Annotated in this window: 77 protein-coding genes (2 of these 77 cut by a window edge); 40 read left to right on the forward strand and 37 right to left on the reverse strand. The window is 44.1% G+C overall.

All coding sequences use genetic code 11. From position 1 onward, the window contains the following. From HMPREF9447_RS09390 to HMPREF9447_RS09470, 17 genes are all read right to left on the reverse strand, one after another. Positions 1–1,015, reverse strand: partial view of a glycoside hydrolase family 2 protein gene (locus HMPREF9447_RS09390; RefSeq protein ID WP_009129476.1) — the start only. Its footprint begins 1,826 nt before the window's first position; the window shows 1,015 of its 2,841 coding nt (coding positions 1–1,015); its start codon is at positions 1,013–1,015; the stop codon falls past the left edge of the window. 7 nt (positions 1,016–1,022) lie between these two features. Next, entirely contained in the window at positions 1,023–4,175 is a 3,153-nt protein-coding gene (locus tag HMPREF9447_RS09395) for a glycoside hydrolase family 3 C-terminal domain-containing protein (RefSeq protein ID WP_009129477.1), read from the reverse strand. Positions 4,176–4,201: 26 nt separating this feature from the next. Next, the gene (locus HMPREF9447_RS09400; protein WP_009129478.1) at positions 4,202–6,466 is read right to left on the reverse strand and encodes a GH92 family glycosyl hydrolase; all 2,265 of its coding nucleotides are present in this window, start codon (positions 6,464–6,466) and stop codon (positions 4,202–4,204) included. A 120-nt stretch (positions 6,467–6,586) separates the two neighbouring features. After that, on the reverse strand, positions 6,587–8,053 hold the full coding sequence (locus tag HMPREF9447_RS09405; protein WP_009129479.1) for an alpha/beta fold hydrolase: 1,467 nt from the start codon (positions 8,051–8,053) through the stop codon (positions 6,587–6,589). Positions 8,054–8,108: 55 nt separating this feature from the next. Continuing rightward, positions 8,109–9,749 (reverse strand): family 43 glycosylhydrolase, encoded by a 1,641-nt coding sequence (locus tag HMPREF9447_RS09410; protein WP_009129480.1) that lies wholly within the window; start codon positions 9,747–9,749, stop codon positions 8,109–8,111. Positions 9,750–9,755: 6 nt separating this feature from the next. Continuing rightward, positions 9,756–10,724 carry a family 43 glycosylhydrolase gene (locus tag HMPREF9447_RS09415; RefSeq protein WP_009129481.1) on the reverse strand — a complete coding sequence of 323 codons (969 nt, stop codon included), beginning with the start codon at positions 10,722–10,724 and terminating at the stop codon, positions 9,756–9,758. A 155-nt stretch (positions 10,725–10,879) separates the two neighbouring features. Further along, complete coding sequence (locus HMPREF9447_RS09420; protein ID WP_009129482.1) at positions 10,880–12,139, reverse strand: glycoside hydrolase family 71/99-like protein; 1,260 nt, start codon at positions 12,137–12,139, stop codon at positions 10,880–10,882. Positions 12,140–12,177: 38 nt separating this feature from the next. Continuing rightward, the gene (locus HMPREF9447_RS09425) at positions 12,178–13,416 is read right to left on the reverse strand and encodes a hypothetical protein (RefSeq protein ID WP_009129483.1); all 1,239 of its coding nucleotides are present in this window, start codon (positions 13,414–13,416) and stop codon (positions 12,178–12,180) included. Positions 13,417–13,434: 18 nt separating this feature from the next. Next, positions 13,435–16,656, reverse strand: a complete 3,222-nt coding sequence (locus HMPREF9447_RS09430; RefSeq protein WP_009129484.1) for an alpha-mannosidase — start codon at positions 16,654–16,656, stop codon at positions 13,435–13,437. Between the two features lie 203 nt (positions 16,657–16,859). Continuing rightward, positions 16,860–18,344 carry a glycoside hydrolase family 71/99-like protein gene (locus HMPREF9447_RS09435; protein ID WP_009129485.1) on the reverse strand — a complete coding sequence of 495 codons (1,485 nt, stop codon included), beginning with the start codon at positions 18,342–18,344 and terminating at the stop codon, positions 16,860–16,862. A gap of 93 nt (positions 18,345–18,437) precedes the next feature. Further along, complete coding sequence (locus tag HMPREF9447_RS09440) at positions 18,438–19,160, reverse strand: DUF3823 domain-containing protein (RefSeq protein WP_009129486.1); 723 nt, start codon at positions 19,158–19,160, stop codon at positions 18,438–18,440. A gap of 29 nt (positions 19,161–19,189) precedes the next feature. Next, complete coding sequence (locus HMPREF9447_RS09445) at positions 19,190–21,175, reverse strand: RagB/SusD family nutrient uptake outer membrane protein (protein WP_009129487.1); 1,986 nt, start codon at positions 21,173–21,175, stop codon at positions 19,190–19,192. Positions 21,176–21,192: 17 nt separating this feature from the next. After that, positions 21,193–24,369, reverse strand: a complete 3,177-nt coding sequence (locus HMPREF9447_RS09450) for a SusC/RagA family TonB-linked outer membrane protein (RefSeq protein WP_009129488.1) — start codon at positions 24,367–24,369, stop codon at positions 21,193–21,195. A 41-nt stretch (positions 24,370–24,410) separates the two neighbouring features. Then, a complete protein-coding gene (locus HMPREF9447_RS09455; protein WP_009129489.1) occupies positions 24,411–26,111 on the reverse strand; it encodes a PL29 family lyase N-terminal domain-containing protein in 1,701 nt (566 codons plus the stop codon). A gap of 524 nt (positions 26,112–26,635) precedes the next feature. Next, entirely contained in the window at positions 26,636–28,345 is a 1,710-nt protein-coding gene (locus HMPREF9447_RS09460; protein ID WP_009129490.1) for a family 43 glycosylhydrolase, read from the reverse strand. After that, positions 28,342–30,666 carry a glycoside hydrolase family 31 protein gene (locus HMPREF9447_RS09465; RefSeq protein WP_009129491.1) on the reverse strand — a complete coding sequence of 775 codons (2,325 nt, stop codon included), beginning with the start codon at positions 30,664–30,666 and terminating at the stop codon, positions 28,342–28,344. The genes HMPREF9447_RS09460 and HMPREF9447_RS09465 overlap by 4 nt, the downstream gene beginning before the upstream one ends. Before the next feature lie 17 nt (positions 30,667–30,683). After that, positions 30,684–33,548: a glycoside hydrolase family 3 C-terminal domain-containing protein gene (locus HMPREF9447_RS09470; protein WP_009129492.1), complete on the reverse strand. Its 2,865-nt coding sequence runs from the start codon at positions 33,546–33,548 to the stop codon at positions 30,684–30,686. Between the two features lie 211 nt (positions 33,549–33,759). On the opposite strand from HMPREF9447_RS09470, the gene HMPREF9447_RS09475 reads away from it, so the two are divergent. Next, positions 33,760–36,348, forward strand: a complete 2,589-nt coding sequence (locus HMPREF9447_RS09475; RefSeq protein WP_009129493.1) for a hypothetical protein — start codon at positions 33,760–33,762, stop codon at positions 36,346–36,348. A gap of 156 nt (positions 36,349–36,504) precedes the next feature. Here the strand turns inward: HMPREF9447_RS09475 and HMPREF9447_RS09480 are convergent, their stop codons facing one another. After that, a complete protein-coding gene (locus HMPREF9447_RS09480; protein WP_009129494.1) occupies positions 36,505–37,740 on the reverse strand; it encodes a glycoside hydrolase family 71/99-like protein in 1,236 nt (411 codons plus the stop codon). A 38-nt stretch (positions 37,741–37,778) separates the two neighbouring features. Then, positions 37,779–40,208, reverse strand: a complete 2,430-nt coding sequence (locus HMPREF9447_RS09485) for a glycoside hydrolase family 95 protein (protein ID WP_009129495.1) — start codon at positions 40,206–40,208, stop codon at positions 37,779–37,781. Positions 40,209–40,356: 148 nt separating this feature from the next. Between HMPREF9447_RS09485 and HMPREF9447_RS09490 the strand changes: the two genes are divergently transcribed. From HMPREF9447_RS09490 to HMPREF9447_RS09530, 9 genes are all read left to right on the forward strand, one after another. After that, positions 40,357–40,590 (forward strand): hypothetical protein, encoded by a 234-nt coding sequence (locus tag HMPREF9447_RS09490; protein WP_044137959.1) that lies wholly within the window; start codon positions 40,357–40,359, stop codon positions 40,588–40,590. A gap of 24 nt (positions 40,591–40,614) precedes the next feature. Continuing rightward, on the forward strand, positions 40,615–41,862 hold the full coding sequence (locus tag HMPREF9447_RS09495) for a glutamate-5-semialdehyde dehydrogenase (protein ID WP_009129497.1): 1,248 nt from the start codon (positions 40,615–40,617) through the stop codon (positions 41,860–41,862). Positions 41,863–41,945: 83 nt separating this feature from the next. Next, positions 41,946–42,899 carry a Rossmann-fold NAD(P)-binding domain-containing protein gene (locus HMPREF9447_RS09500; RefSeq protein ID WP_009129498.1) on the forward strand — a complete coding sequence of 318 codons (954 nt, stop codon included), beginning with the start codon at positions 41,946–41,948 and terminating at the stop codon, positions 42,897–42,899. 187 nt (positions 42,900–43,086) lie between these two features. Beyond that, on the forward strand, positions 43,087–43,728 hold the full coding sequence (locus HMPREF9447_RS09505; protein WP_009129499.1) for a PASTA domain-containing protein: 642 nt from the start codon (positions 43,087–43,089) through the stop codon (positions 43,726–43,728). 56 nt (positions 43,729–43,784) lie between these two features. Further along, positions 43,785–44,858 carry an RluA family pseudouridine synthase gene (locus HMPREF9447_RS09510; protein WP_009129500.1) on the forward strand — a complete coding sequence of 358 codons (1,074 nt, stop codon included), beginning with the start codon at positions 43,785–43,787 and terminating at the stop codon, positions 44,856–44,858. After that, positions 44,855–45,829: a D-alanine--D-alanine ligase gene (locus HMPREF9447_RS09515; protein ID WP_009129501.1), complete on the forward strand. Its 975-nt coding sequence runs from the start codon at positions 44,855–44,857 to the stop codon at positions 45,827–45,829. Before HMPREF9447_RS09510 ends, HMPREF9447_RS09515 begins: the two co-directional genes overlap by 4 nt. 87 nt (positions 45,830–45,916) lie before the next feature. Continuing rightward, positions 45,917–47,074 (forward strand): hypothetical protein, encoded by a 1,158-nt coding sequence (locus tag HMPREF9447_RS09520; protein ID WP_009129502.1) that lies wholly within the window; start codon positions 45,917–45,919, stop codon positions 47,072–47,074. Positions 47,075–47,082: 8 nt separating this feature from the next. Continuing rightward, the gene (locus tag HMPREF9447_RS09525) at positions 47,083–47,769 is read left to right on the forward strand and encodes a NigD1/NigD2 family lipoprotein (protein WP_009129503.1); all 687 of its coding nucleotides are present in this window, start codon (positions 47,083–47,085) and stop codon (positions 47,767–47,769) included. A gap of 10 nt (positions 47,770–47,779) precedes the next feature. Then, positions 47,780–48,169: a rhodanese-like domain-containing protein gene (locus HMPREF9447_RS09530; RefSeq protein WP_009129504.1), complete on the forward strand. Its 390-nt coding sequence runs from the start codon at positions 47,780–47,782 to the stop codon at positions 48,167–48,169. A 97-nt stretch (positions 48,170–48,266) separates the two neighbouring features. On the opposite strand, the gene rpmH is transcribed toward HMPREF9447_RS09530, so the two are convergent. Further along, positions 48,267–48,428 carry a 50S ribosomal protein L34 gene (rpmH, locus tag HMPREF9447_RS09535; protein WP_009129505.1) on the reverse strand — a complete coding sequence of 54 codons (162 nt, stop codon included), beginning with the start codon at positions 48,426–48,428 and terminating at the stop codon, positions 48,267–48,269. Between the two features lie 190 nt (positions 48,429–48,618). Between rpmH and efp the strand changes: the two genes are divergently transcribed. From efp to HMPREF9447_RS09570, 7 genes are all read left to right on the forward strand, one after another. Then, the gene (efp, locus tag HMPREF9447_RS09540; RefSeq protein ID WP_009129506.1) at positions 48,619–49,185 is read left to right on the forward strand and encodes an elongation factor P; all 567 of its coding nucleotides are present in this window, start codon (positions 48,619–48,621) and stop codon (positions 49,183–49,185) included. Positions 49,186–49,420: 235 nt separating this feature from the next. Further along, positions 49,421–50,410 carry a glycosyltransferase gene (locus HMPREF9447_RS09545; protein WP_009129507.1) on the forward strand — a complete coding sequence of 330 codons (990 nt, stop codon included), beginning with the start codon at positions 49,421–49,423 and terminating at the stop codon, positions 50,408–50,410. Positions 50,411–50,436: 26 nt separating this feature from the next. Beyond that, entirely contained in the window at positions 50,437–51,123 is a 687-nt protein-coding gene (gene radC / locus HMPREF9447_RS09550; protein WP_009129508.1) for a RadC family protein, read from the forward strand. Positions 51,124–51,196: 73 nt separating this feature from the next. Further along, a complete protein-coding gene (locus HMPREF9447_RS09555) occupies positions 51,197–51,508 on the forward strand; it encodes a metal-sulfur cluster assembly factor (RefSeq protein ID WP_009129509.1) in 312 nt (103 codons plus the stop codon). Between the two features lie 105 nt (positions 51,509–51,613). Further along, positions 51,614–52,378, forward strand: coding sequence for a UDP-2,3-diacylglucosamine diphosphatase (locus tag HMPREF9447_RS09560; RefSeq protein WP_009129510.1), 765 nt, complete (start codon positions 51,614–51,616; stop codon positions 52,376–52,378). A gap of 5 nt (positions 52,379–52,383) precedes the next feature. Continuing rightward, positions 52,384–53,817 (forward strand): polysaccharide deacetylase family protein, encoded by a 1,434-nt coding sequence (locus HMPREF9447_RS09565; protein WP_009129511.1) that lies wholly within the window; start codon positions 52,384–52,386, stop codon positions 53,815–53,817. Between the two features lie 115 nt (positions 53,818–53,932). After that, the gene (locus HMPREF9447_RS09570; protein WP_009129513.1) at positions 53,933–54,142 is read left to right on the forward strand and encodes a hypothetical protein; all 210 of its coding nucleotides are present in this window, start codon (positions 53,933–53,935) and stop codon (positions 54,140–54,142) included. A gap of 96 nt (positions 54,143–54,238) precedes the next feature. On the opposite strand, the gene HMPREF9447_RS09575 is transcribed toward HMPREF9447_RS09570, so the two are convergent. The 3 genes from HMPREF9447_RS09575 to pta form a co-directional block, all read right to left on the reverse strand. After that, a complete protein-coding gene (locus HMPREF9447_RS09575) occupies positions 54,239–55,639 on the reverse strand; it encodes an alkaline phosphatase (protein WP_009129514.1) in 1,401 nt (466 codons plus the stop codon). Positions 55,640–55,819: 180 nt separating this feature from the next. Further along, positions 55,820–57,022: an acetate kinase gene (locus HMPREF9447_RS09580; protein WP_009129515.1), complete on the reverse strand. Its 1,203-nt coding sequence runs from the start codon at positions 57,020–57,022 to the stop codon at positions 55,820–55,822. 22 nt (positions 57,023–57,044) lie between these two features. Continuing rightward, the gene (gene pta / locus HMPREF9447_RS09585; protein ID WP_009129516.1) at positions 57,045–58,055 is read right to left on the reverse strand and encodes a phosphate acetyltransferase; all 1,011 of its coding nucleotides are present in this window, start codon (positions 58,053–58,055) and stop codon (positions 57,045–57,047) included. A 322-nt stretch (positions 58,056–58,377) separates the two neighbouring features. Between pta and HMPREF9447_RS09590 the strand changes: the two genes are divergently transcribed. From HMPREF9447_RS09590 to HMPREF9447_RS09605, 4 genes are read left to right on the forward strand one after another with little or no spacing between them, the layout of a single operon-like run. Beyond that, positions 58,378–58,716 (forward strand): CidA/LrgA family protein, encoded by a 339-nt coding sequence (locus HMPREF9447_RS09590; RefSeq protein ID WP_009129517.1) that lies wholly within the window; start codon positions 58,378–58,380, stop codon positions 58,714–58,716. After that, complete coding sequence (locus tag HMPREF9447_RS09595) at positions 58,713–59,408, forward strand: LrgB family protein (RefSeq protein ID WP_009129518.1); 696 nt, start codon at positions 58,713–58,715, stop codon at positions 59,406–59,408. Before HMPREF9447_RS09590 ends, HMPREF9447_RS09595 begins: the two co-directional genes overlap by 4 nt. 54 nt (positions 59,409–59,462) lie before the next feature. Beyond that, on the forward strand, positions 59,463–60,377 hold the full coding sequence (locus tag HMPREF9447_RS09600) for a DUF2156 domain-containing protein (RefSeq protein WP_009129519.1): 915 nt from the start codon (positions 59,463–59,465) through the stop codon (positions 60,375–60,377). Between the two features lie 37 nt (positions 60,378–60,414). Further along, positions 60,415–61,449, forward strand: a complete 1,035-nt coding sequence (locus tag HMPREF9447_RS09605; protein ID WP_009129520.1) for a GNAT family N-acetyltransferase — start codon at positions 60,415–60,417, stop codon at positions 61,447–61,449. A 516-nt stretch (positions 61,450–61,965) separates the two neighbouring features. Here the strand turns inward: HMPREF9447_RS09605 and HMPREF9447_RS09610 are convergent. The 4 genes from HMPREF9447_RS09610 to folP all read right to left on the reverse strand — a co-directional run bounded on the left by HMPREF9447_RS09610 (position 61,966) and on the right by folP (position 66,623). Further along, complete coding sequence (locus HMPREF9447_RS09610) at positions 61,966–63,285, reverse strand: TldD/PmbA family protein (protein WP_009129522.1); 1,320 nt, start codon at positions 63,283–63,285, stop codon at positions 61,966–61,968. Next, positions 63,285–64,823, reverse strand: coding sequence for a TldD/PmbA family protein (locus tag HMPREF9447_RS09615; protein WP_009129523.1), 1,539 nt, complete (start codon positions 64,821–64,823; stop codon positions 63,285–63,287). The genes HMPREF9447_RS09610 and HMPREF9447_RS09615 overlap by 1 nt, the downstream gene beginning before the upstream one ends. 105 nt (positions 64,824–64,928) lie before the next feature. Next, positions 64,929–65,693 carry a diadenylate cyclase CdaA gene (cdaA, locus tag HMPREF9447_RS09620; RefSeq protein WP_009129524.1) on the reverse strand — a complete coding sequence of 255 codons (765 nt, stop codon included), beginning with the start codon at positions 65,691–65,693 and terminating at the stop codon, positions 64,929–64,931. Positions 65,694–65,756: 63 nt separating this feature from the next. Further along, entirely contained in the window at positions 65,757–66,623 is an 867-nt protein-coding gene (gene folP / locus HMPREF9447_RS09625) for a dihydropteroate synthase (RefSeq protein ID WP_009129525.1), read from the reverse strand. A 125-nt stretch (positions 66,624–66,748) separates the two neighbouring features. On the opposite strand from folP, the gene HMPREF9447_RS09630 reads away from it, so the two are divergent. The 3 genes from HMPREF9447_RS09630 (at position 66,749) to HMPREF9447_RS09640 (ending at position 72,206) form a co-directional block, all read left to right on the forward strand. Then, positions 66,749–68,707, forward strand: a complete 1,959-nt coding sequence (locus HMPREF9447_RS09630; RefSeq protein ID WP_009129526.1) for a tetratricopeptide repeat-containing sensor histidine kinase — start codon at positions 66,749–66,751, stop codon at positions 68,705–68,707. A 279-nt stretch (positions 68,708–68,986) separates the two neighbouring features. After that, a complete protein-coding gene (locus HMPREF9447_RS09635) occupies positions 68,987–70,807 on the forward strand; it encodes a tetratricopeptide repeat-containing sensor histidine kinase (RefSeq protein WP_244267599.1) in 1,821 nt (606 codons plus the stop codon). Between the two features lie 100 nt (positions 70,808–70,907). Then, complete coding sequence (locus tag HMPREF9447_RS09640; protein WP_009129528.1) at positions 70,908–72,206, forward strand: UDP-N-acetylmuramoyl-tripeptide--D-alanyl-D-alanine ligase; 1,299 nt, start codon at positions 70,908–70,910, stop codon at positions 72,204–72,206. Between the two features lie 21 nt (positions 72,207–72,227). On the opposite strand, the gene HMPREF9447_RS09645 is transcribed toward HMPREF9447_RS09640, so the two are convergent. Then, a complete protein-coding gene (locus HMPREF9447_RS09645) occupies positions 72,228–72,620 on the reverse strand; it encodes a VanZ family protein (protein WP_009129529.1) in 393 nt (130 codons plus the stop codon). Between the two features lie 105 nt (positions 72,621–72,725). Here HMPREF9447_RS09645 and HMPREF9447_RS09650 point away from each other — a divergent pair, with 105 nt between their 5' ends. Both HMPREF9447_RS09650 and HMPREF9447_RS09655 read left to right on the forward strand, forming a co-directional pair. Beyond that, positions 72,726–74,096 (forward strand): sodium-dependent transporter, encoded by a 1,371-nt coding sequence (locus tag HMPREF9447_RS09650; RefSeq protein ID WP_009129530.1) that lies wholly within the window; start codon positions 72,726–72,728, stop codon positions 74,094–74,096. Between the two features lie 3 nt (positions 74,097–74,099). Next, positions 74,100–75,035 (forward strand): helix-hairpin-helix domain-containing protein, encoded by a 936-nt coding sequence (locus tag HMPREF9447_RS09655; protein ID WP_009129531.1) that lies wholly within the window; start codon positions 74,100–74,102, stop codon positions 75,033–75,035. Positions 75,036–75,701: 666 nt separating this feature from the next. Here HMPREF9447_RS09655 and HMPREF9447_RS09660 read toward each other — a convergent pair. Genes HMPREF9447_RS09660 through HMPREF9447_RS09670 form a run of 3 tightly spaced genes read right to left on the reverse strand, consistent with a single transcriptional unit; the run spans position 75,702 to position 79,239 of the window. Beyond that, a complete protein-coding gene (locus tag HMPREF9447_RS09660) occupies positions 75,702–76,361 on the reverse strand; it encodes an ABC transporter ATP-binding protein (protein ID WP_009129532.1) in 660 nt (219 codons plus the stop codon). Positions 76,362–76,366: 5 nt separating this feature from the next. Next, on the reverse strand, positions 76,367–77,077 hold the full coding sequence (locus tag HMPREF9447_RS09665; protein WP_009129533.1) for a tRNA threonylcarbamoyladenosine dehydratase: 711 nt from the start codon (positions 77,075–77,077) through the stop codon (positions 76,367–76,369). A gap of 26 nt (positions 77,078–77,103) precedes the next feature. Continuing rightward, a complete protein-coding gene (locus HMPREF9447_RS09670; RefSeq protein ID WP_009129534.1) occupies positions 77,104–79,239 on the reverse strand; it encodes a cation:proton antiporter in 2,136 nt (711 codons plus the stop codon). 151 nt (positions 79,240–79,390) lie between these two features. Between HMPREF9447_RS09670 and HMPREF9447_RS09675 the strand changes: the two genes are divergently transcribed. Next, positions 79,391–80,398, forward strand: a complete 1,008-nt coding sequence (locus HMPREF9447_RS09675; RefSeq protein ID WP_009129535.1) for an aspartate-semialdehyde dehydrogenase — start codon at positions 79,391–79,393, stop codon at positions 80,396–80,398. 64 nt (positions 80,399–80,462) lie between these two features. On the opposite strand, the gene HMPREF9447_RS09680 is transcribed toward HMPREF9447_RS09675, so the two are convergent. Next, the gene (locus tag HMPREF9447_RS09680; protein ID WP_009129536.1) at positions 80,463–82,160 is read right to left on the reverse strand and encodes a RagB/SusD family nutrient uptake outer membrane protein; all 1,698 of its coding nucleotides are present in this window, start codon (positions 82,158–82,160) and stop codon (positions 80,463–80,465) included. Positions 82,161–82,183: 23 nt separating this feature from the next. Beyond that, positions 82,184–85,570, reverse strand: coding sequence for a SusC/RagA family TonB-linked outer membrane protein (locus HMPREF9447_RS09685; RefSeq protein WP_009129537.1), 3,387 nt, complete (start codon positions 85,568–85,570; stop codon positions 82,184–82,186). Positions 85,571–86,037: 467 nt separating this feature from the next. On the opposite strand from HMPREF9447_RS09685, the gene HMPREF9447_RS09690 reads away from it, so the two are divergent. Beyond that, complete coding sequence (locus HMPREF9447_RS09690) at positions 86,038–86,364, forward strand: DUF234 domain-containing protein (protein WP_009129538.1); 327 nt, start codon at positions 86,038–86,040, stop codon at positions 86,362–86,364. Positions 86,365–86,570: 206 nt separating this feature from the next. Here the strand turns inward: HMPREF9447_RS09690 and HMPREF9447_RS09695 are convergent, their stop codons facing one another. The 3 genes from HMPREF9447_RS09695 to HMPREF9447_RS09705 are packed head-to-tail and all read right to left on the reverse strand — an operon-like array spanning position 86,571 to position 92,650. Then, positions 86,571–87,515 carry a hypothetical protein gene (locus HMPREF9447_RS09695; protein ID WP_009129539.1) on the reverse strand — a complete coding sequence of 315 codons (945 nt, stop codon included), beginning with the start codon at positions 87,513–87,515 and terminating at the stop codon, positions 86,571–86,573. Positions 87,516–87,541: 26 nt separating this feature from the next. Next, a complete protein-coding gene (locus tag HMPREF9447_RS09700; protein WP_044137965.1) occupies positions 87,542–89,452 on the reverse strand; it encodes a SusD/RagB family nutrient-binding outer membrane lipoprotein in 1,911 nt (636 codons plus the stop codon). Positions 89,453–89,479: 27 nt separating this feature from the next. Further along, on the reverse strand, positions 89,480–92,650 hold the full coding sequence (locus HMPREF9447_RS09705) for a SusC/RagA family TonB-linked outer membrane protein (protein ID WP_009129541.1): 3,171 nt from the start codon (positions 92,648–92,650) through the stop codon (positions 89,480–89,482). 864 nt (positions 92,651–93,514) lie between these two features. Here HMPREF9447_RS09705 and HMPREF9447_RS09710 point away from each other — a divergent pair. The 4 genes from HMPREF9447_RS09710 (at position 93,515) to HMPREF9447_RS09725 (ending at position 101,735) form a co-directional block, all read left to right on the forward strand. Continuing rightward, positions 93,515–94,363, forward strand: coding sequence for a hypothetical protein (locus HMPREF9447_RS09710; protein ID WP_009129542.1), 849 nt, complete (start codon positions 93,515–93,517; stop codon positions 94,361–94,363). A 675-nt stretch (positions 94,364–95,038) separates the two neighbouring features. After that, positions 95,039–98,188: a SusC/RagA family TonB-linked outer membrane protein gene (locus HMPREF9447_RS09715; RefSeq protein ID WP_044137967.1), complete on the forward strand. Its 3,150-nt coding sequence runs from the start codon at positions 95,039–95,041 to the stop codon at positions 98,186–98,188. A gap of 15 nt (positions 98,189–98,203) precedes the next feature. Next, positions 98,204–99,856 carry a SusD/RagB family nutrient-binding outer membrane lipoprotein gene (locus tag HMPREF9447_RS09720; protein ID WP_009129545.1) on the forward strand — a complete coding sequence of 551 codons (1,653 nt, stop codon included), beginning with the start codon at positions 98,204–98,206 and terminating at the stop codon, positions 99,854–99,856. Positions 99,857–99,977: 121 nt separating this feature from the next. Continuing rightward, the gene (locus HMPREF9447_RS09725; RefSeq protein WP_009129546.1) at positions 99,978–101,735 is read left to right on the forward strand and encodes a hypothetical protein; all 1,758 of its coding nucleotides are present in this window, start codon (positions 99,978–99,980) and stop codon (positions 101,733–101,735) included. On the opposite strand, the gene HMPREF9447_RS09730 is transcribed toward HMPREF9447_RS09725, so the two are convergent. Then, positions 101,713–102,819 carry a family 10 glycosylhydrolase gene (locus HMPREF9447_RS09730; protein WP_009129547.1) on the reverse strand — a complete coding sequence of 369 codons (1,107 nt, stop codon included), beginning with the start codon at positions 102,817–102,819 and terminating at the stop codon, positions 101,713–101,715. The two genes, HMPREF9447_RS09725 and HMPREF9447_RS09730, sit on opposite strands and share 23 nt — an antisense overlap. Before the next feature lie 179 nt (positions 102,820–102,998). On the opposite strand from HMPREF9447_RS09730, the gene HMPREF9447_RS09735 reads away from it, so the two are divergent. The 8 genes in view from HMPREF9447_RS09735 to HMPREF9447_RS09770 are tightly spaced (at most 43 nt apart) and all read left to right on the forward strand, a layout consistent with a single transcriptional unit that may run on beyond the window. Then, on the forward strand, positions 102,999–104,168 hold the full coding sequence (locus tag HMPREF9447_RS09735) for an exo-beta-N-acetylmuramidase NamZ family protein (RefSeq protein WP_044137969.1): 1,170 nt from the start codon (positions 102,999–103,001) through the stop codon (positions 104,166–104,168). Positions 104,169–104,211: 43 nt separating this feature from the next. Then, positions 104,212–105,657 (forward strand): sodium:solute symporter, encoded by a 1,446-nt coding sequence (locus HMPREF9447_RS09740; RefSeq protein ID WP_009129549.1) that lies wholly within the window; start codon positions 104,212–104,214, stop codon positions 105,655–105,657. Between the two features lie 24 nt (positions 105,658–105,681). Beyond that, on the forward strand, positions 105,682–108,765 hold the full coding sequence (locus HMPREF9447_RS09745; RefSeq protein ID WP_009129550.1) for a golvesin C-terminal-like domain-containing protein: 3,084 nt from the start codon (positions 105,682–105,684) through the stop codon (positions 108,763–108,765). A gap of 23 nt (positions 108,766–108,788) precedes the next feature. Then, positions 108,789–110,648, forward strand: coding sequence for an outer membrane protein assembly factor BamB family protein (locus HMPREF9447_RS09750; RefSeq protein ID WP_009129551.1), 1,860 nt, complete (start codon positions 108,789–108,791; stop codon positions 110,646–110,648). Between the two features lie 19 nt (positions 110,649–110,667). Next, complete coding sequence (locus tag HMPREF9447_RS09755) at positions 110,668–112,131, forward strand: glycosyltransferase family 2 protein (RefSeq protein ID WP_009129552.1); 1,464 nt, start codon at positions 110,668–110,670, stop codon at positions 112,129–112,131. A 2-nt stretch (positions 112,132–112,133) separates the two neighbouring features. Continuing rightward, on the forward strand, positions 112,134–113,066 hold the full coding sequence (locus HMPREF9447_RS09760; RefSeq protein WP_009129553.1) for a DUF4922 domain-containing protein: 933 nt from the start codon (positions 112,134–112,136) through the stop codon (positions 113,064–113,066). A 6-nt stretch (positions 113,067–113,072) separates the two neighbouring features. Continuing rightward, positions 113,073–114,398 (forward strand): SpoIID/LytB domain-containing protein, encoded by a 1,326-nt coding sequence (locus tag HMPREF9447_RS09765; protein WP_009129554.1) that lies wholly within the window; start codon positions 113,073–113,075, stop codon positions 114,396–114,398. A 27-nt stretch (positions 114,399–114,425) separates the two neighbouring features. Then, on the forward strand, positions 114,426–115,343 hold the 5' portion of the coding sequence (locus tag HMPREF9447_RS09770) for an MFS transporter (RefSeq protein WP_009129555.1). It continues 405 nt past the right edge of the window; the window shows 918 of its 1,323 coding nt (coding positions 1–918); the start codon lies at positions 114,426–114,428; its stop codon lies off the right edge, out of view.

The raw sequence follows: 115,343 nt of genomic DNA on the forward strand, positions 1-115,343 counted from the left end.
ATTCTTCCGGAGTGAATGTCACTTCCTTCCGTTCTTTCGGTGCCAGCTCCACCTGTTTACTGATTATCTTACCTTCAAGAGACAAATCGACGGATACCTGCTTAGCCACCGGCAACAGATTCTCCACTTCAGTATGCACTGTTATTTCTGCACTCGTCGTATCCGGCAGTGCCAGGTGGGTAATGACTTGCGTATCGTGCAGACGAACGCCTTGCGTAAAACGCAGATGCACATCCTGCCAGATACCTATGTTCCGATCTCTGATGCCCGGCACCCAGTCCCAGCCTTCGGAAGATATAAAAGTAGGGCCATCCAGACACAACTGTCCTCCGTTCATGCCATTGCCTGCCAAGGGAGATTGTTCGTGAGGAATCCCCGGGTTGGGTGGCGGAAGAATGTGAACAGCCAATACATTCTTACCATCCACCAAGTGATCCGTTGCATTGAATTCGCCCCGGATAAAAGCGCCTTTCATTGTACCCAGACATATGCCATTCAGCCATATTTCAGCTTGATAATTAATGCCCTTGAACACCAGCCAGGCTTCTTTGCCCTTCTTCTCTATAGGAGACGAAAATTCCAGGCGATACCACCAGTCTGTCCGACAAAGAGTATCGGGAATCACCAGATTGTTCAGTCCATAATAAGGGTCGGGATAGACTCCTTGGGCTACCAAAGTAGTCAGCACCGTGCCCGGAACAGTTGCATTATACCAGCCATCAGCATGGTATCCAACTTCAAAGATGGATTTCTTTGAAGACATGACATTGCTGTTATCCGCCAGTCTCCAACCCTTGTTTAACAGGAAATCATTTGCACCCACTTTTTCAGCAACCGCTTCTACAGGTACCTGTATCTTGGGAGTGGACATAATGATTTGTGCTTTTGATTTTGGTAAAGTCTCTTTAGGCTGGGGATGAGTCAATCCCCAGTTTGCTACATTCTGGGCTAATAAAGAAGAAGTACAGCCCAGCAAGAGACAGAGTATCCATTGAAATTTAATGTTCCGTTCCATGTCTTACTTATTTTTCAGGATGGGAAATCAGATAATCGTACATAGCCTTAGCCATCATTCCCGAACCTTCCGCATCGGGATGAATGCCATCTTTCATCAGTTCCGGGTGTTTGTCGAGCACCGGATGCATATTAATGACTTCTACATTCTTTTTTTGCGCGGCACTGATAGTAGCAGGAGTTACATCTTTCACAATCACCTCATCATAAATGCCGTTCGAGTCTTTTACGAAAGAAACAATCGGGGTAAGCAGAATGATACGGGGTTTAGAGGGAAGTTGCGCAAAAGCGTCAATCATATCGCGGCAGTCTTTATCAAACTCACGCATATAAGGACGGTTAACGCCTTTACTGTCATTTCCACCCAAATCAATGAACACCACATCCGGATTGGATGCCAACGCTTTCTGATATTCTTTCGTTTTCCAATAAGGGAAGTCACCGTGACGAAGCATAGTGCAGCTACTTACACCATAATTTATCACCTTATAATCATCACCCAGCATACGGCCCAACTGCGCCGGATAAGCATCTGTTGCCGGATTAGCAGTCGTAGCTCCGGCAGTGATGCTGGCTCCTACACAAACCACTTTTGTCTTTTGCAGGACAGAGACCGCCTTTTGCAAGCGAATATCAGCAGAAGATGCACCTACCATTATGTTATAGTTACCGGAAGGATATATAAACTTTCCTTTCGCCTCGTCCCAATAGCGTAACAAGTCTTTCCGTAATTTTATAGTCACCTTCTTGCTTTCGCCACTTTTCAGTGAGACGCGTTCAAAGCCTTTCAATTCTTTCACAGGCATCACTTCCTCTCTTTCGGGAAGTTTCACGTAAACCTGAGCAACCTCATCACCTGCATATCTACCTGTATTCTTCAATTGGAATGAAACACTCACTTCTTCCTCACCATCCGCTACCTGCAGATTGGAATACTTAAATGAAGTATAGCTCAAACCATAACCGAAAGGATAAAGTACATCGCCTTTGAAATATTTATAAGTACGTCCCTTAGTAATGTCATAATCATCAAACGGAGGAAGTTCATCCAGACTTCTGTAATAAGTCAATGGCAAGCGGCCACCCGGATTATAATCACCAAATAGTACTTCCGCCACAGCTTTGCCTCCACTTTCTCCGGGATACCATGCATTAACAATGGCAGGTACATGTTCGTCCATCCAGTTGACAGCCAGTGAACTGCCGGCAACCAATACGACTACGATATTCGGGTTTACCTTATATATTTCCTGTAGGAATTCCCGCTGGTCTGCCGGAAGTTGAATGTCATATCTGTCTTGTCCTTCACGCTCTATCGACTTATTGATACCTAATACGGCAACCACCGTTTCGCATTCGCGCACCGCTTTTCCGGCTTCGCCATATAAATCCAGACGGGTGACTTTTCCAACCTGGGGAACCCGCCATTGCAATTTAGCGATGGCATAGTCGCGATTGTCATAATATTCAGCCTTCAACTGATAGTCTTTTCCGGCTTCCAGATAAATAGCAGCCGTATCTGTACGGACCGCATGTCCCGGCCACGCATCAATCAACATTTTGCCATCAATGCTCAGGCGGCATCCGTCATCGGATGTGAAACTGAGAGTATATTGTCCGGTAACCGTGGGGCGCAACTTACCTGTCCAACGAACGGATAAAGGAGACTTAGGCAAGAAAGGATCCGGCGCCTGATTGCCCGGTTCGAAGTTTATCCATTCTTCTTTTCTGACTTTCGGAGTGCCTTGCAACTTCGTGTTATCAAAGTACTCGGCTTGCAATCCTTCCGGAAAGCTTGCCCCTTGTATAAGTTCCATGCCATCCACTGCCGACTTCCACGGAGCATATACCACTTTCACGTCCTCACCTACTCTGTCTTTGATGCCTTGCAAAACAGAAACCGGAGCTATCACCGGCAATCCGCTATAATCGCCGAACTCACTACTGCCCGCATTGATACCTACCACTGCAATGGATTTGATCTTCTTAGCATTGAGCGGCAACATCTTTTTCTGGTTCTTGAGCAATACAATACATTCGCGGGCTGCATTCAGCGCCACTTCCTGATGCTCTTTGGAACCTATCACAGCAGGAGATATTTTTGTATACGGATTCTTTTCCCCGCTATCGAACAAACCTAACTGCATACGAGCCCGCAACACACGATAGGCAGCCGAATCTATATCGGCATCCGTAACCATGTATTGGCGGTAGGCACTCAGCAAAGGCTCATCATATACATCGTCGCCACATTCCAAGTCCAAACCTGCCTTTATGGAGAGGGTAGCCGCAGCTTCTTTAGTCTTCACATACTTATGCGCATTGACCAGCAAGGAAGGGCCTCCGCAATCGGAAACCACATACCCCTTGAATCCCCAGTCATTACGCAATACTTTGGTCAACAGCCAGGCATTCAGTGTACAAGGCACATCATTCAGTGCATTATAAGCCGACATGATAGATGCTGACTTCCCATCTTTCACACATGCCTCGAAGGCCGGAAGATAGTATTCACGAAGTTGTTTCTCTGATATTTGCGGATTACATACAAAGCGATTGTGTTCTTCATTATTAGCTGCAAAATGTTTGGGAGTCGACACAATCTTCAAATAACGGCTATCATTGCCCTGCAAGCCTTTCACAAAAGCGGTACCCATGATGCCACTCAGATACGGGTCTTCACCGTATGTCTCAGGGGTACGTCCCCAACGCGGGTCGCGTGCCATATTCACCGTAGGAGACCAAAAGGTCAGCAAATCACTGAACTGACTTTTCTGTTCACGTCCCTGGTCCAGTTCGTTCCAACGGGCACGGGCCTCATCAGAGATAACCGTAGCCACTTGTTCCTGCAATACAGGGTTCCAGGTAGCCGCCAGTCCGATGGCCTGCGGAAACACAGTGAACCGTCCCGGACGAACCACTCCGTGAAGCGCTTCGTTGCCATGATAATATTTAGGAATGTCCAGACGGGAAATACCCGGTGACGTAGCGCGCAGTAAACTAATCTTTTCCTCAACCGTCAAACGTGACAACAAGTCCATGATACGTTCGTGGGTGGGAGCATTCTCATTTTTATAAAGCTCCTGAGCCTGTGCCGTTCGGGTGGCACAGGCCATAAGAGCCAATAATCCTGTAAAAACAATCTTTTTAAGTGTTCTCATGGTGTTTTTCCTATTGACTATATACCTTACAATTTATCAGCAGACGGCGGCACTGCATCACCTGCACTACCCCATGCCTTATTGGGCCTGTTACCCATTACCAATACCAATTTTCCTCCGTCTTTTATATCGTCATGGCTGAACCAGGGCTTATTCCATTCTTTGCCATTCAACGTTGCAGACTGGATATATTTGTTTTCGTCTGATGTACCTTGTGCCTCTACCTCAAATACTTTTCCATTGCTCAGCATCACTTTAGCTTTAGTAAACAAGGGGCTGCCGATGTTATAAGACGGGGAGCCCGGAGTCACCGGATAGAAACCTAAAGAAGAGAATACAACAAATGCAGACATACCGCCACCGTCTTCATCTCCCGGCAATCCCATCAGGTCATTACGGAACCAGGTCTTCAATAATTGGCGGATACGCTTTTGTGTCTTCCAGGGCTGTCCGGCATAGTTGTAGAGATAAGGGATATGCAAACTCGGCTCATTAGCCATAGAGAATTGGCCTACATTACCGGTATGGTCGGGTATCTGTGCATAGAAAGCATACTTGCCACGTCCCAGCGGTTCACGGAAAGTCTGGTCCAGATTAGTGATGAATTGTTTGTCGCCTCCCATCAGATTAATCAAGTCGGCTACATTATGAGGAACATCCCAACGATATACCCAACCATTGTTTTCGCCATAATATTCACGGGCACCCATACCTCCGGAGAAGCGGTAATCGAACGGTTCAATCCATTTGCCGTCTTTATCTTTCGGATGGAAGAAAGCTGTTTCGGCATTATATACATTGCGATAATTATGAGCACACTTCAGATAGTGGGCAGCATCATCCTTCTTACCCAGCATATCGGCAATTCTCGATAAGCACCATTGGTCATACGAAGTTCCCAATGTAACGGCAATCGGCTGGCGTTTCTCAAACGGATGCACATTCGGGTCTGTTTCCTTCTCTCCTGCCTGGAGCGCCGGGATATATCCGTTTTTCTTATAGAAATCATCAATCCAACCGGCAGCAGCACCCGACCACGGAGCCAATGTCTTTTCTTCTATACCTTTACGGCAGGCTTCATAAGCTTTTTCCAAATCAAATTTCAATCCTTTGGCGGCTGCATCGGCCACAGTTGCTACGGCATGGTTGGAGTTCATACGGCGGGAATCACCTGTAATCTCGGGGAAAGTAGGCATCCACATATCGCCCATTTGTTCTGCCATGCGCAGATAAGAATCAATCACATTCTTTTCTGTTCCTTCGTCAATCAGCAGACGCAAAGGGTGGGCAGCACGATAAGTATCCCAAATCCAATCGTCCGTATAGAAAGGTTCGCCATTATCTTCGTGTATCTTTCCGTCGAATGCACTGAAATAACGACCGTCTTCACTGATGCAAACCGGACGTTCGAACACGCGATAAAGTGATGTATAAAAAATCTGTTTATCGGACTCACTACCGCCTTCTACCTGAATATCACCCAAGGCTTTATCCCACGTCTGGCGTCCCTTCTCTGCCAGTGCTTGCAGATTATAGTCAGGCAATTCACGTTGCAGATTCTTCTTTGCCTGCTCTTCACTTATAAATGAAATACCATAGCGCAGATTTACCGTCTTAGTTCCATCAGCAAAGTGCAAAACGGCACAAGCATTGCGTCCTTCGGCGTCCTTCTGAGAAGCATCTATCTTGCCATCAACCAGAATACCGGTCTCTATGGGAGCAATGTCCGACTCGATGTACAAATACACGCGTGTATTATTCTCCAACTGCTGATAACCGCTCACAAATCCGTCGCCTGCCTTGATGGCACCGTTACGTGAGTTAATCATCATATACACCGGCTTGCCTTGTTGTCCATACTCTATCTGATAGAGAGCCGACTGGTGGGAAGGCGCATATTTCACGTTGATTTCCTCATCATCCAGGATCACCTCATAATAATAGGGTTTCAGTTTCTCATCGTCATAGCTATAAGCTACAACCGGACGCAGATTATCTCCCTGATACGGACTCAGATTAAAAGCAGAACTACCACGGTGACTGGTCACAATCAAGGGAAGTCCATTCAACATATCCGTTGTATAATCCGCCCGTTCCGGGTAAACACGAAGCATGCTGTTCGGCAAATGAATAGTGGGGAAAGTAGGAACCAGCAAATGGCTGATATTTCCCATGTAGGGATTTACGTAGTCAACCGGACCTTTGACGGTGGCTACTTGGTTTTGTACTCCTCCACAAGCACCCAACACGGAAACTAAAGCTACAGAGGCTAAGCAATGTGTAAATTTCATAATATAACAGTTTTAGTTTATATTTATTCTCGAAGGCAAATATAAGGATTGACACTTCCCCTTTCGATTAAAAAAGACTTAATAGCCGATTAATATTAAGTAAAGCAGCTAATTTGTCTACTATTTAACCATATTTTCAATCAATTCTATTATTTTCTCCGGTTTTTGGGGAGCAATCGGATAATGTCCGCGTCCAGCATCTATAATTACTGTCATCTTACCGGTATAGCGTTTCTTAACTTCACCTGTCTGGGTTTTCAGGTTGGGGTCCAGACTGCCACAAGCATGTAGAATAGGAACTTTAGCCTTGCTAAGTGGTTTCAGATTATCCAAAGGCTGCATCTTTGCCAAAGACGAACGCAAAATAGGATTCTCTCCATAAATTCCGGCAATCTTATCCGGATTTTCAATTGCCCAGGCATAGACTTCACCTGTTGCACCTCCACGTCCGGCCATCACAGGATGTGGAGCAAATCCCTTATTCACAAGATAGTTATACGTAATGTTCCACTGGTCGAACAAAGGCCCGTCAGCATTATAAGCTATAGGAGCAACCACTATGTGAAAACCACGTGCAAGTAATCCCAAATCAACAACAGAACTGCCATCCGGCTGATCACAGCGGAAGATCCAGGGATTTCCGGTAGCAGGTTTCTCAGGAGTAATGACTGTAACCAATCCTTCCACCCCTTCCAGTGAGAACTGATATTTATTGTAATTACCCGCAAAATAAGGTCCCCATGAAGTTACCCAAAGTTTATCATGTTTGGCATATGAGTAAACAGGATCTGTACTGTAGAAATTACTTTTCTTATACTTATCGGGCAGAAATCCAGGTTTTGCAGCAGGCTTCGCCTTGTAAGCCTGTTCGATAAAATCGGCAATAACATTCGGATCTTGCAAACTGTGCGGATGATGCGCCGTACCATCCTTAATCAGTACCGACATGCGTCCGCCATTACCCTGATAAACACCCTGAATAGCATAAGTATTATTGAGTATAGGATCAATACTGCCACAAATATTCAGGATAGGAACATCCTGCCGGGCAAGCTTGTCCATACTCATCAGGCTCTTCTGCGAAAGTCCGGGATTGTCGGCGCAAATAGCCAATACTTTGTCGGGATGCTCAGTTCCCCAGGTAAAAGAATTGGCTCCGCCACGGCTCATGCCGATAAATGCAGGTTTAGGCGAGAGACCATGTTCATTGACCAAAAAATTATACCATACTTCCCATGTCTGGTCAGGGTCGGTAGTGATATAAGCAATATGGAAGCCACGCTTCAACAGTTCTATTTCAGCTTGTGGCTGATGGTCCCAATAACAGCCACGCCACGACCAGGGATTACCTTCAGCAGCCTGTTTCGGAACAACGACTATACATCTGCGCATCCCCTTTTCCGGTCCTGCAACGCCAGCCCCCTCACGTTCTGTAGCCTTTATCGGCTGAATCTGAAATGTTGTTTCACTCATTACAAAATCATAGCGGTCGAAGCCATGCCAGTTCGTTTTCTCACCGGTAAAGGTCTGAGCCTTAAGTTGTACGGTTGCAAGAAAAAGAAAGAAAAAAAGACATATATTTTTCATCTCACTGTTGTTTTTTTCATTAACCCCTCTACGAGGAGCTTAGCCTTTCAAATAATCATTTCTGTCCCCGGGTCTGTTTTACCATCTGTATGGTGCCATCCGGATTATAGTATAACTTGTCTACGCAAACCGAACGAAGATTTCCCTGTCCCGAAACATCGGAAGTGTGATAGAAAGCATACCATTCACCTTTATACTCAACGATGGAGCCGTGACTGGTATCACAGGTGGTAGGTCCCAGATAAATGCCCTGATACTTCCACGGTCCCAGTGGAGAATCACTGGTAGCATAGTTCAAGCGGTTGGCACCCGGATTATTATCAGCATACGAGAGATAATAAACTCCATTTCTTTTGTGTACCCAGGCAGCCTCATGGAAATCGTTCAGACCGGTCATCGGTTTTACCGCACCGTCTAGTTTTGTCCAGTCGTCTTTCCGTAGTTTACCACCATAACACTTGCCACCGCCGCCGTTATAGATATAGGGTTGCCCGTCATCATCTATAAACACGCAAGGATCAATTTCGGCAGGCATACCTTCCACATAAGATACTACGCGAAATTCTTTATTCGGATATTTGCTGGTGGCCACACCCACACGCCAAGTACTATTCCAGTTGGCAGCATTGGAGGGGTGCGGGAAGTAAAAGTAATAGGTCTGGTTCGCAGGATTGTAAACGCAATCAGGAGCCCACATGAAACCATCACAGCCCCAACCTGCATGTTTCCGCACAGTAGCCGCATTCATTATTTCACCATGATCCGTCCAGTTCACCATATCTTCAGTAGAGAAAACGTGATAGCGGTCCATGCGGTCGCAACCAAGTGCGGGTTCCATATCATGCGAAGCATATACGTAAAGCACCTCTTTTCCATCGATATTCCATACATGTGCCGAAGCATCAGCCGTATAGAGAGGGCCTTTCAGCCAACTATTGTACATCGGTGAATCGAAACCCGTGAAAAGAGGGTTACTCATAGACTTAGTGACCGGGTAAGTGAAGGAATTGGAAAGATCTTCCAGTTTTCCCGTACGCCTAAATACAAACTTATCTATATTTCCCGGCGTACTGCCAAAGTATTTCAGGACATGCTTGCCTTTGGTCAACTGGATGTTCCCGACAGTTGCCTTATGGATGAAATCAGTCCAGCCCCCAAGAGGCATAGCGATGCCACGGCTTGCACCACGTCCGTCCACCTCAAAGTAGAAGCTGCCTTCGGAACCGTCTCCCTTCACACAGTAAGTATCAATGGAGTAAGCACCATCTTCATCTACTTCAATCGTATAGCACATCCATTCGCCCGGTTGCACATCACCAATATAATAACCTCCGGAAGCATTGCCGTCCGCACGTACATCGACCGCATGAGCACCTCTATAACCTACATCAGCAGGTTTGGTATCACTTTCATAATAAGCCACATTCTGTGCCCCTTCATCAAAGTCTTCCGCCTCCAAAGTTCCGGGAACATGATGCGGTCCCTTATAAGGTGTTCCCTTATATGCTTTGAGAAATGCTTCGGAGTCATAATCCAAATCATCATCATATTCATAGGGACCTTCCGGAGGAGTTACTACCGGAGGCTCAACCTCCGGGGAATCAACTTCCGGAGGGGTATCATTATCGCCGCAAGCCACAAAAGCAAGCAATACGAATCCTAAGCCAAATCGAAATAAGTAGGTAGGCAATTGCATAAGAGATTATTTAGTTTGTTTCACCACTTGTATGGTGCCATCCGGATTATAATAGAGTTTATCTACACAAATAGAGCGAAGATTACCTCTACCTGAAATAGAACAATTATGATAGAAAGCATACCATTCTCCATTATATTCCGCAATAGAGCCATGACTTGTATCACAACCTGTAGGCTCCAGATAAATACCCTGATAGGTCCATGGTCCCAACGGAGAGTTACTTGTTGCATAGTTCAGGCGATTAGCTCCCTTGCCATTCTCTGCATGGTTGTCAGCATAGGATAAATAATACATACCGTCTTTTTTATGTATCCAGGCAGCCTCATGGAAATCCTTCAAACCTTCCATTGCATGCAGTGGTTCAGCCAATTCCATCATGTTGTCTTTCATTTTGGCACCTACACAACGGCCTCCGCCACCATAATAGAAGTAAGCTTGTCCATCATCATCTACAAAGACACAGGGATCTATCATAGCAAAACAATCGTCTTCCATTCCTATCATGTCTATATACTTATCTTGTACAGTGAAGTCCTTGGCAGGATGTTTGCTGGTAGCTATGCCCACTCTCCAGGTATTGTTCCAGTCATCGCCACTCGGGTGCGGAAAGTAAAAGTAGTAAGTACCATTCTTATAAGCACAATCGGGTGCCCACATGAAACCTCCATCTTTACGTCCCCAGGATACCTGCGAAGAATTCAGAATTTCCCCATGATCCGTCCAGTTCACCATGTCATCCGTAGAGAATACATGATAGCGGTCCATCAAATCACACCCACGCGGAGGATCGATATCATGAGAAGCATAGACATACAGACGTCCGTCTTCCCATACATGAGCTGAAGGATCGGCTGTATACATGTGAGTAACGAAAGGATTCGGTCCTAAAGTAACTGTTTTAGCTTGCTTTTGGCTGTTACAACTCATCAATGTCAACGACGAGACAGCCAAAGTAATCAAATAATTTTTCATACGCATTTTTATAGTTTTAATATTTAATACGAGCAAAATTAAAGTCGCATGATTAACAAAGCTCTTAATTTCAACTTAATAATTCGCTGTTTTTTTCTTTTGATAGAAATAAGCGACCGATATGCCGCATAATATAAAATTTTAGTGCCGTCTTCTTATTTCATATCCCGCCGGGGCATTTCAAAGCTCAGCGGTTTTTCATGACGAAGCATCTTTGCCGCCTCACCCGTCAGCCACAGGTAATGGTCGGACGGCATTCCATCCATACCCACAAACTTGACTTCCTTGCCCACCGGAGGATTGTCCGTACACTTGAAGATTGCAGTACCTTCGTTTACTTCATCGAACATGGCTACATACAACATTGTAGCACCTGCATTGATGGCAGTGGAAATCTGTTGCCAATAGAAACGGCCACCTTGACGGGGAATAGAACCGGAAGGTTTCACATCATCCTTAAATGCATGGCGGCTCAGATTATGCCAACTAAACCCCGGGGTTACACAAGGCACATAACCAATGTTATTCTCTTTACACCAAGCAATATCATCGAGGATAACGTCCCGATAACGGTCCATATCATTGTGGAGCAACGGAGTAAAACGCTGCACCATCCATGGCAGAACAATATCCGCCTGTTTGATAAGTTCGTGCAGGTAAGGGTCGTGTATGCAATCGGCATTCAGGTCTCTCCAGAAAGTAGGTACACCCAACATTACGCTACAGCCTCCATATTCCGGATCATTCTTGAGGAAATCAATGAAACGTTCCAAGCCGATATTACGAATATCGTACGGACGGTCGGGAAAACCGACTCCCCAGATGGTAACCAACGGTTTGCCATTATAAAAGACATAAGTCTGTTCCCCTGCCTGATTAGTTACACGCAACGAATCAACCAGGTATTTCCAGTCGTCAATCAGCATGGAGCAATCTTCACCTTTAGCCGCCAGCCCAGACAAATCATACATTACCCCGATAGCGCGTCCATACTTGGAAGCCGCTTTCATGGCATGTTCCAGCACTGTGCTTCGTTTACGTGCTTCCGGTCGGGCAGCTCCAAAGAAACGTTGCATAAATACGCCGTCCAGTCCATACTCTTTCATCCATTTGAAATGCAGGTCGACCGTGCTCTCATCCGTAGAACAGAAGAAACGGGCAGTAGAGCCATCCGCCAGTTTCTGCCCTGTGGGATACGTTTTCTCATACTCGCTTACATCCGGCCACATATCAATGCGGACACTATTCTCATCCGGGTACATTACCCCTTTCCTCGGTTGATGAAACCAGCCCTGGTACCCCGCCATAACCAGACCTTTATAAGAAGGATATTTAGTATTCTTAGAGTGTTTGGGCGCTGCATTCAGCCCCCCGAACAAGAAAAAAACGAATAATAGTAAAAAGCATTTCTTCATGGTAGCAATAATTTAAGTGGGTATTAATATTTCTGTTGTTACTGTTTGTTCCAAAGTTTTTTGATAGTTTCTTCCTGAGAATAGCCGAAAGGACATGCTTCACTTTTCATATTGGCGCGATAGTTACCTTCAGTTTCATTCGGGCAGGTTATCATCCGGCAGCCGGGCATTTCCAGATGTCCATTCGGGTCGGTACGACGTATCCAGTGATAAGCATACGTCAACCACTCATTCCGGTAATCTTCCGGTTGTAGAGATAGCCAAGAGATTTCGTCCCATCCCCATACAAAGTGTGAGTTCAGATCCGCTACATTCGGCTCTTTTCCCCTGCCATAGTTATCAAACTCCACGAGATATGGCAGATGTTTACATTTCCATCCGCTGGGTGATATGCATCCTTTGCTCTTTTTATAGAGAGCATCCAGATGATTCACAGCAAGTTCGGCTTTATAAGGTTCGGAAGGTATTTCTTTTATGCGAAGCGGGAAAGAATTGAAGTCAAGCAGACTCACCCCATTCCTTACCATTCCTCCATAGGGAGTATGAGCATCCAGCAATACCCAGTGACGTCGGGCATGGGTACGCGCATATTCACGTATCTTTCCGATGATCCGGGCCCAAGAATCACGTGCCGGGTCATTCATACCAATCAACTCAATCTGTCCGAGATGAAATGCCTCGCAACCGACATTGATATAAGAACAAGCCAGATAATAGAACCAAAGTTGAGTTTCCTGCCGGCTAATATCCGGCACACTACTGCCCTTATGCCAATGGTCTACCAGTCGTCCCTCTTTATTCAGCATATCGGCATAAGAGAAATTTCGTGATTCAACCGGCAATCCGTAACCCGTGAACACCCAATCGGGTATCTTCACCTGATTTACTTCCTCGGTAACGATCTCGAACAGGCATCCCTGAAGGATTATATCAGCGTCATAGGCATGCAATTCATCGGCAAAAGCTTTCGCTTTACTCCAGAATTCCGGTTTGTTCAGCAAGCTTTCGCCTCCCCACCGATAAATGGAACGGCCGATAAACTTAGCCCCAATATTCTTGACCATACGCATATCATCGGCATGATAGGAATACACTCTCCGCCCTTCCGGTTTGTCAGGCATCAGCAGATAGACCATTGTGATGGAACGGTCCAGATAATTTTCCAACACCTGCCGGGAGATACCTTTCTCATTGAAATGGTACTCCTTTCCCTGTCCCCACAGAGAACAAGGAAGGAGGGGGAACAATATAACAAGGTAATATATAATGTTTTTCATGATAATCAATTGATAAGTTTACCAGGCACTTCGTTCTCGATAAAAAGGTACCGGTTCGGATGTATATTCTATTGATTTGGTCTGATAAGGTAATACACGCATTTCCGTAACTGACTTGGTATCATAGTTTTGATTCCCAGTCAACGTTGCAGCGAACAACGCAATACCTGCATCTTTGGGTAAAATCAGCATACGGGCATTTGCCGGAATATCCAGACATACCTTGTACAGGTAAGCAAAGTTATACGAATCATTTCCTTTGCGTGCACTATGCTTATGGTTGGCAATATACCCGATAGAAGCATCTTTGATATAGCCCTCACTTTCACCCTTCCAGCCCCACTGCCCATAGAAACCGGAATAATAAGGCACATTTACCTGATAAGGTTTATCATCCACCAGGAAAGTGGCCTGACGGTCATCTTTGACAGAAGTTACCAGCAGGAAGAGTTTATCCGCACCATGATGCTCAGGCAAAAGAATGGTATCTCCATTCGCCCGAATGTAATTGAAGATAGCAGGATCATTCTGCATCCTAAATTCAACACCATCCGAAAGAATCTTTTCAGGCATAAGTTCGGCTGCCAGTGAGTTACCTTGCCGGTCGAAATCACCCGCACGGTTAAATTCATCGGATGTCAGGGCTACTGCATTATAGGCCAGTTTCAACGGCTGACTCTCAGGAACAGTCAACAAAGGCTTTTGCTTGAACGTAACCTTGAATGTACGGGGCTGGAAAGCTTTACCGCTAACCATCAGTTTATTACCGGAGAAGGTGGCTTCTCCTGTTTCTTCCTCTATTCCGTTTACCTCTTTGGCACTTTCAATATCAGATGCAAACTCCACATAGCCCTGTTCGTAAGAACTACCATAGATTTCATTGATACGAACAATGTATCCGTTTCCATCTTCCGCTTTCTTGATAGCCTTCACAGCAATCTGAGGGCGGTCCGTACTGGCAAAAGAGTAAGAACGTCCCAATTTACCCGCATGCTTAGTGGTGGCAAAAGCCAGTAAAGGCTGGTTGAAGTTTTCGGCTTTCCAAGCAATGTCTGCCTGAGTTACATCCGCCTTATGCCCTACAATGGCATAGCGGAAAGCATGGTGCCCGTGATCCTGGTGGTCCTGATACGTATAGTGCTTACCCGGCTGAGGCGTATGAAGTAAAGTCAGGCGGATAGTATTATCATCCGGCTTATCCCATCCATATTTGGATTCATTCAAGATGGAGATGCCATAAGACGAATCATTGGCAGTCAGGTCGGCCCACTGATGCCCCAGTACTTCAAAGGAATTCTCAACATTGTTGCCACGCTTCACATAACCTAAGCCCAGGTCATAAGTGGCTTTTTCATTAGATACTGTGGTTGGAAATTCCGCTTTCAACAAAGCTTTCTTTCCCTGCCAGTCAAACTCGTTACTGATTTCTATTCTATCGTCCTCAGCTCCGTCCGTCAAAGTGATATATTGTACAAATCTGGAGTCTTCATGAGTACGTTCCACGCGCAAAGACGCTCTTAGCGGACCGTTCTCTGCTACGGAGATTTTAACGTTATCCGTGATGGAAGTGCTCGGCCCATCAAATACTTTCTTATAAATTTCCCAAGCCGGATAATCGGTAGAAAGGTTTTCAGTAAACATCATCAGGCGGAATGGCCTATCGGCTTGTACCAGTTCACGGTTATTCTTCTTATCAAAAATGGAAGCGATGTCACCATGCTCGTCCAATGCTATCCTGTAAATAGAGTTTTCAATGGTTTGGTCCTTCACCCGTAAATTCCCGGAAGATGCTGTTCCTCCCGGTTGAATATTATATACCGAAAAGCTAAGCGGGTCTACCTGAGCTACAAACAAAACCTCAGCCATCCCATTCTCCCAGGAAATCAACTGGGCAGGCATACTCTCTCCTTTTTGGGAGGTCACTTTCACTCCCGACGGACGTTTGTCCATCCTGATAGTAGCCTTCACTATATCTCTGCGACTGGAAGCAACAGGGTTGTAAACAACAACCGGAAGCCCTTTCACCTTGGTATCCAAAGCCCGGCTCACTGCACCTACTGCCGTAGTTATGGTTTCTGAAAAACGTGTTTGAGCAATCAGTTCATCATTCCAGGAGAAAGTATACGATTGCGGAATGCTGGTACCCGTCAAGTCATCATGGAACTGATGCCACAAAAAACGTTGCCAGTTCTCACGCAGAGCTTCGGAAGGATACTCCATACCTCCCAATATTTCTGCTACCACGGATGCTCTTTCGGCCGCATCTGCCAAGTGTTCGTTTCGACGATTGAAGTGCTTCATTGCCGCCTGTGAAGTGTAGCATCCCACTCCATGCACATCCATCAACAGTTCACCATCATAAACAGGAAGTTCAGGATGTTTTTCAAAAGGATAATAATCTTCATATATCTGTCCGGCTTTGGCACTGATAATTTCTAAGGGTCCATCTGCCTTCAAACTTTTTTCTAATGAATAGACGGAAGGGAGTGTAGGCGACCCACCACGGTCTCCTACTCCGTAATAGCTATAAGCTGTATTATCAGGACCCAACTTGGCCCTCTCCAGAATGCGGCGGTTCGTACTGATATCATCATAGTAGTAGGATGTACCATATCCTCCGGCATCCAGTACTGCCATAATTCTGGCGCCATCCAGACCTTGCCAAAGGCCTATCTTGAACGGCATTTTTTCTTTTTCTCCAAAATACGGATTCTTCCGCCATTGGAGTTTCTGGGTAGAGAATCCTATCAGTCCACAGTGTGCGGCAATGGTAGGTAGTGTATAGCCGAAACCAAAGCAGTCCGGCAAATAAATATCGTTTGATTTGACACCAAACTCTTTTTTATAAAATTCCTGCCCCATCAGGACATTCCTGAAGAAGGACTCAGAAGAAGGGATATTAGGGTCTGCCGCTTCCCACGCGCTTCCCACTACATTCCAGCGTCCCGCTTTTATGTACTTCTTTACAAGTTCATATTCATGAGGATAATACTCCTTCATCCAGGCATACTTTTGAGCGCTCTCAAAGTTAAAGATGTAGTTCGGGAAACGTTCGAAGAGCCAAAAGTTCTGTACCATCGTGCGGTGCAGATAATCATCTATGGACTCGCGTACATCCCAGTTCCATTGCGTATCGAAATGGGCCGTTGCTACCAGATACGCTTTGTATTCTTTTTGCTGACTGTGCAACATGTGCACGGAGCAAAGCAGTGACAGAATGCAACATAGTATTTTTTTCATCTTTCGCTTTTTGTATGGGAAAAATTCATTAATCAAAGGTTTCTACGTGTAATAAAAGGCATATCCGAACCGTACCCGGACTGTATCTGAAACGTACTTGCTCCGTACGTTCTCCGCTCAGAAGTACCTCTGAGTGGAGAAACACTGGAGAAGGTACGGAGCAAGTACGTCTCGGGTACGATTCGGATATATAATTAGCTATGTCATCTGGAAGGCCATGTGGATTTTAAAGGTATCTCCCCCCGAAGCATCTTTTTGCCCTGCCCTACAAGCCATAAATAATGGTCGGTGGGTAGTCCGTCTTCAATACCCATAAAAGTAATATTCAGATCCTTGGCACGCTGGCACCAGTCATTGCCAGTCAGCCCTTCAACCATTTTATTGCTAATCCTGTATCCTCCGTTTTGATATACGACATAATAATCTACAGCAGATTCGTTACTCGGTACATCACTCTGATTCAGGCATTTATAAATGGCTGTACCTTCGTCTATCTCATCGAACATAGCAATGTAGAGCAACTGTGCACCCGATTTGATGCAATGGTACATCTGATTCCAAAGGAACTTGCCACCCAGACGTGGATTTATACCATTATTGGGATGCATATTGCGGTCGCAAGAACCGGGGAAGCAAAGCGGAGCATACTCTACCTTATTATCCTTACACCACTTTATGTCATTTTCTATCAGACTATGGAAATTAGAATAATTATCATCACCATAACGCCCCACAAACCACGGCATAATGACATCAGCAGCCTTTATCAAGTCGTGCAACTTGGCATCCGGCAGTGCATCGTTACGTCTTTCACGCCAATAAGTGGGAACACCGAGCATAATGCTGAAACCTTTCTCCTTCAAGCCATTCATCAAGTCTTCTATATCCGTAAGGGAATAAGGACGGTTGTCATTGAAGCCTACACCCCAAAGTACAATCATGGGTTTACCATTCTGATAAAGATAAAACTTCTGCTTAGTACGGTCCTTCAACTGATATTTATCCATGATGGCTTGTGCGTCTGCCAAGACAGCATCTGTCCCTCTTTTGTTATTGGACATGAAACCACCTAAATCATACATCACACAAATAGCACGTTGATGAGTGTTTGAACCTTCCATAGCCGATTCAAGTACTTTATCAAAATGATCCTTGCCATCTGGATTATCAATCACTTCGCCCACGAAACGCTGCATAAATGCACCATCAATACCATAATCCTTCATCCACTTGAAGTGAAGCAGTACACTGGATTTGTCATAGGCGCTATAAACCGTAGCCTTCTCACCATTAGGAAGAATAAATTTTCCTGGTGTGTATTGTTTCTCATATTCACGCATATCAGGCCAGAAGTCGATAGAGTTCCGCAATACCCCCGGTTCAAACATATCGTTTTCACGATAATGATACCACGCAGTATTTGAATGCTGGCTGTGCGAACATCCGTCGCCAGGCGCACCAAACCAACCTTGATAACCAGTCATTACCAAACCACGATAAGTATCAAAAGGCTCACCATCTTTGTGAGGAGTGAAGTCAGGTTCATTGTATATTTCAGTCGGGTTCGGATTGTCGGGATTTTCGGGTTCAATGGCAGGGGGAATGATGTCATCATCGCTACCGCCACAAGAAGTTGTACATGCCAGAAAGATACACAATAGCAAATAATACATTCTATTCAATTTCATTTTTCAATTTTTAATGGTTAAGATAAAGGCCGGAAGAACAAACATACGTCTCCCTTCCGGCCAATTATCACAATCTTATCACCTTCAATAAAACTATTCGCTAGGAACTTCTATCTTTACAATTTCCGTATAGTTGTACTTTTCAAATTTATCCTTCACCTTAGCACCCATACGTACGAAATAGATATAGCCGGGCTTTACCTGCAGAGATACTTCATACGCTATACTTTTGCCATCCTCCTCTTTAGGAATCTTGTCCCAAGTCTTCATGACGTTAATTTTGCCAGGCTTATCATAATAACCAATATGGTTGGAAGCGCCACAGAAATGATTCAAGCTGAGAAACGGACAAACATCCATAATCTGCGGAAGCCCTTCTGTGATCGGAGCATCCAAACGGCAGGACATAGTAAGTGTAGTTCCTTCAAGTTTCGTTTTAAAATCGAAAAGTTTCAGATAAGGAGTTACTTCAAAATTCTGAGTAGTCTTGTTACCGATACCCAAACGGATAGTATCAGAAGGCCACCAAGACCCTTCCGGCACCATATCATACGTTCCGGCAAAGAGTTTAGTATTATTAAACGTACCATCCTCTTTGATGGCAAGATCCTGACTTCCGGGATTGACTTTATAACTCACCTCCCAGATACGAATGTGGCAATCTCCCCGATCAGATACAATGCCTTCTCCGGTAGTGGAATCTATAATCTTCCCATAGAAATGGCAATCGGGAGCATCGAAGTTATCCACCTCCATGCAGGATGCCATCAGCAATGCCGAAGCACCATACATTAAACTATATATTAACTTTTTCATATCAATACTTTTTCTAAAAATTATTCCATTTAATAACCATCATTACGAATCAGCAACGGGTTCTTATTGATTTCACCACCCGGAATCTGTTCATAATAATGACGTTTGTCAAATGTTACTCTACGACCTTCGCGTTCCACTTCATTCAAGAATATCCATTTGTTTTCATCGAGAACCAGATACGGAAGCAATGTATGAGTATACACACCATCTTGGAACATGATGTCGGCCACCCTCCAACGACGAATATCAAACAAACGATGATTTTCGAAACAGAGTTCACGGGCACGCTCATCACGAATGTATTGCAGGTTTTCATCAATCACAAAACCATAGATCTCGGAACCTACATCTGCCGGATTAGCAACCATTTCATGTCGGCTGGCACCTGCACGATCACGTATCTCATTGATATGTTCGAAAGCTTCTGCTTTTAAATCTTCGTTACCGGTAATCAAGCCTAATTCATAAGCAGCTTCCGCCCAGTTCAACAAGATTTCGCCATAACGGAATACCTTCCAAGGTTGATAATTGGTAAAGAATACGCGGGCATTGCTTCCGTCAGCCTGTACATACTTACGAATACAAGCACCCATACGCGAATACCCCTCATCACCTGTGCCTTCTGCCAAACCGTGAATACCGTTAATTTTTATCTTAACGCCATTAACGTCCTTGTATTCACCCGGTTGAGAAGCTCTTACACGGAACTGATTGGTATAATCGTTAACACTTCCCTGTGTCTCTGCAGTACCATCAGCAGCAGTACCCGGATAGCTTTTATATACACCACCCTGAAAGTCCAATACTGTGCCGGACATGGATTCAGTCATACCGGTAAAGTAGAAATTGGCACGGCATCTCGGTTCCATTTTATCTGTATCCCAAAGGTCAGTCACCTTGTCAAAACGTATCGGCTCACCGGTTTCTTCATCAGTGATGGCAGGCATCTCATAAAGCCCCATAAGTTCCCATGCTGGCTGAAGCGCAACACCTACGTCACCTGAAAGCCCTTCACCCTTCGGCAACACCATACAATCCCAGCAGTGGAATAAGCTGGTATTGGTAGGAGTACTAGTATTAGGTCCATATTGCTTAACCATGATATCTTCTTCCGTATTCGGATTCAGGAAAACTTCCGTATAAGCCTTTTCTTTATCTGCCCCGGTATGGAGTTTAAATCCGGCTTTTTGTAAGAACTTACACGCATCATAAGCATATTGGAAAAATTCCTGTGCCTTGTCTTCGGGCATACCCATCAGACCAGCAGAAACAGCCGGACCAGTAACAGCTGTGTATTGAGTATATTTGGCAATAGAACCAGCATACAACATGGCACGAGACATCAATGCCGCAGCAGCATAACGATTAGCACGTCCTACTTCGTCTTTAGAAGCAGTTGCATTCTCCATGGCAAATTTCAAATCCTCATAAATGAACTTCCAGCAGTCATACTCTGTATTACGGGGCTGCTGCAATTCCTCCAGTGGAGCTTTAGGGTCGAGCACCTTATCTACGATAGGTATGCCACCATAACGTTTCACGATTCCGAAATAGTAGAATGCACGCAAGAAACGAGCCTCACCCAAATAGGCATTATAATCGTTTTCTTTATAATTGCTGCGGTAATCAGGCAATTTTTCCAACATATTGTTGAGGTCGCGAATGCGATCATAAGGCCAGTATCCCCAACCATCGCCGTAAGAAGTGCCACGGCCTGTTGCCTCAGCAGCACAAGATGCCGGGCTACCTTTCTGGGCCTGCCATCTATTACCGCTATGCCAACCACTTTGATTGACTGTAGCATACCCCTTATCGTCACCATTCTGACAATAATTAAAATCTTCAATAGGAAGATCCTGATACATCAAAGCAAGATACTTCTTAATACCATTGTCCGATTGAAACAGCACATTTTCGTAGATAAGTCCTTTTGGCTCCAGATCCAGGTCATAGCAGGAAGTCGCCGTAAGTCCCAATGCTGCTGCTACAAATATATATTTTAATGTTTTCATATTCTATCTTTTTGTCTTTAGAATTTGATTGTTGCACCAATATTAAATGTACGGTTCACAGGGTAGTTATAGAACAAAATTCCACTGTCGGCATTATTATTAGCTCCACCCTGACGACCGGGACGTTCCGGATCTATATTATCCAAGCCTGTAAAGGTTAAAAGGTTGTAAGCATTGAAATAAATTCGAAGGTCTCTAACGCCTGCCTTAGCTATCCAAGTTTTAGGTAATGTATAACCGATTTCCAAAGTTTTCAGACGCAGATAAGAAGTATTCTTAATACCCGTTCCCGCATTGCTGAAACTATGTCCTGTGGCTGGATACAGACCCGATACCCATTTTGTATTTGGATTGAAAGGGTCATCACTTGCATTGGCTGTGTGCCAGCGATCAAGGTAAATGTCCAACACAGCACCACCGTTAAATGGACCAACTTCCGTAAACACCTCATCATAAGAATTGTACACACCCGCTGCACCTTGCCAGTTCATAGAAATATCAATGCCTTTCCATTCAGCTCCCATTACAAAGCCATAGTTAAATACCGGCAGGTTATAGGTTGCCATCGGATGATTGTCCTCACCATTGATTATACCATCACCGTTCCAGTCTTTATAGTAATAGTCACCCGGCAAGGTTCCTTGGCCATATCCACCACCGGTAACATTGTGATAACGGATTTCCTCATAACTGGAGAAGCGTCCACCTTCTTCATAAGAAAACCAGATGTCTTTATTACGCCCTGATACATCTCTACGACGCCAAGCATCCATAGAATTACTGGCTGGGCTGTCCAAACGATAATCCCAACGATTCTTTGTAGCAGAAATCTGTCCGCCTACCCAATAGTTCACTTTGCCCACTCTGTTGCGGTGATTCAAACTTATTTCCCAACCAAAAGTCTGATCACTATTCATATTCTCCTGAGGCAAAGAAGCACCGACTGTACCCGGGATAACAGTTGAAGAAGTAGCAAGCAAACCACTACGTTTACGTTTGAAGACTTCGAACGTACCACTCAACATTTGATTCCAAAGGTCAAAGTCCAAACCAAGGTTATAAGTTTCGGCAGTGAACCATGTCAAATCAGGATTAGGAATAGCAGTTGCAGCAACACCTGCCATTAACGCACCATTGTAGAACCAGCCGATTTTATCTTTTTCAATATTATAGGCTATCACAGTTTGAGGATAATTGCTGGCACCGCCATCATCTCCCATCTTACCGTAAGAACCACGAATCTTCAAGTTGGTGAGGAAAGGTACCAATTCTTTCATAAAGGCCTCTTCACTTATACGCCAGCCGGCAGATACGGACGGGAAGAATCCCCAACGCGAACCTTTCGGAAAGCTGGAAGAACCATCATAACGGAAAGCGAAATCCACCATATAGCGTCCTTTATAGTCGTAGTTTACTTTACCCACAACAGATTGGCGGGTTTTGTCACCGGCACCACCCATTGAACCTATTTGATCCTTTTCTTCACCATAAATCAGGTATTCACCATCCAACTGCATAACACGTTGTGCATAAAAGTTGTCCCAATTGTTGTACTGTTCTTCAAACAACACCATAGCACTCACATTATGATCGCCAAACTTATTGGCATAGTTCAAAGAAAGTTGCATCACCGTCCCGTAGTTCGGATCGGTAGTACGTCTTAAATTGCTATCGGCATTGCGATCGAAACTTTCCATTGTACCATCTTCACGCTTATTATATAGTTTATAAGCACGCTTATAGCTTGTATTATTGGTAGTGTAATAATCGTAGCTATAGAAAGCCTTTGCACTCAAGCCCTTTACTCCCGGAATGTCATAAGTCAACGCCAAAGCACCATTGAAGTTGTAGCGTTTCTCACGGCGATAACCGGTAAGGTCGCTATTGATGGCAGCTACAGGATTTTCAGGTTCGCCCATTTCACTATCCCAAGCAGGATAGTTATGATCGCCGTCTACATATGCTTCTGAAGTTGGACGGTAAGTCCAAGCCTTCTTATACACGGACCATATATCGGTAAACGGCTGATTCTTTTCGTCCATATAACCGCTGGTTTGTATAGTAGCCTTCAAGCGGTTGGTAATCTTAGCATCGATATTACTACGGAAGTTCCAGCGATCGTAATTCAATGAACCACTCTTATAAGAACCTTCCTGTTTCTGATAACCGAGATTAAAGAAATAGTTCACTTTCTCAGAGCCACCATTCACGCTAACATTATATTGTTGCTGCGGAACATTGTCATCGAACAATTCTTTTGTCCAGTTTGTACTCTTTTTCCTTCCTGTACTGTACTCCATCATTTGCTCCCAAGTATATTTGGCAGGAGTACGGTTAGGATAAGTATTGTCCCCAAAAGCATTATAATATTTCTCATTAATAAGCAACATATGATCTGCTGCACTTGCTGTTTGTGGCACATAGAGGAACTGCTGCCAACCGTAATTGGCAGAGAATGTAATGTCGAACTTGCCATTAGAAGCTTCACCATGCTTGGTAGTAACCAAAATTACACCATTGGCAGCACGTACACCATAAATAGCTGCGGAAGCATCTTTCAATACAGATACATTATCAATTTCGTTAGCATCCATACGAGAGAAATAGGCTTTATCACGAGGAATACCATCGACCACAATCAAGGGTTCACCCATACCACGAATATCAATAGCGTTGTCAAATTCACCAGGCTGTGAACTTTTCTGAGAGATACGCACACCAGGAACTTTACCAGAAAGCATGTTCACCACATTTTCATTCTTAGTAACAGCTATTTCTTTATTATTGATAGCAGAAACCGCACCTGTTAATGTAGCTTTCTTTTGTGTACCATAACCAACAACAACTACTTCTTCCAAAGTTTGACTATCTTCCTTCAATGTAATTTTCAAGCTGGTTTTGTCAGCCGTAACAACAGCATCAATATAGCCGATAAAAGAAATAGTCAATTTTTCTTTTGCATCAGCAGCTATTTCAAACTCACCATTAATATCGGTAATGACACCTCGAGTGGTACCATTCACCCGAACATTGGCTCCAATGACAGTTTCACCCGTTTGGTCAACTACAGTACCGCGAACAATGCGGTTCTGTGCCGACATAGGTAATGCCGTCAGGAGACATAAAAGCGCAACCATCATCGCTTTCAATGAAAAGGATGCGCTTTTTTTGATATTAGAATTATAATGTTTCATGTTTAGATTTTCTATTTATTAAAGAAATCTTCATTTACAGATTATTCTGGTATTGTAGTACCTTCCGGCATTACACGACGATTAAAGAAGAAGAAACCAAATTGATCAGCTTTGTGAAGTTTCTTCCAACCATAAGCATACTCATAAATAGCAGCAATGGCAAAACGGAAACCATAACCTGTATAAGTATCATTGAGCGTAATCTTACCAGTCTTTTGATCCATTGTCACACCGCCATATTTCGCAAATGTTGCTTCATATAATTCAGGGTGTTCTCTATCATCATTAAAACCACCTAAAATTTCGTCTCCTCCATTAACTTCCTTACCTGTAGCCGGATTCAGCCATTTTCCATATGCTTCTGGCACCAAAATGGAGATACCACGGAAATACCAGTATATGCCACGAGAGAATTGTGCATATTTCTTTGCAATATTATCCATTACAATAGTGTTTCCATCGCAAAACAAAACTGTTTCACCATCAGCTGTTTGAATCTGATAATTAGCATTAGCCCAATTTTCCAAGAAGCTCTTTCCACGGTGAGTAATTTCAGCATAATCTTCTTCCCAATTTGTAAATGTGTTCTGAATATCAATCACCTGAGCACCTAAAGGCAAACTTTTTGTACGTCCGCCCCACTCGCCTTCATACTCTTCGTTAAATGTACCAGCAAAATCAATGTCAGCTAATTCATCATTAATACAAACATAAATCTTAGCCTTTACGACATCATCAGCCAACACATTAATCAAGAAACCTTTACGATCTGCATTTTCATTGAAGCTGGTTCCTGGTCTTTCACTAAATGCCCATGTACCATCTTTCTTCAAACTCTTACTAAGAAGTTCTTGCTTTTCCTGTGCTTTGCCAGCCGGCTGTTTGCTACTACTTGCAACTGCAAATTCTGCATTAGCCGGAAGTTCACTAAATAAATCCTTGAAATTAAGAGCATCCAAAAGATTAGATCCTTTAATTGTCATTTCTTTAAAACCGTCTGCAAGATCTTTAGGACTATAATCCGCTTTGATCGTAACACCACCCAAATCTTCGGCAACAGACGAGAAATCATCAGATACTTTCACATTGAAATAATTGGAGCCAATAATTGTTCCTTTCAAATTCAATTGAAGAGATACAGCATAAGTTTTTCCAGCTTCTGCTTCACCAAGGGCTTTAATAGGAACTTTAATAAAATCACCTTCCAATGTAGCATCTCCGCTCACTTTAAACTGTTCACCATCAGCAGCACGGGTAAGTACATGAGACTCAGCTATTGTAAATTCGGCACCATCCAAACTCTTGAGAGCCGGTCTTGCCAAGAAACTAACAGTAACACCAGCACTACCGATTTCTACAATACCATCTACCGTTTCCGGACTATAAATCAGAGAATTCACTAAAGATCCCAACGGAAGGACATACTTTTCACCTTCTATTGTAATGGTAGCCTCCGTATCAGTAACTACTATAGAGATATTTCCTCCACCCGGCTTAATTACAATTTTTTGTCCGTCACTCAATGTCAATGTATAAGTGCCATTCTCTTCTTTCACATTAGTAATACTTGCACCAGTCATCAGTGCTTTTCCCAATTGGGCTTTGATGTCGTCAATTGCCACTTCGATTACTGATACTCTTGATTTCAGATCATCAACATCATCATTATTACATGAAGTAAAGGCTCCTGTTGAAAGAACCACCGCTCCAAACAGGAGCGCATTTAAAAATCGTTTGTTCATAATAATTAAATTAAAAGTTGGTAAATATATAAATATAGGTCACTTAAAAACCTTATCTTTCCATTAGCAAAAAGAAGCCTATTCAGGGGGAGGATACTTTATGTATACTTGTGCATTTTTCATATTTATTAATTTGATGTTTTAAAATTCTATGAGGGCAAAAGTATGGGGTTGGCGTTAATATTATCCTTAAAAAGACATTAATCGGAGCACTTTTTTTGCCGTAAAATAGAGTCTTAGATGCATTTTAACAGATGCACCTTAAAAAAGAATATATAAATAGATTAATTGAAGAAATAAGGAATGTTTCGGGTGAAGTTTAAACGATATTCAAGTGATGTTTAAACTACCCATAAGTAGTTGTGCAATCACTACGTAGTAGTCAGGCAACTACTTATGGGTAGATGAGAAACTACTACGTAGCTATTGCAGGATAACACCTCATAAAAATAAGGCTTGCAGTTTTATAACCCAAACAGGTCATAAAGCTGCAAGCCACAACTAATAAATTCTTATCCTACTAATTACTTCCCGACTCCATTCTCATTGAAAGCAGTGACAGAAAAATAATATTCCGAATCTCTATTGAAATAACGAGCTTCATAATGGTTGTTGTAAACTACCATGGAGTGGGTAAGTTTCTCTTTCTGCGTTCCCCAACGCAAAATATAGCCAGTCACATTATCCTGCGGTTCCCAACTAAAACGGTAGATACGTTTATCATTTTCATCACGTGAAGCCTGGAAGCCTGTTACTACAGCAGGAACTTTACCACCACCCTGACCGAAAACACGTAAATCGAACAAAGAGAAACAACCTTCCATATCTTTCGTATTGCAAATTCTCAGGTATTGCATTTTTGCAGGAGCACTCAAAGTATGCAGTTTATGAGGAGCATCTTTCTCGTTCTTTTCTTCATCAATCAGACGAGTCCAATTCTTCCCATCAGTTGAACCTTCAATATAATATTGGTAAACCACTGGTCCATGAGGAGCATGAACATTGAAGTTGTGATCGGCAAAATTGACTTGGATAGCATTTATCTCCATTAGTTTGCCGAGGTCCATTTGCAACCACTCGCCCTTATTACCTGTTTGGGCAGCCCACCAGGTTTCTACCTGCTCATCATTCGCTAACTCAGGTTCATAACCTTCAAGAGAGGAAGATGCAGATACCTTTTTCTTATACGAAAGTAAGTTCCAACCCATGTTGATATCTTCTTTTTCAAAGTCTACTTTCCTATCGGGAATGCAGAAAGGATAATCAGCAAAAGTGGTAAGCGCATACATACCGTATTTATCAGAAACAACTACCGGGAATATACCTAAACGGCGTTCAAACCAATGGCGCACGGAAATTGTCATAGAGGCTACATGCCAATAATTGCCATACTTATCTTTGAATGTATGGCCATGTCCTGCACCACCGATAAAGCCACCGGGTTTGAAAGAAAAAGGATTATCTTCTACATATTCAAAGGGGCCTAACGGATTATCACCCACATAATTACCATCACCATAAATACGATATTGGGTACCAGGGGCAGCATATTGCAAGTAATAACGCCCATTATGTTTCAGTACACAGGGACCTTCATTCCAGCCTTGACGTGGTTCTTCATTATTCTTTCCGGGAACTTCCCAACCATATTTATCACCATTATGTTCAATCAGCGATTTAGGTTCTCCGATAGCACAGAAACCATTCTTCGGATCTACTTCTACACCCACAATCGGATCTACGTCAGAACATCCCCAATATAAATAGACCTTTCCATCATCATCTTTAAAGAAAGCCGGATCATGCTGACGGTAAGTCAACTTTGTATCCACTTCCTCCCAAGTATCCGTCTCAGGATGGGCATTCTTGAAAATTCGGGTATTTCCGCTGGATGCAGTAAAGTAAAGTGTATCACCATAAACAAGAATGGTAGGAGCATAATCTTCCAAGGTCGGAATAGTAGTACAGGGAATATACTCCCATTTGGCCAGATCTTCGGAACGCCAGTAACCACCGGATTTGGAAGCAAACATGTAATAATATCCCTTGAAATATTCCAGTACCGGATCGGCAGCTTCGCGCCGTGACTCCTCGTTCGGTTGGAAACGATAGTTCAAGTCTATAGGATTGGTAACAATCCTTTCATTCTGAACTATTTTCTGTTCTGTTGATGCACAACTTACGATCAGTCCTGAGACCAAAGCTATGCTCATTAATTTGGCAATGTTTTTCATAATAGTTTTATATTAAGTTTCTTTCCTTTGTATACTACGTTTACAGTCTGCGATTCATTATCCAGACCAAGCCCATCCTGTCCGTCCACAAGGGTAATGCGGAAATTACGTTCTTGCAGCATCCCATCATAACCTCCTTCACAAGGATAGATAGTAAACTGTTTCTTTCTGTCATTCCATGTCATACGGATAGTGGTGTACTTTCCTTTTTCATAATTATAATTATCACCTTCATCCTCATATAAGATAAATTCCCCATCAGCACCGGGATAGATACGGATTTGCAGATTATTCCACGGTTTCTCGGTTGCATACTGTACGGAAGGTCCTACAGGGATGATGGAACCGACTTTCACATACAACGGAATTATATCAATAGGAGCATTGCGAGTAATCTCACGTCCGCCATCTTGCATTTCACCTGTCCAGAAATCAATCCAACGGGTTCCCTCAGGCAAATATAAAGAACGACTTCGGCTTGTACTTGTAACCGGAGCTACCAAAATAGACTTACCAAACATATATTCATCACCTAAGTCCAGCACCTTTTTGTCTGTCGGAAAATCAGAAAACAAGGCACGCATCAGACTTCCGCCCTTGGAAGTAACATCCCATGATGCAGAATAAATGTAAGGAAGTAAACGATAGCGGAGATTAATCATCTTCTCTTGCGCATCGAAAGCCCAATCACCCCGATTCCCAAACTGAAAAATCTCACGTGGAGTATTCGTACCGTGTGAACGCATCATACCGGTAAAAACGGAAAACTGCATCCAGCGTACATACAATTCCTGATAAGCCGGATTCTTCACACCACCAGGGAAATGATTGGCTGTATAGAATCCACCGATATCCGAGTTCCAGTAAGGTATGCCCGAAAGTGAGAAGTTCAGGGCAGCAGAAATCTGGTTACGTAGCACATCCCAGGCAGCAACAACATCCCCCGACCACGACTGAGCGCCGTAACGCTGCTGTCCGGCAAAGGCGGAACGCGTCAGAATAAAAACACGTTTATCAGAAGCCACTGTCCGTTGATGATCGTAGACACCACCTACACTGACTAATGGAAAGGCATTACGCACCTTGCGGAAAGATCCCAGATAAGTTTGATAATCGTAATCTTCTTCTTTAATCGGATTATGTTCCGGTTCAGTAGCATCCAGCCACCAACTGTCCATGCCGATGCTGAACATCTGCTCGTTCAAGTGCTTCCAGTAAATATCTCTTGCCACAGGATCGTAAGCATCATATACCTTGACGCCGGAGTTCTGCGGAAAAGTCTCGTGTGACATCAGTTTGTTATGTCGTTCAAAATCTTTATACGGATTAGTAGCCGGACCAAAGGAAGGCCAAACAGAAATCATTGCATGGGCATTCAGACTATGCACCTCATCCAACATCTTTTTAGGATTGGGAAACAGAGGGTTGCGGAACTCTATCGCATTCCAGTCTGCATGGTCTTCTCCCCAATAGCGCCAATCCTGTACAATGCCATCCAGAGGAATTTGCAGATCACGATACTTCTTCACTACCCCGACCAACTCATCCTGGCTGACATAACGTTCTCTGGACTGGTTGAAACCAAATGACCAAAGCGGGAACATGGGAGCCTGTCCGGTGAGGTCGCGCAATCCTGCCACGACTCCATCAGCACCTCCGCCATATACAAAGTAATAATCACACAAATCTCCGACTTCCGACTCAAAAGTCATTCCCTGCTCATTGTCCGTGAAAGTAGTAGCAGAATAGTTATCCCAAAACAAAGCGTATCCTTTGACAGAGTGAATCAATGGAATATAAATCTCCATATTGACCTGCCGCATAACCATTGTCTGATTCCGCTGATTCATCCGTCCCTGCTGGTGCTGTCCCAACCCATAAATAGCCTCATCAGCATCCAGACGGAAACTCTGGCGAACCTTATATGTAGACATTCCTGCATCATCGAATGGAGTAAAACCAACAGAAGAAGGTTTTTCCGCTAACAGGACTTTTCCGTCCTTATCCGTAAAACAGACCTGATCCTTTGCGATATCCAGAGAAACAGACAATTCGGAAGTAATAAGTGTTATCCGGTTATCCTTTTCCTGCAATTTATATTTCACATTTTCCGGTCGCTTGACAACCGAAAGAGAATGTTTCTCCGGTATTTTTCCTGAAGGATATTTCTTCACGCGTATGATAGAAGGAGAAAAGCATTCCAGTTCCACACAGACAGTTCCGGCCTCTACTTTCACTCCATTGGAGATACGCGATACAGCCTGTCCCCATAATGGGACAAGCTGCATACAAATACATAAGAATGCTAGAAGTTTTTTCATAATGTCAGTGACAATGGTTAAAGAGATAGCACTTTATATTTAGTGGTAAATACAACAGGCGCATCACTGTCTTTATCCACATGGAAAGGTATCAATTTCTCTTCTCCCGGAGCCAGTTCATAATGAACATTATCTCCTGTTTTCTGGCCACCAACATACATATCAATCTTACCGGTATCCATTAAAGTACCATTGTTCTTAACAGATACCCAAACTGTTTTCTGGTTCTTCACCAAATTTTCTTCAACTTTGAACAACGTCAGACCGAAATCTGCAGCAAATTCATGGGTATATTCAAGCATACCGGACACGCCCTTTCTGGCATCTGTATAGCCTACACTATCTTTAATACGGTCTTTAGCCACATATTGAGGACTAACACCACCGACTAATATCTTGAACTCTCCCTTCTCTACCACTCTATCCATATGGTCATTGAGCAATGATAAATCATAAGGTGTCAATTCAAAAGAAACTGTCTTTGATTCACCTGGCTTCAGATTGATACGAGTGAAGTCCTTCAATTCCGTAATACGTGTCTTTACACTGGCATACATATCAGTGACATACAATTGGACAACTTCATCACCAGCACGTTGGCCTACGTTTTTCACAGTTGCCTGCACGGTAATATTGCCATTGTCTTTCTCCTGCACTTTCAGACCTGAATATTCAAAAGAAGTATAACTCAAACCATATCCAAAATAGTAGAGAGGATAATATTCCAAATCAGAATATTCATAACGGCGACCGGAAGTTTTAAAGTTATAGTAGAGAGGCAACTGACCAACGTGCTGTGGGAAAGTCATCGGCAAACGGCCGGCAGGATTATAATCTCCGAATAACACATCTGCTGTAGCCGGTCCACCTTCTTGTCCCGGTAACCAATTAACAATAATAGCTTTACACAACTTTGATGCTTTTGTCAGATTATAAGGGCGACCAGCCTGAAGCACTAATATAACCGGCTTCCCTGTAGCACAAACAGCTTCCAGCAACTCTTGTTGTTTTCCCGGCAGAATCAAAGTTGCATAGTCATGATTTTCACCGGATGTCTTGTAAACATCTGTCGTAGCTTCACTGGTTGAGCAATCTCCCAAAACCATAACTACCACATCTGATTGAGAAGCCGCTTTGACTGCTTTAGGAATATTCGTCTCACTCAAGTTTGTAAAGTCGCAACCTTGCTCATAAATTACTTTCGTCTGTTTGCCCACAGCTTGTTTGATACCCGTCAATACGGATTTCAACTGACCGGGCAGCAATTTCGGAGTATAGTCACCCGGCTGAAGATCATCTGCTCCGGGACCTAATACAGCAATCGAACGGATTCCTTTATCTAAAGGCAATATATTTTCCTTATTCTCCAACATTACGATAGACTCCCGGGCTGCCTGACGTGCCATTTCTTTATGATTGTCTGAGTTCCAACCCGGATATATTTTATTCCAGTCCAAAGGTTTATTGGGAGCTTTTTCAAATAGTTCATTACGGAACATCATGCGTAACATAGTGCGACAAACATTATCCAGATTTTCCATATTGAGACGTCCATCCTTTGCAGCTTGTATCACCTCTTTATCATTATAAGTATCACCACAGTTTGTAGCAATACCTGCTGCCAATGCCTGGTTAGCTGCTTCAATCTTATCTTTTGCCGTATAGTGTTTGCGCGCCGTCAAGTTACCTATAGCGCCACAGTCACTAACTATAAAACCGTCAAAGCCCCATTCTTCGCGCAAGATATTATGCAACAACTCTTTACTTTTTGCAACCGGCACTCCCAGAAAGTCTGAGTAAGCCATCATCAAAGACTGGCAATCATAATTACGAATAACGTGACGGAACGGCACCAGATGTACCTCACGCATTTCCCGCTCGGACAATCCTATATCATGAGAATCGCGACCACCCAATGGAGCACCATGTCCCCCAAAATGTTTAGGAGTAGTAAATAAACCTTTGGACTGATACCCCTTAATCCAGGCTCCACCAATCTGTGATACCAAAACCGGGTCTTCACCAAATGTTTCTTCACAACGTCCCCAACGGGCATCCTGTGCTACATCCAGCACCGGAGACCATGCCTGCATAGTGCCTGCTGCAAGAGTCTCATCACCGACAGCCATTGCTATTTCCTCTGTCAGTTTCTTATTCCAGGTTGCTCCCATCGCCAATGCTTGCGGGAAAATGGTTGCGCCACTACCATAAGAGAAACCATGCACAGCCTCTACTTTCGTGATAGGCGGCACATATAAATGAGGGATACCGGGAATGCCCCATCCTTCACGAATCAATTCCATTTTATCTTCCGGCGTCATCACAGACAACAGACTTTCCACACGTTCTTCCACCGGAAGCGTTGGGTCCATATAACGAAGTGCAGTCTTTTCACCTTTCCGGTCTTTCAATACTTTATCAGCCAAAAGAACTGAAACTTCCTTTACGGCAAAAGGTTTCACACGGTCACTTCCTTTGAAAGCCAGTCTGACATGTGCTCCATATTTGGGCGAAAACTTCACCTTCATTTCTTTTGCACTACCTTGCACCTGATAGTCCACAGGTACCCCGAGGTTCATCGGGTCGTAGGTAACAAATACATTCATCAGTTGTCTCAAGTCGTCTTTCGCCACACCTTGCACCTGAAGATTAAGTTCGCATACATCACCGGGAGTCTGAATAGTAAACATCAACCATTGGTCCGTCTTCAAGTCCCGGCCATTAACTTCCCACATCGTCTTCGAATCTTTATCAAAAGCCAACGAAGCTTTTTCCATATTAGTCGATGCCGAAACAGATAAAATATCACTTGGCTGCTGAGCCATTAGAAAAGTGCAGGACAATATACCTGCAAATAGAAACAAGTGCCTCTTTAAATTCATATTATCAGATTTTAATTTGATGATGCAAAGTAAAGCGCAACCGCTTAATAAAATGATAACATCATAATTAATGAAACATTAAAATCCACTTAATGGATATCTTTTCTTAAAAAAGAGAAGCTCGGTCAGAAGAATTGCATGAATAAGTAATTGCTTTTCGCTAAAAAGCATTACTTTTGTCCAAGCTAATACTTCATTAAGGACATACAAAATGAAAAAGACACTATCTATAATCTTCCTCCTGCTTATATGTATGCATTCAATGTCTCAGCTTCCTGAATATGGTTTGCATATCCAGTCTTATCCACTTCAAAATTCCGAATTCACCAGCATGGCATTAGAAGATGGAAAGTACATAGAGACCAAAAGAGAAAAAATAACTCTGAGTTTCAACCTCTGGGTCAGACCTGATAATGTGTTCGGGACTGTATTCCGCATCATCACTGATAATAATAAGAACATCGACCTGATGTACAGTGTAAGTGATAACGACAGACGTTTTCCAATCCTGGTTACCGGAGATGCCGTACATCCTATTCAAAAGGAAGTGAGACGTGAGATGTGGACTTCCGCCAATGTAACCCTTGACTTCAAAGAGGGTGATATTACCGTATCATATGATAGTACGGAAATCAAGGTTAAATATGCCGACCTGAAAGGCGTAGAGGGAATACGCATAGCCTTTGGCTATTGTCCATTTGAGAATTTCTCTCTGGCCGATGTAGCTTCCGTCAATATTAGAGATATCAGTATAAAACGTGGAGCAGAAGAAATACGTCAATGGAAGATGGCACGTCACAACGGGGACGTTTGTTACGATGAGATATCCCACATTCCGGCTACCGGTAAAAACACCCGTTGGGTTATCGACCAATATATCACCTGGAAGAAAATCTATTCACAGCATTTTGTGTCTTCTCCTTCCGTAGCATTCGATCCTCTTGTCGGAACCTTCTATGTAGCCACAAATAAAAAGAAATTATACGTCTTTCATACTGATGAAAGAGTGACGGACACCATCCGGATAAAAGGTGGAGAGTTTGCCGCCAACTATCCAAACCAGTTGATATACATACCGCAACGCCAGCAGCTACTTTCCTATAATCTGAATGAGAATCTCTTTTCTGCTTTCGACCCCGTTACGCAGTGCTGGAAGGGGACGCAAGCGCCCGTACAAGAGCATGATTACTGGAACAATACACTCGTTTATAATCCTGCCAATTCTTCATTAATTAGTTTCGGCGGATACGGACATTATCACTATAATAATAAATTAGTCATCAGTTATCCTTATGAAGACACACCGCAACGTCAACTCAGTCTGACAAGTATCCATCCCCGGTATTCTTGTAGTTCTGTTATTGTCGACAGTACACTCTACATCTTTGGCGGTCGTGGTTGCCCATCCGGACGACAGGAATTATCTCCCCGCAATTATTATGACTTATATTCAGTCAACCTGCTCACCCAGCAGGTCAATAAGCTGTGGGAAGCTCCGCAAACCCCGGTAGGTGGAGACTTCCAACCCTGCGAAAACATGGTTTATGATGCGGAAAAAGATTGCTTCTACCTTTTCAGCACACAGCAAGGCGGCACTCTGATGAGAATTGATACACAAACGCCACATTTTGAACTAATGTCGCTACCTATGGGATTGAAGTTAGAATCGCAATACCTATATAGCAACCTATACTATTCACCTAAACAAAAGAAACTATACGTAGCCATTCATCAGGCTGAAGTTAGCGGAAAGGCTGATTTGGATATATATGAATTGAATTTTCCCCCAATCCCCATTCTGTCTTTCAAACAGCCGGATGTAGTTGAGGGCAAAACAGATCAGAGCAAGCACACCTATCTATGGCTATACATCGTAAGCGGATTATTAGTCATTAGCGGTATAGGAGCTCTTTATTACAAGAAAAGAAAAGAGGAAATAGACCGGATAAAGTCTTCTGCCAAAGAAGAAAAAAGCCCGACAACAAACACCTCCCAAGCAGAAGGAGCAAATACCCTACTGACCAAAGAGATGCCCGAAATAAAGATAGAGATGCCGATTAGTACACCTGATCTGACATTCCATAACTATGACTTTTCCAAGAAATGCGTTTGCTTCTTTGGTGGCTTCCATGTTGTAGACAAAGAGGGGAATGACTGTACAGCCTTATTCACCCCTACTCTTAAGGCTTTACTAATATTACTTATTCTTTATACAGGCAAAGATTCAAAAGGAATCATCGGGCACAAGCTGATCCAACTGTTATGGTACGATAAAGCAGAAGAGTCTGCTAAAAACAACCGTAATGTATACATGAGTAAACTGCGCGGTTTACTGGATAAAGTGGGTGATATCAAGATACTAAATCAGAATGGATTCTGGAGTATACAGTTTGAAGAAGGCACTATCTGCGACTATCTGGAAGCGCTCCATTTATACAGAGGAAATAACGGACAAGACCTGGAGAAACTGCTTGAGCTATTATTGCGTGGTATGATGCTCCCTAACGTAGAGAATGATTGGATTGATGCATTCAAGAATGATTTCTCCAATGATACTATTGATCTGCTTTGCAGATTATTAAAGCAGGAAGACCTTTCGGATACACTGAAACTGAAGATTGCAGACACCCTCTTCCAGCATGATTATATCAATGAAGAAGCGCTTTGTGTGAAATGCCGCATCCTCTGCCAGCAAGGAAAGAAGGGACTTGCCAAAACTGTTTATGATACTTTCTGCAAAGAATATGCAGCTTCATTGGGAACAGAATACAAATATTCTCTAATGGAGATTATCGAGTAGTAACGAGTAACAAGCTACAAGCTACTGTGTTGTGAGAGTGTCAAAAGTAAAAATCACTATCAATGACAAAATGATACGCTTATCAGAATTTTGATACACCTTCGGCGAGCATGCCGAAAGGTACTTATCACCTGTAACTCGTAGCCCGTAACTAAATCATTTTCGTTTGGGCTGCTTCATTTCCAACGGCTTCTCTTTGCGCAGCATCTTACCTGCCTGCCCTACCAACCACAAGTAATGGTCGCTTTCAATTCCTTCTTCGATAGGAACAAATGTACTGGCACCTACAGGAACCTTTTTAGCACATTTGAAGATTGCCGTGCCTTCATCTATTTCGTCAAACATAGCTACATAAATCATTTCAGCTCCTTCCTTTATGGCCCCTGACAACTGTTTCCAAAGGAACGAACCTTTATTGCGTGGTATCTGCACACTATTTTCGCGCCCTTTCATATTACGCCACGAAAAACCTGGAAAACACAAAGGAGCATAGTCCACTTTATTCTTCTTGGCCCACTTGATATCCTCACCAACCAGTTTCTGATAGCGGGGATATGAATCTTCATTATAACGCCCCACGAACCAAGGCATCACTACATCACACTTCTTAATCAGTTCATGCAGACGAGGGTCCGATTCCGTATCGCCACTCAATTCGCGCCAATGCGTAGGCACACCCAGCATTACACTGAACCCTTGTGCTTTCAGACCATTAATAATCTTCTCAGCCTCATTCAGACCATAACGGCGGCGATCATTAAATCCCACTCCCCAAACAGTAACCAACGGTTTGCCGTTGTGATACAGATAGGAAGGATTCTTGGCATGGTCTTTCAAGGAATGGCGCTTGGCTATATCAGCAATATCTTTCAGTAACGCATCTTCACCTCCGGGGCGCATACCGCTCAGGTCGTACATCACACAGATAGCCCGCTCATACTTATTGGCAGCCTGCATGGCCGAGTTCAGTACCTTATTGAAGTGGTTCAGTCCGCTTTTATTGCTAATTTCCCCTACAAAGCGTTGCATAAACACGCCATCCAGTCCATACTCTTTCATCCATCTGAAATGGGTATCCACCGTAGAGGCATCGTGCGAAGAGAAAGTGTAAGCCGGCGTGCCGTCAGCAAACTTGAACTCCGTCTTATACAGTTGCTTATACTCCGATACTTCCGGCCAAAAGTCAATCGTACAGGAACCGGGGCGAAAACCATCGTGTCCGGTGTAGTGATACCATCCCCGGCCGGCACCATCATCAGGGGCGTTGAACCACCCCTGATAACCGGCCATCACCAATCCTTTGTACGAGTTATACTGCTTTCCGGCAGTCTGTGCCATAATACCTACTGAAAACAACAAGTATACAATAAACCAATTTAGTCTTCTTACCATAACCTATTTTATATCTTTATTATCTTAATACCAATTCACTAAAATGCTCTTTGCAAGGTGTACTTTTCTCCCGGTTGAGTCTGAATATCATACTCATAAATCTTATACAGAAGAGGATACTGTGCCCTCAGTCCGGCAGCTACCAGAGGCTCTTTAATATCTCCGCGTTTCATCAACGGATTGGGATTATCGCCCTTGGCTTCTTTCAGTCCTGCACCTTCCAGTGGCACGTACGAACGGATGCGCAGGTTGCCACCGATGCGGGAAGTTACGGTAGCCGTAGTCAGCTCACCGCCATCCCAGTCCATATCTACCTCGAAAGCTCCACGGGCCACCAGACCTTTTACGCTGCCTTTGCTCCAATCTCCGGGCAGGGCAGGCAGTAAGTGCAATGCTTCATCATGACTTTGAAGCAGCATCTCGGCTACACCGGCCGTAAAGCCGAAGTTACCATCAATCTGGAAAGGCGGATGTGCATCGAACATATTCGGGTAAGTGCGTCCGTTGGGGTTTCCATCTTCCACCAGATTCAGCATATTCTTGATTATCTTATAGGCATGGTCGCCATCGAGCAGACGTGCCCACAGGTTTATCTTCCAGCCGATAGACCAACCGGTAGCCATGTCACCGCGATACAGGAGCGAACGTTTAGCTGCCTGAAAAAGCTGCGGATGCGCATACGGGGAAATCTGATTACTCGGATAAAGACCATACAAGTGGGAGACATGACGGTGGTCGTTACGCGGGTCATCCACATCGGCCAGCCATTCCTGCAACTGATTGTGCTTGCCTATCTGCATAGGGGGCAGGCGCTTAATCATACTTTGCAGACTGTCGCAATAGGATGTATGGTCGGGATACAGCAGTTTCGTAGCCGACAGGACGGAAGTCAGTGCATCCAGCACAATCTGTGTGTCCATGGTGCATCCGGCGGTAAGCATCGTGCCTGTTCCCGGAGGGCCTTGTTCAGGCGACATGGAGGGTGCACAAACCATCCAGCCATATTTAGGATGTTCCACCAGGAAGTCGAGGAAGAAGTCGGCAGCTCCTTTCAGAGCCGGATAAGCAGTTTGCAGGAATGCCTGGTCGCCTGTATAAAGATAGTGTTGCCACAAGTGCTGGCTCAACCAGGCACCGCCCAATGGCCAGACATACGAAGCACCATCTACAGGGCCGGCCATACGCCACAAATCCGTATTATGATGTACTGTCCAGCCGCGACAATCATACAGGGTGTGGGCTGTGCCTTGTGCCGATTCGGAGAGCTCTTTTACCATCTGGAAGAGAGGCTCGTGCATTTCCGTAAGGTTGGTCACTTCTGCCGGCCAATAGTTCATCTCGGTATTGATGTTGATGGTATACTTTCCATCCCACGGGGCGAAGAGCTCATGGTTCCAGATGCCTTGCAAGCCTGCCGGTTGTCCGCCGGGCTGTGAAGAAGAGATGAGCAGGTAGCGACCGAACTGGAACATCAATGCTACCAGACCGGGGTCTTTGCCTTCATTGAAATGCTTGATGCGGTAGGATGTCTCTTCTTTGGCGGAAGCTCCCACGTTGAGTGATACACGACCGAAAAGCTTTTGATAAGCTTCCTCATGGGCGGACAGCGCCTGGGCATACGGGCGTTTCATGGCTTTCGCAAGGAACTCCGTCGCACGCCGGGTTTCATTGGCACTCACGTCTTTATAATTGACGAAGTTGGTGGCAGCCGTCACATAAATCACGGCGGCATCTGCACCTTTCACTTCGATGCAGTCATTGGTAACACTCACCTTGCCCTTTTCAGCCTTTATCTGGGTGCGGGTTTCAAAACGGATGGCTCCGGGGATGCCCTCGTGTGCAGAGCCGTGACCGGACAAGAGCAGACTCTTACCGCTTTTCTTTACCGCGTATTCCTTATACGGGGTGCTGTATCGGGTGGTGAAACTGACTGCGCCCGGTTTATCGGCTTCAATACGCACAATCAGCGCATTATCTGCCAACGAGGTAAACACGGTGCGGGTATAGTTCACTTCACCTATTTTGTATCGCACGGATGCTATCGCCTTTTCCAAGTCCAGTTCTCTACGATAATCGGAGTAATCGGCATGTCCATCAAATTCCAGCATCAGGCTACCGATGGTCTGGAATGGCATACCATGTTGTCCGGTGAAGAAGTTATCGGCAATCATCTTTTCTGCTTCTTTCTCACGCCCGGTGAAAAGCAGTTCTCTGACCTGGGGCAACACGCCGAGTGCCTTCGGACTGTCATTGCGATGCGGTCCACCACCCCAGACAGTCTCTTCATTCAACTGTATTTGTTCATTAACTACTCCGCCATAGAGCATGGCGCCCAAACGCGAATTTCCTAAAGGTAACGCTTCGGTCCATACCTTAGCCGGCTGACTGTACCACAGCTTCAAATCATCAGCTTTGGCCATTACGCAACACGCGCATATAAAGAATAGACCTATCAAACGGTTTTTCATGATTATTAAGTTTATGTTTTCCGAATGCAAAGAAAAGCGGAACCCATTAATAAAGTCAACGAAAAAGCCTTAATATCCACTTAAAATAAGATTAATAGAAAGGATTGACGAAAATAATGCTCTTTTTGAGGGAAGAAATGAGATTAACATGAGGTTATTTTCAGAGTCAGAAGCCGGTTTACGTAGTTGCTACTTTGCCAACGTCTTGCCAAAGCTTTGGCAAAGTCTTGCCAAGGCAGTGGCAAAAGTTTGCCAATGCGGTGGCAAAAGATTGCCAAAGCCTTGGCAGAAGATTGGCAAAGTATTAGCAGAAGATTTGCAAATCCTTTTTCAAAGAGATAAAGCATGCATTCTCAATATAATTAGTACATTTGCAGTGTAATCAACACTAAAAAGTACAATAAAGATGAACTTAAACAAAGTATTTGCCACTGTGCAGGAAGCCAGCCGCGAATTATTATCGCTGAGCGACCAGGAAATCAACCGGATTTTGCTGGCTGTAGCAGATGCCGCCCTGGCAAAATCGGACTTTATCCTTGCAGAGAACAAGAAGGACCTGGAAAGGATGGACCCTAAAGACCCGAAATACGACCGTTTGAAACTAACCGCAGAGCGTCTGCAAGGCATTGCTGCCGACACACGCAATGTAGCAACCCTCCCCTCTCCACTGGGACGCATATTGAAGGACAGCACACACCCGAAAGGAATGAGAATCAAAAAAGTAAGCGTTCCCTTTGGCGTCATCGGCATCATATACGAAGCACGCCCGAACGTTAGTTTCGATGTGTTCTCCCTCTGCCTGAAAAGCGGAAACGCCTGTATCCTGAAGGGTGGCAGCGATGCCGACTATTCCAATCGTGCCATCATCAGCGTGATACACGAAGTACTGGAACGTTTCAACGTCAATCCACATATCGTAGAGTTGCTGCCCGCCGACCGTGAAGCAACCGCCGAACTGCTGAATGCCCGAGGCTACGTGGATTTGCTCATCCCCCGTGGCAGCAGCAACCTCATCAACTTTGTGCGCCAGAACGCCACCATCCCGGTAATTGAAACCGGCGCAGGCATCTGCCACACCTTCTTCGACCGATATGGTGACGTAAAGAAAGGTGCCGCCATCATCAACAATGCCAAAACCCGCCGCGTCAGCGTCTGCAATGCTTTGGACTGCGTACTGATTGACGGAGACCGCCTCAGCGACCTCCCCGCCCTTTGCCGGCCGTTGCCCCAAAGCCATGTGGTAATCTATGCAGACCCTTATGCCTACAATGTCCTGAAAGGCAGCTATCCCGACGAGCTGTTGAAAGAAGCCACAGAAGAGGACTTCGGCACCGAATTCCTGGACTACAAGATGTCCGTCAAAACCGTTCAATCCATCCGCGAAGCCATCGCCCATATCCAGAAATATGGCTCCAAACATAGCGAATGTATCGTGACCGAAGATGAGTCCCGTGCCGAATGGTTCTGCCGTGATGTGGACGCCGCCTGCATATACGTCAACGTACCGACTTCCTTTACAGACGGAGCGCAGTTCGGACTGGGCGCTGAAATTGGTATCAGCACCCAGAAGCTGCATGCCCGTGGCCCCATGGCATTGGAAGAGCTCACCACCTACAAGTGGATTATCGAAGGAGAAGGACAGGTGAGGGAGTGATAAGTGGTAGAGTGATAAGTGATTAGTAAAAGTATCTCCATTCATAAATCATAAATCATAAATTATAAATCATAAATATAATCATGAAGAAGTTTACTTGTGTGCAGGACATCGGCAATCTGAAGGCTGCACTGGATGAAGCATTTGAGATCAAGAAAGACCGTTTTAAATATGTAGAGTTGGGACGTAACAAGACGTTGATGATGATTTTCTTCAACTCCAGCTTGCGTACCCGCCTCAGCACCCAGAAAGCTGCTACGAATCTGGGTATGAACGTCATCGTACTCGATATCAACCAGGGTGCATGGAAACTGGAAACAGAACGCGGCGTCATCATGGACGGCGACAAACCCGAACACCTGCTGGAAGCCATTCCCGTGATGGGTTGCTACTGCGACATCATCGGTGTACGCTCCTTCGCCCGCTTCGAGAGTAAGGAAGATGATTACAACGAAATCATCATAAACCAATTCATCCAACATTCCGGACGTCCGGTGTTCTCAATGGAAGCTGCCACACGCCACCCGTTGCAGAGTTTTGCCGACCTCATCACCATTGAGGAATACAAAAAGACGGCACGCCCCAAAGTCGTAATGACCTGGGCCCCCCATCCGCGTCCGTTGCCTCAAGCCGTGCCTAACTCATTCGCAGAGTGGATGAACGCTACAGATTATGATTTCGTCATCACCCATCCCGAAGGCTACGAACTTGCCCCGCAATTCGTGGGAAATGCACGCGTTGAATACGACCAGATAAAAGCCTTTGAAGGTGCCGATTTTATCTACGCCAAGAACTGGGCAGCTTATGCTGGCGATAATTACGGACAGATTCTGAGTAAAGACCGCGAATGGACTGTCAGCGCCCGCCAGATGGCTGTGACCAACAATGCCCGTTTCATGCACTGCCTGCCCGTACGCCGCAACATGATTGTAACGGACGACGTTATCGAAAGCCCCCAGTCTATCGTAATTCCCGAAGCCGCTAACCGCGAAATATCGGCTACGGTAGTATTGAAGAGACTGCTCCAATCACTCTAAGAAAGAGAAAGTCTTTGTGTATTCCGGACGAATCAATATGCGCCCGGAATATGCAAAATGACTTCTGACATACCTTCCCTTTACTCCAAAAGCGAAGATAAGCAACATCTCAACGTTAAAAATAAGCGAGCTTATTTTGTACTGCTCTCGGTTTGCATTATCTTTGCCCCAAACAACGCTAAGGATTATGACTATAAAAGAGTTTTTTTCTTTCCGACAGAATAAATACTTCTGGGCAAACCTGATTGCAATGATTATTGTGGTTGCCCTTGCACTGTTCGGAGTATTGAAGGGACTGGATATATATACCCGTCACGGCGAAGCTGTAGTGGTGCCCAATGTGAAAGGCATGGGAGTTGCAGAAGCTGAAAAGCTATTCCGCAACCAGGGCCTGAGCTGCATTGTTTCCGACTCCAGCTATGTAAAAAACTTACCTGCCGGATGCATCCTCGACTACAATCCTTCTGCCGGACAGAAGGTGAAAGAAGGACGCACCATCTATCTGACAATAAACACGCTTAGTACCCCCCTGCAAGTCGTTCCCAACGTAGCGGACAACAGTTCTATGCGTCAGGCACAGGCACGTCTGTTAGCATCCGGTTTCAAACTGGCCGAAAACCAGTACATACCCGGTGAGAAAGATTGGGTATACGGTGTGAAATATAAAGGACATACACTGACTAACGGAGAGAAAGTGCCCGTAGGTGCTACGCTGACCCTAATTGTGGGAGATGGCGGAGAATTGCCCCAAGAAGGAGATTCTACAGGAACAGATGCCGGTACACCCGTTTCTTCCGGAGACTCTGCTGCGGATGAATCCTGGTTCTAATCGAATAGATATACACGGGGAATTTTCATTATAATAACACATAGAAAAAACAAGGGATGATAGAAGAATTGCCGGACGACATAACGATTGATGACGACCTGGACGATGTGGAACCCGTCGGCGATGAGGCGCAACTCTATGAACACTTCCGTGTGGTAGTGGACAAGGGACAGGAGATGATGCGCGTAGACAAATACCTGTTCGACCGCCTGACGAACGCTTCGCGCAACCGCATTCAGAAAGCGGCGCAAGATGGCTTCGTGATGGCCAACAACAAACCCGTCAAAAGCAGCTACAAGGTGAAGCCAATGGACGTCATCACCATCATGATGGACCGCCCACGTTATGAAAACGAAGTCATTCCCGAAGATATTCCACTTAATATCGTTTATGAGGATAAATACCTCATGATAGTGAACAAGCCTGCCGGACTGGTTGTCCATCCGGGACATGGAAACTATCACGGTACTTTAGTGAATGCCATTGCCTGGCACATGAAAGATAATCCCGATTACGATGCCAACGACCCTCACGTGGGACTAGTACACCGTATCGATAAAGACACATCCGGTCTGCTCGTCATAGCAAAAACACCGGATGCCAAAACCAACCTCGGCATACAGTTCTTCAACAAAACCACCAAACGCCGCTACCGTGCGCTGGTGTGGGGAGTGATGGAACAGGATGAAGGAACCGTCACAGGCAACATCGGCCGGAATCCCAGAGACCGTATGCAAATGACCGTCCTGCCCGACGACCAGGGAAAACATGCCGTAACCCATTACCGGGTACTGGAACGCTTGGGTTATGTCACCCTTGTAGAGTGCATCCTCGAAACAGGACGTACCCATCAGATACGTGTGCACATGAAACACATCGGGCACGTGCTCTTTAATGATGAGCGCTACGGTGGTCATGAGATTCTGAAAGGTACTCATTTTAGTAAATACAAACAATTTGTAAACAATTGCTTCGATACTTGTCCGCGGCAGGCGCTGCACGCCATGACGCTGGGGTTTGTGCATCCCGCCACCGGCGAAGAGATGTATTTTACCTCGGAAATGCCCGACGACATGACCCAGCTGATAGACAAATGGAGAGGCTACATCAGTAACAGAGATTTAGAATGAAACGCACGATTGCTATCGTTTGCGGAGGTGACACCTCCGAATTCCAGGTTTCCCTGCGCAGTGCACAGGGCATCTATTCCTTTATCGATAAGGAAAAGTATACATTATATATTGTGGAAATGCAAGGGCTGGACTGGCATGCGCAACTCCCCGACGGCGGCAAAGCCCCCATCGACCGGAATGACTTCAGTTTCCAACTGAATGGCAAGAAGGTCACCTTCGACTTTGCCTACATCACCATCCATGGCACCCCGGGCGAAGACGGACGTTTGCAAGGTTACTTCGACCTGCTCCACATCCCCTACTCCTGTTGCGGAGTGCTGGCAGCCGCACTTACTTACGATAAGTTTGCCTGCAACCAATACCTGAAAGTATTTGGTGTCCGCATTTCAGAGTCTTTAGTGCTCCGGCAGGGACAGTCCATTTCCGACGAAGACGTGATAGAGAAGATTGGCTTGCCTTGCTTCATCAAGCCCAGTCTAGGTGGTTCAAGTTTCGGTGTAACAAAGGTTAAGACGAAAGAACAAATACAACCTGCCATTGTTAAGGCATTCAACGAAGCGAAAGAAGTCCTGGTGGAAGCCTTCATGGAAGGAACGGAAATCACCTGCGGTTGCTACAAGACCAAAGAGAAGTCGGTAGTGTTCCCCATCACAGAAGTGGTGACGGATAATGAGTTCTTCGACTACGACGCCAAGTACAACGGACAGGTTTCCGAAATCACTCCCGCCCGCATCTCCGACGACCTGACTCGCCGAGTACAGGCATTGACTTCCGCCATCTATGATATTCTGGGTGCCTCCGGCATCATCCGTGTGGATTATATCATTACAGCCGGAGACAAAGTCAACCTGCTGGAAGTAAACACCACGCCCGGAATGACGACTACCAGTTTCATACCCCAGCAAGTGCGTGCTGCGGGACTGGATATCAAAGATGTAATGACAGATATTATCGAGAACCAATTTTAGTGATGAAAGGTTAGTGATTAGTGATTAGCATCCAGGCAATTCACTATTCACAACCAACTAATCGCTAATCACTAAACGTTAATCATTATGAACATGGAATTTGATGAAATCCGCCCTTATCATGACGAGGAACTTCCTCAGATTTTTGAGGAACTGATTGCCGATCCGGCTTTCCGGCAGGTGGCGACTGCTGTTTTTCCGGAAGTTCCTTTTGAGGCACTTGCGCAAAAAATGCGTTCATGCAAGACGAAGTTGGAGTTTCAGAAAGCATTCTGTTACGTAATTCTGAGAAAGTTTGCCAAGGACACCACTCTGGGGGTGACTCTGGACCGCACGGCGCTATCGGATAAGGAGTCCGCTTATACCTATATATCCAACCACCGCGACATTATCCTCGACTCAGGTTTCCTGTCCGTAGAATTGATAGACCAGGACATAGACACAGTAGAGATTGCCATCGGAGACAACTTATTAATCTATCCCTGGATTAAGAAATTCGTGCGCGTCAACAAATCATTCATCGTGCAACGTGCCCTGACCATGCGGCAGATGCTGGAATCTTCGGCACGCATGTCGCGCTATATGCACCACACCATCAAGGACAAGAATCAATCCATCTGGATAGCCCAACGCGAAGGACGTGCGAAAGACTCGAACGACCGTACACAGGAAAGCGTTCTCAAAATGCTTGCCATGGGTGGAGAAGGCGACATCATAGACCGGCTAACGGAAATGAACATCGCTCCGCTGGCCATCTCGTATGAATATGACCCTTGCGACTACTTGAAAGCACAAGAGTTCCAGTTGAAACGTGACATACCGGACTACAAGAAAACGCAGGCAGACGACCTGAAGAATATGCAGACCGGATTGTTCGGATTCAAAGGGTATGTACACTTCCAGGTGTCGCCCTGCATCAATGAAGAACTGGCAAAGCTAGACCATTCTCTACCCAAGCCCGAACTCTTCTCACAGATTTCCGCCCTCATAGACCGGAAAATCCATGCGAACTATCGCATATATCCCGGTAATTATATAGCTCACGATTGCTTGTCGGGTACCAAATCTTTCTCCACCCATTACACCGCCGAAGAAAAACAACGTTTCCTGAAATACATCGACCAGCAACTCGACCGCATAGAACTGGCAAACAAAGACGTACCGTTCCTACGCGAAAAGATACTGTTGATGTATGCCAATCCTCTGACGAATTATCTGGTTGCAAAAACTGAGACTCCGAAATAAAGTAAGATATGAAAGGTAAGCTACAATTCTCCGCTTCTTTACGCTGGCTCTTGCCCATACTGCTATGTGTATTGGTTTCCTGTGGCGATGATGACGAGTATCATTACCCACCCGTGAAACTGGAATTTCTGACTGCACAGGCAGATGCCAATGGCAGTTTAAAATCCGTTTTGACGGATGAAGGAAAAACCTACGCAGTAGTGGAAGACGCATCGAATACGCGTATAGATGCGAATGCGTCAGTCCGCATAGTCAGTAATTATGGCACGGCAGTGACTACTGATGGCACATCCGGAGTGAAATTGTATGCCTCGTTAAATGCTGTATCTCCTGTGCCGAGACCTGCATCGGAGTTCAAAGATGGAGTGAAACGCGATCCGGCCGATGTGACCAGCATCTGGATGGGACTTGATTATCTGAATATGATACTGGACATCAAAGCACAAAACGGAAAACATTTATTCCACTTTGTGGAAGAGGACGTCAGTACGGACGAAGAGACCGGACACCGGTTTGTGTACCTCTCATTGTATCATAGTGACGGAGATGTACAAGCTTATAATAAACGTGCCTATCTTTCCATTCCCCTGCGGCAATATGCTACAGAAGGGGTAGAAAAAGTAACAGTACGTTTTTCACTGCAAACCTACTCCGGTGAAGAAAAGAGTTATGAATTTGAATATAATCCCCAATAAAACAATCCAGATGAAAATAAATTCCGTTATCACAGGCATTTGCCTGTTCTTCACTTCCCTTTTTTCCTGTCAGCAAAAAGGAGATTTCAAGTCCGTTTCAGCCGAAGAGTTCTCTTCGATTATTGCTAATCCGGATGTTCAGCGCCTAGATGTACGTACCGTTGCTGAATATTCTGAGGACCACATACCGGGCAGCATCAATATTAATGTGCTGGATAAAGAGTTTCCGGCAATGGCCGACTCCACACTGCAAAAAGAAAAGCCTGTAGCTCTTTACTGCCGAAGTGGCAAGCGCAGCAAAAAGGCAGCCGCTATACTCAGCGCAAAAGGATATGTAGTCTACGACCTTGATGAAGGTTTCGAAGGCTGGAAGAAAGCCGGCAAGGAAACAGAGAAATAAGATAGTTTTGCACTACGTTCATATAAAAAAGAGAAAAGCCGCAAAGCACTGTTATCAGTCCTTTGCGGCTTTCTTATCTCTTTAAACAAAGAGTGAATTATCCTTTCACTCCGTTGTATTCGTCAGAAACAGTCAGTTTCTTGCGGCCTTTTGCACGACGTGAAGCCAATACTCTGCGACCGTTAGCGGAAGCCATTCTTTCACGGAAACCGTGTTTGTTTTTTCTCTTTCTGTTAGAGGGTTGAAATGTTCTTTTCATTACTGTATATTGTTTTATGTTATTATTTCACGTAATCGGGCTGCAAAAATAGGGACTTTTTTCAAAATAACCAAGAGTTAAGTCTTTTTCTCTCAAAACTTTTTGCGTTTTTTACTGATTTCCATTACTTTTGTACCCGCAAAGCTCACTGGAGACAAATTATATAACATCTAAAATAAAAAATATTAGTATGATTAATGCCCAAGACATTAAAAATGGAACTTGCATCCGCATGGATGGCAAGCTGTATTTCTGTATCGAATTCCTGCATGTAAAACCGGGAAAAGGTAACACTTTTATGCGTGTCAAACTGAAAGACGTAGTAAACGGCTATGTACTCGAACGTCGCTTCAATATCGGCGAAAAGCTGGAAGATGTACGTGTAGAGCGTCGTCCTTATCAGTACTTATATAAAGAAGGTGAAGACTATATCTTCATGAATCAGGAAACTTTTGACCAACATCCTATTGCTCACGACCTCATCAACGGTGTTGACTTCCTGATGGAAGGTTCAGTTTTGGAAGTTGTATCGGACGCTTCTACCGAAACTGTTCTTTACGCTGACATGCCTATCAAGGTTCAGCAGAAGATTACTTATACTGAACCGGGTGTAAAAGGTGATACAGCTACCAACACTCTGAAACCTGCAACTGTTGAGTCAGGTGCTACGGTACGGGTTCCTTTATTCATCAGCGAAGGCGAAACTATCGAAATCGATACCCGTGATGGTTCTTACGTAAGCCGCGTGAAAGTATAAGACGGATCATTTCATACATATATAAGCTGTCTGCCAGGAGAATCAAACACTTCCGGCGGGCAGTTTTTTTTATATAGTCAGTAAAAGAATATACAATCGGAGTAATTATCGAAAAATAATGGTTTATCTTTGTAAGCAACAAGCAACCCAATTGCAACCATGAGTAAACAGATAAAGACAGACAACGAATATAACAGTCACCAAGTTGGTGACGAATTAAAAGATTAATGCATTTATGAAATACTCCGTCATCATCCCCGTATACAACCGTCCCGACGAGTTAGACGAACTGTTATGCAGCCTGGCCGGGCAAAGCTTCAACGATTTTGAGGTCGTGGTTGTGGAAGACGGTTCATCCGTTCCCTGCAAAGAAGTAGTGGAATACTATCAGAAAAAACTGGATATACACTATTATAACAAGCCCAATTCCGGCCCCGGACAAAGCCGGAACTATGGCGCCGAACGAAGTACCGGGGAATATCTGATTATACTAGATTCCGACTGCATACTGCCCGAAGGTTACCTTACCGCCATCGAGAAAGAACTCCAAATCTCCCCTGCCGATGCCTTCGGCGGACCGGACCGGGCACATGAATCTTTTACGGATATACAGAAAGCTATTAATTACTCCATGACTTCTTTCTTTACCACCGGTGGCATCCGCGGTGGAAAAAAGAAAATGGATAAATTCTATCCGCGAAGCTTCAATATGGGAGTCAGACAAGATGTATACACTGCACTTGGAGGCTTCTCCAAAATGCGGTTCGGAGAAGATATCGACTTTAGTATCCGGATATTCAAAGGCGGTTATCAGTGCAGGCTGTTCCCAGATGCGTGGGTATATCATAAGCGGCGCACGGACCTGAAGAAATTCTTCAAGCAAGTGCACAATTCGGGGATTGCACGTATCAACCTGTATAAGAAGTACCCGGAATCATTGAAGATTGTTCACCTCTTACCAGCAGCATTCACGCTCGGAGTGGCAATATTGTTGCTCGGTGCTCCTTTCTGTCTTTATAGCCTGACGCCCATTGCACTATATGCACTATTGGTATGTGTTGACTCCACCATCCAAAACCGGAGTTTGCTTATCGGTATTTACTCCATCGCCGCTTCTTTCATCCAACTCATCGGATACGGGACCGGTTTCTGGCGGGCATGGTGGAACCGTTGCATACGGGGAAAAGATGAATTTGAAGCATTTAAAAAGAACTTTTATAAGTGATGAACGATTAGTGTTTAGTGATTAGCATGGAAAAACTAAATATCAACCAGTGGGCGGAAGAAGACCGTCCACGGGAGAAGATGATGCTGAAAGGCTCAGAGGCTCTGAGCGACGCCGAACTTCTTGCCATCCTTATCGGTTCAGGAAACACAGAGGAAAGCGCAGTAACTCTGATGCAACGGGTGCTCTCCGAATGTGGCAATGATCTGAATCAATTAGGAAAATGGGAAGTGCGGGATTTCTCCCGCTTCAAAGGCTTTGGCCCGGCCAAAAGCATCACTATCATGGCAGCATTGGAACTGGGCAAACGCCGCAAACTACAAGAACGCCCGGAACGCGCCACGGTCCGTTGCTCTAAAGACATCTACGAACTTTTCCACCCTCTGCTCTGCGATCTTGCCTACGAAGAATTCTGGGTATTGCTACTCAACCAATCTTCCCGCATCATCGACAAAACCCGCATCAGCCGCGGCGGCATCGACCAAACCACCGCCGATGTACGCAGCATCCTGCGCGAAGCCCTGATACAGCGTGCCACACAGATAGCCCTGATACACAACCATCCTTCGGGCAGTCCCCGTCCAAGCACAGACGACCAACGCCTGACGCAACTCGTGCAAAAAGGGACACAGACTATGAACATCCGCCTCATCGACCACGTTATTGTAACAGACGGAAAGTACTACAGTTTCAATGATGAAGGAATGATCTAGCGGCTTTTTCAAAACCCGTTCTTTTGTAGTTTCAATTAATTTCTTTAGCTTTGCCTAACTAAACCATACGAATATGACCAAGTTTGAAATAGAAGAAAAAATAGTAGAGATGCTCAAGACCGTATTTGATCCGGAAATCCCGGTAAACGTATACGATCTGGGACTTATCTACAAGATAGACCTCGCCGACAATGGGGAAGTAAGTATTGACATGACTTTAACAGCTCCCAATTGTCCGGCTGCCGACTTCATCATGGAAGATGTGCGCCAGAGAGTTGAATCGGTTGACGGTGTCACTGCCGCTACCATCAATCTGGTGTTCGAGCCGGAATGGGACAAGGACATGATGAGCGAAGAAGCCAAACTGGAATTAGGCTTCTTATAATGTAAACTTTAAACACAAAGGCACAGATAAAGAAGCCTCGGAAAGAAAGCGTCCCTTCTGTACCTCTGTGTTTCTGTGTTCAAAACAAATTTAAAACTCAGAAGTATGAAGAACGTATATTTCCTTTCGGACGCACACCTCGGCTCACGCGCCATTGAGCACGGACGCACCCAGGAACGACGCCTTGTGAATTTCCTCGACAGCATCAAGCACAAAGCATCCGCCGTGTATTTGCTGGGAGATATGTTCGACTTCTGGTATGAATTCAAGACCGTTGTACCCAAAGGATATACCCGCTTTCTGGGCAAACTATCCGAGCTGACAGATATGGGAGTGGAGGTACACTTCTTCACAGGCAACCATGACATCTGGTGTGCCGACTATCTGACCACAGAGTGCGGTGTCATCATGCACCGCGAACCACTCACTACAGAAATATACGGCAAGGAATTCTACCTTGCACACGGTGATGGTTTAGGCGACCCGGACAAGAAGTTCAAACTGCTGCGCTCCATGTTTCACAGCGAATTCCTGCAAGTTCTATTCTCTGCCATTCACCCCCGTTGGAGTATGGAGTGGGGACTGAACTGGGCAAAGCACAGCCGCCAGAAACGTGTCGACGGCAAAGAGCCCGATTATATGGGCGAAGACAAAGAATTCCTGATACTCTACACAAAAGAGTATCTGAAAAGTCACCCAAACATCAATTTCTTCATCTACGGCCACCGCCACATCGAACTGGACCTGATGTTGAGCGCCACAGCCCGCATAACAATACTGGGAGACTGGATAAATTTCTTCTCGTATGCTGTCTTCGATGGCGAAAATTTCTTCCTAGAAAACTTTATCGAAGGAGAAACCAAAATGTAGTCTATATGAACTTCTCAAAACTGAAGTATCTTTTCAGCATATGCCTGTTTGCCACAAGTATTCTGCAGGCATGGGGACAATCCGCCCCTACCCTCGCCGTCCGCATCGATGACCTCGGCGCTTTTCACTCTGTCAACGAAGCCTGTATCCAAACGTATCAGTCCGGAATAGCCCGTTCCGTAGAAGTAATGCCCGTAGCCAGTTGGTATCCGGAAGCCGTCCGCCTGCTGAAAGAAAACCCGGGGTTGGATGCCGGATTACACTTAGTCATTACCAGCGAATGGGAGAATGTGAAGTGGCGTCCATTGACACACTGCCCCAGTCTGACCGATGAGAACGGATACTTTTATCCGATGATGGGGCCCAATCCTGCATATCCCGGACAGTCGGTTATGGAGAATAAATGGGACTTGAAAGAAGTGGAGCAGGAATTTCGTGCACAGATAGAGATGGCATTGAAGAATATCCCGCAGCTCAGTCATCTGACAGGGCATATGCTGTCTACCGGTTTCACTAAAGAAGTAAATGAAATGGTGCTGCGCCTGGCTAAAGAATATCATCTTCCCTCTATCGACCGTATGAACTCACCGGAAGATTACCAGTTCACCTATATTGGTTACGACGGTCCCAACCGGACAAGCGCCGAAAAGGAGGAAAGCTTTATTCGTTCACTAAACAAGTTGGAGGCAGGTAAACGCTATCTGTTTCTTGACCATCCGGCATTGGACAATGAAGAAATGCGTCCTGTCTTCCATATCGGTTATGAGAATGTGGCACTCGATCGACAAGGGGTGACAGACTTACTCACCAGCCCGCGGGTGAAGCAAGCCATTGAAGATAAAGGCATCAAGCTGATTTCTATCAATCAGCTAACGAAAGGTCTTCCCCATGCCACCACTCCCGGGAAACTGGCAAAAGCGATGCAGAAATATCTGGATGCAATGCAGAAAGCCAATCAAGAGCTGCACAGCATCATGATTGTACAGCATGGCAAGGTCATTGCCGAAGAATGGTTTGGCGGACAAGATACAGAATCCACAAACTACATATGGGTGGACTCCGCCACCATATCAAAAGCGAATGAAGAGAAACTCATGGACTTTTTATATCCGCGTTTGTTCCGTCCGTTGGGCATTGTCAATGTGAAGTGTCAGAAAAGCCCACAAAGCATCAATAGCAGCGGCTGGAGATTGTTCTTCAAGACGGAAGATTTTGCCAAGCTGGGGCAACTCTTCTTGCAAAAAGGGAAATGGAACGGTCAGCAAATGCTCCCGGAAGAATGGATTGCCAAAGCATCAGCTTGCTGTGCCGACGGAAGAAATGGGCAATATATTCTTGTTATTCCTGAAAAAGATGCTGTAATTGCAGTAACGACACGAACCGAAGACGGACAAACCAAACCGTATTTGATTCGGAAACACCTGCTTCCGGCACTGTAAACAGATACTTCGCCGATTTAATCTTCTGTAAATAGATATGGGAAAGTATGGTTCTTCGGAACTTTTCTGCGAGCAATCTTGTAATAACATCATAAACCATTAAAGCTTAATTGTTATGGATGATATGATTTACAGAAATGATGCGATTGCCGAGGAAAATATTGACCCGCATGGTCGTCCGGCGAAGGATAAATTTGAAGAGTTCAGTGAGGAAGTTTCTGAGCATACAGACCTCGGATACAAAAACCAAAAGGTGAAATCTAAAAAGGACCGAAAAGAACGCCTAGAGGAAATAGATGAAGTGATTAAAGAAGACCTAAAGTGAAAGGAGTTACAAGCTACTACGGGCCATAAGCTACAAGTGGTTGTGCAATTACACTGCATGGGACTTGTAGCTTATAGCCCGTAGCTTGTAACTACATTATTTGTATCCCGCCACCTTAGCTATACGTTTCGGGATTTCCGTATTATCATACTTGCCTGCAAATTCTTTGGAACCTGCTCCCACTGCATATACCGGAACATATCCCGCAGTATGGCTACCACTTGTCCAGCCTACCATGGCAATCTGGCTCATGACTTTTCTTGCAGAAGCAGCCAGCGGTTCAGTCTTCGAATAGAGCGTTTCTTCAAATACCACTTTATTCTTTACGAACGACTGTTCAAATTCATCACGCAACATCTTTTCCTGTTCCCAAGTCAAAGGCAGTTCTTTCCAGAAGCCCATCTTCTCAGTCAATAAAGCCTTGGCATCTTCCCAAGTCACATCATGTCCCTTCGCTTTACGCAAGTCAGTGATGGCAATAGAGAGTAAATCCTGAGACTGCTTTTGGTTCTTCAAAGCTTTCAGGTGCAATTCATATCTACCTGTACCCAAACCCAAACCACCTGTTTCATGGTCAGCAGTTACTACAATCAGGGTTTCTTTCGGATGTTTCTTATAGAATTCATAAGCTACTTTGATAGCATTATCCATATCAATCACCTCTTCGAAAGTAGTGGCAGGGTCGTTGGAGTGGCAAGACCAATCAATCTTTCCACCTTCTACCATCAGGAAGAACCCTTTGTTCTTACCTTTGGTGAGGAAGGAGATAGCACTTTCAGTGATTTCAGCAAGCGTCAGGTCACCGGCTTTGCGGTCAATAGAGTATGGCAAACAAGAGGGAGTGGCGCCATCTTCCTGAATCAGGACCATCTTATCAGCTTGGGCAGCCTTAGATTTGAAATCATTTACGCCTTTCGCGATAGTATAACCAGCCTCCTCAATGATAGGGAAAATACTCGGAGCCTCTTTCTTATTGGCAGTAGTAGTCGGTTTCAGGAAACCGCCGCCCGCATAGAAATCGAAACCTGCTTTCGGCAAGTCAAGAGCTATTTCATAGTACATGTTACGATCAGGTTGATGTGCATAGAACGCTGCAGGAGTGGCATGATCTACACTAACACTGGTGGTTACACCGACTTTCTTTCCGGCTTTTTTTGCTTTTTCGGCAACAGACTGAATTACATTCTTCTGGTCGTCCATGCCGATAGCACCATTATAAGTTTTTACTCCGGTGGCAAGAGCGGTTCCGGCAGCAGAGGAGTCTGTTACAGAGTTGGTGGCAGAGAAAGTGGTAGCAACACCTACAGCCGGAAACTGTGTAAACAATAACGGCGTCACGCCAATGCGTCCTTCTTGTTCAGCCAAGTACATCTCCGTACCATTTACCTGATTAACTCCCATTCCATCACCGATGAAATAAAATACATACTTTGCCTGTTGTGCATACGTCATGCCTGTCAACAAAACAAAGAGTAATAAATACATGAATCGTTTCATAAGTTAGTATATTTAAAGTAGTTTGAATAAACGTCGCTTTCTCTTATTCTCCTCCAAAGATAAGGAATTTAAACCACTGACGGAGCAGATAGTGTAAAAAAAATAAAGCCGGAAGGCAATCTACATTGCTTCCGGCATTATTGTTACATCATCATTGCGATGTTATCTACTTTTCAAGGATTATTTCTTGTTCAGAATGTCCATGGTATCCGAGGCAATCATCAACTCTTCGTCAGTCGGAATAACCACAACCTTCACCTTGGAGTCTTCGGCAGAAATCACAGCTTCTTCACCACGAACCTTATTCTTTTCCAAGTCCAGTTTCACACCCATGAATTCCAAACCTTCGCAAGCACCTGAACGACAGGAAGCCTGGTTCTCGCCTACACCACCGGTAAATACAATGATATCTACGCCACCCAAAGCAGCAGCATAAGCGCCGATATACTTCTTGATGCGATAGAAATACATTTTCTCAGTAAGGATAGCCATATCATTGGTACCCGCAGCTACAGCAGACTCCAACTCACGCATATCACTGGATACACCGAAGATACCCATTACACCGCTCTTCTTGTTCAGCAGGTCGGATACACCGGCAGCAGTTAGGTTCTCTTTTTCCATGATGAAAGTCACGGCACCAGCATCGATGTCACCACTACGGGTACCCATCATCAGACCTTCCAACGGAGTCAACCCCATGCTGGTATCCATGCTCTTGCCATCTTTGACAGCAGTGATAGAACCGCCGTTACCAATATGGCAGGTAATGATTTTCTTTCCTTCCGGATTCACACCCAAATACTCACATACACGTTGTGAAACGTAACGGTGAGAGGTTCCGTGGAAACCATAACGGCGTACACCGTATTTCTTATAAAGTTCATAAGGGATAGCATATAAATAGGCATAGTCCGGCATAGTCTGATGGAATGCTGTATCGAACACACCAATCTGCGGTACATTCGGCAGGATGGCAGAGATAGCATTCACACCTTTCAGGTTAGCAGGATTGTGAAGCGGAGCCAAGTCATTGCAAGCCGTGAAAGCATCCAGAACTTCTTGTGTCAGTAACACAGATTCACTGAACTTCTCGCCGCCATGCACCATACGGTGACCCACTGCGTTTATTTCATTCAAAGATTTGATGGCACCATATTCAGGACTGGTCAATGCATCCAAAATAAACTCCACGCCTACTGTATGTTCAGGAATATCTTTTTCCAGAACTTTCTTTTCACCGTTAGGCAAAGTTAGTTTCAGGAAAGAACCTTGCAGACCGATTTTTTCAATACCACCTTGTGCGATAACTTCCTTATGGTCCATATCAAACAACTTATACTTAATGGACGAGCTACCGCAATTCAGAACTAAGACTTTCATTTTTATATATCAGATTTAATGGTTATTTTTTTGCTCCAATAGCTTGGTTAGCAGTTATGGCAATCATGCGATAAATGTCTTCGATGGAGCAACCGCGTGACAAGTCGTTCACCGGACGGGCAATACCCTGCAAAATCGGACCTACCGCATCAGCATGACCTAAACGTTGTACCAGTTTATAAGAGATATTACCTACTTCAAGACTCGGCACAATCAGCACATTCGCATTACCTGCAATAGCAGAACCCGGTGCTTTGCTGGCTCCTACTTCCGGAACCAATGCGGCGTCAGCCTGCAATTCACCATCGATAGCCAAATCCGGATCCATTTCCTTAGCAATTCTCAAAGCCTCAACAACTTTATCCACAACTTCATGTTTAGCAGAGCCTTTGGTTGAGAAGCTGAGCATTGCCACTTTGGGATCCATACCCACCACAGCTTTAGCTGTACGAGCCGTGCAAACAGCAATCTGCGCCAACTGTTCTGCATCAGGAACCGGAGTAACAGCAACGTCGCCCATTACCAAAATACCGTTCTTTCCATATTCGGGAGCATGTGTCAACAGCAACATTGCGCCGGATACACAAGTGATGCCCGGAGTCGTCTTAATAATTTGCAAAGCCGGACGAAGTACATCGCCTGTTGTGTTGCGTGCACCAGCCAACTGACCGTCAGCATCGCCATTCTTTATAATCAGACAACCCAGATAAAGCGGATTAACCACCAGCTTACGGGCTTCCTCAATAGTCATTCCCTTCTTCTTGCGGAGTTCACACAGCAATTGTGCATACTCTTCTTTCTTCGGATGATCTTCCGGGTTGATGATTGTAGCCTTGCTGATGTTTCCAAGTCCCCACTCTGTTGCACAAGCATTGATTTCATCCGGATTACCCAGAAGAATCAAGTCAGCAACTCCGTCTGTCAAAATTTGATTGGCAGCTTTCAAAGTACGTTCTTCCGTACCTTCAGGAAGAACAATACGTTGGCGGTCGGCTTTCGCGCGCTCAACGATTTCATTAATTAATCTCTGCATATATATAAATTGTGTATAAATATCCGGTAGACGTGTTATTCACGCCGCAAAAGTACACAATTTTGCAATATCAACATTGCAATTCGGGGTATTTTTATATCCTAAAGCACAATTATTATAATATTTAACACTAACGAATGATTTTCGGACATATATCACAGCGAACAGTGATAACCAAACTACAAAATACCTAACTTTGCAGCGTTTTCAGTAAACAATTCAGCTTTCGATAAGTTATTAGAGAGGCTTTCTATGAAATGACAGCTCCTTTTCGGTCAGAAGGAAGTTGAATTTAATAATAATAAAAATAGGTAATAGTATTATGATCCGTCAATGCGCCATCCTTTTCGGATGCCTGGCCTTGGGTGAATTGGTTGTTTTCCTTACGGATATCAAACTTCCGTCCAGCATCGTAGGAATGCTGTTGCTCACCCTTTTCCTAAAATTAGGTTGGATTAAGCTGCAATGGGTGCAGGGATTATCCGACTTTCTGGTTGCTAATCTGGGATTTTTCTTTATCCCGCCCGGCGTAGCTCTCATGCTCTATTTCGACGTTATCGCCGCCCAGTTCTGGCCGATAGTCATTGCTTCTTTAGTCAGCACCCTGTTGGTATTGGTAGTGACAGGATGGGTTCATCAACTAGCACGTAAAATCAAATGAGTTACTTAGACAATGAGTTTTTCCTGTTAGCCGTCACCTTCGGCGTGTTTTTCTTTTCTAAAGTGTTGCAGAAGAAAACGGGCATCCTGTTGCTCAACCCCATTCTGCTGACCATTGCCATTCTGATTATCTTCCTGAAAATGGCGCATATCAGTTATGAAACCTATAATAAAGGCGGACATCTCATAGAGTTCTGGCTAAAACCGGCAGTGGTGGCCCTTGGAGTGCCTCTCTATCTACAGTTGGAGGCTATCAAGAAACAACTGGTTCCTATCCTGCTTTCCCAACTGGCAGGTTGCATCATCGGAGTAATTTCAGTAGTGGTGATTGCCAAGTTGATGGGAGCACCGCAAGAAATCATTTACTCACTCGCTCCTAAATCCGTCACCACTCCCATCGCTATGGAGGTAGCCAAGACATTAGGCGGCATTCCATCACTGACTGCTGCAGTAGTGGTCTGCGTAGGTTTACTGGGTAGCATTGTTGGCGTAAAAACATTGAAACTGACCCGCGTAGGCAGTCCTATTGCCCAGGGATTATCTCTGGGAGCCGCAGCCCATGCCGTAGGAACTTCCACTGCAATGGACATCAGCAGCAAATACGGAGCGTACGCCAGTCTCGGTCTGACTCTGAACGGTATCTTTACCGCCCTGCTCACGCCAACTATTTTGCGATTATTAGGTTTGCTATAACAATTTCTCCTTATCTTTGTTATTCTAAGTAATCAACTTAACGAAAACGACTATATGATCTCATTTAAAGACATCGAACTTAAAGACAAAGAAGTTATCACATCCTATACACAGAACAGCCCCCGGCGTAACTGTGACCTTTCATTCTCCAATCTCTGTAGCTGGCGCTTTCTTTACGACACCCAGTTTGCCGTGCAAGACGGTTTCCTCATTCTGAAATTCTGGGCGGGAGAGAAACTGGTATATATGATGCCTGTAGGAAACGGCGATTTAAAGAAAGTGTTGGAGAACATGATAGAAGACGCTACGCAAGAAGGCGAGCGTTTCTGTATGCTTGGCGTATGCGCAGGTATGCGTGCAGACCTGGAAGCCATTATGCCGGACAAGTTTCATTTTGAGGCAGATAGGGATTATGCTGATTACCTGTATCTGCGCACTGATCTTGCCACATTGGCAGGTAAGAAATTCCAGGCTAAACGAAACCATCTCAACAAATTCCGGCGGACTTACAATTATGAATACGTCCCCCTCACCCCCGACCGCATACAGGAGTGTCTTGACCTGGAAGCCGAATGGTGCAAAGTGAACAACTGCGACCAGCACGAAGGTACCGGCAACGAACGCCGCGCACTTATCTACGCATTGCACAACTTCGAGGCTCTCGGTCTGACAGGCGGTATCCTCCATGTAGACGGCAAGATTGTAGCTTTCACATTCGGCATGCCCATCAACCAGGACACCTTTGGCGTACATGTGGAAAAGGCCGACACCAGTATCGACGGTGCTTATGCCATGATAAACAATGAGTTTGCTAACCATATCCCCGAACAATATATTTATATCAACCGCGAAGAAGACCTGGGTATCGAAGGACTGCGCAAAGCCAAATTGTCCTATCAACCGGTCATCATCCTGGAGAAGTATGTAGCCTGCCTGAAAGAGACTCCTGTAAAACCCGTGAAATGGTAAATCAGTGATTAATAAATGAAAAGTAGTAAGTAGAGAAATGCGTGAGAAAGTAAGGAAACTGTGGAAACTTTGTTTCAGTGACAGCAAAGAGTTTGTGGATATGTATTTTCATCTCCGTTACAACAGTGAAGTCAACGTCGCTATCGAAAGCGGCGATGAAGTCATTGCTGCTTTGCAAATGCTCCCTTATCCTATGACTTTTTGCGGAAGTGAGGTGCCTACAGCCTACGTTTCAGGTGCCTGTACCCATCCCGACTATCGCAGCCGGGGCGTAATGCGCGAACTGCTATCACAAGCATTCGGACGTATGTATCGCAATGATGTCGCCTTCAGCACTCTGATTCCTGCTGAACCGTGGTTATTCGATTATTATGCCCGCATGGGCTATGTAACGGCTTTCCACTACGGCCAACGTACGTTCCACTTACCTGCCGACGGAAAAGACACCTTCCCACCTACCGGTATTGCCTGGCAATTCCAAACATTTACTGACTATAGCGAAGACGCCTACCAGTATCTGAATCGTAAAATGCAGGAACGCCCCTGCTGCCTGCAACATACAGAGGGCGATTTTCGTGTCATCCTTGCCGACCTGAACTTAAGTGAAGGATACATATTCACCCTCTCAAATGAGTTAGGTATTTCCGCTCTTGCCATTGCTTATCCGGATGAGAACCTTTCCGTCTTGCATATTGGTGAATTACTTTCTGATACTCCCGAAGCGGAGCATCTGCTACTGACTCATATTTGCCGGAGAATGCAAGCAGAAACTCTCCATATCACTCAGCCTCTCATGAAGGACCAGTCAGCTTTCAATCTGGGTATGATACGCATCATTCAAGCCAAACCCGTCCTTCAGCTCTATGCAGCCACACATCCGGAAGAAGAAATGAATATCGACCTCGTGGACGAGCAACTGTCTGCCAATAACGGTTATTACTATCTGAACAAAGGAAAGTGCATGTATAGTCACAGGCGCATTCCGGGAGCTCACGAGCGACTGACTATCGGGCAATTGACAGAGAAAATTTTCTCTGGCGAAAAAGCATATATGAGTTTGATGCTGAATTAATCTCTATTGAGAATCTTGCTACACAAATGTCTTATTTCCCGGTTCATCGTTTCACCAGTTCTCCGCATCGCCCTGTTCATAGGCAATAGCGGGTGAAGGAGAACAAGAAAAGTATCCTCTTCCCGGGTTCACCTCTTTCAATTTATAACAGGTACAGTTATGCCCTGAAGCAAGCAATGTTCCTGATGATTACATCACTTGTAACCATCAGGAATAAGCAATGATATTTCAGGTGAAAGGGATGAATCCCCGAATGCAATTATTTTAGTGATTAGAGTTCACCGTATCTTTCTATTAATAAAGCATTTAAAAAGAGACTATGAAAAAGGTGAATGGTTGTTTATTCAGAAAGCTTTCGGAACGTATTCGTAAAGCTTACCGAACGTGTTCCAAAAGCTTCCGGAATACGTTCAATAAGCTGGAAGTATACTTATATTATTGAGCAATAAACCAAATCCCGTTCTTCCATGATTGAGGTCAGGAAGAACGGGATGTTAACCTTCAAAGGCTATTTCTTTAGAGGCCGCTGAAATCTACTCCTTCAAACACTAATGAAGGAACCAGCCAGCTACGGTCTTTACGGGCATCATTTCCGATAGCTACCAGCGAATTCCACAACGTGAGGAAGTTTCCGGTAACGTTCATCTCATTGACAGGCTGTGTCAATTTACCGTTCTCAATAAGGAAACCTTCGATACCATAAGAGAAATCACCGGTATTACTATTACTGTTACCACCATTCAATCCGGTTACAAGAATACCATTACTCACATCAGCAATCAACCCGTTAAGGTCTTTATCCCCCGGTGTCAGCACCAGGCGTGAGGGACCGCTGATAGTGGGAGCTACCCCCATCTTCTTGGCATTATATGTATCGAAGAAGTAAGTCTTCAGCACACCATTCTCAAATATCGGACGACGTTCCGTAGCCACACCTTCACCGTCGAAGTAACGCGAACCATTGGCACCGATAACATGCGGATCATCCATCAGCGTCAGCTTATCGGAAGCGACTTTCTGGTCCAGTTTATCTATCAGGAAAGAATTTTTCTGCTGCAAAGAAGAACCGTAGAGTGCACTAAGCAGAGGACTCAACATGCTTCCGGAACTCATCGGATCAACCACCATGGTGTATTTGCCCGACTTCGCCTTCTTCTGTCCCAACTTACGCAAAACCCGTTCCAATGCCTTGGCACCAATATCCGTCTTCGGCAATGCATCATAGAACAGCGTGCTCGCATACCAATAGTCTGACGGGCGGGCTTCACCCTCACCTCTGACTGCCACACTGGCGCTTACCGAATACCATGTTGATTTGGACTCTCCTTCAAAGCCATTGCTCATCAAGCGGTAAGAAGCATTTTCACCATCACTGTAAGAAGTCTCCACAGAGATAATGCGGTCATTCTTACCCAATGCTTCTTCTGCGGCAGCACGGGCACGGGCAACCTTATCATCCGGATTGATACCGAAGATTTTATCATCAAACATCTTCAGGTCGGGCTTACCACCTCTATAGTAACGGGCAGGGTCTGCCAACACGCGAAATTCATCCTCAGCCAGATAACGGGTAGACTCGATACCATTCTTAATGAAGCTTTCGAGTTCCTTCTTATCCAGACGGTTGGTAGAGTAATTACCATAACGTCCGTCAACATACAGGTTTATTCCCAACCCGCTTTCGGAAGCTTGCTGCAAACGATCCATCTTAGCATCGCGCAGTTCGAAAGAAGTATTTGAGTTGGCATACAATATTACTTTGGCTGCCTGGCAACCGTTCTTCAGAGCGAAGTCCATCGCCCATTGAGCCAATTTCTTATTATCGTCTGTGATCATCAGTTTTCTCCTCCTACCGTTAATTTACTTACTAAGGCCGACGGCATGCCGCAGGTTACAGGACAAGACTGTCCATCCTTGCCACATGTCCACGTACCGTTATCTATCTGGTCGTTGCTTGCCACCATAGTGATGTCTGCCAATGCCTTCGGTCCGTTACCAATAATATTGATGTCTTTGATGGGTTGCGTCAACTTGCCATCTTCGATAAGATAACCGAACTTCACGAAGAAAGTAAAGTCGCCCGCACCGATTTGTACCTGTCCGTTGGTGAACTGATAGGCATAGATACCATTCTTTACAGTAGAGATAATATCTTCCTCTTTCATGTTTCCGGCTTCCATATAAGTGGCACGCATACGCGGAATAGGCACATTGCGGAAAGTATCGCGGCGACCGTTTCCGGTGGGGGCCACGCCATAATGTTTAGAACTGATGCGGTCGTGCAGATAACTGGTCAGTACACCTTCTTTCACGATATACGTCTTCTGGCCTTCCACACCTTCGTCATCGAAGTTCACAGAACCGCGATTGAAAGGAATGGTACCGTCATCTACCACACTGATATGCTCGTTGCATACCTTCTTATTCAGTTGGTCGGCAAAGATAGAAGTATTCTTGCGATTGAAATCAGCTTCGAAGGCATGTCCTATAGCTTCGTGCAACAAAATACCCGAACCACCGGCAGCCATCACCACAGGCAGTTCACCACCTTTAGGCTTAATGGCCTTGAACATGATTGCCGTATGGTCTACCACTTCACGGGCCAGCACTTCGATAATATCATCCGACAGGAATTCAAACCCTTTACGGTAAGAGCGGGTGGCATAGTTGTTTTCCATACGTCCATCTTCTTCCATCACGCAGAAAGCCATATAGGATACCATCGGGCGATAATCATAATACGTAACACCTTCGGAATTACAAAACAATACATGGGTGGTGTTATCACTCAAACCCGCCTGCACTTTACGAACGCGTTTATCCAATGAGAACACTTTGTCATTCAGTTTCTGCAAATAAGGCATCTTAGCTTTCAGATTCACTTCTTCCCAGGGAGTCACTACAGAGTAACGGTCTCTTTCAATCGTCTTCTCCTTGAATGCCACCGGTTTGCCGGCCTTACCCGAAGAGGCAATACGGGCAGCAGTACGCGCTGCACGCAGCATTTCTTCCAGAGTCACGCCTTCTACATAAGCATAACCACTCTGGTCACCTGCCAATACACGTACTCCCATACCAAAGTCAATATTCGAACTGCAATTATTTACCTTGCCGTCCATCAGACTAACGTTGTTATTGAAAGAGTGCTCAAAATAGAGGTCAGCATAATCTCCACCTTTTTCAAGGGCAACTGTCAGCACTTTCTTCAAGTCAGCTTCCGTCACACCGAAATGGTTCATTGCCGCATCTACGGCAGATTTATTATCCATTCCTCCCAAAGCTCCCCGAACCGTATCCGGCAGGGCAAGCGACGGAGCAGCCAGCGAACCTAATACCGCCAGACTCCCCATCCGTAAGAAATTCCGTCTATCCATCTTTTTTATTCTTTAAGATTGCTAATAATCAAGTGTATGTTTCTTATATCAGTTATGTATTCAGTTTATCAGACGCAATTTACTACCATTTTGTCACACCGGGCATTAATTTTCTTTCGTCAACAGGCTTTCCAGTTCTTCCGCATTCAAGCGCAGGTAGAATTGTCCTTTGTGAGCTACGGAAATAGAGCCGGTTTCCTCAGAAACGATAATGGCCATTGCATCAGACTCTTGAGAAATTCCCATTGCCGCACGATGGCGTAATCCCAATTCTTTCGGTATATCCAGATTATGCGATACCGGCAATATACATCCCGCAGCTTTAATGCGGCCTTTACTGATAACCATTGCTCCGTCATGCAAAGGACTATTTTTGAAGAAAATGTTCTCTATCAGGCGTTGATTAATATCAGCATTGATAACCTCACCCGTACGCACTACATCGTCCAACGGAAAGTTATGTTCAATGACAATCAAAGCCCCTACTTTCTGTTTGCCCATGCTGATACACGCCATAACTACCGGCATTATCTCATCATGTTGCATACTCTCTTTCTTATTCCCAGTAAAGAACCTTATCAACGCACTGGCATGCTGGTGCGAACCAAGCGTCAACAGGAAACGCCGTATTTCATCCTGGAATAGAATAATCAGTGCAACCACTCCCACGCTCACCAACTTGTCAAAGATGGAACCGAGCAACTTCATCTCCAATACCTGAGATACCACCAACCATATCAATATGAATATCAAAATACCCGTAAACACATTGATGGAACCGGAAGCCTTCATCAGCTTATACGTATAGTAAAGCAGGAATGCAACCAACAGAACGTCGATAATATCTTTTACGCCAATATCAAAAAACACGGTAGTCAGCTATTAATTATTAACTATTAATTATAAATCTATGAACGAAGTGACTTCCCTTTATCACTCTATCACCTCATCACTATATCCCCGCATCGCTTCCACAATCTTCACCGTTTCCACGGCTTCACGTACATCGTGTACCCGGAGGATATCAGCCCCTTTCAGCAGGCAGATAGTATCAAGTACCGTTGTTCCGTTCAGTGCATCCTGCGGAGTATTGCCCAGCAGACGGTATATCATGGATTTACGGGAAACACCCACCAGCAAAGGTAACTCAAAAATACGAAATTCTTCCAGATGTGCCAGAAGTTCGTAATTATGTTCCACTGTTTTCCCAAAACCGAAACCGGGGTCGAGGATAATATCCTTTACACCCAAATCGCGCAATTGTTGCACCCTCTCTGCGAAATATAGAAAAACTTCTTTCAGAAGATTATCATAATGCGGGTGTTGCTGCATACTTTGCGGAGTGCCCTGCATGTGCATCATGATATAAGGCACATTCAGTTCTGCCACTGTACGAAACATATCCGTGTCCATCTCTCCGGCAGCAATATCATTGATGATTGCCACCCCATACTCTTCCACACACATCCGTGCCACGTCCGCCCGGAAAGTATCGACAGACACAACAGCTTCGGGATGTGTTTTGCTCAGAATTTCCAATCCCATGCGCAGGCGCTCCATCTCTTCACGGGGAGAAACGTTTTCTGCATTCGGGCGGGAAGAGTATGCACCAATATCTATGATGGTGGCACCTTCATCCAATATCTGTTGCGCCCGTTCGGCTATGTCAGCCTCGGTCTGCATACGGGAACTGGCATAAAAAGAGTCGGGCGTCACATTTAATATCCCCATGACACGGGGAGTGGAAAGGTCGAGCAAAGAACCGTTGATATTGATATATTTAGAGGATGATACTTCCATGGTTAGTCCTTTTTCGTTTATACTTTGCAAATGTAACCAAAAAAGATTATCACAATTGCATAAAATCTAAAAAAACAGATTAACTTTGCTCGGGATTGACAACTAATCGAAAGAAGTAGTAAACTATGAAGGTATGCAGGAGTGCCGGAGCGGCATCTTTTTTCCTACTATTTTTCTGGTTGCTTACTCCCGGGCGAGTTTGCGGACAAGAAACAAACGAACAAGAAAAATATCACGTAGATAGTACGTTATTTGTCTACTACCAGCGTTGCAGGACAGAAGTAACCTCCCCTTCCGTCATGCAAAAGCTAGATACCCTCTTCCAAATGGCAGCAGAGAAAGGAGATGCACGGATGCAGGCCGTAGCCCTCTCCACTAAAGTAGACCATTTCTATTTCAGTCCCGCTACCGAAGAGCAAGAAGACAGCCTGATTTTCTACACCAATAAAGTCAAAGAGTTTGCCTTAAAGACTAACCAGCCCCAATATTACTATTTTGCATGGGCAAACCGTCTCATTACTTACTACACCAAACAAAAGAAATTAAACCTGGCCCTCTACGAAGCTAATAAAATGCAGCAGGAGGCCGAAGACCGGGAAGAAATTGATGGCATGCAAAACTGTTATCAGGCACTGACGCGCATCTATCAGGCCAAAGAACTCCATAAGCAGGCTGCCATATACGGTCAAAAGCTGATAGACCTCACACTGAAATACAATCTGAACCAGTACAACCTGACAAACAAATATCTTGAATTGAGTAACTGCTATCTTCAAACTCACGAAATAGAAAAAGCATGGAAAGCTCTTGAAGAAGCCCAAAAGTATGTGCTCAATGAAGTTCAGCAAGGATACATCCTGTGTGGGACTCTCCGCTACTATGTCCAGACAAACGACCTGACAAAAGCCCGTCAGTTATTAGAGGAGGCTACACAATATTACAATAATAACATCGAGTTGCTCACTAAACGCAAAACCAACCTGCTGGAAGTTGCTACAGACTACTATATGAAGACCAAAGAGTATGACAAGGCTCTGGCCACTCATCTCGAGATTCTTGAAGTAAATGATTTTGCAACTCCATCCTCATACCGCAGACTTGGCCTCATTTATGCTGCCCAAAAAGAGTATTTAAAAGCAATTGACAATTTAGAGTATGCTTTTGCACTCAACGATTCGCTAAGCAGTGCTCAGGAAGATATATCAGTAGGAGAATTCGCCACCATTCTAGGAATGGAACATCTTAATCAAGAAAACAAAGAACTGATACAGAAGAATCAGGAAATACTACTGGAAAACCGCCGCCGCCTCATTATTCTCTTATGTATTATTATAGCAAGTTTTGCATTCATGTTCTTCCGCGAAGTCCGCTTGAACAAGATTCTGCGCCGGGCTAAAGATGCAGAACAAAGCGCCAGTCGCATGAAAACAGAGTTCATCCAAAATATGAGCCATGAGATACGCACTCCGCTGAACTCGATTGTCGGCTTTTCACAATTACTTGGCAGTATCTCCGAAAAAAATGAAGAGTCGAAAGAATATACCGACATTATTGAACAAGGCAGCAACCATCTGCTTCAACTGGTGGACAATGTGCTCGAACTGGCAAACCTTGATAGCGGTACACCTATCCTCACCGACACTAAAGTTGAGATAAACGCACTGTGCCGCCAATGGATAGAAGAGGCTAAAAGTTCGCCCAAACCGGGAGTAGAATTGGTCTACCAACCGGAGCAGGAAGAACTCTATTTACACACTAATCCCAGCCGTCTCACACAAGTGGTATCACACTTGCTTCACAATTCAGCCCGATTTACAGAAAAAGGTAGCATCACACTCAGTTGGCATACCTTTCCTAAACAACAGTCATTAACAATTTGCGTAACAGACACCGGAATCGGTATTCCTCAGGATAAACAGGATTTTGTATTTGAACGTTTTGCTAAAATAGATACATTTTCTACAGGAACCGGACTGGGCTTAGCACTTGGACGCCTCATTATAGAAAAGATGGGCGGCAGCCTTATACTCGATGGTAAATATACTGAAGGATGCCGTTTTATATTAACCCTACCTATAAAATGATATAAATAAAATATCAGAAAATCTTTTAGTTTCAAAAAAGATAAATTAACTTTGCAGAAAGCATATTAATAATCGACTATGAACACTAAAAGGACATCATTGCATATCCTTACTATTTTGCTTTGCCTCATTACATTATGCAGCCCCCAAATACGAGGACAACAAAGAGACACGCAGAAAGAATACAATGTAGATAGTACATTATATGTTTACTATCTCCGTTGTAAAGCTGAAACGAGTTCTCCCATTGTCATGCAAATGTCAGATACCCTCTTCCAAATGGCAGTTCAGAGAAACGACCAACGCATGCAGGCAGTAGCATTGTGCAACAAACTGGATTTCTACTATTTCCAAAACACACAAGGGGACAGCATCAGTCACTACGTAGACGTAGTAAAGGACTTTGCCCGAAAAACCCACCAACCCAAATATTACTATTTCGTATGGAGCAAGCGGCTCATTAACTTCCATATCAAGCAATACCAATATAACATCGCCTTGTATGAAGCGAACAAGATGATGAAAGAAGCCGAACAGGAAAAATATATGGATGGCATAGCCAGCGCATACAATGTTCTCAGTACAATTTACCAGTGCAAGAGATTATTCAACCTGGCTGCCGACAATAAAGAGAAAGAGATAGAAATCATTCTGAAATATGGCTTGGACACATACAACCTGACCACTTCCTATTCAGTATTGGCCAATCTCTATTGTGAATTGGGAGAAACCGAGAAAGCCTACGAAAATCTGCAAAAAAGCGCTTCATGCCTCTATAGCAGTACACAAGAGTTTTATCATTACGTCCGTGCCGCCCAATATTATCTTGTCATCGAAAAGTATTCCAAAGCCTGGGAATATCTGGAGAAGGCAAAGTACCTGTCCGATACGAAAAAAGAAGTACGGAAAAATCTTCAGGAATATTATGAAGTTTTAAAAAGATATTATACGCAAACGAAACAATACGAAAAGGCACTGAAAACCTTAAACTATTCCCTCGCTACTTTTGGGCAGAATATGAAGAACAATATGGACGCAACGCTCAATCGTGCTTCAATATATTATAATATGGGCGACATGGCCAATGCCGCCAAATATTTCATGGAATATTATCTCCTAAATGACTCGGCTCAGATACATAATGAAGACATCACATCGGGAGAGTTCTCTGCCATGCTCGGTGTGGAAGGGTTGAAACTGGAAAAAAGCGAATTGCAACAGCAAATGCAACAACGCGACCTGATAAACAAACAACGCATCATCATTTTCCTGATAGCGTTACTGACCCTCGGTTTCATTATTTTCTACCGCGAACATCTCCTCAACAGCCGATTGCGCGTATCCCAAAAGCAACTCAGCGAGAAGAACAGAGAACTGCTGCTTTCCCAAGAAGCATTGAAATACGCCAAAGAACAGGCAGAAGCAGGTAGCCGTATGAAGTCGGAATTTATACAGAACATGAGTCACGAAATACGTACGCCGCTCAACTCCATTGTAGGTTTCTCGCAAATACTCAGTAGCTACTTCAGCGATAATGACGATACGAAAGAATATGCCCATATCATTGAGCAGAACAGTACCAACCTCCTGCAACTAGTCAGTGATGTGCTCGATCTCTCCTATCTGGATGGTGAACGGGATATACCTACACAGACCATTGTAGACATCACAGGTGTCTGCCAGACTTGCATCGACCAGGTGTGCTTCAAACTTAAACCGAATGTACAACTAATATTCATCCCCGAACGTGAGAATTTCACCATGCAAACAAATCCCGACCGCATATCGCAGATATTAATGAATCTTCTGCAAAATGCGGCAAAGTTCACTCAAGAAGGCAGTATCACCCTCACATACCATATCCGCGAAGAAGAGAAAATAATTCTGTTCAGTGTAACAGACACAGGCATCGGTATTCCGGCAGATAAACAAGAAGCTGTGTTTGAGCGTTTCACCAAACTGGATTCGTTTGTGCCCGGCACAGGTTTAGGTTTGTCTATCAGTCGGATGATTGCCGAAAAGATGGGTGGTACCCTTATTGTAGACTCAACCTATACAGCAGGTTGCCGCTTTATCCTGACTTTACCTTTGAAGGAATAAAAACATTTTCACTGTAAGCGTACCACCGTAACAGAGAATATCTATCTTTGCAACGTCTTAAAACAACAGAATATAATAACGTTTCAAAAAGGAGATAGTTATGGATATCACCGCCCTTTACAAAATATTTCTGGCATGCACCAGCGTGACAACCGACAGTCGCAACTGTCCTGAAGGTTCTTTATTCATTGCCCTGAAAGGCGATAGTTTCAATGGGAATGCCTTTGCTGCCAAAGCATTGGAATCAGGAAGTGCATACGCAGTAGTAGACGAAGCCGAACATGCCCCCGCAGGAGATTCACATTACATATTGGTAGACAATTGCCTGCATACGCTGCAACAACTTGCCAATTACCACCGCCACCAACTGGGTACACGCCTCATCGGCATCACGGGTACCAATGGAAAAACCACCACCAAAGAACTGATGGCCGCCGTTCTTTTGCAAAAATACAATGTGCTATACACACAGGGGAATCTGAATAACCATATTGGTGTCCCTCTCACTTTGCTGCGCCTGAAACCGGAACATGAGCTCGGCATCATAGAAATGGGTGCCAGCCATCCGGGAGACATCAAAGAATTAGTAGATATAGCTGAACCGAATTATGGCATCATTACCAATGTAGGCAAAGCACATCTGGAAGGTTTCGGCTCTTTCGAAGGAGTCATCAAGACTAAAGGTGAACTGTACGATTACCTCCGCGAACGGGGCAATTCCATAGTATTCATCCATCACGACAACGCATATCTGAAAGAGATTGCCGGAGGATTAAATCTTATTTCTTATGGAAGCGGAGATGAATTGTATGTCAATGGTCATGTGACGGGCAATTCTCCCTACCTGACCTTTGAATGGAAAGCAGGTAAAGACGGTGATCGCCATGAAGTGCAGACACAACTGATTGGTGAATATAACTTCCCGAATGCATTGGCTGCCGTCACTATCGGCCGTTTCTTTGATGTAGAACCGGAAAAAACAGATCTTGCATTAGCGGAATATACCCCACAGAATAATCGTTCGCAGTTGAAACAAACCGCAGATAATACGCTGATTATTGATGCATACAATGCTAACCCCACCAGTATGCAGGCTTCAATCAGTAACTTCCATAATATGAAAGTTGAAAATAAAATGCTGATATTGGGAGATATGAGGGAATTAGGAAAAGAAGGTCCGGAAGAACATCAAAAAATTGCAAACTTTCTCACAGAATGCGGTTTTGAGGACGTTATGTTGGTAGGCGACCAGTTTGCCGCTGCCAAACACCACTTCCCTATTTATCCGGATGCCCAGGCAGTCATTGAAGTCTTACAAAAAAACAAGCCTCACGAGAAAACAATCCTTATCAAAGGCTCGAATGGAATTAAACTGAATACGGTGATTGATTATTTATAATCAATCACCGTATAATATAATTTATTGTTTCTTCATCATCCGCGGACGCAATACGAAGTAACCTATCAGCGAAGCAATCATCGCTCCTGTAGTATTCGCTGCAAAGTCCAACCAATCACCGCCACGGTAAGTGGTGCAATACTCCTGCAATAACTCCACCATTCCGCTAAATAGCACAGGGCATACAAAAGCCCCTATCCATGCATGCCACAAAGGAGAATCATTTCTTCGGTGTGCTCTGAGAAACTCCAGCCACAACATGCCGGACATACCTAAATACATACAAATATGTACAATTTTATCAATATTAGGAATACTGTTCAATTCAGTTGTCGGCGGCTTAAAGAACGACAAATAAATCACCGTCAGTATAATCAGCAACGACACCGGATATTTCTTAATATAGTATAGCATATTTCAATTTTATGAACGATTTGTGCGCAAAAGTACAGAACATTTTCTATATTTGCATGTTTTAGTAGAGAATAATAACGAAATGAAAGAATAATCTACTTTTTTATGACTAAAAATGACAGAGCCAACTTTGGTAGCAAATTAGGCGTCATACTTGCTTCAGCAGGTTCCGCAGTCGGTCTGGGTAACATATGGCGGTTTCCCTACGAGACAGGCAATCACGGCGGTGCTGCGTTTATTCTCATCTACTTAGCATGCGTACTTATTTTAGGAATCCCTATCATGGTATCCGAATTCCTCATCGGGCGTCACTCACGTGCCAACACAGCGGGAGCTTATCAAAAGCTGGCACCGGGTACACATTGGCGTTGGGTAGGACGCATGGGAGTATTGGCGGGATTTCTGATTCTGAGCTATTATTCCGTTGTAGCCGGCTGGACATTGGAATTCATTGGCGAAGCCGTCACCGATAACTTTGCCGGAAAAACGGCAGCCGATTACATCCAGACATTCGATTCATTTTCTTCAAGTTCCTGGCGACCGGTTATTTGGTTGATACTCTTCCTTCTTGCCACTCACTTCATCATCGTGAAAGGAGTGGAAAAGGGTATTGAGAAATCCGCCAAGATTATGATGCCGATGTTGTTTATCCTGTTAATCATACTGGCGGCATGTTCCATATCACTGCCGGGTTCGGGTGCAGGCTTGGAATTTCTTCTGAAACCGGAGTGGGACAAGGTGAATGCGAACGTATTCTTAAGCGCTATGGGACAAGCCTTTTTCTCTTTAAGTCTGGGCATGGGATGTCTTTGCACCTATGCATCTTACTTCAAAAAAGATACGAATCTGACAAAGACAGCTTTCAGCGTCAGCATCATCGATACATTCGTTGCAATATTGGCAGGGCTCATCATCTTCCCGGCGGCCTTCTCGGTAGGCATACAGCCCGATGCAGGTCCGAGCCTCATCTTCATTACATTGCCGAATGTATTCCAGCAGGCATTTAGCGGTATACCTCTACTGGCATATATATTCTCTGTAATGTTCTATGTTCTTCTGGCGGTTGCCGCACTTACTTCTACCATCTCCATGCACGAAGTAGTAACAGCCTATCTGCACGAAGAGTTCCATCTGAGCCGGAAGCGTGCGGCAAGTATCGTGACGGGTGGTTGTATGTTTCTGGGTATCTTATGTTCGCTTTCATTAGGAGTGGGCAGAGACTACACCATATTCGGTCTGAACCTGTTTAACCTGTTCGACTTTGTCACGGCTAAGATTATGTTGCCGTTAGGTGGTTTATGCATTTCCATCTTCACCGGCTGGTATCTGAATAAGAAGATAGTCTGGGAAGAAGTCAGCAACAACGGAACGCTGAAAGTAACGTTCTACAAAGTGCTGATATTCATATTGAAGTTTATAGCTCCGATAGCCATTTCACTCATCTTCATCAAAGAACTGGGCTTCCTGAAATTGTAGGAGATGCAAAATCCACTTAGAGATTTCTTTTACTTCTCCCGGGGAGAAAGGCGAGGCATCCTGACACTCATAGCAGCAACAGGTATCGTTCTTCTCTCCGGGTATCTTATATCTGCCTGGCAGCATAGGGAAAATATCTCTCCGGCTGATATAGCAGAGCAGGCTGCTGCACGGCAGGAATACGACGAATTTATGGCTTCATTGGAAGAGCAGGAACAACCCCGAAGCAGGTGGAAACATACATCTTATGAACGAAAAGAAGCTGAAATTCCTGTAGTCCTGATTCCCTTCAACCCCAATAAGGCAGATTCAATGGCATTCCGACATTTAGGTTTGCCTGCCTGGATGGTTAAAAACATCTTGCACTACCGTTCCAAAGGTGGCAAGTTCCGGAAACCGGAAGATTTCAAGAAGATGTATGGTATGACGGAAGAACAATATTCCAATCTTTCACCTTATATATATATCGCCCCGGAAGATACGGCACGCAATACACCGCAGTTATACATTCCCCAACCTGCACAGGCAGAAAATATAAAGTACGCATCCGGCACTGTAATCGACCTGAACCTTGCCGACACCACCGAACTAAAGAAGATACCCGGTATCGGGAGCGGCATAGCCCGTCTGATTGTCGGCTACAGACAGCGATTAGGTGGGTTCTATCAGATAGAGCAGTTAAAGGATATACACCTCGACACCCGGCAACTACAAGCATGGTTCAGCATCAAACCGACGGACATTCATCACATCAACCTGAACCACAGCAGTGTGGATAGACTACGTTCCCATCCATATATCAACTTTTACCAAGCCAAAGCAATCGTAGAATACCGCAAGAAAAAAGGCTCGCTAACGAGCCTCAAACCTTTCATCCTCTACGAGGAATTTACAGAAGCGGACTTAGAAAGAATCAGTCATTATGTTTGCTTTGAGTAATGCATGGAATAACATGATTTACTCGTTCTTTCTGTAGGGTTATGAATCTTTTCACCACAGAGGACACAGAGGTTATAATTATCTCTGAATTAGAAGTATAAAAACTCTGGGTCCTCTGGGTGAAAGAATTCATTTCTCTTCAGATATGAGTTTCTTCCAATAGTTAGCTCCTTTCTCAGGCACTCCTATGCTTTTTTCCTACTACAAGTTAGCCTTTTTCATCCGAACATCTATTCTTTCCACCATGGAGGTTTTTTCTTTCCACCATGGTGGAAAGAAACTTTCCCCGTGATGGAAAGAAACTTTCTCCATGGTGGAAAGAATAAAAGCCTACTACGATTTTCCTTAACCGTCGTAGCGAAAAGAGATAAAAGTGGCGATGCGGCAGCTTAACTCCCGTAATTCACTTTTTTCACATTTTAATGCGACTTTTGCAGCCTCTCCTTCGTCTAATTAGTAACAAACAACCTGAAAACAGAAAAGGCCATTCCGAGATAAGGAACTAAAATCATACTATCACAATGAAAAGATTATTAATAGCCATACTGCTGGGCAGCATGGCACAGGGAGCTTTTGCACAAAAAATAGAAATAGAGGAAGGTGAATAACAGTGATAACGATTCGGGAGTAATGAGTACGGGGAACTGAGAGGATGCAAATCCTCTCCTACATCTCTTTGCTGATTTCCCCGTCCACCATATGCACCGTGCGGTCTGTAATCTGTGCCAGTCCTTCATCGTGGGTGACAATGACAAACGTTTGTCCGAAACGGTTGCGGAGGTCAAAGAAAAGTTGATGCAGCTCTTCCTTATTATGCGTATCCAGGCTACCCGAAGGCTCGTCGGCCAACACCACAGCCGGATGATTAATAAGGGCACGGGCTACGGCCACACGTTGTTTCTCTCCACCGGAAAGTTCATTTGGTTTATGTTCGGCACGGTCCGACAATCCCATGAACTCCAGTAATTCCATTGCGGAAGCTGTAGCTTCTTTCTGCCCCACACCAGCAATGAAGGCAGGAATCATCACATTTTCCAATGCGGTGAACTCCGGCAAGAGTTGGTGAAACTGGAATACGAAACCGATATGCTTATTGCGAAAAGCAGACAGTTCTTTTTCCTTCATCCGGCTCACCAGGGTGCCGTCAATGATTACCATTCCGCCGTCAGGGGCATCCAGTGTTCCCATTATCTGGAGCAAAGTAGTTTTCCCGGCACCACTCGGGCCGACAATGCTGACAATTTCTCCTTTATCTATATTCAGGTCGATGCCTCGCAAAACTTGCAAGTTACCGAAGCTCTTGGTTATTCCTTCTAATTGTATCATCTTATTTATAATCTCTTCAACACATACTCTGCAAGATAACATCCGAATACCGCCGGCATATAACTGACTGTTCCGCACGTAGATTTCTTATTCATCTCATCTTCGGTCAGCAACACCGCCATGGGGTCTGCCTGTTCCGTACTGAACACCACCGGCAGTTTACGCTTAATCCCCATTTTCTGTAACCGTTTCCGCACGGCTTTACTCAATCCGCAGTGGTAAGTATCCCATATATCAGCAAAACGGACCTGAGTGATATCACTCTTTGCACCGGCACCCATGCTGGAAACTATCTTAATGCGCCGCTGCAAGGTTTCTGCTATCAAATGACACTTCGGAGCCAATGTATCAATGGCATCCACCACAAAATCATAAGACGCCGCATCCAGTAGTTCGGGAATATTTTCATCTTTCAGGAATACAGGCAGCACCTTCAGTTCAATCTCCGGATTAATATCCCGAAAACGCTTCTCCAATATTTCTGCCTTACTCTGTCCTAATGTGGAATGCAAAGCCGGAAGTTGGCGGTTTATATTTGTAGGCTGCACCGTATCCGCATCTACAATTGTCATACGTCCTACCCCGGCACGGCAAATCATCTCCGCCGCATATGCTCCTACTCCACCCAAACCGACAACAAGCACATGTGCTTGCCGCAGCCGCTCCATCTTCTCTTCACCTAACAAGAGCTGTGTCCTTTGTCGCCAATCTTCCATCCTGCTAACCACTAATCACTTTATCATTAATTACTTTTCTTAAACCACTTATAGAACCACTTGCCCACTTTTTCGTAATGCTGATCCTCATTGTTTCCTCGTGGGTTGGAGAAGGACAACATATCCTGCGGTTCTCCCAACTGGTCCGGATAAAGCACTATCAAACTATTGTTGGCAAAATATTTTCCTAGCTGGGCAGGAAGTCTTTCAAACGCAGGGTCATAGGAAATAGAACCACGACGGGCACTTATAATCACCAATAAGTGATCGTAATTCACTTGTCCGGTCAATAACAGCAAATCGCCCCAATCATCTAAGCGGGAGAAATCCGTTGAAGTTGTGCTATATCGTTTCTTCACCAGCATCTGCAGAAGTCCGGTTGTTTCCTCATTGGCAAAGAAGTGTACCCGGCACCCTAACATGTTTCCCATACGGCAGAAATGTTCCACCCACTTCTGAAAACCTGCTTCATATTCCGCTTTCGGCGGAACGGCAAGATTAATCCTTCGTATCGTATTAATGGGCATCAGGAGCTTGGCAATCATTACTTCCCGATGCAAACCTTTCAGCAAATTCTCCGCCAGCATACCGAAGAAAGAGTCCACGATGTTCACCTTTCGGTGCAGACCGATAATAACATCCGTCACCTCATGTTCTTTAGCCGTATGAATAATACCCGAGGCAATATTCAGGTCATAACGGCTAATCAGTTTCAATGGGACATCCGCCGATGCCGCTATCATCGCCGCCTTCTCCAGATTGCGCTTCCCACGAATTTCCAAAGCTTCCGAAGCATTATTATCATTAATCACATTCAGGGCCATCATATTATCTCTTTGCTTCGGGTCACGTATCACCAACGACAGGTTTATGAGGTCTTCAATCGTATCCGGATTAGCAACCGGTATCAAAATCTTCTCTAATTCCGCCGGACGATTCTCTTCCTCCAGATGCGCCTCATCAATGGCTATTTTACGGGCAGCACGCTCAGTAATGAACGAACTCACCACACAGGTTACAAGAATCAATAGCACCGTACCATTCAAGACATCGTCATTCAGCAAGCGTTCGCCATTGGGCAGTATAATGTTATAACCCACCAACACCGCAGCCAATGTAGCCGCAGCTTGTGCATTACTCAGTCCATACATCAACTCCCGTTCAATGGCTCCCATCTTATATATCTTCTGTGTCAGCCAGCAAGCAATCCACTTACCCGTCAGTGCAACCACAATCATCACACCCGCCACTTTCAACGCATTGCCATGACCGAAAATCACATGTATATCAATCATCATCCCCACCCCAATCAGGAAATAGGGAATGAAAAGCGCATTGCCCACAAACTCCAGATGATTCATCAACGGAGAGACATGCGGAATAAGTCGGTTCAATACCAGACCGGCAAGGAAAGCACCGAGAATCCCTTCCATTCCGACAAACTCCATCAACCCCGCTCCCAAAAACACCATGGCAAGTACAAAGATAAACTGCATCACATTGTCATCATAACGACGGAAGAACCAACGACCGATACGGGGAAAGAAATACATAATCAGACCGCCCAAGAAGATGACCTTGACAACCAGCCATAGCCAGAACAGTCCACCAGATTCACCTTTAAACATACCTCCCACTACAGCCAGTACCAACAATGTAAGCGTATCCGTTACCGCCGTACCGCCTACCGCAATGCTCACACTGCGATGTCGGGACACACCATACCGGATAACAATAGGATACGCCACCAACGTATGCGACGCGTACATACTCGCCAGCAGAACAGAAGTTATGAAACTATATTTCAGATAGGCCATATTAGTCACCAACCCAATCCCTATCGGAATGATGAATGCCAATAATCCCAGCACCACAGCCTTTCCACGATTCTGTTTGAAGTCCGACATATTCATTTCAAGACCAGCCAGAAACATAATATAGTATAGCCCTACCTTACCGAACAACTCAAAACTGCTGTCCCTTGCCAGAATATTAAACCCATGCTCACCAATCACCAATCCCGCCAATATCATGCCAATGATGTGTGGAATACGGAGCCTGTTCAACAAAATAGGAGCAAACAGAATGATGAGAAGTACAAGGAGAAATATCCATGTAGGGTCGGTAATTGGAAGTTTCAGACTAAAGTCAAATAAGTCCATGGGCTTCAAGTTTTAGGTTTACGATGCAAAATAACAAAAAACTTTTCATTTTATACGTTGTCATACAGCAAATTGTTATAAATTTGCAGCCAATTCTATCCTTTTTAAGGTGGAAGAACATTTTTATAAACTTAATAAAAAACAAAAGAAAATGAAAGTAGCTATTGTTGGAGCAAGCGGAGCCGTGGGACAAGAATTCCTGCGTGTGCTCGATGAAAGGAATTTCCCGTTGGATGAGTTAGTGTTGTTCGGTTCTAAACGCAGTGCCGGAACAAAATACACATTCCGCGGTAAACAGATCGAGGTAAAACTCTTGCAACACAACGATGACTTTAAAGGGGTAGATATCGCTTTCACTTCCGCAGGCGCTGGTACCTCTAAAGAGTATGCCGAGACCATCACCAAACATGGTGCCGTGATGATTGACAACTCCAGTGCTTTCCGTATGGATAACGATGTACCTTTGGTAGTGCCTGAGGTAAACGCAGCCGACGCTAAAGATCGTCCACGCGGTATCATCGCCAACCCGAACTGTACTACTATCCAAATGGTAGTGGCACTGAAAGCCATCGAACAGCTTTCTCATATAAAGACCGTACACGTTTCTACGTATCAGGCTGCCAGCGGTGCCGGTGCTGCCGCTATGGACGAACTGTACACACAGTACCGTCAGGTATTGGCTGGTGAATCTGTTACTGTTGAAAAGTTTGCTTACCAATTGGCATTCAACCTCATTCCTCAAATTGATGTGTTCACTGAAAACGGATACACCAAAGAAGAAATGAAGATGTATCACGAAACACGCAAGATTATGCACACTGATATTAAGGTAAGTGCCACTTGTGTACGTGTTCCTGCCCTTCGCTCCCACTCTGAAAGCATCTGGGTAGAAACAGAACGTCCTATCTCGGTAGAAGAAGCTCGTGAAGCCTTCGCAAAAGGTGACGGTCTGGTATTGCAGGACAATCCGGCAGAAAAGGAATATCCGATGCCGTTGTTCCTTGCAGGCAAAGATCCCGTTTATGTTGGTCGTATCCGTAAGGACCTGACTAATGAGAATGGACTGACTTTCTGGATTGTGGGTGACCAAATCAAGAAGGGCGCTGCACTGAATGCAGTGCAGATTGCAGAGTATCTGGTAAAGGAGAATGCTATTTAAAAAACAATCATTCATATTGCAATAAAAAAAGAGGCTGCACTTCTAAAGTGCAGCCTCTTTTCGTTTATTTCCAGTTAGGATTCTGTTGCATATTGGGGTTAAGAGTCAACTGTGTTGTAGGTATCGGATAGAAATAATGTTTGGCTTCGTAAGTACGTGGTTGGTTAAGAGTGTTTGAACCAATCATATATCCATCAGCATTAATATCAATTTCCGGATTTTCTACATTTTTCATGTTAGCTCCAAGATAGATAGTAGGATTCTTGGAAGAATCAAGCAAATCGAGCTTATGCCAACGAATCAAATCCCAGTAACGTGTCCAATTATCACACATCAATTCACAACGGCGGCAACGGCGAATTTCCCAAATCAAATTGCTGACACCCATATTATTGGCCGGATCGGCTTCAGGTTGAGTAGTCATATCGGGCAATCCGGCACGAGCCTGCAATCTATTGATGGATTTGTCCAAATCTGCTTGTGTCAACGTTCCAAGCTCAGCCTTAGCTTCAGCAAAGTTCAAATAGACTACAGACAGCCAGTAAAGCGGACAGTCTGTGTACTGCTTGTTAATACTATTACGGTCGCTTACGCTCAATTCAGTCGTATTATCGTATTTAGCTATACCATAACCGGTAGTGGAAGTAAACGCTGCAACTCCAGCACGGCTATAAGCACTACCCTTGAAGCATAATACAGGGTCGAGGGTAACCGCCAATCGCTTGTCGCGAACGGCAAGAACATTCTCAATACTATATTTACCATTTGCATCTTTGACTGCGGCATCATCGGTATCCATTGTGGTAGTTGCTTTAGGTTTGCCGTCAAGGAACAGATAACTGTCGAAGGCATTCTTAGTCATACCGCTAGTACCACTTGTATTGATAGTGTAGTCAATGGTAGAATGCATAAAGGTGTTCTGTGAATAAGGCTTGTAGAAAATCATTTCAGGATTAGAAGCCAGCGATACAGAATTGTAGTTTCCCTGATAGCTCGGATTCAATGAATACCCTTTAGCCATCAATGCTTCACAAGCCGATACGCACTCACGCAAGTATTTCTCAGCACGGGTGTTGTCGGCAGCTTTACCGGCATTGTCATTGGCATTACGGTATTTACAATAGGTACCTTCATACAACGTGATGTCAGCTTTCATGGCCAGTGCCATATCGGCGGTGAAGCGTTGCTTGTTGGTGCCCGTAATTGTAGTGGTAGCATAGTTCAGGTCTTCAAGCACATTGTCCATTACAACATCGCGATCCGTACGTGGTCCGTAAACCACATCCTTGTCTGCCGGATCTACAACTGTAGTTATCCACTGTACATCACCATACATGCGAACCAATTGAAAATATTGCCATGCCCGGTTTAAGCGTGCCAAGCCTTCATAATTAGCTTTAACAGCATCATCAAGCGTAGATGTTTGCAATCCTTCGATAATATAATTGGCACGGCGGATCTCAGTAAAAGGAGCAGACCAATTTGTAGAAGTAGCAACTACACTTGTATAAGTCCATACAGTTGACTGATAGTCCACTTGGTCATCGCTCAGCGTCTTGAAATAGAACCAGCCGCCACCGCTACCATTTCCATAACCCGAGTAATTGTTATAGAACGTATTGCATTGGTTATCAAGGTTACTTGTATTGCTCCAATATGCAGAAGTATTGGTAAAGGCATCCAGAGGTGCCTTGTCGAGAAAGTCATTACAACTCGTCAAGCCCGTCAGTACTATTGTTGCGTATATGAATAGTTTTTTCATCATTCTTATTGTTTTAATGGTTATTATAAGGTTACCTGGATACCGAATGAGAAGGTACGAGTGATAGGAGTCGTACGTCCCCAGCCACCATAAGAGAGACCGTCACCAGTGCTGATTTCCGGGTCAACGGGGAGGTCACTACCCTTGTAAAGCAGGAAGAGGTTGCTACCGCTAAAGTAGATGCGCGCCTTTTCGATGAAAGCTTTGCGGGTCCATTCCTTCGGCAAAGTATAACCGAGGGTTACATTCTTTAGACGAAGATATGACATATCAGTCAAGTAACGGCTTTGCGGATAGTAGTTGTTAGAACCGTTTGCAATACCCGATACGGTACCTTTGGCCTCATTACCCGGATATAAACGGGGATAGGTATTATTCTGGTTGATTTCATAACCGGTTATCGTTTTCCAATCATCAGTATAGAGCACTCTATTATAACTTGTCTGGTTATCATAAATAGCTAAGTCGGCTGCACGCATCATCGGGAAATTCAAAGAAGAAATAGTCCAATCGGAACGTTTACCCACACCTTGGAAGAACAAGTCCAAGTCAATGCCTTTCCAACTGCCACCGAGGTGGAAGCTATATTCGTAACGAGGAAGCGAATTACCGATAATCTTCAAGTCACCATGGTCGTCGGCGGTTCCTTTTCCCCCGTCAATCGCTCCACTGCCATCCAAATCTTTGAACTTTATATCGCCCGGGCCATAGTGGAATGGAGCCCGTTCAAGTGCTGACTGACTGGCAATACCCGATTTATAGTTCCAGCTACCATCTGCATTCTGACCGGTAAAGTCAGATTCTTCAAAGTAACGGTCTGTTTCAAATCCCCAGATGTCACCATAATTTTTACCCGAATAATAAGAACTGAGTAGTTTAGAGTCATCACTCCACTTCGTCACTTTTGTCTTGGAGTCACTAAGATTGAAGTTTGCATACACATTGAATTCACCGAATTTACGATGCCAGTCGAGGTTCAACTCCCATCCGCGTGTGCGCAGGGTACCGGCGTTATCGTAAGGCGCAGTGGCACCTACACTGTTTGGCAAAACCTGAGCAGGAGCAAGCATATCACGGTTTTCGCGTTGATACCAATCGAATCCTACGGTCAGTTCATTGTTCAGGAAACCCAAATCTATACCAATATCAGTGGTGCGGATACGTTCCCAGGTAAGGGATTTCGACACTAGTTTAGGCATATTATATTGAGTCAGTCTATTGGCATTAGCTCCATTACCATCTACCCAATAAATATATCCTGAAGCAGATGTATTTTCGCGTTGGGTAATCATTGCTTCGAACATATAGTCGCCGATAGCTTCATTTCCAATTTCACCATAAGATGCACGCAACTTACCATTGCTGATAACTTTTTTCAGCGGTGCAAAGAAAGCTTCTTCAGAGAAACGGTAACCGATAGAGGCAGAAGGGAAGAATGCCCACTGATCAGTATGCGGGAATCTGGAAGAACCGTCATAACGTCCGTTCACCTCCAACAGGTAGATACCCTTGTAGTCATAGTTAATACGTCCGAAGTAACCGGCTGATGCACGGGAAGTATGCGACCAGTTTATTTGTTGTCCATCCTGACTAGCCAAGTTCAGTTCGGGATACGCTTCGTCATACAGTCCTTTGCGGTATCCATATAGATAAGTGTAATCTACCTCTTCTGCATTGGCACCAACCATTACATTCAGATTGTGAGACTTAGCAAAAGTCTTGGCGTAGTTGGCATACACATTCAGCGTCCAGGTATTCTGCTTGGAATTATCCCGCCAGATTGCCGAGTTGCTTTTAGTAACAATGTATTTAGGGGTAGGCAGTCCCGACCAGTCAACACCATAAACCGAGAAGTCTTCCGAACCGCTGTTCAAGTTCTGAATAGCATAAGTAAAATCTGCATTCAGAGTTAATCCCTTAACGATCTCAGCTTTCAGGAATGCATTCATGCGAGTGAGGTCGGTAATTTCCCTACGGTCGGATGCTTGCTTACGCATAGCCATAAGGCGGGTGTCATAACCATCGACGGTACCTGAAGGAATAAAGAAAGAACCCCAGCGCCAAAGAGTCTGATAGGTACTACTGTAAACATCAGGACGCTCATAAGCTTTACGGGAGTAGTTGACACGTGCACCTACTTGCAACCAATCGTACAGGTTTGTGGTTACATTCACTGATACATTGTACTTTTTCAGTTCATCGGGGCGTACTTTCATGATACCTTCTTTCTGGTCATAACCAAAAGAAAGATAGTAATTAGTCTTTCCTGAAGTTCCCTGAACAGAAATATTGTGGCTCTGCGAAGGAGCAGCTTTGCTATAATAGATATCTTGAACATCCCAGTCGGCATAATAGTAAGGAGTTCCGTCGATTATTGCGTAATCACCAACATTACTATCACTCTGATAAGGTCTCATTTCGCCATATTTCAGTTTTCCACGGTTCTGCTGTGCCCATCTTTGAGCATAAGGCAACAGCTTATCGAAATACATACCAAAGAGTTCAACTTCATATTGGTTGGCGTTAGCTTTGGCTTCCAGTGCAGAAAGCAGCTGAGTAGGAACATCCGGGAAGTTGGGGAGGTAAGTTGCCTGATCCCAAGCGAAGTTATTGCTATAATTAATGGTAACCTTTTCCGTCGGTTTGGCACTCTTCGTGTTAATCAAGATAACACCAAAAGCGGCACGTGTACCATAAATAGAGGTAGAAGCGGCATCTTTCAATACAGAAATACTTTCAATATCCTGTGTATTTAAGAAAGATATGTCATCCATAGGAACACCATCCACCACAATCAACGGATTACTCTTTTCTGAGTTACTCAACGTACCAACACCACGAATACGCATCGAGGCACTCCCATTGATATCACCATTTTCCGTGGTGATGCTCAAACCGGGAACCGCACCTTGCAATGCTTTGGATACATCTTGTTGAGGGCGACCTGCCATAGTCTTATTCAAGTCTACAGTAGTAACTGCCCCTGTTAAGTTGGCTTTTTTCTGTACACCATAACCAACTACTACTACTTCATCTAATAATTCAGTATCCTCCTTTAAGATGATTTTCATAGTTGAGGTTGCTTTCACTTCTTGTGGTTGGTAACCGATGAATGATATTTTTAAAGTAGCGCCTAGTTTAACACTCAAAGTAAACTTACCGTCCAGGTTGGTTACAATTCCATTAGTGGTTCCTTTTTCTACCACGCTAGCACCGATAATAGGCTCGCCTGCCACATCTACGACTAAACCTGTAACGGTGATAGACTGTAACTGCTCTGTTACTTCCAAAACATTATCCGAGTCAGTTGGAGCAGCCATTACGTTACCGCTACTTAAGAACAGTGCACTTATTGCTACTGTTATGAGGAACTTATTGGTTAGTCCTCGTTTTTTGCGATCTTCATTCATAAAAAGATTGATGATTTTGTTATTAATTAAATAGTTCTCTCTAAAAATTAGGGCAAGGATAGTCAGTATAGGAATAGCTTTAGCTATTTCTTCTGTTAGACAAGTTTCTGTTCCATAGGCGTTTTCTCTATTTATAGGTTTAACTTATATTTTATCTCTCTTATTCTTTTTAAACATTTACCAAGTTCCAAGAGAACATTGCTGAGTCCTCATCGGTAATAATAGTATACATGTAAAATAGATTGGTATCTGAATTAATATTTATCGCAGAACATTTATTTATTGCCTTTCACTTTTTATCTATGCAATAATTAAATGACCATTAAATTAATAGTCATTTAATAAAATAAGACTTAATCAGTAATTTTATAAATAGATTATGAGATTCTATAATTGAGAAGAAAAGACTAAGATTACTTCAGCAGACAGAAGAAAAGTCACTTTCATCTGCTTGTTTCACAGTCATCATGGGACGTCGACGTGTAGGAAAGACCATTTTGTTACATAAATCTCTTGAAGGGAAACTCAAGATTTTGAATGTGTCAATCTATTTTCAACGATATAACGTACAATATAGCGAATGGATATTTGAGAAGTATTTTCGGGAAAGGGTTGTGGAAACTATGAATATCACCCAAGTGGGTAATTGTTGGGCTACCAAAGGGGAAAATGAGATTGATTTGATTGCACTGAATGATTTCGAGAAGGATGGTATTGTTGCAGAAGTGAAGCGTCATCCGAATAAAATCAGTCATACTGTCTTGGCAGAGAGGATAGCAGATTTACTTAGATAGTTTGTAGAATATAATTTAATACAGAACGGATTTTTATTAGAAAATCTGATGAAGTAGCATTTAGTGAATTAATGGTTAAAAAGAAGGTTGGCTTGATATATGCAGCCAACCTTCTTTTCATATAATAGTTTTATTTATGGAGCAATCTCTTTACTCTTAAGAGATTATGAATCCTTTTACAGGGTATTCAAAACTGCTCATGTTTCCTAATGCTCAGTATAACTGTATACTTTTACAACTGTTGCTTTGTTACGAAGACCGGCAAAATTATGAGTTGTATATCGGCCAGTAGTAATATTCCAGTAATCCGTATAAAGTTTGCCATTGACTTTCAACAACCAATCTACATCATCCATAACCGTTTCTCCAGGTACACCACCATTTGCAGCCGTTACTACAATACGAAAATCTATGCGGGCAGCTCCCTGTGCAATGTACGTTGTTTTTTTAACAGGTACAGGCTGGAAACCCGTGCTTTCACCAAAAGCAACTGGTGCACCCAAATTGAGCCATGCACTTTTGGTTGCATCCCCCGTTGCATCCCCCACATTCTTACCATCAGGAATGAGACCGGCATTTTTATCTGCATTTGTATAGAGCGGATGCAAAGTGTATTGATACTGATATTGCAACTTCATAGTAGTAGGATGTCCCTCGGCTTCATACATCAAGTTTATGAAGCGGATATGAGCAATGGTATCTGTATCGAAAGTAGCTTTGGATGGATCAAGCGGATAAGGAATATCAAAATCGCGTTCCAAAATAATCGGACTGGTATTATAATCATGTATGATAACATTCTGTTTTCCCTTGATTAAAGTAACATCTTGGTCGAATACAAGTTTTAAAGCTGTACCTTGATACAACTTCAGATTGGCCTTACCTGGTTTGGCATAATAAAATCTGCCTGCACCTGGTATGGTATTATAGTATCCCAATACATTGGTACTATTGGTCAGTAATTTCCCATTTAACTCTACTTTATAGATATTGTTTTCAGCCGACGTAGTGACCGGTGTATAATGACCTATTTGGAACTGAGCCATATCATCTCCGACCGGAATGGCGTCATAATCAACCTCCATCTTTTCACATGACCCCATAGAAAAGGCAGCTAAAAGAGCAATACTTATATACTTTATCTTTTTCATATCATTTATTCCTTTTAAATAAAACATTAGTTAGCAGGATATTCACCTGGGTAAGCAAACCAAGGGATAGAACACTGGTAATTGGGTGCTGTGCCGGATATCGGTTTCAGTTTTTCCAATGATTCGATGTTCCATGTGTACTCTGAATTATAACGTGGGCGAATGCGATAGCAGGGTGAACCATCATTGTAAAGATTGTATGCTGCATTTCGGAATTCAATGTCTCTGGCAGCACCTAAAAAGTAACCTTTGAATACCTTAGTATCATCTTCGTCACGTTTCACCTCGATTAAGCGTGTGGCATCCCAACCATTATTTTTAGATGGATAATCGCCGGTGTACTGAATGTCATAGTGATATTTACGCAAATCAGTCCAAGCTTCTATGCCTCCCCAAGGATAAAGCGAAATAAACTTCTGTAGCATAATGTGTGAGAGAGTGAGATTCGCTTCCCCCAATCCTTCTACATAAGGACCAGCATAATATTCATTTGCCAAAGCATTGTATACACTCTTGGTGACTTTATCTCCGCCACTAATGACTCCCTTAGTACCCGGATAGAGTGGTGTAACCGTGAAATCCAGATCATTGCGTACCCCTTCTTTGAAAGCTATATAAGCAGCTCCCTTGTTGCCCTTCTTCCAATATGCTTCAGCAAGGCAGAGCTTGATTTCGGCGGCAGTCATCAATACGTAGGGCGCATCATCACGGAATAACCAGCGGCCAATACCATCGTTAGGCAAAGACGTAGTAGAATTCTTTACTGTTGTGGTACGTCCATAAAGATGTGGAGTCGTTTTAATACCAGCAGGATTGGTACGAGAGGTATTGTTTCTTCCTCCGTAATATTGATGTGCTTTTACACTGTCAGGATTATCAATGTACAGGTATTCAGGATCGCTATCGGTACTCAGTTTCACTGTTACACGGGGGTCGTAGTGTCCAGGTAAGTTAACCAGTGTATCTGCTATATATTGCTTTTCAAGCAGTTCATACTGGTAATATGGATTGGGAGGCGTTGTTTGCTTAATGCGCTGTCCGTCTGTACCATATTTAGGTATAGTTCCTGTCATAATCTGTACCATATAATCGTGTTGGTAGTAGGTAGTACCCAAATTGCCGCGTTGTGTTCCCCAGAAATTGTTATAACCTGAGTAAGGTACACTTCCTGATCCGCCTTCCATTTCCACCATAGCATCATCTGCGGATGTTTGTAATGATTTGTTGGCAGCCTCAATTAATTCATCGGCATACTTTTCAAGGAAATCCGATTTGTTAGATAAAGATGCCAGATTACGTACAACTACACCATGAGCAAATTTAATCCATTTAGAGATATCACCTTTATAAACCCAGTCATTGGCAGAGATCTTTGAACTATAAGAAGTTTTATCCTCCATTTCCAGGTATTCGATAGCTTTACGGGCCCATCCACGGACAGCCTCATAAATATCAGCCTGAGAGTCATAATCAAAGCGCACACGTTCGTTATCAAAAGCCTGTTTAAGTGGCAATTCACCATAAACTTTGGTCAGCATGTCCCAGCTGTATGCTTTAATAGCATAACCAATACCGACGAGGTGCCAATGTTCTGCTGCAATGGCTTGATTGATTAAGTTTTCAAGATTCATACCCTGATTCCAGTAAACCGTGCGCCAAATCAAGGCTCCCGTATCACTACTTTGGGGATAATAGTGATTACCATAGTTAGAACCATACGAACTCTGCGTAGTACTCCACATGGAAATCATGGGCAGAATAGCATATGTCAAATCCCACGTAACGTCTTGGTAAGTTTGTAGGATACCGGACAGATATAAATAATCTTCTACATAATCCGGAGAGTCAATATTCTTATTTACATCTAAATAATCGTCACAACTGACATTGAATAACATCAATAGAGATAGAAATGGAACAATTATATATTTCTTCATATTCTTCATATTAATAGGATTTATGATTTAGAATTGTACACTCAAACCGCAAGTGATGCCACGTGGACTGGGAAGACTCCATGTATCATAACCTTCACCACCTACACCACCAGCTGATGCAGACATCGTGTTACCTACAGCATCCAGACCATTGTAATTTGTAATAGTAAATAGATCATTACCAGAGATGTATATCTGGGCATAGCTGATTAGACCGTTGGTCAACTTCTTAAGGAACTTTTCTGTAAACGTATACGATAGCCGTAGTTCTGACATGCGCAGATAGTTGACATTGGCCTGAACCCAGTCACGTGCAGAGCCGGCATAAATCGTGCCGCCATAATTACCATATGTAATGGCAATATTATTGGGTGTCGGATTCTCTGAGTTTTCATTACCATCTTTCAATACACCTGGAATTATAACAGAGCCTTGCTCGCGTTTCTTCACTGAGTCCCAGTCTATACCGTTTTGCGCCAGATAGCGACCGGTTCCATTGATAACAGTTGATTTAAACTTACCCGAGAACATTGCATAAAGGCGCCATTGGCGTTTAAAAGTAACTTCCGTTGAAAAGCCGAAACGCAGTTTAGGTTCGCGGTCGCCTATATGTGTCCATTCTGAACTTACACGTGGAGCTCCTGTCGAAGGATCTATTAAAACTTCACCTTTGTCATTACGTTCAAAGTCAAGACCATGGATAGAAGTAACCGGATCACCTACCATCGTACCTAAACGAACACCGTTCGTATTTCCATTTGTATAGGTATCATAATATTCTGCCATCGGAAGGCTAATCGTTTTTGAGCCAGTATGTGAAAGGTTCACCCCTACATTCCAACGCCATCCATTGTAATTATGGATAATATCTCCATCAATATGTCCTTCCCAACCCCAAGTTTTAAAGTCACCCAAATTACGGGTGTTCAGCACGAAGCCTGTGGCGTATGATAAGCGGAACCCTGTTACAATCTGATCTGTGCAGTTGGTGCGGAAATAGGTGAAATCCGCAACGATTCGGTCGTTCAGAAAGCGCCCTTCCGCTCCTATTTCATAGCTAGTCGTCATCTCAGGCTTTAGTTTTGAGTTCGGACCTGTATATCCATATTTGTAGCCGCCACCTCTAAGCTCCGTAGCTTCCAGCTCTGGATTAATAGAAAGTGGAGATGTATCTTTGCCTACTTGTGCCACAGCACCTCTCAATTTCAGGTAGTTTACGATCTCACTTCCTTTAAATATAGGCAATTCAGTTAGAACGAATGATGCTTCCAGTGCCGGATAGAAATAACTCCGATTATTAGTAGGTAATGTTGAAGCCCAGTCATTACGTCCACGTAAAGTGAGGAATGCCATGTTGTCCCAACCAAATTCAGCTTGTGCGGAAATAGCCTGAATACGGCGAATGGTAGAACGCTTTTTAGAAGTGACAGTAGTTGGAGCCACGTTGTTGATAGAGGCCATATCCCACACAATATAGTTTTTACCATAAGAACTCAAACGTGTTATTTTGTTTTCTACCTGATGATAGCCAACTTGTGCAGTTACACTCAGCTTTCCATCAAAGAATTTGTCGTTCCAACCTGCAAGCACATTCATAGAAAGGTCTGAGAAGTTTTCTTTAACCAAATTATATACTCCACCACGACCAGGTTGGATATCATAGTTATTTTTAGCCCACAACGGATGTTCAGATGTCTCGAATGTCTGCGTGCCTATATCCCAGCCATACTGTGCCCGCAGGAAGAAGTGAGAATTCGGTTGAATAATACCGGTCACATTACCTATAATTCGGTCGGATTCATCATAATATTTATTTTTATTCATCAAAAACAACGGATTATACATATCACCGTCCACATATGGATATGGATAGCGCATGTGTACCAGGTCTGGGTCAAGATAATTACTCATATCATCAACAAGCGGCCAGCGAAGTGCATAGTAAAGCGGCCCACTAGTACCTTTAGGCATCTTATTGTTCTGGGTGGATGCGTATTGCATGGATGATTCAAAACGCATCCATTTAGTAATATCTGCCTTACCGGACAAAGAGAAGTTGCTACGTTGGTAATCAGTATTCTTAATCGTACCAGTTTGATCGGTAAATGAAGCGGAAGCACGCATAGTTAACTTTTCAGTACCGGTTTCCACTGATACATTGTGTACTTGGGTGAATCCTGTTTGCAGAATTTGATCAAGGTTATTGTAGAGTTTGGTACCTTCAGGATAAAGTCCACCAAAACGGGCAGTATTAAAATAGTTAGTTACACCATAATTGCCATTAGAATATTTGGTTTGTGGGTCGGGCAGTCCGTAAGATGTATCCCAACGGAAACGGTTACTATATGAAACCTTACCCTTGCCTGCCGTACCTTTCTTTGTCGTAATAATAATGGCTCCATTAGAAGCATTCGAGCCATACAGTGCTGCGGCGGCTGCTCCTTTCAATACGGTGATACTTTCGATATCTTCAGGGTTGAAGTCATTACCGCGTGACGAGAAATCCAACGTACGGCTACTATAAACATCCTCTACGGCCATACCACTACTTGCTGAAAAGGAGGAGTTGTTCATTGGGATACCATCGACAACATAAAGTGGCTGGTTGCTGCCGGACAGTGAAGTGATACTGCGTAGTGTTACTTGTGTTGATGCTCCCGGAGCGCCAGAACTGGATACAACGTTCATTCCGGATACGCGCCCTTGCAACGCTGTGATGAAATTATCTCGTCCCGACTCTGCAATTTCATCTGCAGTCACTTTCTGTACCGATGAACCGATACCGCGTTGAACACGCTTCAAACCGAACTCCGTAACGACGACTTCGTTCAGCATATTGGCATCTTCCTCCATTTGCACATTAATTTGTGTCTTGGTCACTTTTACAGATTGTGGTTTGCAACCTATATATGAGAACTGGAGCGTAGCTCCTTGTTTAGCAGTGATTGTATAGTTTCCGTCAGCGTTAGTTATTACGCCTTGGCTAGTTCCTAGAATTTGAACACTTGCCCCAGCTAGAGGCTCATCAGCAGAATCAGTAACTTTACCTTTAACAGTTATCTGTTTCTGTTGTTGTATTACTTCAGTAGCGGGTGAAGTTGGTTTGTCCGTAATGTCGTTAGGACTGGCATTTATGCTGATAACAGGTACTATTAGCATAGCAGCTATGCCCATAGAGATTTCCTTAAATCTATTCATAAGAGTCTCATTGTTTAAATTATTTTTGTTTGGATAAAGTTATAAAACTATTGCATTCCCTTGTTTTATTGAAGAATGCATTAGTCATGACGGTTTGAGTACTTTATTATGTACTATTTTTCTTGTTCGCGTGATTTTCATTCATAATAATGATGATTTAAATTATTCGTTGAAATAGCTTTCAACATTCAGAATGGTAAGGTAATAAATAAAAAATAGTCGGTGAGGCTATTTCTTTTAGAGGATAACTTTCTGTTCCATAGGCGTTTTCTCAATTTACAGGTTTAACTTATATATTATCTCTACTTCAAATCTATCAACGGTTCCAAGAGGACTTGGTGTGGATATGATTAAAAAATAGCTATACTGTAGCCTTGATTTATCTAAAACTTACCTGGGCTGCACTTGCTCCGTAGCTTCTCCGTACATTCTCCACTTAGAAGTACCTCTGAGTGGAGAATGTACGGAGCAAGTATAGCCCGAGTAAGAATCGGGTAGAAATCAGATGATGAGAGAGGGTCTTTTTTCGAGTAGTAAGAACGAACTCTCAATGTAGCTCGTTTTATACGAAAAAAAAACTTTTATCCTTCCTGAAGGCATTTCTTGAGGCAATTATCCAAGGCTACCCCCTTTCCCCTAGATGACTACACCATATGGACGTGATAGCTACACCCTTTATAGCAAAAGGTGTAGCCTCAGATAATGGATGTTTATCACGTCGGAATACAAGTGGCATTTGTCAGTATCCAACTCTGCAACTAGCTCAACCCAGGAAAGGAGCTATAAAATGAAGTTTTGGGAGTTTTTATCTTGATATATTAAAAAAAACTATATATTTGTATCCAATTCTAAATCTAGCTGCGTATGAAACTGATTGCAGAAAGTGGTTCGACAAGAACTGAATGGGCCTTGGTTGAAGATAATCATCTGATACAACGTGTTTTTACTGAGGGCCTTAATCCTTTCTTCCAAACCCGAAGAGAGATCAGCCGAAGTGTGCGTTTAGGTTTACCCGAAACTTTTTTCAAAAGAAAACTGGAACAAGTATATTATTATGGAGCCGGTTGTACTTCCTATGAGAAAAAGAATGTATTGGGTGCCTCATTAGTAGCACAGTTTAAAACCCCAATCCAAGTAGAGAGTGATTTACTTGCGGCTGCTCGTGGCCTATTTAAATGTGAAGCTGGAATTGCCTGTATTTTAGGTACCGGATCTAATTCTTGTTTTTACAACGGAAAGATTATAGTAAAAAATGTCAGAGCAGGTGGGTACATATTAGGGGATGAGGGTAGTGGTGCTGTATTAGGTAAACATTTCCTCTCAGATGTGTTGAAAGGTTTAGCTCCCAAAGAGGTGATGGCTGACTTTTTTGAGAAATTCCGTATTAGCCCCAATGAAGTGATGGAGTCAGTATATAACCGCCCATTTCCTAATCGTTTCCTCTCCACCATTTCTTACTTCTTAGCAGATTATACGGATGATGATTATGTATATGAATTGATAACGACCAATTTACGCAACTTCTTCACTAGAAATGTGTGCCAATACGATTATATGAGTTATCCTATCCGCTTCGTTGGTTCATTGGCTTACAGCTATGCTACGGTTCTTAGAGAGGTAGCTAGTGAATTTGGCATTGAACTGGATGTTATCGAAGAAACTCCGATGAGTGGTTTAATTGACTTCCACTCACTAAATATTGAAGAACCTTAATATTTGTATATAAAGCATATCAAAAGTAGCACATTCTCTTTTGAATAGCAAATATATAAATATAAAGTTAAATAAATGCAAAGGTATGTTCTTGATATTAAATTATAATATATCTTTGCTAAGAAGAAACGAAGAAATAGCGTTTCATCACCTTTGTTAATAACGAGTTTATCTCTTAAAACAACTAACTAAAGTATAACAGTCTTTAGTGTATTTTAATTTTTGGTTAATGATCAATTTACCAAGTTCTCTTGGAACTTAGCTAGCATACAATTAAAGTAAGAGAAATAAAATATAAGTTAAACTTAAAATAAAAAAGAGCCTATGGAACAGAAACTTACCTGACAGGAGAAATAGTCTCAGCTATTTCTAACTGCTTATCCTTACTTCCTATTTCTGAGAAGACTATTTAAATTAACAATAAAATCATCAACTATTTATGAATGAAGACCGCAGAAGACGAGCATTAAAAAACAATAAGCTCCTCACCACACTAACAATTAGTGTACTGTTCCTAGATATTGGTAATGTGATAGCTGTGTAAACAGCCTCTGACTCTGCTTTGAGTGACAACTAAACTGTTGCAATTCAAAATGAAACATTGCAAAGTGAACCACTCAATAGTATGATGTAATTCTAGACTATTAACCATTATTGTTTATTAAATCTATGTTAATGAAAAAACTTTTTATTCTATCAGTAACCGGCCTAATGCTTATGAGTGGCGGTTACTTTCCTGGAATGAGTGTAAGTGCACAAAATACCACTTCGTCAAGTACACAAAATTCAAAAAGGATTACTGGAGTTGTCACTGATACTCAAGGCGAACCTATTATCGGAGCAACTGTTCTTGTGCAAGGTACGGGTATTGGTACAGCAACCGATATTGACGGAAAATTCTCTCTCGACATTCCATCCAACGGGAAAACTCTTATCGTGTCCTTTATAGGATTTGATGCACAAGAAATTCCCGTTACGAATAATACAACCTATAAAATACAATTAAGCGGCACAGACTACGCTCTTGATGAAGTAGTAGTTACTGCATTAGGAATGAAACGTGAAAAGAAAGCACTCGGTTATTCGGTGCAAGATGTAAAAGGCGATGCCCTTATTGAAAATCGTACTGCAAACATTGCTACATCTTTGAATGGTAAGATTGCCGGTATGAATATTTCTTCAACTTCTATTCCTGGTGGTTCAAACCGTATTGTCATTCGTGGTAACAACTCTATATCTGGTAATAATATGCCTTTGGTTGTGGTAGATGGAGTTCCGTTTGATAACTCACAAGGCGTTGACGACGTAAATACAAACTCTTGGGGAGCAGGATACTCGGATACCGGTGACGGATTATCCATGCTGAATCCGGACGATGTTGAATCAATTTCTGTATTGAAAGGTCCTTCGGCTACAGCTCTTTACGGTTCACGTGGCGGTAACGGCGTAATCTTGGTTACCACGAAGCAGGGACAAGGAGGAAAGACTAAGGTTTCTTACAATAGTAATCTGACTTTCGAAAATGTAATGATTCAACCGGAATTCCAGAATGAATATGGACAAGGTACCGACGGTGCTTATGTTGCCACCGCCCGTAACTCCTGGGGACCTAAAATGGGTACCGTTGTCACCGACTGGACAGGTCAGACTCGCCCTATGGAAGCTAAAAACAATGACTTCTCTGATTTCATGGATACAGGTACATCCTGGAGTAATTCTCTTGACATAACAAGTTCTGCTGGCAAGATGAACTATCGCGTAGGTATGTCAAATACGACACGTAAAGGCGTTATTCCAAATAATAAGTTGAATAAAACAAACTTCTCTGTTCGTGCGGGTGGCGAAATCATTAAAAACCTGACTCTTGATGCTAAATTGAATTATACTTACCAGAAAGGTGAAGGTCGTCCCGAGTTCTCGGCATCTGGCTTCAATCCTATATTTGCTCTCATCTATACTCCGCGTAGCATCAATCTGCATGAAATGAAAGATGTCTTTGATAAGGATGGGAAAATAATCGACTGGTATCCCAGCATGCTTACAGTGGTTAATAATCCGTATGCACTAACCTCTCTTACCGGTAATAAGGACGTTACCAATCGTATCAATGGTTTCGCATCGCTGTCTTATGAGGTTAATAGTTGGCTGAAAGCCATGATCCGCTTCGGTGGTGACACTTATGGCAAGAAAACCGAAAAATGGATACGCCATGATTTGATTTCGAGTGCAGGCTACAAAGATGGTCGTTTCTCAACCGGCCAATACAACATGGCTGAATACAATGCCGACTTCCTGGTTACAGCTCAGAAAGAAAATATCGCAAGTTCCAAGTTTTCTGGAATGCTCTCCGTTGGTGGTAACTTAATGAACCGTCAATATAATAGCTTTTATGCCACAGCCGAAGGCTTGAATATCCCCGAACTTTACACCATCCAGAACGGACAGTCCAAAACGACATCCACTTATAAATCAGAAAAGGAAGTTCAATCTCTCTACGCATTGGGACAATTGTCATGGGACAACTATCTGTTCTTTGATGTAACTGTACGCAACGATTGGTCTTCCACATTGCCGAAAGACAACCGTTCTTTCTTCTATCCCTCCTTTTCTTTAGGCTGGGTAGTAACCGACATGTTGACCAAATTTAAAGTGAATGTGCCCAGTTGGATTTCATTCGCTAAACTGCGTGCTTCCTATGCAGAAGCAGGAAATGACACCGATCCATATCAGCTATTATCTGTATTATCTACAGTTTCGAACATGGCAGGCGGACAGATGGGAGTAGCCGAACCTTCTACCAAAGCAAACGCCAACCTTAAACCGGAAATTATCAAATCAACAGAGTTCGGTGCTGACATCCGGTTCCTTGATAACCGCTTAGGATTCGACGTTACGTATTATAACAAACGTGCATATAACCAAATTATATCTATGCCGTCATCTATTACCTCAGGATATAGCGCTAAGTATATCAATGCCGGACGTGTTGACAACTGGGGATGGGAACTTCAGATGAACGCTACACCTGTTCGCACACGCGACTGGAACTGGAATCTTTGGGTTAACTTTGCCAAGAACTCTTCTGAAGTAGTAGAACTTTACGAAGGAGTAGAATCCATTACATTAGCCCGTCCTATGGGACAAAACTGCTATGTGATGGCCAAGGTAGGCGAACCTTATGGACAGATATATACGAATGGTTACAAATATGATAACAAAGGGAACCGCCTTGTGGGCGATGATGGTAAGTACATAGTAGATCCTACCCTCCGTGTTTCCGGCAATATGAATCCGGACTGGACTGCAGGTATCGGTTCGTCATTGAGATGGAAAAACTTCTCTTTCGGCTTCCTGATTGATGTACGTTATGGTGGCGATGTATATCTGCAATCCATGATGCGTCTGCAATCCAACGGTCAGACAAAAGAAACCGTTGCCGGACGTGAAGAATATTATTCAACAGGTAAAGGATTAATTTCTCAGGGTGTGAATGTGAACACAGGAGCTGCTAATACTGTAGAACTTAGTCCTACCGCTTATTGGGGACAATTCTATGGAAATATCGGAAACTACATTTACGACGCAACCAATGTACGCCTTCGCGAACTGAACTTCTCCTGGACACTGCCGGACAGATGGTTCAACAAGACAATAATCAGCGGTATTAAAGTAAGTGCTGTAGCCAACAACGTATGCTTCTTGTACAATAACCTTCCGGGATTCGATCCTGAATGTACATACTCTACCGGTAACGGACAGGGTGTTGAAACGGCAGCTTTGCCTTCTACCCGTTCATTTGGCTTCAATCTTAACGTTACATTCTAAAATAAAGGAAAGAATATGAATAAGTTATTTAAATCTATTATAAGCATTGTCGGTCTTTCAATGACCCTCATGGGCTGTGTCAGCGATTTTGATGATATGAATACCGATCCCAACAATCCTACTCCGGGTTCAGTAGACCCCAAATTCCAATTGATATTCATACAGGGGCGTGGTATTCCTTATGCTAACCAGTGGCAACAGATAGATCAGTTGATGATCAGCACTTTCTGTGAATACTCGGCTAACGATGGGCTTTCAGCTTCCGACTATAACATAGACTCGCGCTATGTGGACAATATATGGGAGTTGACCTATACTGTACTGACCAATGCCAACTCTCTGATTCGCGCCAATGAGAGTAATCCGGTTCATACCAATGTCGTTCAAATGGCACGTATCTGGAAAGCTTATGCCATGCTGCGTTTAACCAACTGTATGGGTGATGTGCCTTACTCTGAAGCTGCCAACGACATCGATCAGCCTAAGTATGATACTCAAAAAGATATCTACTATGCTATATTTGACGAATTGAAAGACGCTGTAAGCAAATTGGATGAGTCAGCCGCTAATAATGTGGGCTCTTATGATCTCATTTATGGCGGTGACGCTGCCAAATGGAAGAAGTTTGCCAACTCTATCCGGTTGCGCATGGCTGTCCGCATCTCTGATGTAGATGCCGCTAAGGCAAAAACGGAAGCTGCCGCCGCCATCTCGGCAGGTGTATTCAGCAGTGACGCTGATGCTGCTTATCTGACGCAAGGTGAAGATAAATTTGCCCAAAACCCTATTTATTATCATAAAGGTTCTTCCGTACTGCACATGTCAACAGCTTATAAGCGTCTCGTGCAAGGCATAGGCGGACTGGCATGGCCGACTGCGGCCGACCGTGAGGCTAACAAAAACATTACCGAAAATATTCTTGCCGCCAAAAATGCCCCAGCTATTGTTGACCCTCGTGCTCCTATTCATTTTGAACCTGCAGGTATCATTGAAGCTACTGCAACGGCAAGTATGAACGGCAATTGGGATGGTACAGACCCGGGACATGTAGCTTCCGGTGTAGGCGCTGCTATGGATAACGGTCAGTTTGTAAGCGATTTCTCTAAAATCGGGCCTTGGTATTATGAAACTATTGATAGAAAGTATCCTTTGCTTAAGTATAGCGAACTATGCTTCCTGAAGGCTATTGCTATTGAACTGGGACTTGTTAGCGGTGATGCAAAAACCGATTATGAAGCAGGCGTACGTTCAAGCATGACAGAGCTCGGTGTTCCGGAAAGTAATATTACAAACTATCTGGCTTCAACTTCTCCGAACTATTATGGAACCACAGCCAAGTATGACGATATTACAGGAAGTAATAATACAGCCTTGGATAAGATTCTTACCCAGAAATATATCGCTCAGTTCCAAGAATGTTCCTTTGAGACTTGGGCCGACCATCGTCAGTTCCACAAACCTACGCTCATGCCATTCGCAAGTGTAAGTTCAAGTGTATTCAACATGAATCCTTCCGACCAAGCTAATAATACGCCAAACGCTTATATCAAGCGTATATATTATCCTTCTTCAGAGTATACAGTGAATGCAACTAACGTGAAAGAAGCTGAAAGTCGCATGGGTGGAAATAACAGCATACAAAACAATGTATGGTGGGATGTTAACTAAAACCTGATCCTCATAAATGCGTAGTTGAGTCGCTCAACTACGCATTTTTTTATGTACTTATTGTGAATATCAAAACTTCATCTAACTTTGTTGCACATATAATTTCTTATTCTGAAACAACATGGAAAACATTCTTCTCGCAATCTTTGTATGGTGTTCCTCACTTTCTGACCTGGGATTCGTGACGAGTCCTTACTTTCAGGAGCAGGAAATGTCTTTTGTATATACTCCGGGAATCAAAATTCATATCAATGCCCCTTCAGAAGCAAAATTTGACAAGAACAAACCAACAAAACTTGTGCTATATGCCTTACCAAATGGCAACAGTACGGACTGGACCATAGGAAAAATGCCGGCAAAAGGTGATGATTGGCATTATCACATACAACACATAGGAGCACAAACACGGTTTATAAGAGCCATAAACCAAGAATACAACTTCGTGACCGTTTACCTGGAAGCCAATACTAAAAGCTGGGGAAGTTGGAGAAAAGCAGAACCGATGCGAGACGAGAAAATCAAGGAAACAGTAGAATACCTCCTTTCTCTTTTCTCCGAATATCACCCACATATAGAGCTAAACAGCCATAGTGGAGGAGGTAATTTTATCTTCGGTTTTATGGATGCTAATTCGGAAATCCCCAGCTATGTAAAGAAAATATCATTCATCGACAGTAATTATAATTGGGATAACGAGCGATATGGACACAAACTAAAAAAGTGGTTGGAAACTTCTCCAGACAACAGTTTATTTGTAGCTTGCTACGACGACGCCAACGCCTTGCTGGATGGAAAACCATTCGTTTCGAGAAAAGGCGGAACCTGGCACAGAACATATCTGATGCAACGATACCTGAAAAAGAACATGAAACGGCTGGTATGGAATAAGACGGAGAATGATAGCATTATTTATTTTACTGCAAACGACCGGAGAATTCAATTCTATTCCAGAAAGAATCCGGAGCGTAAAATCTACCATACAATACTGGTGGAGCGCAACGGTTATATCCAATCTATATTTTCCGGTACAAAGTATGAAGGTATAGGATATCAGTTTATGGGGAAAAAGACCTACGACTTCTATCGTCAGGACTCAATAGTGAAGCCTCATATTTTTAAGTTTCCTCCCAGGAGAAAAGAAGCCGTTACAGGAAACGAATTTGTCCGCCAAGTCATAGGCATGACAGCAGAAGAGCGTGATTCAGTAGCCTATAAAGAGATTGCAGCAGGAAATATTCCGACTTTATTCCGACAACCCACATATCTGACAGATAGTTTACAGGATTCTAAAGGAATCTGGCACGAAGTTACACTTTGCATATTACCGGATTTTCTGGCGATAGGTACAGATACGGATTTTCTTCGTATTCCTATGCTGCCGCTTACAGCCCAGAAATTGGCAAACTTATATGAAGCAACATTGCCTACACGGAAATTATCAGATTTAATTCATCACCATAGCTTGTTGAAATTGGAGCCTCATCCTATGACTCCGGATTCTACAATGACGACTATCCCTATATTTGCCCGCCATGATTCTATTATTGAATCAGCTCGTCAAATAGCTGGTGAGACTCCGGGGTTACTTATTGCCGGACATAAAAAAGATATCGTCATCACCAACCAGATGGCCGGAGAACCGGGTAGACTATTCATCTACGGTTGGCATTATCCTAACGGGCAACCGATTCAGCCATTGAGCGCAGCGCATGGCATTGGTTATGTAGATTACAGTCACGGAGTCAGGCTGATTCGTAACGAGGTCCTGGTAGACGGCCAACTATATTCATTGAAAGCCTTACTACAGGACCCCGTATTCTACAGGATGTTTAGTGACGAAGCCACTCCAATGACAATTACAAGTTATATTCCTGATTAATTTTACTTACCACTTCCAGCTTATCGTCTTTCAACAAGGAGCGTGCATTGAAGAAGTTCACCCCATCTGCACCAGCCTCAATAGACAGCTTCGCAGCCTTATATAACTCTTCGGCAGTAATATCGGGAACAAATAAGCCGGATACATATTTATTTTTGTGGTAAGTTTCGCGCAAACCGTTTTCAATACTGAACGGTATCCATTCCAGATTTTCTGAATAGAACGATTGATAATTCATCGGGCAGACAATATCTATCTTCCAGGTAGGCCAGTCCTGATAAACCGTCATACGGGCACGAGTAGGATAAGGGAATACAGCCGCTGAAACCAGTTTTCCTTTGGCATGGGTAGCTTCTACTATTTCATTTACCAAAGAAGTTACTTCATTCAAACGGAACTGTAGCCATTCCGGACTCATCCACGGTGCCTGCAAATCCAATGGAGAATAACCAAATAGCTTTTTGAATTTCTCTATTGCCACCGGATGATAACCAAAATCATACTCAGCCCGATAAGTATCTTGTTGAATCTTGAATTTATGCTGTTGCAAACGTCGCCCCAGCACAGCATCATTATAACGGATAAAATCCAAATGTACAGAGGCCAGTCCGTCTAAAGTTGCATAAGAAGCCGCCTTATTTTTCATGAACTGCCGGGCTTCCGGCACGGAAGGACTCAGCCATTTATAATGCTTCACGTAAGGGTCATATTCATGACTGTTATAGCCTATCCGGTTTACATCAAACCATTCGGGATGTGCTAATGCCACAGAATCTCCCGGAGCATTCACCGTAAACATCCAAGCATGCACCCTCGCTCCCTTATAGGATTTGGCTGCCTCAATATAATGCGACACCTCCTCCGGAGAGCCGCACATATAGTAATTTTTGATACCGGCCTCATCGAAAGGTTTCATCCAGAGAATCAGAGATTCGACCGAAGCATTCTTGTCCACATCGTCCCAGACTCCCAAAGCGATCTTTTGTTCCAAGTTTTGAACTTTCTTCTTTTTACCGGCTGATAACGGCTGAACAGCCAAACTGAAAAAGCACGCAAGTGCTACAAATAAATAAGTAAATTTCATGATGATGATTTTTTTAGGTTCTCAACAAAGATAGTATTTCTTCTATATAAATAAGGTGAATAACCTATTATTTGCAAATTATTAAATATAATGCTAAAAATAATAAAATAAGTGTTTTTGATATTAAAATAAAATCTATCTTTGTTGCAACGAATGTCCTCCTTAACAATAGTACTATTATGAAGAAACTTCCGCTATTTATTCTTTTACTATGCAGTGCCCTATTGTGTCAAGCGCAAAAAGACCGTGTCATTTTAGGTGACGAACAAACCTCCGAGTACTTTCCTCTCCTGAAGGATAAACGAATTGCGATATTTTCTAATCATACAGGAATGATAGGAGATAAACATTTATTAGATATCCTTTTGGAAAATAAACTCAATGCGGTTGCTATTTTCTCGCCGGAGCATGGTTTTCGCGGAAATGCAGATGCAGGCGAGCATGTGTCCAGCTCAGTTGACCCTAAAACCGGAGTACCTATTCTCTCCCTATACGACGGAAAGTTGGGTAAGCCCAGTGCCGCCTCCATGCGAAAGTTTGATATTCTTATAGTAGATATTCAAGACGTAGGCTTAAGATTCTATACCTATTATGCATCTATGTGCAGGCTGATGGATGCTTGCGCAGAATATAACAAGAAGGTTTTGATATTAGACCGCCCCAACCCTAACGGACATTACGTAGACGGTCCGATCCTGGACATGAAACATAAGTCAGGGGTAGGTTGGCTGCCGATTCCTATTGTACATGGCATGACTTTAGGAGAGCTCGCATTGATGGTGAATGGAGAAGGTTGGCTACCAGGTGCACGCAAGTGTGATCTGGCTGTTATCAAATGTAAGAATTATACCCACCAAACCAAGTACCGGCTACCGATTCCCCCGTCTCCCAACTTACCAGACATGAAGTCGATATATTTGTATCCGTCCACTTGTTTTTTCGAAGCAACTCCCGTCAGCCTAGGTAGAGGTACTTCACTCCCGTTCCAAGTGTATGGACATCCCAACATGACCGGATATAGTTATAGTTTCACTCCAAGGAGTATTCCCGGAGCAAAGAATCCACCTCAACTGAACAAGCTATGTCATGGAGTAAACCTGAGCAACATGAGTGATGAAGAAATCTGGAAACGGGGAGTAGATTTGAGCTATGTTATCGACGCATACCGCAATCTGAATCTGGACGATCACTTTTTCCGTTCATTTTTTGAGTTATTGGTAGGAAGAGATTATGTACGGAAAATGATTAAGGAGGGAAAAAGTGCCGATGAAATCAAAGCAATGTGGAAGGACGATGTAGAAAAATTCAAGGAACAGCGTAAACCATATCTACTTTACGATGAGAATTAAATATTGAAAAAAATCACCATTAATAATTAATCTATTTATAAACATGAGCCCGATATCCGTAATTATCACCATTGCTGCTTACTTCGTGATACTGTTCACCATATCTTACATCGCCGGCAGGAAAGCCGACAATGCTGGTTTCTTTGTCGGCAACCGTAAATCAGCCTGGTATGTTGTAGCATTTGCCATGATTGGTTCCAGTATCTCCGGAGTGACATATGTATCCGTACCGGGTATGGTAGCTGCCAGTAATTTCGGTTATCTGCAAATGGTGTTAGGATTCGTTGCTGGACAATTAATTATTGCTTTCGTACTGACACCGCTATTTTACCGGATGAATCTAGTGTCCATCTACGAATATCTGGAAGACCGTTTCGGCATATCTTCTTACCGTACAGGAGCATGGTTCTTCTTCATCTCTAAGATGCTGGGTGCCGCAGTACGCCTGTTCCTTGTGTGTTTGACACTACAACTGTTGGTATTCGAGCCATTCGGATTGCCTTTCATATTGAATGTAGCGATTACAGTAGCATTAGTATGGCTCTATACTTTCCGGGGTGGAGTAAAATCCCTGATTTGGACAGATTCTTTGAAAACATTCTGCTTGGTGGTATCAGTAGTACTTTGTATCTGCTATATCGCTTCCGATCTGAACCTATCATTCAGCAACATGATCAGCACTATCGCAGACAGTGATATGTCGCGCATCTTCTTCTTTGATGATGTAAACAGCAAACAGTATTTTTTCAAACAATTCTTTGCCGGAGCATTCACCATGATTGCTATGACGGGACTCGACCAGGACATGATGCAACGTAACCTCAGCTGTAAGAACTTCAAGGACTCACAGAAAAATATGATTACGAGTGTTATCTCCCAATTCTTCGTAATCCTGTTGTTCCTAATGCTGGGTGTATTACTTTACATCTTCGCAAGCAATCAGGGCATTCAGGTAGAAAAGAGCGATGAACTCTTCCCACTTATAGCTACCGGTGATTATTTTCCGGCTATCGTAGGTATCCTGTTCATCGTCGGATTGATATCTTCCGCTTATTCCGCAGCCGGATCAGCATTGACAGCCTTGACAACCTCATTCACCGTGGATATTCTCGGTACAAAGGGTAAAACGGAAGAGGAAATCGTAAAAGTGCGTAAACGCGTGCACGTTGGTATGGCAGTAATTATGGGTATCACAATATTTGTGTTCAATCTATTGAATAACACAAGCGTAATCGATGCCGTATATATCCTTGCGAGCTACACCTACGGTCCTATACTCGGTTTGTTTGCATTCGGTATCTTCATGAAACAGCAAGTTCGCGACAAATATATTCCACTGGTGGCAATCCTCTCTCCTGTTTTTTGCTTCATTCTGCAAAAGAATTCGGAAACCTGGTTCAATGGCTATCAGTTCAGTTACGAGCTGTTGATATTCAACGCCCTGTTCACATTCATCGGACTCTGCTTGTTGATTAAAAAAGATAAGTAGTAATAATTAACTTAATACATCATCATGAATGTAAGACTTCATTTTTTGTTCACTTTGCTCACCGCCTCCCTCATCCCCCTGATGGGAGGCGCGCAAGGGCTTCCGACGGATGTCCGCCAGGAAATTGGTAGATTTCTGGATGCCGCCGCACGGAAAGAAGTTTCCGTAGGGCGCATCCGGATCGACTCTGTTGCTGTTGAGGGGAATACCCTTCAACTATTTGCTAACATGAACTGCGCTTATATTCCTTTTCGGGAAGATAACGTGACAGAGATTTATCAGGGTGTGAAAGCACTGCTTCCAGCAGAATATTCCAAGTACAACCTGCAAATCTGTACGAACAAACGTAGCATTGAAGAGTTAATTCCCCAGGCGCTACGCAGTAAAAAGGACAAAAAAGCCAAAACATTCAATCCTGCCGGAACAAAGCCTTTAGTGACGGTTCTTTCTGCACCTTATGCCCCCACTAATGGACTAAGGAACCGTCACATCGCTTTGTGGCAGAGCCACGGCTTCTATTATGAACCGAAACTAACACGCTGGGAATGGCAACGTGCCCGCATCTTCCAAACAGTAGAGGACTTGTATACACAAAGCTATGTGCTTCCTTTCCTGGTTCCTATGCTGGAAAATGCTGGTGCCAATGTGTTGATGCCCCGCGAACGGGATAGCCAGACGATTGAAATAATTGTGGATAACGACGGTTGCCTCAACAGCCGTTCCGTGTATACGGAAAAGATAGGTGATAAGAACTGGATACAAGGTGCGGGTGAAGGTTTCGCACACTTGCGTAATCAATATATTGATTTCGAGAACCCATTCCGTGAAGGAACTTTCCGTGCTATTGAAACAATCAAAGGAAAAAAAGAAAAGGAAAGTACTGCAGAATGGATACCAGAATTTCCGGCAATCGGACAGTATGCTGTATACGTTTCTTATAAGTCATTACCCAACAGTACAGACGATGCACTTTACACCGTCTATCATAAAGGCGGTGTATCCCAATTCAAGGTTAACCAGCAAATGGGTGGCGGTACCTGGATTTATCTGGGAACATTCGGTTTCGATGCCGGAAAGAATGATGCTTGCAAAGTTGTTTTAAGCAACCGTTCCAATAAGGCCGACCGCATTGTTACTGCTGATGCTGTAAAAGTTGGTGGTGGTATGGGAAACATTGCCCGCCGCATATCTGACGAGGGTGCTACAGAAAATATAAAGAGTTCGGATGCCAATACAGCCATAGTACATAAAGAAATGCCAAAAGTGGATTATCCATATGAGGTAAGCGGTTATCCCCGCTTCTGCGAGGCAGCGCGCTACTGGTTACAATGGGCAGGAATTCCCGACAGCATTTATTCTGACAGTCACGGCAAGAATGACTATACCGATGATTACAAAAGCCGCGGTATCTGGGTGAATTACCTGGCTGGAGGTTCTTCCGCCAATCCTACGGAACAAGGACTGAACATCCCGGTAGATATGGCTTTCGCTTTCCACTCCGATGCAGGAACTACACTGAATGACTCCATCATTGGAACGTTAGGTATCTACTATACCAACGCCTACAATGAAGAATATGCCAACGGAGCATCCCGCTACCTTGGCCACGATATGACAGATTTGATTCAGTCAAACATCGTGCGCGATATCCGCACTCTATATGAACCGAACTGGACGCGCCGTGGTATGTGGAACCAATCATACTACGAGGCACGTGTTCCCCGCGTACCAACCATGTTGCTCGAATTGCTTTCTCATCAAAACTTCGCAGACATGCGTTACGGGCTGGATCCCCGCTTCCGCTTCACGGTGAGTCGCGCCATCTATAAAGGTATGCTACAATTCATCTGCTCACAATACCATATGGACTATATCGTTCAACCCCTGCCCGTAGATAACATGGCACTACGCATGGTAGGTAAAAATGAAATAGAACTGACTTGGCAACCTGTTGCCGATCCGTTAGAGTCAACTGCAAATGCTGAGAAATATATCGTCTACACCCGCATCGGAGACAGTGATTTTGATAATGGCATACTGGTGGATAAGAACACTTACCGCACTGCTCTCCCTGCCGGAATGGTATGTAGCTATAAAGTGACTGCCGTCAATAAAGGTGGCGAAAGCTTCCCATCGGAAATCCTTTCAGCCGGACGTGCATTCAACGAGAAAGGCACTGTATTGGTAGTGAATGGCTTCGACCGTATCAGCGCTCCGGCTGACTTCACTGCCGCCGCACCGGCTGATACTTTGCTTGCAGGTTTTCTGGACGACTTAGATCACGGAGTGCCTTATCTCAAAGATATCAGCTACATCGGTAAGATGAAAGAATACCGCCGCTCCATTCCTTGGATGGATGATGACGCTTCCGGTTTCGGCGACAGCTACGGTAATTATGAAGACAAAGTAATCGCAGGAAATACATTCGATTATCCTGCTGTTCATGGAGCCGCCATTTTGAAAGCCGGATATTCTTTCATATCTTGCAGCGATGAAAGCGTGGAGAACAAAACGATGAATCTGAACGACTACAAATACATAGACCTGATACTCGGTAAAGAATGCCAGACCAAGATGGGACGTGGTGGAGTGAAACCTTTGGAGTTCAAGACATTCAGTCAACCAATGCAGGAAGCCATCGCTGCTTATTGCGAACAAGGCGGAAATATCTTCGTTTCGGGAGCTTATGTCGGTACCGATCTTTGGGATAACCGCCTCGCTCCGGTCCAAGAGGCCGACAAAAAATTTACAACCGAAGTCCTGAAATATAAATGGCGCGTGGGACAGGCAGCTACAGAGGGTAAGGTGAAATGTGTAGCTTCTCCGTTCCCCGCCCTTTCAGGCAACTATACATACCACAACGAACTAAATGCCAAAAGTTACGTGGTAGAGTCGCCAGATGCTATCGAGCCAGCCACCAAAGATGCGTACACCGTAATGCGTTATTCTGAGAATAACCTAAGTGCCGGAGTAGCCTACGAAGGTAGCTATAAGACCTGTGTACTGGGTTTCCCATTCGAAGCTCTGCGCACAGCTTCTGAAAGAGAAGCATTGATGAATGCCATCCTGACATTCTTCAATGATGAAACGAACTTAGCAAACCAATAATACACTAAAATCAATCATCATCTATGAAGCGAAGACTTTTAATAATGTTCCTGTCGTTGTGCTTGCTACCGTTTATGGTACAGGCACAACACGGTACATTCCGTTTTGCACAAATAACAGACATCCATTTCAGCCCCAACAACTCTAATCCGACAGAAGACTTACTGCGCTCCGTAGCGCAGATTAATGCAACAGATAGTATAGACTTCGTTCTGGTAACAGGCGACATCGCCGAAGAAGGTGACCGAGCCACCATGTTGAGAGTAAAAGAAACACTGGATTTACTGAAAACCAGATATTACATCATCCTCGGCAATCACGAAACGAAATGGAGCGATTCCGGTTGCACTGCTTTCGAAGAAATTTTTGGTGGCGAACGTTTCGAATTTGAGTACAAAGGTATCCTGTTCCTCGGTTTCAACTCCGGCCCGCTGATGCGCATGGCTAACGGACATGTAGTTCCGCAGGATATCCGCTGGATGACGGAAGAGATGGAAAAGTTCGGGAAAGACAAACCTGTAATACTGGTCACTCACTATCCGTTGATAGACGGGGATGTGGACAACTGGTACGAAGTGACTGACGCAGTGCGCCCCTACAACATTCGTTTGTTTATCGGCGGACACTATCACCGTAATCGCGATTTACGTTACGATGGCATTCCGGGTATCTTGATGCGCAGCAACCTGCGTGATAAAGACGGGAAGCCGGGATATGGCATCTACGACATCACCCAAGACTCTATCCTCGTTTACACACAACGCATCGGCGAACCCAAACAACAATGGGCTTCTTTCTCCCTGACCAAGCAATACTACGACCGCAATGGAAAAGCAGAGAAGTACCCTGACTTCTCAGTAAACAAAGAATACGCTAATGCAAAAGAACAGTGGATAGTACAAACCGGTGCAGGTATTTATTGCTCGCCTGCGGTAGAGAAAGATAAGGTATTTGTAGGAGACGATATGGGCTATCTAACTTGCTACGCTTTGAAGAATGGAAAGAAACTGTGGAACTTCCAATCCGGCAAACGCATTGTAGGCACCCCGGCAGTGGCAGACGGCATAGTTGTATTCGGTTCTGCCGACCGTAATATTTACGGTTTGAACAGTAAAGACGGCAGCCTGCTATGGACCGTAAGAGCCGAAGAGCCTGTATTAGGTGCAGTGGCCATTGAGAACAGTATAGCTTATATCGGCGCCAGCGACCATACTTTCCGTGCTATTGACATACACACAGGTAAAGTGATATGGGCATACACCGGTGTGAAAGGATACATTGAAACAAAACCGTTGATAACGGCGGATAAGGTCATCTTCGGAGCATGGGACAATACTCTCTATGCACTGAACAAGGCAGACGGCAAGGAATTATGGAAATGGACAGGCGGATTAACTCGCATGCACTTCTCTCCTGCTGCCGTATGGCCCGTAGCCGCAAACGGCAAAGTATTCATCACCGACCCGCAGCGTGCAATGACAGCTATCAACATAGAAAACGGAGAAACAGTATGGCGCACATTCCAGTCTATAGTACGCGAAACTATCGGTTTATCGGAAGATGGTGAACAAGTATACAGCAAAACAATGAACGACAGCATTGTCTGTTACGCAACGCAAGGCAATCAACCCCGCGAATTGTGGGCAAGCAATGTTGGTTTCGGTTACGAACATGCTCCGTCCATGCAAGTGGAAAAAGACGGTGTAATGTTTGGCAGTACTAAAGAGGGACTAATATTCGCTCTAGAACCCAAGACTGGTAAAGTATTGTGGAAACATAAGATAGGCAACTCGCTTATCAGTACTGTGGTGCCACTGAATGCCCGGCAGGTATTGTTCACTGCCACCAGTGGGGAAGTGGGACTTATTAAAATTAAAAATTAAAAAATAATACTGATAGAATATGAATAAGATTAATTGCTTTGTTCCCTTTGCGGGAGCTGCTCAGGCAGAAAAGACAGTAAAAGGGTTGCAAGAAACCGGTTTAGTTAATAATATCTATTTGCTTGCTATGCCGGACGTTACGGAGAATCTGCCCGGATGCAGTACGTTGCACACGCAGTCAATACAGTCCAGTGATGCCATATGGGAGATTGCCGGACATACCGATGCAGAATATACCCTGATTTATACCAAATATACGACACTTGAACTGGGGTTGTTTGCTCTGGAGCGCATGATACACATTGCTGAAGACAGTGGTGCAGGTATGGTTTATGCCGACCGTTACCAAGTGAAGGAAGGTAAGCAAACCAATGCACCGGTCATCGATTACCAGTTCGGTTCACTGCGTGATGATTTCGACTTCGGGTCTGTGCTTCTGTTCCGTACGGATGCCTTCAAAGAAGCGGCTGCACGCATAAAGAAAGGACAATATAAATTTGCCGGACTCTATGATTTGCGTCTGAAATTGAGTCAGAAAGAAAGTTTGATACACATCAACGAATACCTGTACAGTGAAATCGAAGACGATACCCGCAAGAGTGGTGAAAAGATTTTCGACTATGTAGACCCGAGAAATCGTGACCGCCAGATTGAGATGGAACAGGCTTGTACGGAACATCTGAAAGAAATCGGTGGTTATCTGGCTCCCGAATTCAAACAAATAGAGTTCTCTACCGGAAACTTTGAATATGAAGCGTCAGTTATTATCCCCGTGCGTAACCGTATCCGTACCATCCGCGATGCCATCAATTCAGTCTTGAAACAAAAGACAGACTTCAAGTTCAACCTGATTATCATTGATAACCACTCAACGGACGGAACCTCGGAAGCTATTGATGAGTACAAGAGCGACGAACGCCTCATCCACATCATCCCTGAACGCAATGATTTGGGTATCGGTGGTTGCTGGAACATGGGTGTGCATCATCCGAAGTGTGGTAAGTTTGCCGTGCAACTGGATAGTGACGATGTATATAAGGATGAAAATACACTGACAACCATAGTTCGCGCTTTCTATGAACAGAATTGCGCCATGGTAGTGGGTACGTATATGATGACAGACTTCAATATGAATATGATTGCCCCGGGCATCATCGATCATAAAGAATGGACACCGGAGAACGGACGCAACAATGCGCTTCGCATCAACGGTCTGGGTGCTCCGCGTGCTTTCTACACCCCGGTACTGCGCGAAGTGAAAGTTCCGAATACCAGCTATGGTGAAGACTATGCACTGGGATTAAACTTCTCCCGTCAATACCAGATTGGTCGTGTGTACGACGTAGTTTATCTGTGCCGTCGCTGGGACGACAACTCGGATGCTTCACTGGATATAGTGAAGATGAACGGTCATAATCTGTACAAAGACCGCATCCGTACATGGGAACTCCAGGCACGTGTAGCAATGAATAAGAAGAAATAACTATGAACCAAACGATAAACAACCTCCTGACCAGTCAACTTGGCACCTGGGAAATGGCACGTAACAATTACGCAGCCCTTTCCGGTGTGCAAGTGAAGGAGCTGGAGGTAAACGGTATTCCCTACAAGGTACAGTTCAATCCTGCACGTATCGTTTCTTCGGGAGCTAAAGTAGATACCAAGTCCATTAAGGAACGCAAGTGCTTCCTCTGTCCCGCCAATTTGCCGCCGGTACAGAAGGGCATCCCGTTCGAAGGTCATTACAGCATTTTGGTGAATCCGTTTCCCATCTTCCCCCGCCATCTAACGATACCAGAAGTGGCACACGTGGACCAGCGCATAGCCGTCCGTTTCAATGATATGCTGGCACTGGCGCAGGTGCTGACGGATTACACGATATTCTATAACGGTCCTAAGTGCGGTGCATCCGCCCCCGACCATGCACACTTCCAGGCCGGCAACAAAGGGTTTATGCCCATTGAAAAGGGCTGGCGCGGACAAGTGGCGGGTAAAATAGTGGATTACGGCGAAGCTACCCTTTGGTATCTAAACGACACACCACGGGCTACGCTTGTCATCGAGTCTGCCAATAAAAAACATACTGCTGCGCTGTTCGATATTATTTATCATTCACTGGACATCAAACCGGGAGATGATGAACCGATGATGAATGTGCTGGCATGGTATGAAGACGGGAAATGGATAGCATGTATATTCCCGCGTGAAAAGCACCGTCCGGCTTGTTATACGGCTGAGGGAGAAGCTAATTTATTGAGTAGTCCCGCTTCCGTTGACCTTGGCGGAGTATTCATCACTCCGGTAGAGAAGGATTTTCTGAAGATTACAGCCGGAGATATCGCACAGATTCTGAGTGAAGTATGTCTTTCTGACGAAAGCTTTCACCGGGTACGGCAACGAATTAAAGAACAAATATAAACGATTATGAAAGAGCCCAAAGTACACGTAGGTATATTGTTCGAGCCGCAAATAGAATTTATACTGTTGACCCCTTACCGCATCAACGGTATGGAAATCAGTGGTAAACAAGTTGTGACCTACAACGAAGGCAAGATACTGTGGAACGGACGCCTTTATGACGAACTTCTGTTCGAACCAATGAACGAAGTTACCGACGCCTTTGAATTGTTGGATGTCACCATCGGCATCAATTTCCACTGGGAACGCAAGGAAGACCAACGTTTCCTAGGTGCCCTAAAGATTATCGTAGAAGATAATAAACTGACAGGTATCAACGTCATCCATGTAGAAGACTACCTGACAAGCGTAATCTCCAGTGAAATGAGTGCGACGGCTTCATTGGAATTACTAAAAGCACATGCGGTTATTTCGCGCAGTTGGTTGCTGGCAAATATGCAAACCAATCAATGCCCCCATAGCACTGTAGGGGCGAATAATCATTCTCCCGCGAACACAGCGGAATTTATCAAGTGGTATGAACGCGATGCCCACACACGTTTCGATGTCTGTGCCGACGATCATTGCCAACGTTACCAAGGCATAACCCGCGCTTCTACCGAAATCGTAAAGCAAGCCATTGCCGCCACCCGCGGACAGCTTCTGATGTCCGACGGCAAGATATGCGATGCCCGCTTTTCCAAATGCTGCGGCGGTGCATTCGAGGAATTTCAGTATTGCTGGGAAGATGTGAAATACCCTTATCTCACCAAACAGCGCGACTGGGTAGCTAGCAGCTCATCACCCGTAGCTGATCTGACCCAGGAACCCGAAGCTGTACGCTGGATACGTACCTCCCCCGAAGCATTCTGTAACACAACAGACAAGAAAGTTCTCTCCCAGGTACTGAATAACTACGACCAGGAGACTACCGACTTCTACCGTTGGAAAGTAGAATACAGCCAAGATGAACTATCAGCCTTGATACTGAAACGTTCCGGTGTGGACTATGGGCAAATCATCGATCTCATCCCCGTAGCCCGCGGCACCTCAGGACGCCTCTGGAAACTAAAAATCGTAGGAACCAAGAAGACGCTCATTATTGGCAAAGAGTTGGAAATACGTCGCACACTATCCACTTCCCATCTGTACAGTTCCGCTTTTGTAGTAGACAAGGAAGGCATTTCTCCCGAAGGCATCCCGGAACGCTTCATTCTCACCGGAGCCGGCTGGGGACATGGCGTGGGCTTATGTCAGATAGGAGCAGCCGTTATGGGTGAACAAGGCTATAAATATGATGCGATACTGCTGCACTACTACATAGGTGCAAGTATTGACAAACTATATGAGTAATCTAACAAAATAATAACCAATAATATCATGAACAGTACAAAACGAATATCACCATGGGCATGGGTACCTACCCTATACTTTGCACAAGGCATTCCATACTTCATTGTAAACAACATCTCCGTGCTGATGTTTGCCAAGATGGGTGTTCCCAATGGAGAGATGGCCTTGTTTACGAGCTTGTTGTACCTACCCTGGACTATCAAGCCCTTCTGGAGTCCGTTCATCGACATCATCAAGACAAAACGATGGTGGATTGTTTCCATGCAAATCCTAATGTCGATAGCATTCATTCTGTTGACACTGTCCATTCCAAAACCGGATGAAGCAATGATAGCAGCCGGGACAACTCCCATCAGCATGTTCACCATCACATTGTTTCTTTTCATCATTACGGCATTTGCTTCGGCCACACACGACATTGCCGCTGACGGCTTCTATATGTTGGCACTAAAGCAAAGCGATCAGGCGGCATTCGTCGGCATCCGAAGCACTTTCTACCGCCTTGCATCCATCTTCGGGCAAGGGGTGCTCGTAGCCATTGCCGGTGCCATCGAGTTGAAGTACAAAAACATTCCACTGTCGTGGACCATCACGATGTTGGTTACAGCTGTCATCTTCAGTCTGGTGACTTTCTATCACCTCTTTGCAATACCCAAACCTGCTGCCGACAAGTCTGTCCTGACACCGGGCACAGCCAGTGCAAAAGCCATATTCAAAGAATTCGGACGCACATTTGCCACCTACTTCACTAAACCCGGAGTATGGCTGGCCATCGCCTTCATGCTGCTCTATCGCCTGCCCGAAGCATTCCTTATCAAAATGTGCATGCCTTTCCTTGTGGCCTCCAAAGAAGCGGGAGGGCTGGAACTTTCCACGGCAGAAGTAGGTATTGTATACGGCACTATCGGAGTGATATTCCTTACCGTAGGCGGCATTCTGGGCGGA

It is taken from the genome of Bacteroides oleiciplenus YIT 12058, from assembly GCF_000315485.1.
Lineage (GTDB): Bacteria > Bacteroidota > Bacteroidia > Bacteroidales > Bacteroidaceae > Bacteroides > Bacteroides oleiciplenus.

What these genes read in the sequence shown, in the direction of transcription:
- HMPREF9447_RS09395 (WP_009129477.1), bottom strand. Translation starts at nt 4,175, where the DNA reads ATGAGAACACTTAAAAAGATTGTTTTTACAGGATTATTGGCTCTTATG.
- HMPREF9447_RS09400 (WP_009129478.1), bottom strand. Translation starts at nt 6,466, where the DNA reads ATGAAATTTACACATTGCTTAGCCTCTGTAGCTTTAGTTTCCGTGTTG.
- HMPREF9447_RS09405 (WP_009129479.1), bottom strand. Translation starts at nt 8,053, where the DNA reads ATGAAAAATATATGTCTTTTTTTCTTTCTTTTTCTTGCAACCGTACAA.
- HMPREF9447_RS09410 (WP_009129480.1), bottom strand. Translation starts at nt 9,749, where the DNA reads ATGCAATTGCCTACCTACTTATTTCGATTTGGCTTAGGATTCGTATTG.
- HMPREF9447_RS09415 (WP_009129481.1), bottom strand. Translation starts at nt 10,724, where the DNA reads ATGAAAAATTATTTGATTACTTTGGCTGTCTCGTCGTTGACATTGATG.
- HMPREF9447_RS09420 (WP_009129482.1), bottom strand. Translation starts at nt 12,139, where the DNA reads ATGAAGAAATGCTTTTTACTATTATTCGTTTTTTTCTTGTTCGGGGGG.
- HMPREF9447_RS09425 (WP_009129483.1), bottom strand. Translation starts at nt 13,416, where the DNA reads ATGAAAAACATTATATATTACCTTGTTATATTGTTCCCCCTCCTTCCT.
- HMPREF9447_RS09430 (WP_009129484.1), bottom strand. Translation starts at nt 16,656, where the DNA reads ATGAAAAAAATACTATGTTGCATTCTGTCACTGCTTTGCTCCGTGCAC.
- HMPREF9447_RS09435 (WP_009129485.1), bottom strand. Translation starts at nt 18,344, where the DNA reads ATGAAATTGAATAGAATGTATTATTTGCTATTGTGTATCTTTCTGGCA.
- HMPREF9447_RS09440 (WP_009129486.1), bottom strand. Translation starts at nt 19,160, where the DNA reads ATGAAAAAGTTAATATATAGTTTAATGTATGGTGCTTCGGCATTGCTG.
- HMPREF9447_RS09445 (WP_009129487.1), bottom strand. Translation starts at nt 21,175, where the DNA reads ATGAAAACATTAAAATATATATTTGTAGCAGCAGCATTGGGACTTACG.
- HMPREF9447_RS09450 (WP_009129488.1), bottom strand. Translation starts at nt 24,369, where the DNA reads ATGAAACATTATAATTCTAATATCAAAAAAAGCGCATCCTTTTCATTG.
- HMPREF9447_RS09455 (WP_009129489.1), bottom strand. Translation starts at nt 26,111, where the DNA reads ATGAACAAACGATTTTTAAATGCGCTCCTGTTTGGAGCGGTGGTTCTT.
- HMPREF9447_RS09460 (WP_009129490.1), bottom strand. Translation starts at nt 28,345, where the DNA reads ATGAAAAACATTGCCAAATTAATGAGCATAGCTTTGGTCTCAGGACTG.
- HMPREF9447_RS09465 (WP_009129491.1), bottom strand. Translation starts at nt 30,666, where the DNA reads ATGAAAAAACTTCTAGCATTCTTATGTATTTGTATGCAGCTTGTCCCA.
- HMPREF9447_RS09470 (WP_009129492.1), bottom strand. Translation starts at nt 33,548, where the DNA reads ATGAATTTAAAGAGGCACTTGTTTCTATTTGCAGGTATATTGTCCTGC.
- HMPREF9447_RS09475 (WP_009129493.1), top strand. Translation starts at nt 33,760, where the DNA reads ATGAAAAAGACACTATCTATAATCTTCCTCCTGCTTATATGTATGCAT.
- HMPREF9447_RS09480 (WP_009129494.1), bottom strand. Translation starts at nt 37,740, where the DNA reads ATGGTAAGAAGACTAAATTGGTTTATTGTATACTTGTTGTTTTCAGTA.
- HMPREF9447_RS09485 (WP_009129495.1), bottom strand. Translation starts at nt 40,208, where the DNA reads ATGAAAAACCGTTTGATAGGTCTATTCTTTATATGCGCGTGTTGCGTA.
- HMPREF9447_RS09490 (WP_044137959.1), top strand. Translation starts at nt 40,357, where the DNA reads ATGAGGTTATTTTCAGAGTCAGAAGCCGGTTTACGTAGTTGCTACTTT.
- HMPREF9447_RS09495 (WP_009129497.1), top strand. Translation starts at nt 40,615, where the DNA reads ATGAACTTAAACAAAGTATTTGCCACTGTGCAGGAAGCCAGCCGCGAA.
- HMPREF9447_RS09500 (WP_009129498.1), top strand. Translation starts at nt 41,946, where the DNA reads ATGAAGAAGTTTACTTGTGTGCAGGACATCGGCAATCTGAAGGCTGCA.
- HMPREF9447_RS09505 (WP_009129499.1), top strand. Translation starts at nt 43,087, where the DNA reads ATGACTATAAAAGAGTTTTTTTCTTTCCGACAGAATAAATACTTCTGG.
- HMPREF9447_RS09510 (WP_009129500.1), top strand. Translation starts at nt 43,785, where the DNA reads ATGATAGAAGAATTGCCGGACGACATAACGATTGATGACGACCTGGAC.
- HMPREF9447_RS09515 (WP_009129501.1), top strand. Translation starts at nt 44,855, where the DNA reads ATGAAACGCACGATTGCTATCGTTTGCGGAGGTGACACCTCCGAATTC.
- HMPREF9447_RS09520 (WP_009129502.1), top strand. Translation starts at nt 45,917, where the DNA reads ATGAACATGGAATTTGATGAAATCCGCCCTTATCATGACGAGGAACTT.
- HMPREF9447_RS09525 (WP_009129503.1), top strand. Translation starts at nt 47,083, where the DNA reads ATGAAAGGTAAGCTACAATTCTCCGCTTCTTTACGCTGGCTCTTGCCC.
- HMPREF9447_RS09530 (WP_009129504.1), top strand. Translation starts at nt 47,780, where the DNA reads ATGAAAATAAATTCCGTTATCACAGGCATTTGCCTGTTCTTCACTTCC.
- rpmH (WP_009129505.1), bottom strand. Translation starts at nt 48,428, where the DNA reads ATGAAAAGAACATTTCAACCCTCTAACAGAAAGAGAAAAAACAAACAC.
- efp (WP_009129506.1), top strand. Translation starts at nt 48,619, where the DNA reads ATGATTAATGCCCAAGACATTAAAAATGGAACTTGCATCCGCATGGAT.
- HMPREF9447_RS09545 (WP_009129507.1), top strand. Translation starts at nt 49,421, where the DNA reads ATGAAATACTCCGTCATCATCCCCGTATACAACCGTCCCGACGAGTTA.
- radC (WP_009129508.1), top strand. Translation starts at nt 50,437, where the DNA reads ATGGAAAAACTAAATATCAACCAGTGGGCGGAAGAAGACCGTCCACGG.
- HMPREF9447_RS09555 (WP_009129509.1), top strand. Translation starts at nt 51,197, where the DNA reads ATGACCAAGTTTGAAATAGAAGAAAAAATAGTAGAGATGCTCAAGACC.
- HMPREF9447_RS09560 (WP_009129510.1), top strand. Translation starts at nt 51,614, where the DNA reads ATGAAGAACGTATATTTCCTTTCGGACGCACACCTCGGCTCACGCGCC.
- HMPREF9447_RS09565 (WP_009129511.1), top strand. Translation starts at nt 52,384, where the DNA reads ATGAACTTCTCAAAACTGAAGTATCTTTTCAGCATATGCCTGTTTGCC.
- HMPREF9447_RS09570 (WP_009129513.1), top strand. Translation starts at nt 53,933, where the DNA reads ATGGATGATATGATTTACAGAAATGATGCGATTGCCGAGGAAAATATT.
- HMPREF9447_RS09575 (WP_009129514.1), bottom strand. Translation starts at nt 55,639, where the DNA reads ATGAAACGATTCATGTATTTATTACTCTTTGTTTTGTTGACAGGCATG.
- HMPREF9447_RS09580 (WP_009129515.1), bottom strand. Translation starts at nt 57,022, where the DNA reads ATGAAAGTCTTAGTTCTGAATTGCGGTAGCTCGTCCATTAAGTATAAG.
- pta (WP_009129516.1), bottom strand. Translation starts at nt 58,055, where the DNA reads ATGCAGAGATTAATTAATGAAATCGTTGAGCGCGCGAAAGCCGACCGC.
- HMPREF9447_RS09590 (WP_009129517.1), top strand. Translation starts at nt 58,378, where the DNA reads ATGATCCGTCAATGCGCCATCCTTTTCGGATGCCTGGCCTTGGGTGAA.
- HMPREF9447_RS09595 (WP_009129518.1), top strand. Translation starts at nt 58,713, where the DNA reads ATGAGTTACTTAGACAATGAGTTTTTCCTGTTAGCCGTCACCTTCGGC.
- HMPREF9447_RS09600 (WP_009129519.1), top strand. Translation starts at nt 59,463, where the DNA reads ATGATCTCATTTAAAGACATCGAACTTAAAGACAAAGAAGTTATCACA.
- HMPREF9447_RS09605 (WP_009129520.1), top strand. Translation starts at nt 60,415, where the DNA reads ATGCGTGAGAAAGTAAGGAAACTGTGGAAACTTTGTTTCAGTGACAGC.
- HMPREF9447_RS09610 (WP_009129522.1), bottom strand. Translation starts at nt 63,285, where the DNA reads ATGATCACAGACGATAATAAGAAATTGGCTCAATGGGCGATGGACTTC.
- HMPREF9447_RS09615 (WP_009129523.1), bottom strand. Translation starts at nt 64,823, where the DNA reads ATGGATAGACGGAATTTCTTACGGATGGGGAGTCTGGCGGTATTAGGT.
- folP (WP_009129525.1), bottom strand. Translation starts at nt 66,623, where the DNA reads ATGGAAGTATCATCCTCTAAATATATCAATATCAACGGTTCTTTGCTC.
- HMPREF9447_RS09630 (WP_009129526.1), top strand. Translation starts at nt 66,749, where the DNA reads ATGAAGGTATGCAGGAGTGCCGGAGCGGCATCTTTTTTCCTACTATTT.
- HMPREF9447_RS09635 (WP_244267599.1), top strand. Translation starts at nt 68,987, where the DNA reads ATGGCAGTTCAGAGAAACGACCAACGCATGCAGGCAGTAGCATTGTGC.
- HMPREF9447_RS09640 (WP_009129528.1), top strand. Translation starts at nt 70,908, where the DNA reads ATGGATATCACCGCCCTTTACAAAATATTTCTGGCATGCACCAGCGTG.
- HMPREF9447_RS09645 (WP_009129529.1), bottom strand. Translation starts at nt 72,620, where the DNA reads ATGCTATACTATATTAAGAAATATCCGGTGTCGTTGCTGATTATACTG.
- HMPREF9447_RS09650 (WP_009129530.1), top strand. Translation starts at nt 72,726, where the DNA reads ATGACTAAAAATGACAGAGCCAACTTTGGTAGCAAATTAGGCGTCATA.
- HMPREF9447_RS09655 (WP_009129531.1), top strand. Translation starts at nt 74,100, where the DNA reads ATGCAAAATCCACTTAGAGATTTCTTTTACTTCTCCCGGGGAGAAAGG.
- HMPREF9447_RS09660 (WP_009129532.1), bottom strand. Translation starts at nt 76,361, where the DNA reads ATGATACAATTAGAAGGAATAACCAAGAGCTTCGGTAACTTGCAAGTT.
- HMPREF9447_RS09665 (WP_009129533.1), bottom strand. Translation starts at nt 77,077, where the DNA reads ATGGAAGATTGGCGACAAAGGACACAGCTCTTGTTAGGTGAAGAGAAG.
- HMPREF9447_RS09670 (WP_009129534.1), bottom strand. Translation starts at nt 79,239, where the DNA reads ATGGACTTATTTGACTTTAGTCTGAAACTTCCAATTACCGACCCTACA.
- HMPREF9447_RS09675 (WP_009129535.1), top strand. Translation starts at nt 79,391, where the DNA reads ATGAAAGTAGCTATTGTTGGAGCAAGCGGAGCCGTGGGACAAGAATTC.
- HMPREF9447_RS09680 (WP_009129536.1), bottom strand. Translation starts at nt 82,160, where the DNA reads ATGAAAAAACTATTCATATACGCAACAATAGTACTGACGGGCTTGACG.
- HMPREF9447_RS09685 (WP_009129537.1), bottom strand. Translation starts at nt 85,570, where the DNA reads ATGAATGAAGATCGCAAAAAACGAGGACTAACCAATAAGTTCCTCATA.
- HMPREF9447_RS09690 (WP_009129538.1), top strand. Translation starts at nt 86,038, where the DNA reads ATGGGACGTCGACGTGTAGGAAAGACCATTTTGTTACATAAATCTCTT.
- HMPREF9447_RS09695 (WP_009129539.1), bottom strand. Translation starts at nt 87,515, where the DNA reads ATGAAAAAGATAAAGTATATAAGTATTGCTCTTTTAGCTGCCTTTTCT.
- HMPREF9447_RS09700 (WP_044137965.1), bottom strand. Translation starts at nt 89,452, where the DNA reads ATGAAGAAATATATAATTGTTCCATTTCTATCTCTATTGATGTTATTC.
- HMPREF9447_RS09705 (WP_009129541.1), bottom strand. Translation starts at nt 92,650, where the DNA reads ATGAATAGATTTAAGGAAATCTCTATGGGCATAGCTGCTATGCTAATA.
- HMPREF9447_RS09710 (WP_009129542.1), top strand. Translation starts at nt 93,515, where the DNA reads ATGAAACTGATTGCAGAAAGTGGTTCGACAAGAACTGAATGGGCCTTG.
- HMPREF9447_RS09715 (WP_044137967.1), top strand. Translation starts at nt 95,039, where the DNA reads ATGAAAAAACTTTTTATTCTATCAGTAACCGGCCTAATGCTTATGAGT.
- HMPREF9447_RS09720 (WP_009129545.1), top strand. Translation starts at nt 98,204, where the DNA reads ATGAATAAGTTATTTAAATCTATTATAAGCATTGTCGGTCTTTCAATG.
- HMPREF9447_RS09725 (WP_009129546.1), top strand. Translation starts at nt 99,978, where the DNA reads ATGGAAAACATTCTTCTCGCAATCTTTGTATGGTGTTCCTCACTTTCT.
- HMPREF9447_RS09730 (WP_009129547.1), bottom strand. Translation starts at nt 102,819, where the DNA reads ATGAAATTTACTTATTTATTTGTAGCACTTGCGTGCTTTTTCAGTTTG.
- HMPREF9447_RS09735 (WP_044137969.1), top strand. Translation starts at nt 102,999, where the DNA reads ATGAAGAAACTTCCGCTATTTATTCTTTTACTATGCAGTGCCCTATTG.
- HMPREF9447_RS09740 (WP_009129549.1), top strand. Translation starts at nt 104,212, where the DNA reads ATGAGCCCGATATCCGTAATTATCACCATTGCTGCTTACTTCGTGATA.
- HMPREF9447_RS09745 (WP_009129550.1), top strand. Translation starts at nt 105,682, where the DNA reads ATGAATGTAAGACTTCATTTTTTGTTCACTTTGCTCACCGCCTCCCTC.
- HMPREF9447_RS09750 (WP_009129551.1), top strand. Translation starts at nt 108,789, where the DNA reads ATGAAGCGAAGACTTTTAATAATGTTCCTGTCGTTGTGCTTGCTACCG.
- HMPREF9447_RS09755 (WP_009129552.1), top strand. Translation starts at nt 110,668, where the DNA reads ATGAATAAGATTAATTGCTTTGTTCCCTTTGCGGGAGCTGCTCAGGCA.
- HMPREF9447_RS09760 (WP_009129553.1), top strand. Translation starts at nt 112,134, where the DNA reads ATGAACCAAACGATAAACAACCTCCTGACCAGTCAACTTGGCACCTGG.
- HMPREF9447_RS09765 (WP_009129554.1), top strand. Translation starts at nt 113,073, where the DNA reads ATGAAAGAGCCCAAAGTACACGTAGGTATATTGTTCGAGCCGCAAATA.